This window comes from Pseudomonas taiwanensis DSM 21245 (assembly GCF_000425785.1).
Taxonomy (GTDB): domain Bacteria; phylum Pseudomonadota; class Gammaproteobacteria; order Pseudomonadales; family Pseudomonadaceae; genus Aquipseudomonas; species Aquipseudomonas taiwanensis.
Window position 1 is genome coordinate 1 of record NZ_AUEC01000012.1, and the last position, 115343, is coordinate 115343.

The following is a 115343-nucleotide window of genomic DNA, read 5'->3' on the forward strand; positions in this document are numbered from 1 at the left end:
TCCTGGGCCGCAGCGCTTGACGGGCATCCATGCCCGTCACCTCCCTGCGCAAGCCCTGCGCTCGGCCTCCTGAAGTCGCATGAGGTGGCGCCTGAACTACCGCGCGCTGGAAGCAAAAGCAAAAGCAATGATTCATGGTCCTCAACTTGCAATCAATTGCCTCAGCACATAATGCAGAATGCCGCCCGATTTGAAGTACTCCACTTCATTCAAGGTATCGATCCTGCACAACACCTCGATCTTCTCCTGCTCCCCATCCTCACGAGTCATTCGCAAGGTTAAACGCATTCCCGGCCGAATAGATGCATTTTCAAGGCCCTCGATATCGATGATCTCCCGGCCCGTCAGCCGCAACTGCTTGCGATCGTTCCCAGCCATGAACTGCAATGGCAATACCCCCATACCAACCAGATTGGAACGGTGGATACGTTCGAAACTCTCCGCCAACACCGCCTTCACACCCAGCAAGTTGGTACCTTTGGCCGCCCAGTCACGGCTCGAACCCGTACCATATTCCTGGCCCGCCACCACCACCAATGGCGTTCCTTCAGCCTGGTAACGCATCGCCGCATCATAGATCGACAGCTTCTCGCCCGAAGGCACATGCACCGTATTGCCGCCTTCCTCACCCCCCAGCATCTCGTTGCGGATTCGAATGTTGGCGAAGGTGCCGCGCATCATCACCTCATGGTTCCCCCGACGCGAACCGTAGGAGTTGAAGTCCCGTGGCTCGACACCCTTCTCGCGCAGGTAACGCCCAGCCGGGCTGTCGGCCTTGATGTTGCCAGCGGGGGAGATGTGATCAGTGGTCACCGAGTCGCCAAGCAACGCCAGGATCCGCGCACCATGGATATCACCGATGTGCGGCAATGGCCCGGCAATGTCATCGAAGAACGGCGGGTGCTGGATGTACGTCGAGTCGTCCTGCCAAACGTAGGTGGCCGCCTGCGGTACCTCGATCGCTTGCCACTGCGCGTCACCGGCGAAAACCTCCGCATACTCCTTGTGGAACATGCCGGTGTCGACTTTGGCCACGGCGTCGGCAATCTCTTTCTGACTCGGCCAGATATCGCGCAGGTACACCGGCTGCCCATCCTTGCCGGTGCCCAGGGCATCTCGTGTCAGGTCCAGGCGCACGCTGCCGGCAAGGGCATAGGCAACCACCAGCGGCGGCGATGCCAGCCAGTTGGTCTTCACCAGCGGGTGCACCCGGCCTTCGAAGTTGCGGTTGCCTGAAAGCACCGAGGCAACCGTGAGGTCAGCGTTGGCAATGGCCTTCTCGATCGCCTCGTCCAACGGCCCCGAGTTGCCGATACAGGTGGTGCAGCCATAACCGACCAGGTCAAAACCCAATTGATCAAGGTAGTGGGTCAAACCGGCTGCCTTGAAGTAGTCGGTGACCACTTTCGAGCCTGGCGCCAGGGAGCTCTTCACCCAAGGCTTGCGTTGCAGGCCCTTTTCCACGGCCTTCTTCGCCACCAGGCCAGCAGCCATCATCACGCTGGGGTTGGAGGTGTTGGTGCAGGAGGTGATGGCCGCGATCACCACCGCGCCGTCGCGCAGGGTGTGGGTTTGCCCATCATGCTGGTAGTCGACTTCGCCAGCTTGATCGGCATTGCCTACCGCCACGCCGCCGCCACCTTCGCTTTCCTGGCGGCCAATCTCCTTGGCCAGTGGTTTGGGCTGCAGTTCGATGAAGTGGTCGAAGGCCTGCTTCACCTGGCCCAGGGCGACGCGGTCCTGAGGGCGTTTCGGGCCAGCCAGGCTGGCCTCCACGTCGTTCATATCGAGCGCCAGGGTATCGCTGAACAGCGGTTCCTGACCCGGCAGGCGCCACAGGCCCTGCGCCTTGCAGTACTGTTCGACCAGCTGCACCGTTTCGTTGGGACGACCGGACAGGCGCAGATACTCCAGTGTCACGTCGTCTACCGGGAAGAAACCACAGGTCGCGCCGTACTCTGGAGCCATGTTGGCCAGCGTCGCCCGGTCGGCCAGGGGCAGGTCCGCCAGGCCATCGCCATAGAATTCGACGAACTTGCCCACTACACCTTTCTTGCGCAGCATCTGTGTCACGGTCAGTACCAGGTCCGTAGCGGTGATGCCCTCACGTAACTTGCCGGTGAGTTTGAAACCGACCACTTCCGGAATCAGCATCGACACCGGCTGGCCCAGCATGGCGGCCTCTGCCTCGATCCCGCCCACCCCCCAGCCAAGCACGCCGAGGCCGTTGATCATGGTGGTGTGCGAGTCAGTGCCGACCAGCGTGTCCGGGAAGGCGTAGGTGCGGCCGTCTTCTTCACGGGTCCAAACGGTGCGACCGAGGTACTCCAGATTGACCTGGTGGCAGATGCCCGTTCCAGGTGGCACCACCCGGAAGTTGTGAAAGGCACTTTGGCCCCAGCGCAAGAATGCATAGCGCTCGCCGTTGCGCTGCATCTCGATGTCGACGTTCTCGGCGAACGCCTGGGGCGAGGCATAGCGGTCGACCATCACCGAGTGGTCGATCACCAGGTCCACGGGTGACAACGGGTTGATCCGCTGCGGATCGCCGCCGGCCTTGGCCACGGCTGCACGCATGGCAGCCAGGTCGACCACCGCCGGTACACCGGTGAAGTCTTGCATCAGTACCCTGGCTGGGCGGTATTGAATCTCGCGATCCGAACGCTGCTCCTTTAGCCATGAGGCCAGGGCGTGCAAGTCATCGCCGGTGACGGTCTTGCCGTCTTCCCAGCGCAGCAAGTTCTCCAGCAGCACCTTCAGCGACATCGGCAGGCGTTGCAGGTCGCCTAGCTGGCGGGACGCTTCGGCGAGGCTGTAGTAGTGGTAGGTATGGTCGTTTACCTTCAGGGTCTTGAGGGTTTTCAGGCTATCGAGCGAGGGCATTGCCAACTCCTTCTGCGCCGGTGCCTGGCAATCATGGATATTTGCCAGTGGCACCGCTCTGTATCGGCCCGTACGTCACGGGCCTGGCTGAAAGGTCAGGTTAGACCTGTTTGTCATGCATGACCCACTTCTGGACCGGCGGGGCATGTCGCAGGTTCCGATCTTCCTTTATCATCGCCGGCCTGCCGGCGCCGGTTGTGCGCCAGCCGAAGTGGAGTGAGAGATGAATACCCTGTTCATGCATTGCCGGCCCGGTTTCGAGGGCGAGGTGTGCGCAGAAATCAGTGAACACGCCGCCCGCCTTGGCGTTGCCGGTTATGCCAAGGGCAAGCCGCAGAGCGCCTGCGCCGAGTTCGTCTGTGCCGAGGCCGAAGGTGCCGAGCGGTTGATGGGGGAACTGCGCTTCGCTCAGTTGATTTTCCCGCGCCAGTGGGCCCGTGGTGACTTCGTCGAGTTGCCGGAAAGCGACCGTATCAGCGTGTTGCTCGAGCACCTCGGCGCTTACCCGGAGTTCGGCAGCCTATGGCTGGAGGTGCTCGACAGCAACGAAGGCAAGGAGCTGTCGACCTTTTGCCGGAAGTTCGAGGTCCCGCTGCGCAAAGCCTTGGAAAAGGCCGGGCGCCTGGTCGAAGACAGCAATCGCCCGCGTCTGTTGCTGACGTTCATCAGCGGCAGGCGGGTGTTTGTCGGCATGGCGCCACCGAGCAACAGCGCGCTCTGGGCCATGGGTATCCCTCGGCTGAAGTTCCCCCGCGAGGCACCCAGCCGTTCGACCCTCAAGCTCGAGGAAGCCTGGCACCAATTCATTCCCCGCGAGCAGTGGGAGCAGCGTCTGGGTGACGACATGACCGGTGTCGACCTGGGCGCATCGCCTGGTGGTTGGACCTACCAGCTGGTGCGTCGGGGCATGCTGGTCACCGCGATCGACAACGGCCCCATGGCCGAGAGCTTGATGGACACTGGTCTGGTGCAGCACCTGATGGCCGATGGCTTTACCTGGCAGCCAAAGCAGACGGTGGACTGGATGGTCTGCGACATCGTCGAAAAGCCCGCGCGCACCGCTGCCTTGATCGAAACCTGGCTAGGCGAGGGGCTGTGCCGCGAGGCGGTGGTCAACCTCAAGTTGCCGATGAAGCAACGCTATGCCGAGGTGCGGCGTCTGCTGGATCGCATGGAAGCCACCTTCAAGGCGCGCAAGGTCAGGGTTTCGATTGCCTGTAAGCAGCTGTATCACGACCGCGAGGAAGTGACATGTCACCTGCGCCGGCTCGACTTGAAGCCACGCTGAGTGCTTGGGGCCGGCAGCCGGCCCCTTGGACCGAAGCCTGGCATGCGCGACAATAGCGATCATTTGCGGAGTTCCACATGACTGAATTCACCCCCGACGCCATCCTCGATGCCACTGGCCTGAACTGCCCGGAGCCGGTGATGATGCTGCACCAGCACGTGCGCGACCTGGCCGCTGGCGGCCTGCTCAAGGTGATCGCCACCGACCCCTCGACCCGCCGTGATATCCCCAAGTTCTGCAACTTCCTGGGTCATGAGTTGCTGCAACAGCAGGAAGAGGCCGGTACCTTCCTGTACTGGATCCGCAAGAAGACCGACTGAGCCGCGCTGGATCAAGCCGGGCGTAGCGCCTACACTGCGTTCCCCGCACAGGAGAGCGCCATGCTGATAGTTGCCGACGAGAATATCCCGCTGCTCGATGCCTTCTTCGAAGGCTTCGGCGAGATCCGCCGTTACCCCGGCAGAAGCCTTGACGCGGCCAGCGTCAAGGATGCCGACGTACTGCTGGTGCGCTCGGTGACCCGGGTCGACCGGCAACTGCTCGAAGGCAGCCGTGTCCGTTTCGTGGGCACCTGCACCATCGGCACCGATCACCTGGACCTGGACTACTTTGCCGAGGCTGGCATCCGCTGGAGCAGCGCACCTGGGTGCAACGCCCGTGGCGTGGTGGATTACGTGCTGGGTAGCCTCCTGACCCTGGCCGACCTCGACGGTGTGTCACTGCCTGAGCGCGTATACGGCGTGGTGGGCGCAGGTGAGGTGGGCGGCCGCTTGGTGCGGGTACTGCATGGTCTGGGTTGGAAGGTGCTGGTCTGTGATCCGCTGCGTCAGGCTGTAGAAGGGGGCGACTATGTCAGCCTTGATACGGTGCTCGAGCAGTGTGATGTCATCAGCCTGCACACCCCGTTGCAGCATGGCGGCGACCACCCGACCTGGCATTTGCTGGGCGAGGCGCAATTGGCGCGTTTGCGTGCTGGCGCCTGGCTGATCAATGCCAGTCGCGGACCTGTGGTGGACAACCATGCCCTGCGCGAGCTGTTGCTGGACCGCGAGGATGTGCATGCCGTGCTCGATGTATGGGAGGGCGAGCCCCAGGTAAACCTGCAGTTGGCTGACTTGTGTACCTTGGCCACGCCACATATCGCAGGCTATAGCCTGGACGGTCGCCAGCGTGGCACGGCGCAGATCTACCAGGCGCTGTGCCGTTTCCTCGGTCAGCCCGAGCAGGTGCAATTGGCAGACTTGCTGCCCAAGCCACCGCTGGCGCAGATCGAACTGGATGCCAGCGCCGACCTGGCCTGGTCCCTGGCGACGCTGTGTCGCGCCGTGTATGACCCACGCCGTGACGATGCTGACTTCCGTCGTAGCCTGAGCGATGACCCGGCCCAGCAGCGGGCGGCCTTCGATGCCTTGCGCAAGCATTATCCACCGCGGCGTGAGATCGAAGGGCTGGCGGTGCGTATTCGGGGCGAGGCGCCGCAACTGGCACAGATGGTCAGCGCCTTGGGTTGCGCGGCCCTGTAAGAGCCGGCTCGCCGGCGTTCAGGCCGGGCAGTCCAGCGCAAAACCCCATCAGGCGCCCATGAAAAACCCGGCCAAAGGGCCGGGTTGTCAGAAATCTATTGCTCAGCCCTTGCGCACTTTTTCTACCCGACTGTCTTCGAGGTCTTTGCACGCTTGCTGGATCATCTGCTCGGTGATCGGCACCTCGCGACCTTGGGCGTCGATGATCGAGCCGCAGACCTTCGACGGTGGTTGATTCTGTGGCTTTTGGCTATCGCTGCTTCGCTGCAGACTCATCTTTCCTGTCTCCTCATCAGGTTCAAGCTCAGGGTAACCCTGCGCCGTGACCGGCCTGTGACAGCTCTGGTTCTGTTGTCACGACAGGGACAGTCCAACAGAAAGCGCCTCAAAGCTCCAGTGACCGGTTAGAACGAAAAGCTATACTCACCAGGGTGTGCGCACTATTGGACTGCATTACCCAGAATTGGTCCGCGCTCGCCTGCAACCGTTCCCCCTTATCGGATGAATGGTAGTCTCAGGGTTCCCGTCTCCTCTGGACCTCACCATGCCCGAATCGGTTTCACCACGTCAGCGACGGGCCCTGCGCCTCGCCTGGCAGTTCATTCGTCCTTATCGGCGCCAGGCCCTGCTGGCAGTGCTGGCACTGGTGGTCACGGCAGGCATTACCTTGTCCATGGGCCAGGGCATTCGCTTGCTGGTGGACCAAGGTTTCATGACCCGCTCGCCCCACCAGCTCAACCAGACCATCGGCCTGTTCCTGGTGTTGGTCCTGGCGCTGGCCGTGGGCACTTTCAGCCGGTTTTACCTGGTGTCATGGATCGGCGAACGCTGCGTGGCCGATATTCGGCGGGCGGTGTTCGATCACCTGGTGGGACTGCACCCCGGCTTTTTCGAAGACAACCGCAGTTCCGAGATCCAGTCGCGTCTGACTGCCGACACCACCTTGCTCCAGTCGGTCATAGGTTCATCGCTGTCGATGTTTCTGCGCAATGCCTTGATGGTGGTGGGAGGTGTGGTACTGCTCTTCGTCACCAACCCCAAGCTCACCAGCATCGTGGTGGTCGCCTTGCCCCTGGTGCTGGCACCGATACTGTTGTTTGGCAGGCGGGTGCGCAGCCTGTCGCGTCAGAGTCAGGATCGGGTGGCGGACGTGGGCAGTTACGTGGCGGAGACCTTGGGGCAGATCAAGACAGTACAGGCCTATAACCACCAGTCGCGGGACCGGGAGCTGTTCGCCGGTACTGTCGAGGCGGCTTTCGGTGTGGCGCGGCGGCGCATTGCCCAGCGCGCATGGCTTATCACCCTGGTCATCGTGCTGGTGCTGGGGGCCGTTGGCGTGATGCTCTGGGTCGGTGGCATGGATGTCATCGCCGGGCGTATCTCGGGCGGTGAGCTGGCCGCCTTCGTGTTCTATAGCCTGATCGTCGGTAGCGCCTTCGGTACCCTCAGTGAGGTGATCGGGGAGTTGCAGCGCGCGGCAGGCGCGGCCGAACGTATCGACGAGTTGCTGGCAGCGCGCAGTGCAATACTGCTTCCCTCGGTGCCGACGACATTGGTGTACCCACGGGTGTCTGGCAGGATCGAGTTGCAACAGGTCGGGTTTGCCTACCCGTCGCGGCCTTCGGTGGCGGCCATCGACGATCTGAGCCTGGTGGTAGAGCCGGGGCAGACCGTGGCGCTGGTAGGACCGTCCGGTGCCGGCAAGTCGACCCTGTTCGACCTGCTGCTGCGCTTCTACGACCCCCAGCGCGGGCGCATTCTGCTCGACGGGCAACCCATCACAGACCTGGACCCGGCCGACGTACGTCGCCAATTCGCCTTGGTTGCGCAGAGCCCCGCGCTGTTTCGCGGTAGCGTCGAGGCCAACATCCGATACGGTCGGCCCGAGGCGACCTGGGAGGAGGTGGAAGCGGCTGCGCGGGGCGCCCATGCCGACGCGTTCATCCGGCAGTTACCCCAGGGCTATCAGACGATGCTGGGGGAGGGCGGGACCGGCCTTTCGGGAGGGCAGCGCCAACGCCTGGCCATCGCTCGAGCGCTGTTGGTAGACGCACCTATCCTGTTGCTCGACGAAGCCACCAGCGCCCTCGATGCCCAGAGCGAGCACTTGATCCAGCAAGCGCTGCCGAGCCTGATGGCCGGTCGGACCACCCTGGTGATTGCGCACCGCCTGGCCACGGTGCAACACGCCGACCGGATCGCGGTGATCGACAAGGGCCGTTTGGTAGCGGTGGGCAGCCATGCCCAACTGATCGAGCAAAGCCCACTTTACGCGCGATTGGCCTCGCTGCAGTTCAATACGCGTTAGTGCGTGGCCCTATGTAACATTTCTGTAGCAATTGCCTGAGAGTATCTGGATCAGCTGTTGCGTAAGTGCTCGACCTGGCTGCTATCGACCGATGGCAGCTTTTTTTTGGTCTGCGAACGAGGACATGGATGTCTTGATCTGCGCTGCCGGCGCACGCCATTTTCTTCCTCCTGGTTCCCGAGATCCCGATGTTGCGTAAATCCCTCAGAGTACAAATGCTCACCCTGCTGGCCGGTAGTCTGGCGGCGATGCTGTTGATCGCCCTGGTGTGCTTTCAGTTTCTGTCTTCCAGCGTGCGCGGTTATGCCGGGCTGGTGGATGGGCCGTTACGGGCTTCGCAACTGATCGACGAAGCCAATCTGCAGTTCAAGATTCAGGTGCAGGAGTGGAAGAACGTCTTGCTGCGTGGTCGCCAGCCGGCTGATCTGGACAGGTACTGGCAGCAGTTCCAGACGCGTGAGCAGCAGGTTCAACAGTTGCTCGGGCAATTGATCGAGACCACCGATGGCAAGCTCAAGGCGCCCTTGCAACAGTTGCGCGAGAGCCACCGGCAGTTGGGGGTAGCCTACGAAAAGGGGCGTCAGGCGTTCTTGGCCGCAGGCGGCGACCCTGTGGCGGGCGACCAGGCGGTGAAGGGGGTCGACCGCGCTGCCAGCGAGCAAATGAGTGCGCTGGTCGAACAGCTGCGCGCCGATGCCCGCGAACGGGCGTCCCACATCAGCGCCGTCGCCGAGCGCACAGTGTGGTTGGGTGTGTTGGTCATGTTGGTGTCGGCTGCGCTGGTCGGCCTGCTTAGTCTTTGGTTGATCAATCGCAGCCTGATCAAGCCTATCGGCCAGCTGATCGAGTACGTCGCGCAACTGAGTCAGGGCCGCTTTGTCTCGCGGGTGGACAGCCGCCGTGAGGATGAACTCGGTCGCCTGGCCCGGGCAGCCAATACCCTGCGTGACTTCCTCGCCGACACCGTCGGCCGTTTGCAGGACAACGCCCAGGAGCTCGAAGGTGCGAGCGGCCAATTGCGCAGCATCGCCAGTGACATGGCCCGTGGGACCCATGACCAGTTCCAGCGCACCGACCAGGTGGCCACGGCCATGCACCAGATGTCCGCTACCGCCCAGGAAGTGGCACGCCACGCTGCCGAGGCAGCACGCGCGGCGGATGAAGCAGACCAAAGCGCCCAGGCCGGCGAGCAGGTGATGCAGCAGACCATCGACATCATCGCCGTGGTCAACCGTGAAATTGCCGGTACGGCTGCGGTGATTCGCGAACTGGAAAACGACAGCACCCGCATTGGCAAGGTACTCGAGGTGATTCGCGGCATCGCCGAACAGACCAACCTACTGGCGCTCAACGCTGCCATAGAGGCGGCCCGTGCTGGCGAGGCCGGGCGTGGTTTTGCGGTGGTTGCCGACGAAGTGCGCAGCCTGGCCCAGCGCACGGCGGCTTCCATCGCGGAAATTCATCAGATCATAGAGGCGGTGCAGTCGGGTGCGGTGGACGCGGTGAAGGCCATCGAAAGCGGTCGGCAGCGCAGCGAGGAGGGGGCCGAGCAGGTCCAGCAGGCGGGGCAGATGCTGCAGCGCATTACCCTGTCGGTGGAGGCGATTCGCGACATGAACCGGCAGATTGCCACGGCGGCCGAGGAACAGACCAGCGTGGCCGAAGACATCTCGTGCAACCTGATCGAAATCACCCGCATCGCCACGGCGAACCAGGAGGCCGTGCAGCACACCGAACGAGCCGGGCAGCGCTTGCATGGCCTCTCGGGGCAGTTGGGTGAGGTGACGTCACGCCTGACCGCCTGACGCGCAAGCGCCAGGCGCGGGTTCACCGGCGAAGCATCCGGGGGAAATCCGCCACCCAGGTTGGCGCAATCCGCTGCCCTGTGGCGGATTGTCGCCATGCGACCTACCGCCTCACCCCATGTTGCCTGGTCCAGGGCCTGTTGGCACGCTCCCTGCTCATAGCGGCGCGCGTGTACACAACAACTGGATCACATCAATGAAGAAAATCCTGCTGACGCTCCTCTGCCTGAGCGTCATCGGTTGCTCCAAACCCGAGGCGCCGCAAAAGTCCGTCGATGTCCTGCTGATCGGCGGCGGCATCATGAGTGCCAGCCTCGGCACCTACCTCACCGAGCTTGAGCCGAACTGGAAGGTCGACGTCTACGAACGCATGGACCAGGTCGCCGAAGAGAGCTCCAATGCCTGGAACAACGCCGGTACCGGGCATTCGGCCTTCTGCGAGCTGAACTACACCAGTGAGGGCACGGACGGCAGTATCGACATCAGCAAGGCCGTCGGTGTCAACGAGCAGTTTGAGATCTCCAAGCAGTTCTGGGCCTATCAGGTCGAGCAGGGCGTGCTGAGCAACCCCAAGTCGTTCATCAACAATGTGCCGCACATGAGCTTCGTATGGGGCGACGAGAACGTCGCCTTCCTGCACAAGCGCGTGGCCGCACTGCAGCACAGTTCGCTGTTCCGCGGTATGGAAATTTCCGAGGACCACGAGCAGATCCGCAAATGGGTGCCGCTGGTGATGGAGGGCCGGGACCCAGAGCAGAAAGTGGCTGCCACGCGGATGGCCATCGGCACCGACGTGAACTTTGGCGAGATCACTCGTCAGCTGTTCGCCTCGATGGCGCGCAACCCCAACGTCAAGCTGCACCTGCGCCACGAAGTGCGTGACATCGTGCGCAACGATGACGGCACCTGGAATGTGCTGGTGGCCGACTTGGCCAATGGTGGGGAGCAGACTCGCGTCAACGCCAAGTTCGTGTTCATCGGTGCCGGTGGCGGTGCGCTTAAACTGCTGCAGAAATCGGGCATTCCCGAAGCGCAAGGCTACGCCGGCTTCCCGGTGGGTGGCCAGTTCCTGATGACCGACAACCCGGACATCGTCGCCCGCCACAAGGCCAAGCTTTACGGCAAAGCCTCGGTCGGCGCGCCGCCGATGTCGGTCCCGCACCTGGACACGCGGATGATCGATGGCAAGCAAGTACTGCTTTTCGGCCCGTTCGCGACCTTCTCCACCAAGTACCTCAAGCACGGCTCGCTGCTGGACATGTTCGCGTCGTTGACCAGCCACAACGTGCTGCCGATGGTGCATGCCGGCATCGACAACATCGACCTGAGCACTTACCTGATGGGCCAATTGATGCTCAGCTTCGATGACCGCATGAACGCCCTGCGCGAGTATTTCCCCAATGCCAGGAACGAAGACTGGCAGTTGCTGCAGGCCGGCCAGCGCGTCCAAGTTATCAAGAAGGACCCGGTACACGGTGGCGTTTTGCAGTTCGGTACAGAAGTCGTGGCCGCCCAGGACGGCAGCATCGCCGCGTTGCTTGGCGCTTCCCCAGGGGCTTCTACCGCTGCGCCGATCATGCTGACCGTGCTGGAAAAGACCTTCAAGGACCGCATCCGGACGCCGCAATGGCAAGCCAAGCTCAAGGAAATCGTGCCGACCTATGGGCAAAAGCTGAACAACGATCTGGAGCTGACCAACAAGACCCGTCAGTGGAGCAGCGCGCGCTTGCAGTTGCTTTACATACCGGTGCAGGCAGAACAGGCCGTAGCCGACCTTAAGTGAGTGGAGTGCTGTGCCGGCCTGTTCGCAGCGCCGGTACAGCCTGCCGACATTTTCTGGACGCAACAAAAAGCCCGCACAAGGCGGGCTTTTTGAAGGATTTGGTCGGAGAGACAGGATTCGAACCTGCGGCCTTCTCGTCCCGAACGAGACGCGCTACCTGGCTGCGCTACACTCCGATGAACAAAATCCTACTGTATCGCCTTTTTGAACGCAAGCCCTTGTTGTGTAAAGGCCGTTTGCTCGAAGGCGGGCTCCATCAGAGCTCTTTTACGGTGCGAATCTGGTCCTTGTTCAGGCGCGTGCGCTTGCCGTCGAGTTGCTCGAATTCATAGAACCCGGAGTCCTCGTCGAACGTCGGGGTGTCCACGGCCTGGATCTCGCGACCGTCGTTCAGCGTGATGACGGTTGGCGATGCGCAGCCAGCGAGGGCGCCCAGCCCCAGGGCGAGAATGAAGGCAGGAAGGGTCCGTTGAATCATCGTGTTTCTCCAGTGCGATGGTGCTAGATGACATTAAGACGCAGGGCGTCCATGCAAGTTCCTCTGACAGTGCAGCATAGCGCTAAAGCCCGGACATTGACCGGGAACAACGGCGGCATCGGCCAGGGCCGGCTGTGATATAACTGCGGCCATCACTTGCTACTGCGACGAATGCTCATGAAAGCCAAAGCAGACACCCCCTTCGTGCCGCTGAACATCGCCGTGCTCACGGTCAGCGACACCCGTACCTTCGAAACCGATACCTCCGGCCAACTGTTCGTCGACCGCTTGACCGAGGCCGGACACCAACTGGCGGCGCGGGTATTGCTCAAGGACGACCTATACAAGATCCGCGCCCAGGTTGCGAACTGGATCGCCGACGAGACCGTGCAGGTGGTATTGATCACTGGCGGTACCGGTTTCACTGGCCGTGACAGCACCCCGGAAGCCGTGGCGTGCCTGCTGGACAAGCAGGTGGAAGGATTCGGCGAATTGTTCCGGCAGATCTCCGTTGCCGATATCGGCACTTCCACGGTGCAGTCTCGTGCACTGGCAGGCCTGGCCAATGGCACCTTGGTCTGCTGCCTGCCAGGGTCGACCAATGCCGTGCGTACCGGTTGGGACGGCATCTTGGCCGAGCAGCTCGACGCCCGCCATCGCCCCTGCAACTTCGTGCCGCACCTGAAGCAGGCAACGGCCTGTGACAGCCGTGGTTGAGGCAGTGCAGAAGCAGCCGCTGATGTCGGTCGAAGAAGCGCTGCAGCGCTTGATTGCCCTGGCCGAGGCTGCGCCGATCGAGGCACGCGAGATCGTTCCGCTGGCCGAGGCACAGGGCCGGGTCCTGGCGACCGACCTGGTGGCTACGCTGGACCTGCCGCCCTGGCCGAACAGTGCCATGGACGGCTATGCGCTGCGCCTGGACGACTGGCGAGGCGAGCCGCTGCCGGTCAGCCAGCGCATCTTTGCCGGGCATGCCCCCCAACCTTTGCAGCCTGGAACCTGTGCGCGGATCTTCACCGGCGCGCCGCTGCCCGCGGGCGCCGATTGCGTCGAGATGCAGGAAAACGCCGAGGTGCTGGACGATGGCCGGGTGCGTTTCCTCGAGCCCATGAAGCTCGAGCAGAATGTGCGACCACAGGGCCAGGAGACCCGCCAGGGCGAACAGGTGATGGCTGCCGGTACGCGTCTCGGGCCGATTCAGTTGGGCTTGGCGGCGACACTTGGCTTCGCCACCTTGGAGGTGGTGCGAAAGATTCGAGTGGCAGTGCTCAGCACCGGCGATGAATTGGTGGAGCCTGGCCTGCCGCTAGGGCCTGGGCAGATCTACAACAGCAATCGCCGTCTGCTGGTGAGCTGGTTGCAGCGCCTGGGTTGCGAGGTTCGCGATGTGGGCATCCTGGCTGATGACCTGGCCCGCACGCGCGAATGCCTGGCCGGGTTGGGCGATGTCGACCTGATCCTTTCCACGGGCGGTGTTTCCGTCGGTGAAGCTGACTACCTTGGTGCAGTCCTGCGCGAGGCCGGTGAGCTGGCGTTGTGGAAACTTGCGATCAAGCCGGGCAAGCCCCTCACGTTCGGACATTTCCGTGGTGTGCCGGTGATCGGCTTGCCAGGCAACCCAGCGTCCACGCTCGTCACCTTCGGGTTGCTGACCCGCCCCTACCTGTTACGCCGTCAAGGCGTGACCGAGGTGACGCCCTTGCGTTTCGATATGCCTGCCGGTTTCGAATGGACCAAGGCAGGAACCCGCCGCGAATACCTGCGTGCGCGTATCGAGCAAGGCCAGGTGCGGATCTACAAGAACCAGAGTTCTGGTGTGCTGCGCAGCGCGGCATGGGCCGAAGGCCTGGTGGAGGTACGCGAAGGCACCCTGCCCAAGCCGGGCGACAGCGTGCCGTTCATTCCCTTCAGCGAGCTACTTGACTGAACGCCCGAGCCAGGCAGCATCGGTTTGCCTGGCGTCGGCCGGCGTGGCTTGAGTCAGGCGCATATGCACATTCTCCAACTGCTGGGCGCTGACGCTCCAGTCGTGGCGTTGTCGGGCAAACTGGCGGCCGGCCTCGCTGAGCTGGCACATGCGCCATGGTTGGTTGAGTAGTTGCGTGATGAACAGCGCCAACTGGTCGCCGTCGTCACTGCCCAAGTAGTGCTCGCCGTTGTTCACGGCCAAGCCTGAAACGCCCTTGGCAGTGGTGATGACGGGCAAGCCTGCGGCCATTGCCTCAAGAATTTTCACTTTGGAGCCGCCGGCATAGCGCAGGGGCGCGAAAAACAGCGCGGAACGTTGTTGCAGTTCGCGCAGGTCAGGGCGGTAGCCGAGCCATTCGATGCGCGGATCGTTCCAGTGCAGTTTCCAGCTGGCGGGCATGGCGTGCCCGGCGATAGCCAGGCGCACGGCGGGGTTGCTCATCCAGACTTGGGGCAGGATCTCCTCCAGCGCCCATTCGATGGCTTCGAGGTTGGCGCCATACTCGAAATTGCCCACGAACAGCAGACGCTGGCTATGAAATGCCGGGCGCACGTTCTGGTAGTGATCGCAGTCGACACCGTTGACCACCACGTTTACCGGACGCCCGCTGACCTGGCTGAGGAGGTCGGCGTCATGGGTACTCACCGCCACCACTTCGGTGGGTTGGCGCAACACGCGTTGCTCCCAGCGCCGGTAGCGCCAGCGGTCGAAGGCATTGAGCGGTCGCAGCCACAGGGGCAGTTGGTCATGGCAGGCGGCGCCCATCACCGATTCGACCGTGTGCTCGGTCAGCATGTACGGTAAGCCACGGGCCTGCAGGGCTTTTTCGAAAGGCTGGAAGCTGTAGCTGTGCTCGATCTGGATCACATCCCAGGGTTCATCCAGCAATTGTTCGAAGCGGTGTCGAAGGCAGGGGGCCAGGCCGTTGATGATGGCCCGCATCGGGTAGTCGATGATGGGGGATGCCAACAGGTTCAGTGGGCTGTGAAGCGGGCGCCTGGGCAGCACTATCAGGCGCTCGACCAATGGTTCCAGAGCATCGCGGGCGGCATCGCTGAGCGGTATCTTCGACTGCACCAGCAAGGTGATCCGGTGACCGTGCTGCGCGAGGGCGCGCAGCAGGTGGTATTGCCGGGTCTTGCTGCCGCTGGTGGTGGGCCAGGGCAGGTAGGGCAGTGTCCAGAGAATGCGCATGACCCGGAATCCTCGCTAAAGGTCGCGGATAACAAGACGCGCCCGCTGACAATCAGCCAGCAGCTGCTGTCGGGGCGCGTCCATAGATATCAGTAAAGCGTACGATGTCGTCTTCGCCCAGGTATTCGCCGCTCTGTACTTCGATCATCACCAGGTCGATGACGCCAGGGTTGGTCAGGCGGTGGGTGCGGCCTGGTTTGATGAAGGTGGACTCGTTGGTATCGAGCAGGAATTCTTCTTCACCATTGGTCACGCAGGCCATGCCGCTGACCACGATCCAATGTTCGCTGCGGTGATGGTGCATCTGCAGTGACAGGGACTCGCCAGGGCGCACCATGATGCGCTTGATCTTGAACCGCGGGCCTTCCTCCAGCACCGTGTACATCCCCCAGGGACGAGTGACGGTGCGGTGCAGGCGATAGGTTTCGTGGCCCTGGTGCTTGAGCTGCTGGGCGATGACCTTGACCTCCTGGCTGCGCGAGGCATCGGCGATCAGCAGGGCGTCGGGGGTGTCGATGACGATCAGGTTGTCCAGGCCCACGGCGCCAACCAGGCGCTTGGGTGAGTCGATGTAGCAGTTGCGTACATCGTGCAGCACCGCTTCACCGTTGCAGTGGTTGCCGGCGTCGTCGGTCTGGCGCAGCTCACGCACCGCTTCCCAGCTACCGATGTCGCTCCAGCCCAGCTCGCAGGGCACCACGGCGACCTTATCGGAGCGCTCCATCAGGGCGTAGTCGATGGAGATGTCCTCGGCCAGGGCGAAGCTGTCCGCGTCCAACTCCACCTGTAGCGCCTTGTCGCCTTGCTTGATGGCACTGCGCTGCAGGCAGGTGGCGACGCTGCCGAGCACTTCGGGGGCGTGAGCCTGCAGTTCCTCAAGCACACTGCTGGCGCGCAGGCAGAACATGCCGGCGTTCCACAGGTGGCGTCCACCGTCGAGGTATTCCTGGGCGGTAGGCGTGTCGGGCTTTTCAACGAAACGAGCCACCTGATAGGCGTGCTCGTTCAGCGCTTTGCCACGTTCGATGTAGCCGAACCCGGTCTCGGCGCGGTCGGGCACCAGGCCAAAGGTGGTCAGCCAGCCGTTTTCGGCCAGCTGGCGTGCATGAGCGACCGCTTGGGCGAAGGCTTCGAAATCTTGTATCAGGTGGTCGGCGGGCAGGATCAGCAGCAGGCTGTCCTCACCATATTGCGTGGCACAGTGGAGTGCGGCGGCGGCTATCGCCGGAGCCGTATTGCGTCCACTTGGCTCCAGAATGAAGTCCAAGGGCAGCTTGCCTGGATTGACCTGGCCATACTCATCCTGGGTGCGAAAGAATACTTCTCGGTTGGTCACGGTCAGCAAGCGCTCGACCCCGGGTAGGGCGCTGGCACGCGCGAAGGTTTTCTGCAGCAGGCTCTCGCCATCCGGTAAGCGCATGAAGGGCTTGGGCATGGCTTCCCTGGAGACCGGCCAAAGACGGGTACCGGCACCGCCAGCAATGATACAGGGGATCAGAACGCTCATTTCACGACCTCGACTCAGGGCGCCGTCAGTGGCGCCATTGAAGGGGAACGATGCGACCTGTCAGGGTTATGGCGGCAAAAAGTCAAAAAACCGACTTTTCTAGGCATCATCTTCCATGAAGGCCAAATATTTGTCGATCATGCTCCCTGTGAGCGAAGCTTTCAATGATGAATGTGTGAATTTGGTTGTTTTTCGTACGATGGCTTGCGCAGGAGGCCCTCGTCAGTCGAGCAGGGCCATGCAGCATTCTGCGAGAGGCGATGGTCGACATCTGGAGAAGACTGTCTTCACTGGGGAGAAAAACGATGCAAGGGCGCAAGGCGGTGTTGATCCTGCACGGCAAGCAGGCGATGAATGACGAAGTGCGTGAAGCCGTGCGCGGTATGCGCGAGCGCGGTTGGACGTTGGATGTGCGCGTCACCTGGGAAGCCGGGGATGCCCAGCGCTTTGTCGATGAGGCGGTGGCGGCCGGTTACACCCATGTGGTCGCAGGTGGCGGCGATGGCACTTTGCGCGATGTAGCCGAAGCCGTGGGGCTGGCGGCCACGGACGCCAGCCTGGCGCTGCTACCGCTGGGCACCGCCAATGATTTCGCCAAGGCTGCTGGAATACCGCTGGAACCTGCGGCGGCGTTGGCGCTGCTGGAGCAGCCCGCAAAACCGATCGACCTGGGGCAGGTGGGCGAGCAACTGTTTCTCAATATGGCCACTGGTGGTTTCGGTAGCCAGGTGACGGCCAACACCTCGGAGGATCTGAAAAAAGTGCTGGGGGCGGCGGCTTACCTGTTCACTGGGCTGTCGCGTTTCAGTGAGCTGCAAGCCGCCAAGGTGGCGTTGCAAGGGCCGGGGTTCGATTGGCAGGGCGAGTTGCTGGCCCTGGGGATCGGCAATGGACGCCAGGCTGGCGGCGGTCAGGTGCTGTGCCCGGAGGCGGTGGCCGACGATGGCCTGCTGGACATCGCCATCCTCCCTGCGCCTCAGGAAATGTTAGGGGCGCTGCGTGACCTCTTCGCCGGCGAGGGCTTGTTCGTCCGCGCCAGGTTGCCGTGGGTGGAGGTCAAGTGCTCCCAGGGGCTGGACATCAACCTTGACGGCGAACCGTTGCAAGCCGAAAGCCTGCGCTTCGAGGCGAAACCTGCGGCCCTGCGCTTGCACCTGCCGGAGGGCTCGCCGCTGCTCAGTCGTCCAGGCTGATGATTTTTTCGCGTACGGCGAACAGCACCAGGCCGGCCACGTCATAGATCTGCAGACGTTTCATGATCTGCGAGCGGTGGGTTTCAACGGTCTTGATCGACAGGCCAAGGCCGGCGGCGATCTCGCGGGTCGATTTGCCGCGCACGATCAGACGCAGGATCTCCAGCTGGCGGGCGGTCAGGTTGTGACGCTCACTGACGGCGTGCTTGCCATGCTGTGCATGCATGAGTGCCTGATTGATCACGGTGTGGGCGATGGCCGGGCTGAGATAGCGCTCGCCATTGCGCAGGGCGGCCAGGGCCTGTTCCAGCTCGGTAGCGGTGGTGTCCTTGAGCAGGTAGCCATGGGCGCCGCTTTCCAGGGCGCGCATGATCAGCTCCGGGTCGGTGTGCATCGACAGGATCAGCACCTTGCTGGTATTGCCGCTGGCGCGCAGTTGGGTGAGCGCATCCAGCCCGCTGGTGGAACGCATGGAAATGTCCAGCAGGATGATGTCCGGCGCCAACGCATGCACCTGTTCGAGCAGCTGGTTGCCGTCGTCGGCTTCGCCGATCACGGTGTAGCCAGGAATGTCGGAAACCAGGGCTCGGACCCCGGCACGGATCAGCGAGTGGTCGTCCACCAACAGCAATCTACAGGTCATGGGAAGCGGGGGTCCTGGCACGTTCATGGGTGCGTGGCGGCCATGGGAAAATGACATCGATCCGGGTGCCCAGGCCAAGCTGACTGGTGATGGTCAGGTTGCCCTTCAGGGCCACCACCCGTTCCTGCATACCGGCCATGCCGCGTTGGCCGGCCTCGGCCGGGTTGCTCGTGGGAGTGAAGCCGCGACCGTCGTCCTGGATGGTCAGGGCCAGGCCTTCGGGGCTGCGTTGCAGCTTGATGGTCAGGTTGCGTGCCTGGGCATGGCGCAGCATGTTGGTAACGGCTTCCTGGGTGATGCGAAAGACGGCCATGGACACTTCCTCGCCAATCCCCCCCAGGCGTTGGTGGCATTCCAGGCTCCAGTGCACGTCGCTGCTTGCCAGTGTGCGAACCAGGTGAGCACGCAGGCTGGCTTCCAGGCCCAGGCTGGCCAGTTGCCTTGGGTTGAGAATGGCCGAGACATCGCGCACGTTGCTCAAGGTGTCTTCCAGGGTGTCGCGCAGGGTGCTGCACTGTGGCTGCAGGTCGGCTGGCATCCGCCGTTGCAGCCAGTCCAGTTGCAGCTTGGCAGCGGTCAGCAGTTGGCCGATGTCATCATGCAGTTCGCGGCTCAGGCGTTGGCGCTCGCTCTCCTGGACCTTGAGCATGCGGTCGGCCAGTTCCGCCGGCTGCAGGTTGATCGACCTAGCGCCGCGGCTCAAGTGCCAGGCCACACCCAGCGTGGCGATCAGTTGCAATACCAGCAGGCCACCCGGCAGGGGTTGGTTGGCCATGAACAGCACGAGATTGGCGACCAGCGAAGCCACGCACAGCAACGCCGTCATCCAGCGCAGCAGGGCAGTGCGAGAACAGCAACGCAGAGGGATCTTCAAGCGTGGGAGCATAAATAGGGAAGCCACTGAAGTATTGCTGATGGAGGGCCTTGCACAGGTATTACCAGAGGCTTTGGCGTAGTGCTTTCAATCAATCGTCCAGCGCACGTCGAAAGGATCTGCAGGGGTGCCGAGAGCGTTTTCGTGTGCGCATATTAACACTTTGGGATGATTTGGTCGCGGGCAGCCAGAGCATCGAATCCTTAGGATTTGCGGGGGTATCCGGAGGTTTTTTCATCTCCGGACGAGGCAAAATGCCATTGTTTGACCAAGTTGTGTGCTTTTCCGGCGCAACTCGCTTGAATCGTACTCAAGTGCAAACGCCAAACTTTGGCCAAACTTCACTAGTTCGACCATGGTGGGCCTTGAACAATACGCTTAGTTGCTCTTCGGAAGGGGCGTTCGCGCCGCTCTAAAGGGGGGATGAGCGCTGCGCTGGCGCGGCCGAATGAGGATGGGCGCCCGACTGTTCGCGCTCATTGCAGGAGGCACACGTTTGCGGAGCAGGTTGGCCCAATATCCGGGCCAGCTCACCCAGCAGCGTGGTCTGTTCGCAGGTGTCCAGGCTCAGGCGGCCGGTGCGCGGGTCGACCAGCTCCAGTTGCCAGGCCAGCAGTGTCAGGCAGGCATCCACGGCCGGTAGGGCTTCACCCTTTAGGTGTCGTTCGTGGCAAGCAGGGGCCAGCATCCGTTGCAAGGCTTCGGCGTAGAGGGCGACTTCGATCAGGCCCAGGTCGTTGGCGCGACGGGCAAGAGTATCGAGGGTGTTGTTCAGGCAATTGCAGGCATCCGGGTCGTTGTCGATCAGTTCCAGGTGCTGTAGGCATTCCTGGGACTGGGTTAACAAGATCTGCGCATCCAGCAGAAATTCCTGCAGGGCGATGCTGTTCGAGGAGGCGTGGTCCATCATGTCACTCCGGCGGCTTTAGCTGGAGCGGGGGTTGGCAACGCCAAGACGATTGCTAGCAAAAGCCTGACTCCATTCATGCAATGAGAATGGCGTCACATTAATGGCTAAAGGATATTGCGAACATCAGGTTGCACCCGATTGCTGCTAAGGGTTTCCCTGATACTGGGTAGGGGTGGCGACGAAGAAGGTGGGGTTGCGATGATCGCAGTAAAGCATGATGGTAAAGTGATATCAATCGCTGGCAAGGCTTTTTCCTGCGGGGGTCAAGCTGCGCATAAAAATGCCGATACAGGATGGATCAACTCACTTTTCCCACACGAGCCTGGGGGCTTTTCCAATGGCTGGCATTCTCGACACGGTAGACCAACGAACGCAATTGGTGGGTGAAAACCGCCTGGAAATTCTGATGTTCCGCCTGGCAGGTCGCCAGCTGTTCGCGATCAACGTGTTCAAGGTGCAGGAAGTGCTGCAGCTGCCCAAGCTGACCTTGATGCCGCAGCGTCATGCATTCGTCTGCGGCGTGGTGAACCTGCGCGGGCAGACCCTGCCAGTGATCGACCTGTCCCAGGCGATCGGCATGCGCCCGCTGCAGCCGGGCCCGGACAGCACCATCATCGTCACCGAGTACAATCGCTCGGTGCAAGCCTTCCTGGTGGGCGGAGTCGATCGCATCGTCAACATGAACTGGGAAGCCATCATGCCGCCGCCTTCCAGCGCTGGCCGTCAGCATTACCTGACCGCCATTACCAAGGTCGATGACAAGTTGGTGGAAGTGATCGACGTGGAAAAGGTCCTGGCCGAGATCGTTCCCTACAACGCCAGGGTTTCCGGCGACAAGCTCGCCGACCCGGTGCTGTCGCGTGCTCGCGGGCGAGAAGTGTTGCTGGTGGATGACTCCAGCGTAGCCCTGGCGCAGTTGCGCGACACCCTGTCCCAGCTTGGCGTCAAGCTGCATGTGGCCAGCGACGGCCTCAAAGCACTGCGCATGCTCAAGGGGTGGGCCGATGCTGGCGAAGATGTCTGCGAGAAATTGCTGATGGTGTTCACTGACGCCGAGATGCCGGAAATGGATGGTTACCGGCTGACCACCGAGATTCGCGGCGATGCGCGCCTGCGCAAGCTCTATGTGGTGCTGCACACGTCGCTGTCGGGCAGCTTCAACGAGTCCATGGTCAAGAAGGTCGGTTGCGACAATTTCCTCTCCAAGTTCCAGCCTGATCGTCTGGTCGATGTGGTGAAGCAGCGTCTGTTGCTGGATACCGCCAGCGCCTGATACCTGCGCTGACCGTGCGCCGGGTATAAGCTAGGCGTTTTCGGAGAGTGCGAGGCTGGCAGGGATGTTTCTAAGTGAGTTGTATCGATATCCGGTGAAGTCGGGGCAGGCGCAACGCTTGCAGGCTTCGCCGGTGGATCACCTGGGTGTGCTCGGTGATCGTCGCTGGATGGTGGTCGAGGAGGAAAACGGCCGCTTTTTGACCCAGCGCGCCTGGCCGCAACTGAGCCAGCTCAAGGCAAGCCATGTTGAAACGGGGCTGCTCTTGGAAACCCCAGGGCAGCCGTCGCTGCAGGTGAAGATGCCGGAGGCTGACGATGATTTGCGCGGGGTGACGATCTGGCGCGATACCTTGCGGGTGCCCGATGCGGGCGACGAGGCGGCTGCCTGGTTGTCGCAGATGCTCGCAAAGCCTGTACGTCTGGTGTATTGCCCGCCACAGCGTGCTCGCTACCTGCCCAGCGGTTATGGCTTGAACAGCGACCGGGCGGCGTTCCCGGATGGCTTTCCATTCCTGCTGATTGGCCAAGGGTCGTTGGATGAACTCAACCGGCGCATTGGCCGGCCCATGGAAATGCTCCGCTTCCGACCGAATCTGGTGGTGCAGGGCAGTGAGCCGTTCGCCGAGGATAACTGGAAGCGCATTCGCATCGGCGAGTTGGAGTTTCGCCTGCTCAAGCCCAGCGTGCGCTGCATCTTCACCACGCTCGACCCGGTGACCGGAGAGCGCAGCCCGGACCGTGAGCCGTTGACCACGCTCAAGACATTCCGTGAAAAGGAAGGGGATGTGTTGTTCGGGCAGAACCTGGCGGTGGATGGCCGAGGGGTGCTTGAAGTGGGGATGAGGGTCGAGGTGGTGGAATAGCGGGAGTGCTTGCCGGCCTCATCGCCGGCAAGCCGGCTCTTGCAGGGAGCCTGGCCGTGTACCCCCTGACAACCGACAGGGGGAGCATGGCTTACATATCGTCGAAGTACCGCTCATGCCAATCCACCAGCGGTTGCGGCGAATTGAGCTTCTGTCCGTAGATCACCGAATACGACAGCACGTTCTGCACGTACTGGCGAGTTTCATCGAACGGGATCGATTCCACCCACACATCGAAGCTCAGGTGCTTGGCGCCCTTGAGCCACTGCCGTACCCGTCCGGGCCCGGCGTTGTAGGCCGCCGAGGCCAACACCCGGTTGCCGTTGAACTGGCTGTGTACCTGGCTCAGGTAGGCTGCGCCCAGCTGGATGTTCTTGTCCGGGTTGAACACTTGCGACGGCGACGCCAGCGGGATGCTGAACTTGCGTGCGGTTTCCTTGGCCGTTGCCGGCATCAGCTGCATCAGGCCACTGGCACCCACGCTGGAGCGGGCATCTTCCATGAAGGCGCTTTCCTGGCGGGTTATGGCGAACACCCAGCTCGAATGCAGGCCGCGTACCTTGGCCTCGCGCACCAGGGTGTCGCGGTGGGCCATGGGGAAACGGACGTCCAGGTCGTCCCAGTATTGAGCCTGGCTGATGGTGCGAATGGCCGGGAAATACCAGCGCAAGTCATAGGCCAGGCGCGCCTGGGCCACCATCTCGTCACGTGTGAAGTGGCGGCTGACGTGGTACCACTCGCGGCGCCCTTCGACGATCTGGCCGCGGGCGTGGAATTCCAGGGCGCGTTTGATCCCGGGCGTATTACGCACCTTGTTGACCAGTTGCGGGCTCAGCACCAGGGGGCGGTTGTTCAGCTGGTAGGGCGTTTGAGCGCGGTCGGCGGCGAGGAAACCATAGAAATCCCGCTCGCGTGCCACATTCTTGTAAAGCAAGGGGATCTGCGGGTTGTTCGGCTGGGCCAGTTCCAGCGTGCGGGCTTGCCAGTACTTCCAGCGGCTGCTGCTGGCCAGGTCCTGGGGCAGGCGCTTGGTCAGCTCGTAGGCATCTTCCCAGCGGCCCAGACGCAACAGCAGACGCAGGCGCCATTCACTGACGGTGTTGTCGCGCAGTTCCGGGTCGAAACGGGTCATCAGGTCCAGGGCGCGCGGATCATAGCGACGGGCCAGGGTCAGGCCGATTTCCCGGGCGATGGCGACTTTTTCGTCGCGGGAGAAATGCATGCGCTGGGCGTAATCGTCGAGCAGCGCCATGGCGCGCTCTGGGTCCTGCCTGGCGAGGCGGCGCAAGCCGAGGCTGACCACGTCGGACATGGCTTCGTTGACCGGGGTGAAGCGCGAAGGTTGGTTCAGCAGTTCGGGTTTCTGTGCCACGTCGACCAGCAGGCGGCCCTGCGGGGCGAGGGTGGTCAGGGTCTTGACCAGGTTGTTGGCCAGCCCATAGTTGCGGGCTTGGGCGGCAAGCTTGGTGCGATTCCAGCGCTTGGCCTCGGTCAGCTGGCCTTCGGCTGCCCACATGCCGAACAGGGTGTCGCAGGCCGCAGGTTGCGACTTGCCGACATTCCACAGTTTTTCGGCGCTGGCGAAACCTTCGGCACGCATGCCATGGCTCAGTTGGTACTGACCGTTGAGGCAGTCCAGTTCAGTGAAATTGAGCTTGGGGTCGTAGTACTTGGCGAAGGTATTCCATTCGCCACGTTCGGCTAGCCAACGCAGCCAGCGCAGTTTCATCCAGTTGGCTTGTGGCAGGTCGCCATGCTTGGCCAGGAACCCCTCGATTTCTTCATTGCTGGCGCTTTTCAGGCGAGCGGTGAGCTCGTCATAGGCCAGGTAAGGCGTCAGCGGGTAGTCGCGCAGGGCCTGGGCGTAACGCAGGTACGGGCCTTTGTCGCCCTTGGCCAAGGCACGTTTGGCCTCGTCGTAGTACTGGCGTTGCAGGGAGAGGTCGGTGGCCTGCACCGCTGTGGCGGCAGCGGTGAGCAGCAGGCAGGATGCAATGTGTAACAGGCGGCTGCGCATGATACGTCCGGGCAGTTGAACCATGGGAAAGTGACGGCGATGCCAGCACTGTTGGAATCTATTGCTTAGCTTAGCCGTTTGCCCGCGACGGGTGAAAGCGCTGTGCTTGTATCAAGGCGTAAAGTTCGACCGGATGTCGCCAGGCCCTGGCAGGATGGCCAACTTAATGCCGGAAGGGGCCAAGTCAGGTAGAATGCGCGCCCGCTTTCTGGAGACGAACATGACCCTGCTCAAATTCAGCGATGTGTCCCTCGCATTCGGCGCCATGCCGCTGCTGGACAAAGTGTCCTGGCAGATCGCCCGTGGCGAGCGGGTGTGCATCATCGGCCGCAACGGCACCGGCAAGTCGAGCATGCTGCGCCTGGTAAAGGGTGAGCAGAAGGGCGATGACGGCGAAATCTGGCGTGCCCCCGGCCTGAAGATTGGTGAGCTGCCTCAGGAGCTGCCCGTAGCCGACGAGCGCAGCGTGTTCGACGTGGTGGCCGAAGGCCTTGATGGCGTGGGCGCGTTGCTGGCCGAATATCATCACCTGAGCCAGAACATTCAGGGTGATGAAGATCTGGAAAAACTCATGCATGTCCAGCACGAACTGGAGGCGCGCGATGGCTGGCGCCTGCAGCAGGTGGTGGAAAGCACCCTGAGCCGCCTGCAATTGCCGGCCGACAAGACCCTGGCCGAGCTGTCAGGCGGCTGGCGCCGTCGTGTGCTGCTGGCCCAGGCGTTGGTGTCCGAGCCCGACCTGCTGTTGCTGGACGAGCCGACCAACCACCTGGACATCGGCGCCATCGCCTGGCTCGAAGAAGCCCTGAGCGGCTTCAACGGTGCCGTGTTGTTCATTACCCACGACCGTTCGTTCCTGCAGAACCTGGCGACGCGCATCCTCGAGCTCGACCGTGGCGGCCTGATTGACTGGAATGGCGATTACGCCAGCTTCCTGGTGCACAAAGAAGCGGCCCTGGCCGCGGAAGAGACCGCCAACGCGCTGTTCGACAAGCGTCTGGCCCAGGAAGAGGTATGGATTCGCCAGGGCATCAAGGCCCGTCGTACCCGCAACGAAGGCCGTGTGCGTGCGCTCAAGGCATTGCGTGTGGAACGTAGTGAGCGCCGCGAGCGTCAGGGCAAGGCCAACATCCAGATCGAGGCGGCGGAGAAGTCCGGCAAGCAGGTCATGGTGCTGGAGAATGTCAGCTTCGCGCACCCTGACGGGCCGATGCTGGTGAAGGACTTCTCGATGGTCCTGCAGCGCGAAGACCGTATTGGCCTGTTGGGCGCCAACGGTACAGGCAAGACCACGCTGCTGAAGCTGATGCTCGGCGATCTTGAGCCGACCTCCGGCAAGGTAGAGCGTGGCACCAAGCTCGAAGTGGCCTATTTCGACCAGATGCGCCACCAGCTCGACCTGGAAAAGACCGTGATCGACAACCTGGCCGAAGGCCGGGACTTCATCGACATCGACGGGCAGAGCCGCCATGTGCTGAGCTACCTGGGCGACTTCCTGTTCAGCCCGCAGCGCGCGCGTACCCCGGTCAAGGCGCTGTCCGGCGGCGAGCGTGCGCGACTGCTGCTGGCCAAGCTGTTCAGCAAGCCTGCCAACCTGTTGGTCCTCGACGAGCCGACCAACGACCTGGATGTCGAGACGCTGGAGCTGCTGGAGGAAGTACTGTCCAACTACAAGGGCACGGTACTGATGGTCAGCCACGACCGGGCTTTCCTCGACAACGTGGTGACCAGCACCCTGGTGTTCGAGGGGGAGGGCAAGGTCCGCGAGTACGTCGGTGGCTATGAAGACTGGATTCGCCAGGGTGGCTCGCCGAAGTTGCTGGGTGTGACCGAAAGCAAGGGCGGCAAGTCGGAGCTCAACAGCGCGGTGGTGGAAAAGCCTGTCGTCGAGGCGGCGCCGGCCCCTGCAGCCGCGGCCGTTGATGCGTCGAAGAAAAAGCTCAGCTACAAGTTGCAGCGCGAGCTGGAGGCGTTGCCGGGGCAGATCGACGAGCTGGAGCAGCGCATGGCGGTGGTTCAGGAAGAGGTCAATGCACCTGGCTTCTACCAGCGCCCTATCGGTGAAACCTCGGCTGTGCTGGCGAAGCTGGAGAAGCTGCAGGCTGAGCTGGATACCTTGGTAGAGCGCTGGGCCGAGCTGGAAGGTTGATCCGACGGGCCCTATCGCCGGCACGCCGACGATAGGGCCCGTGCGGGTTGGATCATTCCTTCTTCTGCAACCGCACCGCCAAGACATCGCAAGGGGCGCCATGCAACACGTCATTGGCGGTAGAGCCCAGCAGCAATGCCAGCCCGTGGCGGCCATGGCTGCCGACCACGATCAGGTCGCAATGTTGTTCCTTGGCCAACTGGTGGATTTCCTGGCGCGGCTGGCCGTAGGTCAGGTGCGAATCGCCACGATTGATGTCCGGGTACTTGTTGAACAGTCGGTCCATGCGCTCCTTGGCTTGGTCGAACTGCTGCTGCTGCAGCTGAGACAGGTCCATGGGCACATCACCGCCGAATGCCATGGCCATCGGCTCGACGATATGCACCAGAGAGACCTTGGCGCCTGTAGGCTCTGCGAGCTTCATGGCGCGCTTGATCACCGGGTCGCATTCTTCGGTCAGGTCGACGGCAACCAGAAGATGTTCGTAGGACATGAGCTGTACTCCTGACAATCGCGATATTGGAAGTATGGTCGCTTTGGGGCAGGTCTTCCGTGAAACTTGAGTAACCCGCTCATTTGCAACGCTTTATGGAATCTAGATATGACGGTATGGCTGGTGGTGTCAATCCTTGCCCTGATTCTCAGTCCGCTTTCCTGGCTGCGTCTTTCACGCAAGCAGGGAGAACAGATGAGTCTGCGCCTGGAGGCTCGGCGCATGGGGCTGGCCATGCAGTTGGCGCCGCAGCAGTGGCCGCACTGGCTGGAAAAAGAGCCGCCTAGCCCGTGTCCTCAGTACCATCGGGCCCGCCGCAAAGGGCACGAAGATAGCTGGTGCTACTGGCAGGTCAGTCCCGGCGTATGGTGGAACCAGTGGCGTGAAGTGTGCGAGGAACCCCGCCTGAACGAGGTGTTCGCGCGTCTGCCTGGGACCGTCTACAAGGTCGAGGCTGACAAACGCATGATTGCGCTGTACTGGAGCGAGCGCGGTGATAAATCTGTGTTGCAGGATATTGCTCACGCCTTTGAAACCCTCGCTTGATCACGCGTTAACGACAAAGCGGCAACATGGCAACGCCCCCAGGAGGGTAGGTGCCAGGTTGCCGCTTTGTCGTTTCTGCAGTGCAGAAAAGGCCAGGCAGGCCGGGAATTTCTTGGAGCCACTGGCAGTGTAGAGGGTTATTGAGGGAATGCCTGGATTTTTTTGTGGGATGTGCGCAGGGGCGCGGTAGGTGGCTGGCGATGATTATTCGGGGCCTGTTCGATCGCCCGCAGCCCGCGCGGCGCATCGCGAGCAAGGCTCGCTCCTACAGATCATCGATTTCCTACCCACAGGAATAACTAGCCCGAAACAGACGTGGGGGCGAGCCTTGCTCGCGATCTACGCTTCACCGAACATCTCAAGGCCAACACCTTCGCCCCCCCTGAATGGTCAATCGCTGACATGAATGATCAGCGATCACTGTCATCATGTATCGAACCCTGCCGTTGCAAAATGACTGGAAAGTCGCGTTTTCATGGTCTTCGCGAGCATTTGACAACGCCGATCTTTTCGGAGAATGTGTGCATACCCAAATCAAACGGGCGTATGAATTGAGCGTTTGTATGTCACAACGCTCACTCAGAACCCCGACTCGCGCGCTAACGGGTGTGCCTGGGGCAAGGGCAGCATGGCCAGCTCTGCCGCCAGCGTTCGGTGCGTACAGTTCAGCTTCCATATCGTGGAGATCAGTTGATGATTTACGAAGGTAAAGCCATCACGGTTAAGGCTCTTGAAAGCGGCATCGTCGAACTGAAGTTCGACCTCAAGGGTGAGTCCGTCAACAAGTTCAATCGCCTGACCCTGGACGAGCTGCGCCAGGCCGTCGACGCCATCAAGGCCGACGCCTCGGTGAAAGGCGTGATCGTCAGCAGTGGCAAGGACGTGTTCATCGTCGGCGCCGACATCACCGAATTCGTCGAGAACTTCAAGCTGCCCGAGGCCGAACTGGTTGCCGGCAACCTGGAAGCCAACCGCATCTTCAATGCCTTCGAAGACCTCGAAGTACCGACGGTCGCGGCCATCAACGGCATCGCCCTGGGTGGCGGCCTGGAAATGTGCCTGGCGGCCGATTACCGCATCATGTCCTCCAGCGCCAAGATCGGTCTGCCAGAGGTCAAGCTGGGTATCTATCCTGGCTTCGGTGGTACCGTGCGCCTGCCGCGCCTGATCGGCTCCGACAACGCCATCGAGTGGATTGCCTCGGGCAAGGAAAACCGTGCCGATGACGCGCTGAAAGTCGGTGCGGTCGATGCCGTGGTCGCCCCTGAACTGCTGCAGGCCGGGGCCCTGGACCTGATCAAGCGCGCCATCAGCGGCGAGCTGGACTACAAGGCCAAGCGCCAACCGAAGCTCGAGAAGCTCAAGCTCAATGCCATCGAGCAGATGATGGCCTTCGAAACCGCCAAAGGCTTCGTGGCCGGGCAGGCCGGCCCGAACTATCCGGCTCCGGTCGAAGCCATCAAGACCATCCAGAAAGCCGCCAACTTCGGCCGCGACAAAGCGCTGGAAGTCGAGGCCGCAGGTTTCGCCAAGCTGGCCCGTACCTCGGTCGCCGAAAGCCTGGTCGGCCTGTTCTTGAACGATCAGGAGCTCAAGCGCAAGGCCAAGGCCCATGATGAAATCGCCCACGACGTGAAGCAGGCTGCCGTGCTCGGCGCCGGCATCATGGGGGGTGGTATCGCTTATCAGTCGGCGGTCAAAGGTACCCCGATCCTGATGAAGGATATTCGCGAGGAAGCCATCCAGCTGGGCCTGAACGAGGCTTCCAAGCTGCTCGGCAAGCGTGTCGAGAAAGGCCGCCTGACCCCGGCGAAAATGGCGGAGGCGCTCAACGCCATTCGTCCGACGCTGTCCTACGGCGACTTCGCCAACGTCGACATCGTGGTCGAAGCCGTTGTCGAGAACCCGAAGGTCAAGCAGGCTGTATTGGCCGAAGTCGAAAGCCAGGTGAAGGAAGATGCGATCCTCGCCTCCAACACCTCGACCATCTCCATCAACTTGTTGGCCAAGGCCCTCAAGCGTCCAGAGAACTTCGTCGGCATGCACTTTTTCAACCCGGTGCACATGATGCCGCTGGTGGAAGTGATTCGTGGCGAGAAATCCAGCGATGTAGCGGTCGCCACCACCGTGGCGTACGCCAAGAAGATGGGCAAGAACCCGATCGTGGTCAACGACTGCCCCGGCTTCCTGGTCAATCGCGTGCTGTTCCCGTATTTCGGCGGCTTCGCCAAGCTGGTCAGCGCCGGTGTCGACTTCGTGCGCATCGACAAGGTTATGGAGAAGTTCGGCTGGCCCATGGGGCCGGCGTACCTGATGGACGTCGTCGGCATCGACACCGGCCACCACGGCCGTGACGTAATGGCCGAAGGCTTCCCGGACCGCATGAAAGATGACCGTCGCTCGGCCGTCGATGCGCTCTACGAGGCCAACCGTCTCGGCCAGAAGAACGGCAAGGGCTTCTACGCCTACGAAACCGACAAGCGCGGCAAACCGAAGAAAGTGGCCGACAGCAGCGTGCTCGACGTCCTCAAGCCGATCGTGTTCGAAGCGCGTGAAGTCAGCGACGAAGACATCATCAACTGGATGATGATCCCGCTGTGCCTCGAAACCGTGCGCTGCCTGGAAGATGGCATCGTCGAAACCGCCGCCGAAGCCGACATGGGCCTGGTCTATGGCATTGGCTTCCCTCCCTTCCGTGGTGGTGCGCTGCGTTACATCGATTCGATCGGGGTGGCCGAGTTCGTTGCCCTGGCTGACCAATATGCCGACCTCGGACCGCTGTACCACCCGACCGCGAAGCTGCGCGAGATGGCCAAGAATGGCCAGCGCTTCTTCAACTGAGCGGCCCCACAGCGCCTGAGAGCAAGAGTAGAGCGAGAGTATTGATATGAGCCTCAATCCAAGAGACGTGGTGATTGTCGACTTCGGTCGCACCCCGATGGGCCGCTCCAAGGGTGGCATGCACCGCAACACCCGTGCCGAAGACATGTCTGCGCACCTGATCAGCAAGCTACTGGAGCGTAATGACAAGGTCGACCCGAAAGAAGTCGAGGACGTGATCTGGGGCTGCGTCAACCAGACCCTGGAGCAGGGCTGGAACATCGCCCGCATGGCGTCGCTGATGACCCAGATCCCGCACACTTCCGCAGCCCAGACCGTCAGCCGGCTGTGCGGTTCGTCGATGAGCGCACTGCACACCGCCGCCCAGGCGATCATGACCGGCAACGGTGACGTGTTCGTGGTCGGTGGCGTCGAGCACATGGGCCACGTCAGCATGATGCACGGCGTCGACCCGAACCCGCACATGTCGCTGTATGCCGCCAAGGCTTCAGGCATGATGGGCCTGACCGCTGAAATGCTCGGCAAGATGCACGGCATCAGCCGTGAGCAACAGGACCTGTTTGGCCTGCGCTCGCACCAGCTCGCCCACAAGGCGACGGTCGAGGGCAAGTTCAAGGATGAGATCATCCCGATGCAGGGCTATGACGAGAACGGCTTCCTGAAGGTCTTCGACTTCGACGAGACCATCCGCCCGGAAACCACCCTCGAAGGCCTGGCGTCGCTCAAGCCGGCGTTCAACCCCAAAGGGGGTACCGTCACCGCCGGTACGTCGTCGCAGATCACCGATGGTGCCTCGTGCATGATCGTCATGTCTGGCCAGCGTGCCATGGACCTGGGCATCCAGCCATTGGCGGTCATCCGCTCCATGGCGGTGGCCGGTGTCGACCCAGCGATCATGGGCTACGGTCCGGTGCCGTCGACCCAGAAAGCCCTCAAGCGTGCTGGCCTGACCATGGCCGACATCGACTTCATCGAGCTCAACGAAGCCTTCGCCGCACAGGCCCTGCCAGTGCTGAAAGATTTGAAAGTGCTCGACAAGATGGATGAGAAGGTTAACCTGCACGGCGGCGCCATCGCTTTGGGCCACCCGTTCGGTTGCTCTGGGGCGCGAATTTCCGGCACCCTGCTCAACGTCATGAAGCAGAATGGCGGTACCCTCGGTGTAGCCACCATGTGCGTCGGCCTGGGTCAAGGCATCACCACTGTCTTCGAGCGCGTCTGATCGCGTTGCAAGTCAGCAGCCGGGGCCCAGTGCCCCGGTTTTTGTTTTTTTACAGATTTTGTTTCAAGAGGGTGAGTGACATGCAGATACAACCAGGCGTGTATCGTCATTACAAAGGGCCTGAGTACCGTGTCTTCGCCGCTGCCCAGCACTCCGAGACCGAAGAATGGGTGGTGTTCTACCAGGCGCTGTACGGCGAATTCGGGCTGTGGGTACGGCCACTTTCGATGTTCCTCGAATCAGTCGAGGTTGACGGCGAGCAGGTGCCACGCTTTGCTTTGGTCAAGGCCGAAGAGGGGCTGTCCGGGCACTTGGCCGGGCCAGGCGAGTGATCGACCGCGCTTGACCTCACTCTTTTGCCACTATATATAGCGGTGCCGCGTCTGGCACCTGACGCGTTTTTAATCTTCAGATTCAGGAATACTCCGATCCATGGGCAAATCGCTGGTCATTGTGGAATCCCCGGCCAAGGCCAAGACCATCAACAAGTACCTGGGCAACCAGTACGTGGTGAAGTCGAGTATCGGCCATATCCGAGACCTCCCCACCAGCGGTTCGGCCAGCGCCAGCAAAGAGCCGGCCGCCAAGCGCGGCAAGACTGCGGGTGAGGCTCCGGCCCTGTCGCCCAAGGAAAAGGCGCGGCGCCAGCTGGTGGCACGCATGGGCGTCGACCCAGAACACGGCTGGAAGGCCAAGTACGAGATCCTGCCTGGCAAGGAGAAGGTGATCGACGAACTGCGCCGCCTGGCCAAGGATGCCGACACCATCTATCTCGCAACCGACTTGGATCGCGAAGGGGAGGCCATTGCCTGGCATCTGCGCGAAGCCATTGGTGGGGACGACAGCCGCTACAAGCGCGTGGTGTTCAACGAAATCACCAAGAAGGCCATCCAGGATGCCTTCTCCCAGCCGGGCGAACTCGACATCGACCGCGTCAATGCCCAGCAGGCGCGGCGCTTCCTCGACCGGGTGGTTGGCTACATGGTTTCGCCATTGCTGTGGGCCAAGATCGCCCGCGGCCTGTCCGCTGGACGGGTGCAGTCGGTGGCGGTGAAGCTGGTGGTCGAGCGCGAGCGCGAAATCCGGGCTTTCATCCCCGAGGAATACTGGGAAGTCCACGCTGACCTGGGCACCGCCAAGAACGCCAAGGTGCGCTTCGAAGTGGCTCGCGAGAACGGCGAAGCCTTCAAGCCGCTCAATGAAGCCCAGGCCATGGCCGCACTGGAGAAGCTCAAGGCTTCCAGCTACAGCGTGGTCAAGCGCGAAGACCGGCCGACCAGTAGCAAGCCGTCGGCACCGTTCATTACCTCCACCTTGCAGCAGGCTGCGAGCAATCGCCTGGGCTTCGGGGTGAAGAAGACCATGATGATGGCCCAGCGTCTGTACGAAGCGGGTTACATCACCTACATGCGTACCGACTCGACCAACCTGTCGGCCGACGCCCTGGACATGGCGCGCAGCTACATCGAGCGTGAGTTCGGCAAGCAGTACCTGCCGGAAGCTGCGCTGGTGTACGGCAGCAAGGAGGGCGCTCAGGAAGCGCACGAAGCGATTCGTCCTTCTGACGTCAATACCCATCCGACCAAGCTCAGCGGCATGGAACGCGATGCCGAGCGCTTGTACGAGCTGATCTGGCGTCAGTTCCTGGCCTGCCAGATGCCGCCGGCGCAATACCTGTCCACCAGCGTCACGGTCGCTGCTGGCGACTTCGAGCTGCGTGCCAAGGGCCGTATCCTGAAGTTCGACGGTTATACCCGTGTGCTGCCACAGCAGAGCAAGCCAGGCGAAGACGATGTGCTGCCGGAAATGGCCCAGGGTGAGGCGTTGAAGCTGATCCAACTCGACCCGAGCCAGCATTTCACCAAGCCACCGGCGCGCTTCACCGAGGCCAGCCTGGTCAAGGAAATGGAAAAACGTGGGATCGGTCGTCCGTCCACCTATGCGGCGATCATCTCCACCATCCAGGACCGTGGCTATGTGACCCTGCACAACCGCCGCTTCTATTCCGAGAAGATGGGTGACATCGTCACCGAACGCCTCTCCGAGAGTTTCTCCAATCTGATGGATTACGGCTTCACCGCCGACATGGAAGAGAACCTCGACGACGTGGCCCAGGGCGAGCGTGACTGGAAGAACGTGCTGGACGAGTTCTACGGCGACTTCAGCAAGAAACTGCTGACGGCCGAGTCGGCAGAGAACGGCATGCGTGCCAACCAGCCGACCATGACCAACATTCCGTGCAAGGAATGCGGGCGGCCGATGATGATCCGTACCGCTTCGACCGGCGTGTTCCTGGGTTGCTCGGGATACAGCCTGCCGCCCAAAGAGCGCTGCAAGGCCACCGTGAACCTGGTGCCGGGTGACGAGATTGCTGCAGACGACGAGGGCGAGTCGGAATCCCGCGTGCTGCGTGGCAAGCACCGTTGCCCGATCTGCGCGACGGCGATGGATGCCTACCTGCTGGACGAAAAGCACAAGCTGCATATCTGCGGTAACAACCCGGACTGTGCGGGCTACGAGATCGAGGAAGGCAACTACCGGATCAAGGGCTACGAAGGGCCGAGCCTGGAGTGCGACAAGTGCGGTAGCGAGATGCAGCTCAAGACAGGCCGTTTCGGCAAGTTCTTCGGTTGCACCAATCCTTCGTGCAAGAACACCCGCAAGCTGCTCAAGAGCGGCGAAGCGGCGCCACCGAAGATGGATAAGGTGGACATGCCGGAGCTCAAGTGCGAGAAGGTCGACGATACCTACGTGCTGCGCGACGGCGCTTCTGGGCTGTTCCTGGCCGCCAGCCAGTTCCCCAAGAACCGCGAAACCCGGGCCCCGCTGGTGATGGAGATCGTTCCACACAAGCACGAGATCGACCCTAAGTACCACTTCCTCTGCGATGCGCCGCAGAAGGACCCTGAAGGCCGTCCAGCGGTGATTCGCTACAGCCGCAAGACCAAGGAGCAATACGTGCAGTCCGAGGTCGATGGCAAGCCGACCGGCTGGAAGGCGTTTTACGACGGGAGTACCTGGAAAGTCGAAGACAAGCGCTGATTCCTCGGTGCTGTAATTGGGGCCGCTTTGCGGCCCTGATCATTTATGATGCAGTAATATGCCTTGCAGCCTATGGGAGGGCACTCGAAATGGCCCAGGAACTCTACACCCGCACCAACCAGAAACTGTTCTTCGCCGGCCTCGCCCTCGAATCGATGGCCAAGGCCGAACAGAGCCAGGCCATGAATGCCCAGGGCCTGGTCCAGGCTGAACGCGAGGCAGCGTTGTTTCACCTCAATGGCGCGCTGCTGGGACTGTGTCACGAGATCGGCGGCTTCTACCGGCTGCCGGTAGTGGCTTCGGTCGAGCAGGCGCTCGCCGACGATGCGCTGAACGACATCGCCATCCCTGAAGTGGCTGAAATGCTCGAACTGGTGCGCCAGCGGGAAACCTGGCTGGCGCAACTGGTCAGTGCTTATGCCGATTTGTTCCGACCGCCGGTCGCGAAGAAAACCCCTAAAACCGACGTCACCCAACCGCTGATCCAGGCTGTCAATCTCGACGAACCCGAGCAACCTGCGCTGTCGAGAGCAACCCTGGAAAGCTGGAGGAACAACCTTAAGGACTTGGTGAGACGGTTCCGTGACGCGTTGAGTGAGTGCTGATCACTGATTCGACTGGTACAATGCTGGCCTTTCGAGGAGAACAGCCCTATATGTCAACGTCCTTTCTAGAAATTGTCGAGTTGCCTGATGGCCGGATCGAACTGCGTCGTGCCGAGGACGAAGGCTCTCTGGTAACCCTGGATTTCTCGGAGGACGCCAAGGCGTTCTTGCAGGGGCAGCACGTCGAAGTCGCCAAGGCAATGCTGAGCGTCGGCGTGCAAATGGCAGGTCGCCTCATGGATGGCGAACTCGAACGCGACGAAGGACCGCGCGTACTGCACTAAACGAAGAGTGTGGTGTGAGGTAACAGGCAAAGCCTGAACATCAGCCGAGGCGGATGTTCAGGCTTTGTGCGTTTCCGGCGTTGGCTGCGCGCACCAGTTGCTGGCGTGCGCTGGCGTTGATGTTCCCTAGCCAGCTCACTACGGTATGGCTAAGGCCAAGGCGCAGGGCTTCACAGGCCAGTTGCAGCGGGCTCTGGTTGCCGCGAGGGTGCAGCAGCAGAATGCGTTCGCGGTTGAGGCCTGCATCCCGCAGCCAGGCTTGTGTCAGGTTAGAGGGTGGGGCGATCAGGGTCAGCCAGCGGGCGTCGTCTTCTTCGCTCAGTTCGCGTAGCACAGGCGCCAGCAGGTTTTGGCAGTGTCCAACTGCGCCGCGCAGTGACAGTTCGCTAAACAGCTCGGGTTGGCTGTGCTTGCGCGCCGGCTCTTGTGCCTTCAAGCCAGGCAATACCGGCTGGGCGAGGAAAGCCTCGAACAGCGGGAGCTGAACTTGCTGGGGTGCATGGATGGACTGCTGCATGACGCCTCCTGGATCAGCGGCGAATGACGCCGACACTCAAGCCCTCGATAACCAGTTCCTGTTCTTTCAGGTCGACTTCGATGGGGGCGAATTCGGGGTTCTCGGCAATAAGCCAGACTTTGCTGCCTTCACGCTTGAAGCGCTTGACCGTTACTTCGTCACCGATGCGGGCGACGACGATCTGGCCGTTTCGGGCTTCACGGCAGGTATGGACGGCGAGCAGGTCGCCATCGAAAATGCCGATGTCCTTCATGCTCATGCCATGTACGCGCAGCAGGTAGTCGGCGCGTGGATGGAAGAAGGCAGGGTTGATGTTGCAGGATTGCTCGATATGCTGCTCGGCGAGAATCGGTGCGCCGGCCGCGACCCGGCCAATGATTGGCAGGCCGTTTTCTTCTGCCTTGGCTTCGAACCCAGGGACACGAATGCCGCGGGAGGCCCCAGGGGTCATTTCGATCGCGCCTTTACGGGCGAGGGCCTTGAGGTGTTCCTCGGCGGCGTTGGGCGACTTGAAGCCCAGCTCTTGAGCGATCTCCGCGCGCGTCGGCGGGAAGCCGTTGTCTTCGAGGCAACGTTTGATGAAGGCCAGAATTTCGGCTTGGCGTGACGTCAGTTTCAACATGGCGAGCGCTCTGTCTTTTTATACAGTGACTGGGATTATATACAGTGGCTGGCCCACTGCAAGCGTTGTGCACGCGGAAAAGGCTGGCAATGTGCTGCATGAGGCGCTGGGCGTGGCGGGCAGCGTGGCCTGCAGCGTGTAGGGCGAAGCTGTGTTTTAATGGCGACCGCACGGTCAGCGAGCCTTGACATAAACAGGCCTGAAACGTATGTTTCAAACACCTGTTTGTCTGGCGGAGTAGTCATGGCCCAATCGGAAACCGTTGAACGCATTCTCGATGCTGCCGAGCAGCTGTTCGCAGAGAGGGGATTCGCCGAAACCTCGCTGCGGCTGATCACCAGCAAGGCTGGCGTCAACCTGGCCGCGGTCAACTACCACTTCGGTTCCAAGAAGGCCCTGATCCAGGCGGTGTTCTCGCGCTTCCTGGGCCCGTTCTGCGCCAGCCTCGAGCGCGAGCTGGAGCGTCGCCAGGCCCGGCCTGAACAGAAACCCTCGCTCGAAGAACTGCTGGAGATGCTGGTGGAGCAGGCGCTTGCCGTGCAGCCGCGCAGCAACAACGACCTCTCTATCTTCATGCGCCTGCTGGGCCTGGCCTTCAGCCAGAGCCAGGGGCACCTGCGCCGCTACCTCGAGGACATGTATGGCAAGGTGTTCCGCCGCTACATGCTGCTGGTCAACGAGGCTGCACCGCGCATCCCGCCGCTGGAGCTATTCTGGCGTGTGCATTTCATGCTCGGTGCCGCGGCCTTCAGCATGTCGGGTATCAAGGCACTGCGGGCCATTGCCGAAACCGATTTCGGCATCAATACCTCGATCGAACAAGTCATGCGCCTGATGGTGCCGTTCCTGGCGGCCGGCATGCGTGCCGACAGTGGCGTCACCGACGAGGCCATGGCCAGCGCTCAGCTGCGTCCACGCAGCAAGAACGCCACCGCCAAGGCCTGAACACTGGGCGGGGCAGGGCGCTTCGGCTAAGCTAGCGCCCATGCCTGACCTCGACTTTCTGCACATTTCCCTGACCGACCAGCGCCTCTACGGCTTCGTCCGTGGGCAATTGCGGGTTCGTCTCGATGTTTCCACGGCACGTAACGGCGCGGGTGAGCGCAATGGCTCCGGCTGTACGCCGCGAGGCTTGCATCAAGTGCGTGCGAAGATCGGTGCGGGTTTGCCGCTCAATGCGGTGTTGAGCGGGCGACGCTGGACCGGTGAGGTCTGGACGCCAGCGCTGCACGAGCAGTGTCCTGGGCGTGACTGGATCCTGACCCGCATCTTGTGGCTCAGTGGATGCGAGTCTGGCTTCAACCGCCGGGGCGGTGTCGACACGTTTCGTCGCTACATTTACCTGCACGGGACGCCGGACATCGAACCCTTGCGCGTACCGTTGTCACATGGCTGCATACGCCTGCGCAACACGGATTTGCTTGACCTGTTCGACCGAGTGCCGGCCCATTGCCCGGTGCGTATCGAAGAGGCTGCCTGCCCCCAGTGGGCTTCTCTCAGTCTTCAATGAAGGATTCCTTATGACCGTCAGCCTGCAAGGCTCTCTGATGGTGGATATTGCCGGTAAATGGCTGACCGCCGAGGACCGACATCTCCTGCGCCAGCCCGAAGTGGCTGGCTTGATCATCTTTGCGCGCAATGTCGAAAACCCCCGTCAGGTGCGTGAATTGTGTGCGTCGATCCGCGCCATTCGTCCCGACCTGATCCTGGCGGTCGATCAGGAGGGCGGTCGCGTTCAACGCCTGCGTCAGGGGTTCGTGCGCTTGCCGGCCATGCGTGCGATTGCCGATAACGCCAATGCCGAGTACCTGGCCGAACAGTGCGGGTGGCTGATGGCCACCGAGGTCCTGTCGGTTGGCCTGGACCTCAGTTTCGCGCCGGTGCTCGACCTGGATCACCAGCGCAGCGCAGTGGTCGGCAGCCGCGCCTTCGAAGGTGACCCGCAACGCGCCACGCAATTGGCTGGTGCCTTCATCCGTGGCATGAATGCCGCAGGCATGGCGGCCTGTGGCAAGCACTTCCCTGGGCACGGCTGGGCCGAGGCCGACTCCCATGTGGCTATCCCCACCGACGAGCGTAGCCTCGAGCAATTGCGCCAGGCTGACTTGCTGCCATTCACCCGCTTGGGCAGCCAGCTTGCCGCCGTGATGCCTGCCCATGTGATCTACCCGCAGGTGGATAACCAGCCGGCCGGCTTCTCGCGCCGCTGGTTGCAAGACATCCTGCGCGGCGAGCTGGGCTTCCAGGGTGTGATCTTCAGTGACGACCTGTCCATGGCCGGCGCGCATGTGGTCGGGGATGCCGCCAACCGCATCGAAGCGGCACTGAGCGCCGGTTGCGACATGGGTCTGGTGTGCAATGACCGCGCGTCGGCTGAACTGGCGTTGTGTGCGGCGCAGCGGCTCAGGGTGAAGCCATCGCCACGCATCGCGCGGATGCGTGGGCAGGGCTTTGCCCGGACCGATTACCGCCAGCAGCCCCGTTGGCTGGAGGCACTCGGCGCACTGAAAGAGGCACAGCTGGTCGACTGAGGCGTCGCTTGCGACATCCCACGGTTTGCGCTATCGCTGTGGGAGCGGCCTCGTGTCGCGAAGGGGCTGCGTAGCGGCCCCAGAAGCTTAGCGCCCGCGTTTGCCTGGCAACGGTGCGAACAGCGCCTCGATCTCGTCATCCCCCAGGCGCCACTGCCCGGCCTGGCCGCCGTCGAGTAAGCCGGACGCAAGCGCCGCCTTCTCCTGCTGCAGTTGCTGGATCTTCTCTTCCACGGTACCCCGGGTGATCAGCTTGAATACGAACACCGGTTTGTCCTGGCCAATGCGGTAGGCGCGGTCGGTGGCCTGGTTCTCGCTGGCGGGGTTCCACCAAGGGTCATAGTGAATCACCGTGTCTGCGGCAGTTAGGTTAAGCCCTGTACCGCCGGCCTTCAGGCTGATCAGGAATACGTCGCTGTCACCGTCCTGGAACTGCTTGACCGGAGCGCGGCGATCTCGGGTGTCGCCGGTCAGCAGGCTGTAGCGGATATCGCGTTTCGCAAGCTCCTGCTCGATCAGCGCCAGCATCGAGGTGAACTGCGAGAACAGCAGCACACGACGGCCTTCGCTCAGCAGTTCTTCGAGCATTTCCATCAAGGCGCCGAGTTTGCCTTTGTCGGCCTGGTTGGCCTTGGCCTGCACACCTTTGACCAGGCGCAAGTCACAGCACACCTGGCGCAGCTTGAGCAAGGCATCGAGGATCACGATCTGGCTGCGCGCCGCGCCGCTGCGGGCGATTTCCTCGCGGACCTTCTTGTCCATCGCCACCCGCACGGCTTCATAGGTGTCGCGCTGGGCGTCGCTGAGCTCGACCCAGTGGACCATCTCGGTCTTGGCGGGCAGCTCGGTGGCTACCTGCTCCTTGGTCCGGCGCAGCAGGAACGGGCGAACACGATTGGCCAGGTGGGTCATGCGCTCGCTGTCGCCCTGACGCTCGATCGGGGTGCGGTAGTCCTGGTTGAAACGCTTGAGGTCGCCCAGCCAGCCGGGCATCAAGAAGTGGAATAGCGACCATAGCTCGCCCAGGTTGTTTTCCATGGGCGTACCGGTCAGGCACAGGCGCTGGCTGGCTTGCAGCTCGCACACCGACTGGGCGGCCTTGCTGGTGCTGCTCTTGATGTTCTGTGCTTCGTCGAGCACCAGGACCGCCCAAGGTTGCCCGCGCAGGTGTTCCAGGTCGCGCGGCACCAGGGCGTAAGTGGTCAATACCAAGTCGTATTCATGCAGAGAGGCGAAGTGCTTGCTGCGTCCGGGGCCGTGAAGGGCCAGTACCCGCAGGCTGGGGGCGAAGCGCTGGGCCTCGTCGAGCCAGTTGGGCACCAGGCTGGTCGGCATCACCGCCAGGGCGGGGGAGGTCAGGCGCCCGGACTGTTTTTCCAGCAGCAGGTGGGCCAGGGTCTGTAGCGTCTTGCCCAGGCCCATGTCGTCACCCAGGATCCCGCCGGTACCCATCTCGCGCAGGGCCTGCATCCAGTTCAGGCCCTGCTGCTGATAAGGACGCAAGGTGGCGTTGAGCTCGCGGGGCGGCGCGACTTGCAGGTCACGGGCATCGCGCAGGCGCCGGCCCAGGTCACGTACGTGTTCGCCGCCTTCCCAGTGCAGTGGCAGATCGGCGATGTCGTTCAGGCGTGCAGCGTCGGCGCGGTCCAGGCGCAGTGCCGGGCCGGCGGTGTCCTCGTGCAGGTACAGCTCACCCAAGGTGCCCATCACGGCCTTGATCCTGCCGTAGGGCAGGGCGACGCGCAGCGCCGGGCTGTCCAGCCGCCCTCGGTTGAGGTCGATCAGCAGGTGCTCGTCGTCGCTGCGGCGGGCCAGTTCGGCTGGGCGCAGCAGCTCAGGATTGCTGCGCAGCAGTTGCAGCACGATCGGCAACAGGCTGTGGCGCTGACCATCGACCACGATCCCCAGCTCCAGGTCGAACCACTCATGGCCTGGGGCTTCGTCGATGGTGGCGTACCAGTCGTCCACCTCGTGCAGGCTGAAGGCGAAATCGCGGTGGATGTCGATTTCCCAGCCCGCCTCGCGAAGGCGCGGCAGGCCATCGCGGGCAAAGCGCAGCCAGGCTTCGTCGTCCGGCAATTGCAGCATCTCGCCGGCACTGTCGGGCAGGGCTTTGCTCTGCCGGGTGGCGGCCTTGAAACCGAGGTCCCGCACGGTCTTGCGCAGGGCTTGCTCAGCCTGGGGCTGGCGGCGGATGCGTTGGCTGGTGGCGTCCACCAGGCGAGTCAGAGGCTTTTCGTCGCTGCCGCTGGCGCGCAGGCCGTCATAGTCGAACGACAGGGCTGCGCGGTGTTGCATCTGGCGCTGCATGCGACCGGTCTTGGGCATGTAGGCGCTGAATTCGAGGCTGCCGAGGGTCAGTCGACCGCGTGGTGAAATATCTTCGATCTGTTCGCTGCTGACAGCGGTGGGTGTTGGAACCTGGCGGTTCAGGGCATTCAGGCGATGGCTCAAGGGCACGACGAGGTGTTCGGGGACCGTGGGTGCACGGGCGAGCTGGCTGGCAATGAAGGGGTCAAGGTCGTGGTCGAGTATGCCGCAGCGGTGCGACTGCCGGTCCACGTAATACAGTGGCTCGATCGGAATTGCCTGAAGTTGCAGGTGCTCATCGTGGTACCAGGCGCCCCGGTAACTGCCGTTTTCCAGCCTTACCCAGCGAAATTCAGCGTGCAGCTTCGGGCCGCCAAGCAGTGGCGATGGGTCCTGCTCGTAGAGTAGGCGCCCAGTCGCCAGGGCGTAGCCGAACAGCTCTGCGCCCTGCTTGCCTTCCAGCTCGACCACCGGCGTCACGGACTGCGTGCGTGCATCGATCAGGCGCAACAAGCGGCCGTCGTCCTCGGTCACGTAGCGGGGGGTATAGTAGATCAGTTCAGGCAGCGACGTGATTCGGGCCAGCTTGAGCGTGTCGTCTGCCTGGCGGGTGCCTTTGAGCACTTCCATTCGGCATTGTTCGCGGTCTTTGTAGACCCGGTAATAGATGGCCGGCCCCTTGCGCGCCGGTGCCGGAGCACTCACCGGTTTGGCGGGGGTCTCCAGTGCCTGCACCCACTGGTTGAGATCAGGGGGCAGCGAGAGTGCGGCTTGTTCGCGGGTCATGGAGGGGGCGAGACCGCTGGCGCCGTCCTGTACGAGCAGCAAGGCGGCGACGCAGTGCTTGCAGTTCAGGCGCACCGGGCAACTGCAACTGCCGAGAATGCGCAGCTCTCCGGCATGCGCGAACAGCTTGATTATCTGGGTGTACGTTTGCCCTGACGAGCCTTTGCAGGTCGACTCGATGGACGTGGCATCCTGCGACAGAATGCGGGTTCGCTCCTGCGCGGCATATGCGCGACCGCGGCTCAGCGCGCCGGGATCGAAGTGATCGACCCAGTGCGGATAGGCCCTGAGCAATTCTTCTGCGTCACCCGCGTTCACATCACTGCTCCATCATCTCCGGGTCCATGACCGGCATCTTCGGTGTGCCCGGAGGCGTGACCTTCAGCAGCACTGCCAGGTGGCCGCCATCGAGGAAGGTCAGTTGGCCGCCTTTCACATTGCTGTTGCTCTGCTTGAATTGTTCGCTCTGCAGCACGTTGCCGTTGCCATCGAGCTGGTTGACCCAGAAGTTGGCCTCGACAGTGATGAAGCGGCCTTCGGTGATGCTCAGGTTGCCTTCGATGGGGAAGTGGCCGAACTGCTCTTTGCCCGTGCCCAGCGCGATACGGCTGGGCTCGCTGCCCACCTGCTGTTGCCACGCCTTGTGCAACAGCACGGTGTAGTTCGGGGTGGCTTCGAGCCGGGTCACCTCATCGTCCAGGGCGACCCGACGCTCGTCGTCCTTTTCCAGGCGCGGGGCGCCAGCGCTCCAGTCTTCCGGGGCGAACGGGCTGGTGAAGGCGGGCACGTTGTTCTGCCGCACCAGAATCATTTCCACCTGATACAGGCCTTCGGCGAAGGCGGCCGGCGCGAACAGCGTCAGCAGCAAGGTCAGGCAACGGATGGCACGCATGGATATTCCTTAAGCAGGCTGTGGTGTCAGGCGCTCGAACAGCGCCTCCAGGGTGTTGAAGCGTTCGTCGGGGCGTTCCATCGGAACCAGGAAGCGGAACTGGGTCGCGCCTTCGAACTTATAGCGTTTGGGCTGGCCTTGAATCAGCTTGATCAGGGTCAGTGGGTCGACAGGGGTCTCGGCCTCGAACTCGAGTTTGCCGCCGTTGGGGCCGGCATCGACTTTCTTGATGCCCAGCTTCTCGGCATGCAGCTTGAGCTGAGTCAGGCGCATGAGGTTCTTGGTCGGCTCCGGCAGCAGGCCGAAGCGGTCGATCATTTCCACTTGCAGGTCCTTCAGACCCTCCTCGTCAGCGGCCGAAGCGATGCGCTTGTAGAGGATCAGGCGGGCATGTACGTCGGGCAGGTAGTCTTCGGGTATCAACGCCGGCAGGCGCAGGTTGATCTCCGGACCACCGCCCAATGGCTGCTCCAGGTTCGGTTGGGTGCCCTTGCGAATGGCCTTGACCGCCCGTTCGAGCATTTCCATGTACAGGGTGAAGCCGACTGCCTGGATCTGACCGCTCTGACCTTCGCCCAGCAGTTCGCCGGCACCGCGAATCTCCAGGTCGTTGGTGGCCAGCACGAAGCCGGCGCCCAGGTCCTGGGTATTGGCAATGGCTTCCAGGCGCTTCTCGGCATCGGCGCTGATCTGCTGGCGTGGTGGCGTCAGCAGGTAGGCATAGGCTTGGTGGTGACTACGACCAACCCGGCCGCGCAACTGATGCAACTGGGCCAGGCCGAACTTGTCGGCGCGTTCGATGACGATGGTGTTGGCGCTGGGCACGTCGATGCCGGTCTCGATGATGGTCGAGGCGATCAGCACGTTGAAGCGCTTGTGGTAGAAGTCGCTCATCACCTGTTCGAGTTCGCGTTCGCGCATTTGCCCGTGGCCGATGCCGATCCGTGCCTCGGGCACCAGTTCGGCCAGGTCGGCGGCGCATTTCTCGATGGTTTTCACATCGTTGTGCAGGTAGTAGACCTGGCCGCCGCGCAGCAGCTCGCGCAGCAGTGCCTCCTTCACCGTGCTCTTGTTCTGCTCCATGACGAAGGTGCGCACCGACAACCGGCGGGCCGGCGGGGTGGCGATGATCGACAGGTCGCGCATGCCGGACACCGCCATGTTCAACGTGCGCGGAATTGGCGTGGCGGTCAGGGTGAGAATGTCCACCTCGCTACGCAGGGCCTTGAGCTGTTCTTTCTGGCGAACGCCGAAACGGTGTTCTTCATCGATGATGGCCAGGCCTAGGTCCTTGAAGCGCACATCGTCCTGGAGCAGTTTGTGCGTGCCGATCAGGATGTCGATCTTGCCTTCGGCCAGATCAGCCGCCGCTGCCGCCACTTCCTTGGCCGACTTGAAGCGGCTCATGACCTCCACGGTTACCGGCCAGTCGGCGAAGCGGTCGCGGAAGCTGTTGTAGTGCTGCTGGGCGAGCAGGGTAGTGGGCACCAACACTGCCACCTGGCGACCACTGTGCACCGCGATGAAGGCTGCGCGCATGGCCACTTCGGTCTTGCCGAAGCCGACGTCGCCGCACACCAGGCGATCCATGGGCTTGGCGGCCAGCATGTCGGCGCGTACGGCTTCGATGGCGGCTTGCTGGTCGGGGGTTTCCTCGAACGGGAAGCCGGCGCTGAAGGTGGCGTAGTCGGCGGCCGGGTCGGCGAACGCATAGCCTTTGCGCGCGGCGCGGCGGGCATAGATGTCGAGCAGTTCGGCCGCCACGTCGCGCACCTGTTCGGCGGCTTTGCGCTTGGCTTTCTGCCAGGCTTCGGAGCCGAGTCGGTGCAACGGTGCCAGGGCATCATCGCTGCCGGTGTAACGGGCGATCAGGTGCAGGTTGGCCACCGGCACATAGAGCTTGGCGCCCTCGGCGTATTCCAGGGTCAGGAATTCGGCGGCCTGGCCGTCGATTTCCAGGGTTGCCAGGCCCAGGTAGCGACCCACGCCGTGGTCGATATGCACCACTGGCGCACCTTCGCGCAGCTCGGTGAGGTTCTTGATGACTGCATCGTTGGCCGCCTCGCCGCGTTTCTCGCGACGCCGGCGCTGCATGACGCGCTGGCCGAACAGCGGGCTCTCGGCAATCAGCGCCACGGCAGGGTCGTCCAGCAGCAGGCCGTCATCGAGCGGGGCGATGGTGATCGCCAGGCGCTCGCTGCCGGTGATGAATTCGGCCCAGCTTTCGACCGTCTCCGGGCGCAGCTTCAGGCGCTCAAGCAGTTCCAGCAGGACTTCACGGCGGCCTGCCGATTCAGCGGTGAACAGGACCCGGCCAGGGAACTGGTCCAGGAAGTTGGCCAGTTCGGCCAGCGGTTGGTTGGCCTTGGCTTCGATGGCCAGGTTGGGCAAGGCGCCGGCGGGGAAACGCTCACGGCCGGCGCCTGGTTCTACATCGTCGGTATTTGCCACGACGCGCGGCCACTGCTTGAGGCGGGCGAAGCAGTCCTCGACCGGCAGGAACAGTTCGGCTGGCGGCAGCAGCGGGCGGGTCAGGTCGCCACGGCGTTCTTCATAACGGCCGCGGACATCGTTCCAGAAGTGTTCGGCGGCCTGCTCGACACCCGGCAGCGAGAACACTTGAGTGTCGTCCGGCAGGTAGTCGAAAAGGGTGGAGGTTTCTTCGAAGAACAGCGGCAGGTAATACTCGATACCCGCGGGGATGATGCCGCTGGTGAGGTCCTGGAAGATCGCGCTGCGGCGAAAATCGACGTCGAAACGCTCGCGGAAGCGGGCCTTGAAACGGGTCACTTCGTCCTTTTGCATCGGGAACTCGCGGGCCGGCAGCAGGCGAATCGAGTCCACCTTGTCGATCGAGCGCTGGGTTTCCGGGTCGAAGGTGCGCAGGGTTTCGATTTCATCGTCGAACAGGTCGATGCGATAGGGCAGTTTGCTGCCCATCGGGAACAGGTCGATCAAGGCACCCCGCACGGCGAACTCGCCGTGCTCGTAGACGGTGTCGACGCAGCGGTAGCCGGTGGCTTCCAGGCGTGTGCGCATCTGCTCGACATCCACTTTCTGGCCGATGTCCAGCACCAGGCTGCTGCCCAGCAGGAAGCGGGTCGGCGCCAGGCGGTGCAGGGCCGTGGTGATCGGCACCACGAGAATGCCGTGGTCCAGTTCAGGCAACTGGTAGAGGCTGGCGATACGCTGGGAAATGATGTCCTGGTGCGGCGAGAACAGGTCGTACGGCAGGGTTTCCCAGTCAGGGAAAGGCAGCACTGGCAAGTCCGGCGCGAAGAAACGCAGCTCTTGCTCCAGACGGTCGGCGGCCTGGCTGTCGGCCGTCAGCAAAAGGGTGAAGCGACCAGCGTTGCTGGCGGCTTCGGCAATGGCAAGGCTGAGGGCGGCACCGGGCAAGTTGCCCCAGGTATGTTTGCCGGCCGTGGCCGACATTTGCGGTAGGCGCAGAACTGACACGGGAGATTGCACTCCAAGCGTTGCGGCAAAGAGATCAATTGTACCGGTGCCGGTGCGTGCTGTCAGGCTCGAAAGGCCATGAACACTCGCTCTGGCGTCGGCGACAGGCGCTCATTGCCCGATACGCGTTGGGGCGTCATAATGTAGCCCCTTTTTTCTGTCCCTACATGTGGAAGGTTCCCGTGACTCAGAAGCCCGACCAGTGTCTTGGTGAGTGGATCGATCGTGAAGCTCTTGCTGAAGCGATGATCCCGCTTATCGGTCAGCTCTACCGCAACAACAACGTGGTGAGCTCGATCTATGGCCGTAGCCTGATCAACCGTTCGGTTATCTCGATCCTCAAAGCCCACCGCTTTGCGCGTCACCGTCAAACCGACGAGACCGAACTGTCCGTCCACGAGACATTCCCCCTGCTCAAGGCCATGAGCGAGCTGAAACTGGGCGCCGCTTCGGTCGACCTGGGCAAGCTGGCCAACAAGTTCAAGCAGGAAGGCAACGGCCGCAGCGCCGAGCAGTTCGTGCGTGAAGAGCTGGCTGAAGTGGTTGGCCAGCAGAACGCTTCGGCGCGTAAGGGCACCGACGTCGTGCTGTACGGCTTCGGCCGCATCGGCCGCCTGCTGGCGCGCATCCTGATCGAGAAAACCGGTGGCGGCGACGGCCTGCGCCTGCGCGCCATCGTCGTGCGCAAAGGCGCCGAGAACGATCTGGTCAAGCGTGCCAGCCTGTTGCGTCGTGACTCGGTGCACGGCCCGTTCGATGGCACCATCACCATCGATGAAGCCAACAACACCATCACTGCCAACGGCAACCTGATCCAGGTGATCTACTCCAACGATCCGGCCTCGATCGACTACACCCAGTACGGTATCGAAAACGCCCTGCTGGTCGACAACACCGGTAAATGGCGTGACGCCGAAGGTCTGGGCCAGCACCTGCAGTGCAAAGGCATCGAGCGCGTGATCCTCACCGCACCTGGCAAGGGCGCGCTGAAGAACATCGTTCACGGCATCAACCATGGCGACATCGCCGCCGATGACAAGATCATCTCGGCTGCCTCCTGCACCACCAACGCCATCGTGCCGGTGCTCAAGGCTGTCAACGACCAGTACGGTATCGTCAACGGTCACGTCGAAACCGTTCACTCGTTCACCAACGACCAGAACCTGATCGACAACTTCCACAAGGGCAGCCGTCGTGGCCGCGCCGCGCCGCTGAACATGGTCATCACCGAGACCGGTGCCGCCACTGCCGCCGCCAAGGCCCTGCCAGTGCTCAAGGGCAAGCTGACCGGCAACGCCATTCGCGTGCCGACGCCGAACGTCTCGATGGCCATCCTGAACCTGAACCTGGAAAAGGCCACCAGCCGCGACGAAATCAACGAGTACCTGCGCCAGACCGCCATGCACTCGGAACTGCACAAGCAGATCGACTACGTCAGCTCCCAGGAAGTGGTTTCGACCGACTTCGTGGGTTCGCGCCACGCCGGTGTGGTCGATGCCGAAGCCACCATTTGCAACGACAACCGTGTTGTCCTGTACGTCTGGTACGACAACGAGTTCGGTTACAGCTGCCAGGTGGTTCGCGTGATGGAAGAGATGGCCGGTGTGAACCCGCCAGCGTTTCCGCGCTGATCCGCTTGTAAGGCAATGAAAAAACGGGAACCTTCGGGTTCCCGTTTTTTTTGGCCTGCATTTATTGTGTTTGTACCGGTCTTATCGTCAGTCAGCGGGCTGACGATAAGGTCGGTGCAGGCAATCGAGAACCCAACCTTGCGTACAGCCCTTTTGTTCATCCTGATGCTCCTCACCGCCTGCGACCAGGGGCCGACCCTGGAGCGCCTGAGCGGCCCGACCATGGGCAGCAGCTACAGCATCCAGTACGTTCGCGAACCCGGCGGCCCGGCGCCTGCGCAGGTGCAGGCAGCGGTCGAGACCCTTTTGCAGGGCGTCGACCAGCACTACTCGACCTACCGGGGCGACTCCACCGTCAGCCGCTTCAACCAGCTCCCGGCCAACCAGTGCTTGGCACTGCCGCCTGACATGCTGGAGTTGGTCGCCCTCGGTCAGCGCCTCGCCGAACAGAGCGCGGGAGCCTTCGACCTTACGGTCGAGCCGCTGCTCGACCTCTGGGGCTTCGGCCCGCAGGCCCGGGCCGAGCAGGTGCCGGACCCGCAGGCTCTGGCCCAGGCTCGCCAGCGTGTGGGTTATCGCCACCTGCACATCGATGGCCAGGCCCTGTGCAAGGATGCCCCGGTGCAAGTGGACTTCAACAGCATCGCCGCTGGCCATGCGGTCGACCTGATCGCCGAGCGCCTGCGCGCCATGGGTATCGGCAACTTCATCGCCGAGGCCACCGGGGAGCTCAAGGCGGTGGGCCACAAGCCCGATGGCAGTGCCTGGCGCATCGCCCTCGAACTGCCCCGTGAAGATCGCCAGATTGCCCGCCAGATCATTCCCGTCAACGGCCTTGCCGTGTCGACCTCGGGTGACTATCGCCACTATTTCGAGCAGAATGGCCGCCGCTATTCGCACACCTTCGATGCGCGTCTCGGGCGCCCGGTCGATCACAGTCTCGCGGCAGTCACCGTGCTCGATGCCTCGGCCCTGCAAGCGGACGGTTATTCGACCCTGCTGTTGATTCTTGGGCCTGAGCGCGGTTGGGACTTCGCCGTGGCTCATGAGTTGGCGGCGGTATTGGTGACTCGGGCAGAGGGTGGCTTCGTCTCCCGAGCTACGCCTGCGTTCGAACGGGCGGTGAAAGGCGAGTGAAAGCACAAGGACGGATGATCGGCGCCACGGAGTCGGTGAACGACATGTAGTGCAGGCAAAAATAGCCTACGACGCGACCAAGGGTTAATGTTCGCGGCGTTCACGCTTGATTAGACTGCACCCGAATTTTTTCATGGCGCCTCGGCGGCATGATCGAGCCCCGCGAGCCACCGTGACCCGCGGGCCAGTTCTGAAGGAGTACGCATGGCTGTCTACAACTACGACGTAGTGGTGCTGGGTTCCGGCCCGGCCGGAGAAGGCGCGGCAATGAATGCCGCCAAAGCAGGGCGCAAGGTGGCAATGGTCGACAGCCGTCGTCAGGTCGGCGGCAACTGCACCCACCTGGGCACCATCCCGTCCAAGGCACTGCGTCACTCGGTGCGGCAGATCATGCAGTTCAACACCAATCCGATGTTCCGCGCCATCGGTGAGCCACGTTGGTTCTCCTTCCCGGACGTGCTCAAGAGCGCCGAGAAAGTGATTTCCAAGCAGGTCGCGTCGCGTACCGGCTACTACGCCCGCAACCGTGTCGATGTCTTCGTCGGCACCGGCAGCTTCGCCGACGAGCAGACCGTCGAGGTGGTTTGCCCCAACGGCGTAGTCGAGAAACTGGTGGCCAAGCACATCATCATCGCCACCGGCTCGCGCCCGTACCGCCCAGCCGACATCGACTTCCACCACCCACGCGTCTACGACAGCGACACCATCCTCAGCCTGAGCCACACCCCACGCAAGCTGATCGTCTACGGTGCCGGTGTCATCGGTTGCGAATACGCCTCGATCTTCAGCGGTCTTGGCGTACTGGTTGAGCTGGTCGACAACCGTGGCCAGCTACTGAGCTTCCTGGACTCGGAAATTTCCCAGGCACTGAGCTATCACTTCAGCAACAACAACATCACCGTGCGCCACAATGAGGAGTACGAGCGGGTCGAGGGCCTGGACAACGGTGTGATCCTGCACCTGAAGTCGGGCAAGAAGATCAAGGCCGACGCCTTGCTGTGGTGTAACGGCCGTACCGGCAACACCGACAAGCTGGGCCTGGAAAACATTGGCATCAAGGTCAACAGCCGTGGCCAGATCGAGGTCGACGAGGCCTACCGCACCAGCGTACCTAACATCTACGGTGCCGGTGACGTGATCGGCTGGCCGAGCCTGGCCAGTGCCGCCCACGACCAGGGCCGTTCGGCGGCCGGCAGCATCGTCGACAACGGCAGCTGGCGCTTCGTCGATGACGTGCCGACCGGTATCTACACCATTCCGGAGATCAGCTCGATCGGCAAGAACGAGCAGGAACTGACCCAGGCCAAGGTGCCGTACGAAGTGGGCAAGGCCTTCTTCAAGAGCATGGCCCGTGCGCAGATCGCCGGTGAGCCGCAGGGCATGTTGAAGATCCTGTTCCACCGTGAAACCCTGGAGATCCTGGGTGTGCACTGCTTCGGCTACCAGGCTTCGGAGATCGTTCACATCGGTCAGGCGATCATGAACCAGCCAGGTGAGCAGAACAATCTGAAGTACTTCGTCAACACCACGTTCAACTACCCGACCATGGCCGAAGCCTATCGGGTAGCTGCCTACGACGGCCTGAACCGGCTTTTTTGAGCGGCTCCGGCCGGTGGCCTGAGCCGGTCGGGGAGACCGATTTCAGCCCTACCCGAGGGTGGTCTTGGCCAAACCGGGAAAGTCTGTAATCAGGCTGTCCACGCCAAAGTCAGCGAGCCGGCGCATCAGTGCCGGCTCGTTGACCGTCCACACCGATACGTGCAAGCCCTGGTTCTGCGCTTTGATCAGACGCTCAGGGGTGCACAGCGTCCAGTTGAGCGCCAGCATTTCGCAGCCGTAGTTCTGCGCGACCTTCAGCGGGTCGAGCCAGGCGTACTCGGCGACCAGGCCGCGCTTCACGTCCGGGACCAGTTCCTGTGCGGCGCCCAGTACTTCGCGTGAACTCGAGGTGATGGTTACCTTGTCCAGCATGCCGTATTGCTGGGCCAGCTCGCGAATGGCCAGCACGGTGGTGGCGGCGCGGGTGCGCGATGCGCTTTTCACTTCCAGTTGCCAGTGCTCGAAGGCGCATTTCTCGAACAGCTCTTCCAGGCGCGGGATAGGGCAGGGCTGCACATGGCCAGGGCCACCTTTACGGGCATCGTAGGTAACCAGTTCGTCAGCGGTGTGTTCCACCACTTTGCCCCGTCGTCCGGTCGTGCGCTTGAGGGTGGGGTCGTGGATGACCATCAACTCGTTGTCGGCGGACAGGTGCAGGTCCAGTTCGCAGCGGGTGACGCCGTGGGACAGGCACTGGCGGAAGCTGGTCAGGGTGTTCTCGGGTGCTTCGCCCTTGGCGCCGCGGTGGCCATAGATCAGGGTCACGTTCGTTCCTTCAGTTCAAAAGAGTGTCAGGCTCAGGAGGAGGGTGGGTTCTGTTCCAGCTGCTGGCGCCGTTGCTGCTGCTGGCGCTGCAGGATGTAGCGGGCCAGCAACTGGCGCTGGGCGTCGGTCATGTCGGTGAATTCGGTGCCAACCTCGTAGGTGCCGTCCGGTCGAGGATCGCAATGGGTCACCCGGCCTCGCAGCAACAGGCCATGGGCGCGGGGCATGAGCACCATCTTTACCTTCACTCGCGTGCCAGGGGCGATGTGCTTGGCCTGGGCGAATTCGATGCCCCCTTCGGAGATGACCACTGCCTGAGGCTTGCCGATTTCACCGATCAGGGTCTGCGCAACCACGGCGCTGAGCAGGTCCAGGCGTTTGTTTTGGGCGCGCAGGAAGGCGGCCAGGGTGCGGTCCTTCTCGCTCAGCTGGCGCAGCAGGTGCTGGGACTCGAAGTCGGACAGGTGCAGTTCGCTGAGCAGGTTGAACAGCGGGGACTCATCTTGCAACAGTTCTGTCTCAAGGGCTTCGGCCGCGCTCAAGGGACTGATTTCCAGTGCGATCCGGTCTTCGATGCGGTAGTATTCGCGGCGATCTTCTTCGTCTAATGTCGTCATGGCGAACCCATGGTAGCGGCGGTGGTCCGAGTGTAAAGCCGCCGTAGGCGCCTCGCCACAAGGACGTTCCCTTTCATCCGAACAAGCCCCGACATGTTCAGACCTCTTTTCGCATTCATCGGTACGCGTTACACCCGTGCCAAGCGCCGCAATCACTTCGTCTCGTTCATTTCCCTGACCTCGATGATCGGCCTCGCCCTGGGCGTGGTGGTCATGATCGTGGTGCTTTCGGTCATGAACGGCTTCGACCACGAGATGCGTACCCGCGTGCTGGGCATGATTCCCCACGCCACGCTCGAAAGCGGCCAGCCCGTCAACGACTGGCCAGCCCTTGCCAAACAAGTAAAGCAGAATCCGCAGGTGGTGGCAGTTGCGCCCTACACCCAGATGCAGGGCCTGCTGACTCACGATGGCAAGGTGCAGAAGGTTTTGCTCAATGGCATAGACCCTGCGCGCGAGCGTGAGGTGTCGATCATCGACAACTTCATCCTGCAAGGGCGCCTGGAGCAACTGGCGCCGGGCGAGTGGGGCATCATGATCGGCGACAAGGCTGCGGCAAAGCTGGGGGTGGCCATCGGCGACAAACTCACCTTCGTCGCCCCCGAAGTCAGCGTCACGCCGGCCGGCATGTTCCCGCGCATGAAGCGCTTCACCGTGGTCGGCACCTTCCACGTCGGCGCCGGCGAGATCGATGGCTACCTGGGCCTGACCAATATCGCCGACCTGTCGCGCCTGCACCGCTGGAAGGCCGACCAGGTGCAGGGCCTGCGCCTCAAGTTCGACGACCTGTTCCAGGCCCCGCGCGTGGCCTGGGAGATCGCCCAGCGCCTGGGTGACCAGGAGTTCTACAGCCGTGACTGGACCCGCACCCACGGCAACCTGTACCAGGCCATTCGCATGGAAAAAGCCATGATCGGCCTGCTGTTGCTGCTGATCGTGGCCGTGGCGGCATTCAACATCATTTCGACCCTGGTGATGGTGGTCAATGACAAGCGCGGCGATATCGCCATCCTGCGTACCCTCGGTGCCACGCCGGGGCAGATCATGGCCATCTTCATGGTCCAGGGCACGGTGATCGGGGTGATCGGCACCTTGATCGGCGCCGTGGTCGGGATTATCGCCGCGCTCAATGTCAGCGCGGTGATCGCCGGCATCGAGAAGCTGATCGGGCACAAGTTCCTCAACGCCGATGTGTATTTCATCGATTACCTGCCGTCGCAGATCCAGGCCAATGACGTGTACATGGTCTGCGGTGCGGCGCTGGTCCTGAGTTTCTTCGCCACCCTGTACCCGGCCTGGCGTGCGGCCCGCACCCAGCCTGCAGAGGCGCTACGTTATGAGTGAGTCGCGCATGAGTGATAAAGCCGTTCTGAGTTGCCGCAACCTGGGCAAGTCCTACGAGGAGGGCCCGGAGTCGGTGCAGGTGTTGTCCGGGTTGAACCTCGAACTGCATGCCGGTGAGCGGGTGGCCATCGTCGGCAGTTCCGGCTCGGGCAAGAGTACCTTGCTCAACCTGCTGGGCGGGCTCGACCGGCCCACCCAAGGCAGTGTCTGGCTGGCCGGCGAAGAACTGTCGGCGCTGGGCGAGCGTGCCCGTGGCCTGCTGCGTAACCGTGAACTGGGCTTCGTCTACCAGTTCCACCACCTGTTGCCCGAGTTCACCGCCATGGAGAACGTGTGCATGCCGCTGCTGATCGGCCGCACGCCCATACCCGAGGCCCGCGAGCGCGCCGAGGCTTTGCTCAAGCGCGTTGGCCTGAGCCATCGTCTGCATCACAAGCCGGCCGAGCTGTCCGGCGGCGAGCGTCAGCGCGTGGCGATCGCCCGAGCCCTGGTCAATCGCCCGGGCCTGGTGATGCTCGACGAGCCGACCGGCAACCTCGATCACCACACCGCCCAGGGCATCCAGGAGCTGATGCAGGAATTGTCCAGTGCATCCAAGACGGCGTTCCTGGTAGTGACCCACGACCTCAATCTGGCGCGTCAGATGGACCGCGTGCTGAAGCTCGACGATGGCCACCTGGTAGCGATCTGATCAGCGTGCCTGGGGCGGCCTGAGCCGCCCCGCAACTTATTCATTGGGTGTTTTCGTACATGTTCAGACCCTTGCCCTTGTTCATCGGTGCTCGCTACACCCGTGCCAAGCGCCGCAACCATTTCATCTCGTTCATCTCCATGACCTCGATGATCGGCCTGTCCCTGGGCGTGCTGGCGATGATCGTGGTGTTGTCGGTGATGAATGGCTTTCAGCGCGAGATGAGCTCGCGCATTCTCGGTTTGGTACCCCATGCGGCGATCCTTGGCGTGCAGCCGCTGGACGACTGGCGCAAGGCGGCCGATGCCGCGCTGAGCAATCCTGCGGTGATGGCCGCTGCGCCTATCACGGAAATGGAAGGCATGCTGTCGTACAAGGGCGCCATGCAGCCGATCCAGGTCAGCGGTATCGACCCCGCCGAGGAGGGCAAGGTGTCCATCGTCGGCCAGCACATCGTCCAGGGGCGTTTGCAGGACCTTGAGCCAGGAGAATACGGGGTGGTGATCGGTGAGCTGACCGCGCGTCGCTTCCGTCTCAATACCGGCGACAAGCTGACCCTGATCGTCCCGGAAATCAGCAAGGAACCGGGCGGTATCACCCCGCGCATGCAGCGGTTGACCGTGGTCGGTATCTTCAAGGTCGGTGCCGAGCTCGATGGCTCGCAGGCCTACATGCATGTCGCCGATGCCGGTGAAATGCAGCACTGGGCCGCGGGCCAGGTCCAAGGGGTGCGCCTCAAGCTGCATGACCTGTATGCCGCGCCCCAGGTGTCCAAGGCCATCGCCGCCAGCCTGGGCGATGCCTACCGCGCCGACGACTGGTCGCACACCCAGGGCAGCCTGTTCAGCGCCATGAAGATGGAAAAGACCATGATCGGCCTGTTGTTGCTGATGATCATCGCAGTGGCGGCGTTCAACATCATCGCCACACTGGTGATGGTGGTGAACGACAAGGGGCCGGACATCGCCATTCTGCGTACCCTGGGCGCCACGCCCGCGCAGATCATGGGCACCTTCATGGTTCAGGGCAGCCTGATCGGTATCGTCGGAACGCTGATCGGCGGTGTGCTCGGGGTGATTGCCGCAATCAACGTCAGTCAGATCGTCGGTTGGTTGGAGCGGGTCAGCGGGCAGCACATCTTCACCTCGGATGTGTACTTCGTCAGCAGCCTGCCGTCCGAGTTGCAGTGGGGGGATGTGGCGATCATCTGCACGGCGGGGTTGGTGATGAGTTTCCTGGCGACCATCTACCCAGCGTATCGGGCGTCGCAGGTGCAGCCGGCTATTGGGCTCGCTGTCTGAAATCGGGTTGGTGCTAGGGGGCGTTTTGCGCCCCTTTCGTTACGCAAGGCCGCTCCCGGGATTCACTGCCGGGCGCTGAATTCGATCACGAACCGCGTCCACCCATCCGTACACTCCGCCCGAATGGTCCCGCCATGGGCCTGTACGATCGACCGGGTAATCGCCAATCCCAGCCCGGCATGTTCGTTATTGCCTTCCCGCCGTGCCGGGTCCGCGCGGTAGAACCGATCGAACAGCCGAGGCAACACCGCCGCCTCTATCGGCGTTCCCGTGTTGGCGACGCAAAGGCGTAGCCCTGGCTCCAACGTCACTTGTATCTGCCCACCGGCGGGTGTGAAGCGCAAGGCATTGTCCAGCAGGTTGGACAGCGCCCGCCGCAACATATGGCGGTCGCCCTGCAGCATCGCTTCACCGTCGCGCTGCATCCGCACCTCGACGTCCTCGGCCAGCGGTGCGTAATACTCCAGCAGGGCATCCACTTCGTCATGCAAGGCCAGCGGCGTAAGGCCGGGTACCAACAAGCCATGGTCGGCTTTGGCCAGGAACAGCATGTCGTTGACCATCTGCGCCATCCGTTGCAGCTCTTCCAGGTTGCCATGTAGCGCCTCCCGGTAGTCTTCTAGGCTGCGCGGGCGGGTGAGGGTGACCTGGGTGTGGGTCAGCAGGTTGGACAGCGGTGTACGCAGTTCGTGGGCGATATCGGCGGAAAACGCCGACAGCCGCTGAAAGGCGTCGTCCAGGCGCTGCAACATGGCGTTCACGGTGCAGGCCAGCTCTGCCAACTCATCTGGCATCTGCTCGGCGGGCAAACGGGTAGTCAGCGAGCGTGCCGACACACTGGCTGCGACCTGGCCCATTTGGCGCAAGGGCCGCAGTCCACGGCGCGCAGCCCAGGCGCCGAGCAGCGCGGTGGCCAGCGCCGAAAGACCGACAGTGAGCCATATCAGGCGCTGCATGCCTTGTAGAAAATGCTGGTGGTGGGTGATATCGAGGAACAGCGTCAGGCGCGCAGCGTGCCGGTCGCCTGCGCTCAAGGGGGCTGTGAGGCTGCGGTAATCCATACCGTTGGCATGCAAGGTGGCCAACCCGGAAGGCAAGGGTGTTTCGGGCAACGCCGACTGGCTGTCGAACCACAGCGTACCATCCTGGCCCTCTACGCGCAGGGCGAGGTCCGACTGGTGGCTGAGTTCGTTGCGCAAAGCAGGCTCGCGTGCGCGCAGATCGCGAGCGTCGTTCACGCCGGCCAGTTGGGTGCGAAACAGCGACAGGCGCGACTCCAGCAACTGCTGGTCCAGTTCGATGAAGTGCTGCCGGCTGGCGTGGCTGAACAGCAAGCCTGCGCCCAGGGAAACCGCTGCGGTACAGGCGGCGAAAAGGAGTGCCAGGCGGCTGCTCAGTGAAACCGGGCGCATCAGTCGTGGCGCTCTTCGAGTACATAGCCCATGCCGCGCACGGTATGGATCAACTTATTGCCATGCGGGTCGTCGATCTTCAGGCGCAGGCGGCGGATCGCGACTTCGATGATGTTGGTATCGCTGTCGAAATTCATGTCCCAGACTTGCGAGGCGATCAATGACTTGGGCAGCACCTCGCCCTGTCGGCGCAGCAGCAATTCCAGTAGCGCAAACTCCTTGGCGGTCAAGTCGATGCGCTGGCCGGCGCGTTCTGCACGGCGGCGGATCAGGTCCAGGCGCAGGTCGGCCAGGCTCAGTGAGGTGTCCTGGGCGGGGTTGGCGCCCCGGCGAAGCAAGGTGCGCACTCGGGCCAGCAGCTCGGAGAAGGCGAAGGGCTTGACCAGGTAATCGTCGGCGCCCAGCTCCAGGCCGTGGACCCGATCCTCGATGGCGTCGCGTGCGGTGAGGAACAGCACCGGTGTGTCCAGGCCGGCTTGGCGTACGGCCTGCAGAATTTGCCAGCCATCGCGTCCTGGCAGCATCACATCGAGAATCAGCAGGTCATGGTCGCCAGTCAGCGCCATGTGCTGACCGGTGTCGCCATCGGCGGCCAGTTCGGTGGCGAAGCCTGCTTCGCTGAGGCCCTGGCACAGGTACTGACCGGTGCGGGCCTGGTCTTCGACGATCAGCAGTTTCATGCATTGTCCGTGTTGGCTGAAGGGGGCCTGTAAATGATACGTGACGATGTGTCCGCTCGGCCAAGCTGACGAAGTTGTAATCTTCCCGTCAGCCAACCGCCAGTCATTGCTTCCTGTTCCCGTCAGGTCGTCGGCCATCGAGTGACAAGAGCCCCAAGGCGAGGCGCAAAAACGGTAGACTAGGGGCATTTCGAACCTTCAGGTCAGTTTCCATGCATCCCGCCGCCGAACATTCCCCGCTGGGCAAGTCCAGCGAATACATTGCCACCTATACCCCTTCGCTGCTGTTTCCGATTCCGCGTACCGCCAAGTGGGCCGAGTTGGGCGTAACCGCCCAGACCCTGCCATGGCAAGGTGTGGATTTCTGGAACTGCTTCGAGCTGTCCTGGCTGCTGCCGTCGGGCAAGCCGGTGGTAGCGATTGGCGAGTTCGCCATTGCGGCCGATTCACCGAACATCATCGAGTCCAAGTCGTTCAAGTTGTACCTCAACTCGTTGAACCAGACGGTATTCGAGTCGATTGCCCAGTTGCAGGCGTGCCTGGTGAAAGACCTCTCCGCTGCCGCCGGCAAACCGGTGGGTGTGCAGGTGCGCACCTTGGCCGAAGTCGAGGCGCAAGGCGTGGTGGCGTTGCCTGGGCAGTGCATCGATGCGCTGGATGTCGCTATCCACAACTACGAGCAGCCCCAGCCGGAACTGTTGCATTGTGACCCTGACCGGGTGGTGGAGGAGACGCTACACAGTCATTTGCTCAAATCCAACTGCCCGGTGACCGGCCAGCCTGACTGGGGCAGCGTGGTGGTCGAATACAAGGGCAAGGCGCTGGATCATGCCAGCCTGCTCACTTATCTGATCAGCTTCCGCCAGCATGCTGACTTCCACGAGCAGTGTGTGGAGCGGATCTACCTTGACCTGAAGCATCTGCTCGAGCCTGAGCATCTGACGGTCTATGCGCGCTATGTGCGCCGGGGCGGGCTGGACATCAACCCGTATCGCAGCACGGGTCCGGTCAGTCCGCAGAACCTGCGGTTGGTGCGTCAGTAAGTCTAGGACTGCTTTACGCCCTGGTGGAGCCGGTTTGCCGGCGATGGGCCGCGCAGCGGCCCTCGCTTCTTCAGATACCCATACTGTGCAGCGAGTTGGCGATACTGCGCAGGGTCGCGGTCAGATCCGGGTGATCGGCCTCGAAACGCTCGATCGCCAGATTCACTCCATCCACCAGGTTGTGGTCTGGTGTCGCTTCCTCAAGCTTCAACTGCGCCTCGATCTGTCGCGCCTCTTCATGCAGGGCGGCCAGTTCCTCATCCGAAAGCGGCACGTTTCGATCCAGTTGCTCGCGCAGGCTGTTCAGTCGCTCTTGCAATTCGCGGGCAGGCATTGGTTGTTCTCCATCAATGGCTTGGCAAGGCATGGACCTCGGCGACGGGGCAAAGGTTCTCGTCTGTCTTCAAGCGTAATTCACTTGCCCACGCTTTGCATGACCCGCATCAACGGTGCTGTATCAGGGTTTTTCGCCTTTGCGTCGGCGCTGGGCGATGTCGACCAGGCAGGTGTCCAGCGCTTCGAGGTGGTCGATGACCGAGTGCACGCCAAGGTCGAACAATGCCAGGGTCGCCCTACCGCGGGCCAGTTCCTGCTCGTGCGGGCTCATGGCTTGCCAATCGCTGGAGGCAAGGTCGCAGGATGGGCTGCAAGCAGCCAGGCCGACGGTCCACAGGCCGGCGTTGAGGCCTGATTGCAGCAGCCGGGGTTCACCGCTGACCAGTACGCAGCCTTCCAGGCGCGGGCTACCCAGGCACATCAGCGCCTGCCAGCAGGCATTCGGCGCAGGCCATTGGGCGCCATTGGCCCCATGGCCAGGCAGCCATTGCGGAAGCACACTGGCCAGGTGCTTGCTCTGGGCTACGCTCTGCTCATCGAGCCAGATGCATGGCACTTGCCGGCGCCGCAAGCCGGCCAGGGCATCGAGCGCGCCAGGGGCGGGCAGGGGGCTGCCGTTTCGAGCCTGTACCAGGCAATTGCGCAGGCCGAACAGCACAGCGGTGAAGGCAGGTGCATCATGCATGGCAACGTCCCTGAAATAGTCCGCAGGCTAGGGCGCGAATGTTACGGCCCAATGACCAGCAACAGATGTTCACAAAATATTGAGCAAAAATGTGTAAAGCTGTTTCTCAACCCGCAAGCCTTTATACTGGCGGCTTATTTGCAGCGCACTGAGCGTGGCTGCGGCCGAGAAAATCGATGGAGAAACATCTATGCGTAGGATCGGTGCCGGTGTGATCGAGCGGGTCACCCAGGCTTGTGTCTGCGCCAGCTTGCTGCTGGCGCCCGTGGCAGCTACCCAGGCAGCCACCGAGGAGGACCCTTGGGAGGCGGTCAACCGTCCGATCTTCAGGTTCAACGACACCGTCGACACGTATGCACTCAAGCCCTTGGCCAAGGGCTACCAGGCCATTACCCCGCAGTTCCTCGAAGATGGTATCCACAATGTCTTCCAGAACCTGGGCGATGTGACCAACCTGGTCAACGATGTGCTTCAACTCAAGCCCCGTGCTGCCGGCATCGACACCGCGCGCTTGATCGTCAACACCACCTTCGGCCTTGGTGGCTTCTTCGATGTGGGCACCAAGATGGGCCTGCAGCGCAACGATGAAGACTTCGGCCAGACCCTGGGCTACTGGGGCGTGAGCAGCGGTCCGTATGTGGTGATCCCGCTGCTGGGCCCCAGCACGGTACGTGACGGCCTGTCCAAGTACCCGGACACCTACACCAAGCCCTACCGCTACATGGACCATGTACCGACCCGCAACTCGATCTTCGCTTTGGACGTGATCGATACCCGCGCTAATCTGCTGTCGGCGGAAAAGCTGATTCAGGGTGACAAGTACATCTTCATTCGCAATGCCTACCTGCAGAACCGCGAGTTCAAGGTCAAGGATGGCGAAGTCGAAGACGACTTCTGATTCACATTGGTGCGAAAAAGGCGACCTCAGGGTCGCCTTTTTCGTATGCCATGCGTGTTCAATGCATGGCCAGGATACGCAGGCCAAGTTTCTGCTGCCCAGTGGGCTGGTCGGCGATCCACACGACCTCGGTGCTGGCGTGCAATCCCCTGAGTGCCGGATGGTCGGAGTCGATGCGCACTTCGAGTCGATCGCCCACCTTGAAGTGCTGCGCGGCTTGTACCTGCATGCCACCGCTGGACAGGTCGAGGCATACCGCCGCGATCACCTGGCCGGCATGTAGCAGGCTGACCTCGGTATCGATGCGCATGCGGATGAAATCACGTTTTTCGCTGTGGCTGGTGGGCGTCTGGGGCATGCTGCATCCTTCCCATCGGGTTGCACGGGTCGGCTTTCTTATAACTCCCGGTGATTTGCCCTGTAAAGAGCAGGGGCGTCGACCTAGCTGTGCTTGAAACGCCTGGCGGATGGGAGTACCGTCTGCGCCTTACGAGGTACCTCCGCCAGTTGCTGGGTCAGTTTTCTTGTCCTACAACTCAAAGAGAGTGTTACCACCGAGTATCCCTGTAGTCGGCTGTCAGTCTTGATGACACCGCTTCACCAACCCAAACCGGCGCCGTTCGCCCACATGCAGAAAACCAGTGCAACGCTGCTGATCATCGATGACGACGACGTGGTCCGTGCGAGCCTCGCCGCCTATCTGGAAGACAGTGGCTTCAGCGTCCTTCAGGCCAGCAATGGCCAGCAGGGGCTCCAGGTCTTCGAAGAACACCAGCCCGACCTCGTGATCTGCGATCTGCGCATGCCGCAGATGGGCGGCCTCGAACTGATCCGCCAGGTCAGCGAGCGCGCGCCGCAGTTGCCGGTCATCGTGGTGTCCGGAGCCGGGGTGATGAGCGATGCCGTCGAGGCCCTGCGCCTGGGTGCGGCCGATTACCTGATAAAGCCGCTGGAAGATCTGGCGGTGCTCGAGCACTCGGTACGCCGAGCGCTCGATCGTTCGCGGCTGGTGCTGGAGAACCAGCGTTACCGCGAGAAGCTCGAAGCGGCCAACCGTGAGCTCGAGGCCAGCCTGCACTTGTTGCAGGAAGACCAGACCGCCGGCCGTCAGGTGCAGATGAACATGCTGCCGGAAAGCCCCTGGGGCGCCGGCGAGTTCGTGTTCGAACACCAGATCATCCCGTCGCTGTACCTGTCTGGCGATTTCGCCGACTACTTCCGCGTGGATGACCGACGCATTGCCTTCTACCTGGCCGATGTCTCCGGACACGGTGCGTCGTCGGCCTTCGTCACCGTGTTGCTCAAGTTCATGACCACACGGCTGCTGTTCGAGCTAAAACGCAACAGGAATCGTGAGTTCAAGCCTTCGGAAGTGCTCAGCCACATCAATCGTGGGCTGATCAACTGTAAGCTGGGCAAGCATGTCACAATGGTGGGCGGGGTGATCGACGAGGAAACCGGCCTGCTGACCTACGCCGTTGGTGGTCACCTGCCGCTACCGGTGTTGTATACCCCGGGCCAGGCGCGTTACTTGGAAGGCCGTGGTTTGCCGGTGGGCCTGTTCGACGAGGCCACCTATCAGGACCAGGTGATCGAGCTGCCGCCGCAGTTCAGCCTGAGCCTGATGTCCGATGGCATTCTGGACCTTTTGCCGGGAGACACGCTCAAAGATAAAGAAGCTGCCTTGCCGGACATCGTCAAGACAGCGGGTGGTAGCCTGGATGGGCTGCGCCAACGATTTGGATTGGCTACGCTTGGGGAGATGCCGGATGATATCGCCCTATTGGTGTTGAGCAGGAACCTTCAATGAGTACCGGTAGAATCCAGTTCGCCGAGCAAAGCGGTACCTTTGTACTGAAATTTGTCGGTGAAGTGCGCCTGACCCTGTGTTCGGCGCTGGATGCGACGATCGAGAAGATCTTCACCGCGCTGAACTTCTCGGCCATCGTCATCGACCTGACCGAGACCGAAAGCATCGACAGCACTACCTTGGGCCTGTTGGCCAAGTTGTCGATTCTGTCGCGGCAGAAGGTTGGCCTGTTGCCGACCGTGGTCACCACCAACCCGGACATTTCGCGTCTTTTGCAGTCGATGGGTTTCGATCAGGTGTTCAACATCGTCGATCGTCCGGTGCCGTGCCCGGAATGCCTGACCGACTTGCCATCCCAGGACCAGAGCGAGGACGTGGTGCGCTCCAAGGTGCTGGAGGCGCACAAAATCCTGATGGGGTTGAACGACTCCAATCGCGAAGCCTTCCACGACCTGGTAAATGCGCTGGAGCGGACCTGATCCCACCTCTGCATCGCTGCCTTCGCGGGTTCACCCGCGAAGGCGCCAGTGAATCCAAGCCAAAGCTCACGCCCGTCGCATGAACTCCGTCGCCGTTCCACCGGCGGCATTCAACTGGAACACCCGCGCTGGCCGCCCCTGTTCATCGAAGAATACCTGTCCGAGCCCCGCGCTGTTCCATAGCCGTTCGCCTGCATCGGCATGGCTGGGCGTGCGCGGTATCACTTCCATCTCCCGACGCTTGGTGAACCAGTTGAGCGGCGAGCGTGGCGCGTACAGCCAGCGGTTCAGCCGGTCGAGCACCGCCAGCAGGCGTTTGGGGAATTCGTTCTTGATGCCGCTGCTGGTGATCTGCCACAGGTGCGGGCTGCGCTGACGATGGCGAATCAGAACTTCGTAGACGAACGAATAGTGCACATCCCCCGACAGGATCACGTAATGCCCCGGTGTGCGCGAGTGGCGGAAGATGTTCAGGATCACCTGCCCTGCACCCCGGTGGGCCATCCAGTTTTCGGCATCTACCAGCAGCGGGTAGCCCAGCCAACTGAACACCCTCTGCACGGTCTCGATCAGCTTCACCCCGAAAATCGGTGCAGGTGACACGATGACGGCGGAAGGATGGTCGAGCAGCGCCTGCTGCAGCTCGCACAGTGCTTCCCAATCCAACAGGCCGGAGGGCTTGGCCAGGTTGCTTTCGCTGCGCCAGCGTCGGGTGCGGGTGTCCAGCACCAGCAGAGGCGGGTTGGTGGGGAGGTTGAATTGCCAGCCCTGAAAGCGCAGTAGCTCGCCGATCAGTTCATCCTGCACCTGGCTACCCGACGCGGTTTCGGCCAGCGCGCCGACTTGCCCGACCAGCGCTTTGCAGCCATCGGGGTCATTGCCCCAGGCCTGGCACAGCAGGTAGCCCAATAGCGCATTGCCGATGATCCGCCGCGAGAAGGGGTGGCCGTAGGCGGTTTCTTCCCATTGTGCCGACAGGTTCCAGTCATCTGTGATGTCGTGGTCGTCGAAGATCATCAAGCACGGCAGGTGCGCCATCACCCGGGCCACCGGAGCCAGGTTGACGGCAAAGGCCTCGATCAGCGGCAACTCTTTGTGGTACCGACCCTGGCGTTGGGGGTTCAGCCCTTGCGGCATGGTCAGGTCGACCAGTTGCCAGGGCGTGGGCGACCATACCAGCAGGTACATGGCCATGACCTCGGCGAAGGTCACCAGGTGATTGTCGGCATTGCTGGAGGAGAAGATCGGCTTGCGTTTGCCACCGAAGAAACGCTCGCGCAGGGTTTCGTTGCGCTCCTGCGCCGGCAGCAAGTCCGCACGGTGGTAGTAGCAGGCGGGGTGCTTGTAGAGTGCGGCGCTGTCGCTGACCAGGGCGCCGTCCAAGGTTTCATCGAGCAGGCCCAGGCGTGCGATCAGTGCATGGATGGCCCGCAGCATCGGGCCGGCCACATCGTCGGCATAGACCTGATCGCCAGTCATCAACAGCAGCGCCGGACGTTGTTCAGGCCGTTGGCATTGCTGCAGCAGGCGATCGGCACATAACAGGCCATCGGTGGCGGGGTGATGCGGTTTGCGGCAAGAGCCGTGTAGTAGCTGGTCAAGGCGTTCGCGCAGCACGAAGTTGGGGCGCCGCTGGCCGGGGTAAAGCAGGTGCTCGGCCCAGTCGGCAATGCCTCGGCCGCCGAGAAGCACATCGTATTGAAGCTCGACGTTGCAGGGCAGGGGCTGCGCGAAATGGATGTCCAGCAGGTGCAGGTAGGCGTGTTTGCCCACTGGGATGACCTGGCAATCGGTCCTTGGCGTGATGCCAGGGCAGTCCAGGGTGAATTCGGGTTGCAGCGGTTGCGTGCAGGCGAGCCAGATGGCCAGGCGCTGGGGCTCCAGGCGGCGCAATACTGGGCCTGCGAGAACGAGCGGCAAAGAGGAGGAGGGTGTCATTGACAGCTCTGGTGGCTAAAAGGCCCTACGCTGGCAAGCCAGCGTCTAACGGACGGTGCAAAATAAAACGGGCGGAAAATGTGAACACTTCCCGCCCGTCAGGCAAACCCGGTATGTATCAGGCTTTTTCAGCCATCAGTTTTTCCAGTTTCTCCTGATCCCGCGCGAACTGACGGATGCCTTCGGCGAGTTTCTCGGTGCCCATGGCATCTTCGTTCATCGCCCAGCGGAATTGGCTTTCGTTCAGTACCTGCTTAGCCTCACCGGCATTACCCGGCTTGAGTATGCGTGGCAATTGCCCTTGATCATCGCTCAACTGCTGCAGAAGTTCAGGGCTGATGGTCAGGCGGTCACACCCTGCCAACTGCTCGATCTGGCCGATGTTGCGGAAGCTGGCGCCCATGACCACGGTGTTGTAGCCATTGGTCTTGTAGTAGTTGTAGATGCGGGTGACCGACTGCACGCCCGGGTCCTCGGCGCCGACATATTCCTGGCCGGTACTCTTCTTGTACCAGTCGTAGATACGGCCTACGAAAGGCGAGATCAGGAACACCCCGGCATCGGCGCAGGCCTGGGCCTGGGCGAAGGAGAACAGCAAGGTCAGGTTGGTCTGGATGCCTTCCTTTTCCAGCTTCTCGGCGGCGCGGATACCCTCCCACGTGGAGGCTAGCTTGATCAGCACGCGGTCTTTGCTCACACCGGCGGCTTCGTAAAGGGCGATCAGTTGGCGAGCTTTGTTCAGCAGCGCCGGTTCATCGAACGACAGACGGGCATCCACTTCGGTGGAGATGCGCCCAGGGATGACCTTGAGAATGCCCGCGCCCACGGCCACGGCGAACTTGTCGCACGCCAGGTCGACATTACCCTTGGCGTCGGCTTTCACCTGCTTGAGCAGGTCGGCATAACCAGGGATGGCGGCTGCCTTGAGCAGCAGCGACGGGTTGGTGGTGGCATCGACTGGCTTGAGGCGAGTGATGGCATCCAGGTCCCCGGTGTCGGCGACCACGGTGGTGAACTGCTTGAGTTGTTCCAGCTTGGAGGTCATGGGCGTGCTCTGTCCTGTGCATTTACTCGACATTACCCGAGCCCCGGCAGCTGCTCAAGGCCTGCCGACGCTGCTCGGGCGAACACCGCGAATCCCTGTGGGCGCGGGCTTTAAAGGTGAGCATTCGAGTCGCAACCGAGCCAGAGGTTCCTTGGCGTCGCTTTGCAATCCCGTCCCCGTAAAAGACGGCTTGTCGGCAGCAAGGCGCTGACTGGCGTGTCACCGCCCCTGCAGCAACTCCGCCGCCTGGTCGAACACCACCAACGGTTCAGGCGCTTTATGAATATCCGCCGACAGCAACTGCCGGAACCGCCGCGCCCCCGGGAAGCCCTGGCCAAGCCCGAGGATATGCCGGGTGATGTGATGCATTGCGCCCCCGCTTTGCAGATGCGCAACGATGTACGGTCGCAGCGTCTCTAGTGCCTGGCTACGGCTTACCGCCGGTGCTTCGCTGCCGAACAGGCGTTGGTCCACCTCGGCCAGCAGGTACGGATTGTGATACGCCTCGCGCCCCAGCATCACGCCATCGAAGGTCTCAAGGTGCGTCTGGCACTCGTCCAGGGTCTTGATGCCTCCGTTGAGCACGATTTCCAGGTCGGGGAAGTCCGCTTTCAACTGCGCGGCAACGTCGTAGCGCAGCGGCGGGATTTCGCGGTTTTCCTTGGGCGACAACCCTTCGAGGATGGCGATACGCGCATGCACGGTAAAGCTACGGCAACCGGCCTCGCGTACCTGCCCGACGAAATCGCACAGTTCGGCATAGCTGTCGCGGCCATTGATGCCGATGCGATGCTTGACCGTGACCGGAGTCGATACGGCATCACGCATGGCCTTGACGCAATCGGCCACCAGCGCGGGATGCGCCATCAGGCAGGCACCGATCATGTTGTTCTGCACCCGGTCGCTCGGGCAGCCGACGTTCAGATTGACCTCATCGTAACCAGCCTCCTCGGCCAGTTTCGCGCAGGCGGCCAGGTCGGCCGGGACGCTACCGCCCAGTTGCAATGCCAGCGGGTGCTCGGAAACGTCGTGGCGCAGGAAGCGGTGGGCGTCGTTGTGAAGGAGCGCACCGGTGGTGACCATTTCGGTGTAGAGCAGGGTGTGCTTGGACAGCAGGCGCAGGAAGAACCGGCAGTGGCGGTCGGTCCAATCCATCATCGGCGCAACGCTGAAGCGGCGGGACGGCTCAGGGCGCGTGGTTTGAGGCTTTGAGGCTGATTCTAGGGGCATTCTGGGTCTACGCAGTGTGTACCGTCCTGGAGGCTGCTGAGAGCGACAGGGTAGGGCGTACCCATACCGAGATCGTGCTTGTGCCAACGCAGAACATGTCAATGTCCAAGCAAGCGGGGAGCTGACGGGGCGGTCGACTGCACCGTTCAGGCCCGCCTGAAGAGAAAGTGCCCTAGTTTACCAAGAGTGCCGCACATTCGCCTGTGTGCAGGTCGCATGGGTTTACACCCGATCTTTGCGGTTGCCGGTAGTTCTGGGTGGAACCGAGTTTTTGCTCTGCCATCGAGCGCGAAAAAGCGTCACTGCGCAGGGAGCGGCACTATTGTTCAGGAGTTTGAGTGCACGCCTGAGGCCGATATCGGATCGGTCTGCATGTCCAAACAGACTTCTCTCAACAGCGTGCGTAACCACTGATGCGCGGGATCGGCCGCGAAGCGAGGATGCCAAAGCAACGACAACGTAAAAGCTTCGGTTGGGACGGCAACGGAAAACTGTACATGCCTTGGTACGGTGATGCGATCAAGCCCAGTTTTCCTCAACTTGCGTCGCTTTCCAGTCCGGGTCATTCAATCTTAGGAAGGGGAAAGGGCAATCGGTAAGGTCCGCTTCCGACTCTTACCGCGAGATCCTGAAGGTTTACCTGCTGCCTTGGCGATGACGTTGATCAGCACGATAGAACTGCCCGATCGCCACGGTAACCCCGAGGAATAGGGTTGCCGTCCCCAGCGCTTCCAATGGCGATGGCCAACGCTGCTGGATGAGAAGACCGAACGTAGTGGCGTAAAGCGTTTCGCTGGCAATCAATTGCCCGCCTAACGCCAGAGGAATGCTTCGCGTTGCGATGGACCAAGCCCAGGCACCGCCGAGGGTTGCTGCCAACCCCTGTACCAGTCCGCAGAGAAGCACCGCCGAGGTTCCGTCGAGAGCGCCGCCGTGGCTTACGAAACTGGACAGTTTCAGGTAGAGCCCCACGGGTAGGAATGCGACCATTTCGATGCTGCACGTCAGGATAAGCAGTGCCGACCAGAACAGCGGATCCATGCCCGGTCTTGTCCGGAGCGCGCGCTCGTTCAGCAAGCCGAAGGCAGTCCAGAATCCAATCGCCAGCAGGGAAAGCAAGATGCCCGCCAGCACCATGACAGCGGGCTGCGAGGCTTGCCCATTGGCGCGCTCGAAACTGCTGGCATTGACCATGATGATACCCAACGCGCCCAGCAGCAGTGGGGCGGCGATGCTACGCCAAGGAATCACTTGGCTGTGCAGGTTTCCGGCGATGGCCAGGACGATGGGCACGCAACCTAGCATCACCGGTGGAATCACCGGCCCAGCTGCGATAACGGCACTGGTGATCAGGAAGAAATAGCCGATGTAGCCCAGAAAGCCGAGCAGGCCGACCGTCAGCCAATCGCCAAGTGTCAGCGTCGTCACTTGTCGACGGAACCGAACCAGCACAATGAGCGCCCCCAGGCCGGCAAACGCGTAACTCACCACCGCTAGGTCAAAGGTGCTGTACTCCCCGATCAGGCTCGGCAACAAATAGAGCAACGACCAGGAAAAAGTGGCTGCGATGGCCGCGATCAATCCAACTTTCATGTGCACTGCTCTGTGTGAGGTTGGCAATGCAGCCATTGTCTGGCCATTTGTCGTGCCGTATTGAAAACCGCCGCGCAATTGCCGTGCGCGGCACTCACAAAGCTGCCCTCCAGCAGCAGAAACAGGCTATCGGCGATTTGCTGTGGGGCGTTGAACTTCGCCAGCCTGGCCAGCGAAACCAATTGCTCGCGCACCCCCGCTTTGTGCCGCTCCGCAGCAAGGAATACCGGGTGACTGAATGAGGAAAACTCGGCAGCACTGTTGACGAACAGGCAGCCGCGATGACTGTCGCGCTCGACGTAGCCCTGATAGAGATCGAAGAACGCCAGAAGCGCCTCCAGGGGATCGGGCAAGTCGTTGCGCAGTTGCTCGACTCTCGCTCGCCAGATGCGATCACGCTCCTCCAGGCATGCAACGATCAGCGAATCCTTGGATGGAAAGTGGCCGTAAAGCGTCATCTTGGTGACACCGGCCCGCGCAGCGATGGCCGCTACGCCGGTGACATGTAGTCCTTGGCTCAGAAATAGCTCCAGGGCGGCGTGGATAAGTCGCTGGCGAGTTTCTTCCATGGCGGTTGGCCTTCGCATATGGGGCGGTGATTCGACTATACCGACCGGTAAGGATTGATTGGGCGCAGAAGCGACCACTCTCGATGTACCAGCGACACCGGCCTGCGAACTGATCTTGATGAGGCTGTCACCTGCGCCCGCGTCTGCAGGAAGCGCTAGCTTCGCCGACTGAATCGCGCACTGAAGACAGCCCACCGAGGCGGACAAGGCGCTTCGCGACCCTGGCACGGTTGTGGTGCTGACGCAATAACTTGCGCCGGGGTTTATCGTTGAGCGATGGGCATCCCGGTGGGCGTGTATGGCCACTGCGACAAGCGCACGCAGCTGCCAACCCTTCACGTCGGTTTCAGGATGCGCCTGGTCGCTCCCACGCACCTTCTTGGCCCTACAAGTGCCATGCTTGTTGGATGCCCCGGAGTCCAGTGCGCGCAGACGCACGGCCTTGGGCAAGGAGGCTGCCGACAACCACGCAACCGTGACGTGGTCGGTACGCCGCAGCAGAACACGCCGGGCACTTGCCACTACAACAAAAGGCGGGCCCGTGATGCAGAGGTCCGCTGTATGCCTGATGAACTGCTTGACCTGCCGTTGATCCACAGCATTCTGGCGCGCGAAAAGGAAAACCCTGGCGCGCTGTTACCGATTCTCCATGCCATCCAGGACAGCATCGGCTACGTACCCGATGCCGCCGTCCCCGAGATTGCCCATGCCCTCAACCTCAGCCTGGCCGAGGTGCGTGGGGTCATCAGCTTCTATCACGATTTCCGCACCGCGCCGCCAGCCCGGCACACCCTACGCCTGTGCCGCGCCGAGTCGTGTCAGAGCCGTGGAGCCGAAGCCCTGGCCGCGCAACTGCGCGAGCAGCTGGCGCTGGACGATCATGGCACCAGCGCCGATGGGGCTATCGGTTTGCGACCTGTGTATTGCCTGGGAGCCTGTGCCTGTTCGCCAGCCCTGGAGCTGGACGGTCAACTGCACGCAAGGCTCACCCCTGAGCGGTTGCGGGCCTTGGTCAAGGGTTGCCTGGAGGACGCAGCATGCTGAAGCTGTTCATCCCCTGCGACTCCGTGGCCCGTGCCGTCGGTGCCGATCAGGTCGCCGATGCCCTGTTGCGCGAGGCCGAGCGTCGGCAATTGCCGCTGCAGATCCAGCGCACCAGCTCACGTGGTCTCTACTGGCTCGAACCCTTGGTGGAGTGCGACTTCGGCCGGGGGCGTCAAGGCTTCGGGCCGGTTACCCCGGAGGACGCGCCAGCCTTGCTCGATGCGCTGGTGGGCGAGCCGGGTGGCCATTCGCTGGCCTTGGGTGCCGTTGAAGACATTCCGTATCTGAAAAGCCAGCAGCGCCTGCTGTTCGCCCGCGCCGGCATCACCCGGCCCTTGTCGCTGGAGGACTACCGCGCCCATGGCGGCTTCGAAGGCTTGCGCAGCGCCGTGACGATCGGCGGTGCCGATGTGGTCGCCCAGGTGCTCGAATCCGGCCTGCGCGGCCGTGGTGGCGCAGCCTTCCCGGCGGGCATCAAGTGGCGCACCGTGCGTGAAGCCGGCGCTGGACAGAAGTACGTGGTGTGCAATGCCGACGAAGGCGACTCCGGCACCTTCGCCGACCGCATGCTGATGGAGGGCGATCCGTTCCTGCTGATCGAAGGCATGGCCATTGCCGGTCTCGCGGTGGGCGCAAGCAAGGGGTACATCTATGTGCGCTCGGAGTACCCGGATGCGATCCGCGTGCTCGACCAGGCACTGCTCATCGCCCGTGACGCGGGTTATCTGGGCGACGACATAGTCGGCAGCGGCCAGGCCTTCGACCTGGAGGTGCGAGTAGGGGCGGGTGCTTATATCTGCGGCGAGGAAACCGCGTTGCTGGAGTCCATCGAGGGCAAGCGCGGAATCGTCCGTGCCAAGCCACCGCTGCCTGCCCTGCAAGGCTTGTTCGGCCTGCCGACCCTGGTGCACAACGTGCTCACCCTGGCCTCGGTGCCGACGATCCTGGCCAAGGGCGCGGCGTTCTATCGCGACTTCGGCATGGGGCGCTCGCTGGGCACCATGCCGTTCCAGCTGGCGGGCAATGTCCGCTACGGCGGCCTGGTGGAACGCGCCTTCGGTTTGACCCTGCGGGACCTGGTGGACGGCTATGGCGGCGGCACCGCCAGCGGCCGGCCGTTGAAGGCCGCGCAGGTGGGGGGGCCACTCGGCGCCTGGGTGCCTCCCAGCCACTTCGACACCCCGCTGGATTACGAAGCGTTCGCCGCCATGGGCGCGATGCTCGGCCACGGCGGCGTGGTGGTGGCCGACGACACCCTGAACATGGCCAGCATGGCGCGCTTCGCCTTGCAGTTCTGTGCCGAGGAGTCCTGCGGCAAATGCACCCCGTGCCGAATCGGCTCTACCCGTGGCATGGAGGTGGTGGACCGGCTGATCGCCACCCGTGACCTCACCGAACGCCACGACCAGGCCCTGTTGCTGCGTGACCTGTGCGACACGATGCAGTACGGCTCGCTGTGCGCCATGGGCGGGATGACCTCCTACCCGGTGGCCAGTGCACTCAAATACTTCCCCGCCGACTTCGGGTTGACCACCACGGAGGCCGCCCAATGATCAATTTCTTCGACCCCCAGACCGACCTCGGAACCCCAGCGCGCGAAAGCGACGTGCAGGTCAGCCTGACCATCGACGGGCGCGCGATCAGCGTTCCTTCGGGCACGTCCGTCATGCGTGCCGCCGCGTTGCTGGGCACCAGCATCCCCAAACTTTGCGCCACCGACAGCCTGGAAGCCTTTGGCTCGTGCCGGCTGTGCATGGTGGAAATCGAAGGCATGCGCGGCTACCCGGCTTCGTGCACCACGCCGGTCAGCGAAGGCATGGTGGTGCGCACCCAGACCCCGCGCCTGGCCGGCCTGCGCCGCAACGTGATGGAGCTGTACATCTCCGACCACCCGCTGGACTGCCTGACCTGCTCGGCCAACGGCAATTGCGAACTGCAGACCGTCGCCGGACAGGTTGGCCTGCGCGAGGTGCGCTACGGCTATGATGGCGCCAACCACCTGGCGGAACAGAAAGACCAGTCCAACCCGTATTTCGATTACGAGCCCAGCAAGTGCATCGTCTGCAGCCGCTGTGTGCGCGCCTGCGAGGATATCCAGGGGACCTTCGCCCTGACCATCACCGGACGCGGTTTCGACTCGCGGGTCGCGCCAGCCGGTGGCGACAACTTCCTCAGCTCCGAGTGCGTATCCTGCGGTGCCTGCGTGCAAGCCTGCCCGACCGCCACCCTCAGCGAGAAAAGCGTGATCGAGCTTGGCCAGCCCGAGCGAGCGGTCATCACCACGTGTGCCTACTGCGGCGTGGGCTGTTCGTTCCGCGCCGAAATGAAAGGCGACCAGTTGGTACGCATGGTCCCGGACAAGAATGGCGGCGCCAACCACGGCCATGCCTGCGTCAAGGGCCGGTTCGCCTGGGGTTATGCGACCCACCCCGACCGCATCACCAAACCGATGATCCGCAAGCGCCTGGAAGACCCTTGGCAGGAAGTCAGCTGGGACGAGGCGGTGACCTATGCGGCCAGTGAGTTCCGGCGCATCCAGCTCAAATACGGGCGCGACTCGATTGGCGGTATCACCTCCAGCCGCTGCACCAACGAGGAAGCCTACCTGGTACAGAAACTGGTGCGCACCGCGTTCGGCAACAACAACGTCGACACCTGTGCCCGGGTCTGCCACTCACCGACTGGCTATGGCCTCAAGCAAACCCTGGGGGAGTCGGCAGGCACCCAGAGCTTCGACTCGGTGATGCAGGCCGATGTGGTGCTGGTGATCGGCGCCAACCCCACCGACGCCCATCCGGTGTTCGGCTCGCAGCTCAAACGGCGCCTGCGCCAGGGCGCGCGTCTGATCGTCATCGACCCTAGGCGCATCGACCTGGTCGACTCGCCCCATGCCCGCGCCGACCTGCACCTGCAACTGCGGCCCGGCACCAACGTGGCCATGCTCAATGCCTTGGCTCATGTGATCGTCACGGAAGGGCTGCTGGCGCAGCGCTTCATCGACGCCCGCTGCGAGACCGTGGACTTCGCCCACTGGCGCGATTTCGTCAGTCAGCCGGAGAACGCCCCCGAGGTACTTGGCCCTGTGTGCGGTGTACCCGCCGAGCAGATCCGTGCCGCGGCGCGCCTGTATGCAACCGGTGGCAACGCGGCGATCTACTACGGGCTTGGCGTTACCGAGCACAGCCAAGGCAGTACGGCGGTAATGGGCATCGCCAACCTGGCCATGGCCACCGGCAACATTGGCCGGGAAGGGGTCGGGGTGAACCCATTGCGCGGGCAGAACAATGTGCAGGGCTCGTGCGACATGGGTTCGTTCCCCCACGAGTTGCCCGGTTACCGGCACATTTCCAACGAAACCGTACGTGCCGAATTCGAGCAAGCCTGGGGCGTGACCTTGCAACCCGACCCCGGGCTGCGCATTCCCAACATGTTCGAGGCCGCGCTCGACGGCAGCTTCAAGGCGCTGTACTGCCAGGGCGAGGACATTGCCCAAAGCGACCCAAACACTCAGCACGTCACCGCAGCGCTGCTTGCCATGGAGTGCGTGGTGGTGCAGGACATCTTCCTCAACGAGACGGCCAAGTTCGCCCATGTGTTCCTGCCGGGCAGTTCGTTCCTCGAGAAGGACGGTACCTTCACCAATGCCGAGCGGCGTATCTCGCGGGTGCGCAAGGTGATGGAGCCGCTGGCCGGCAAAGCCGACTGGGAGGCTACCGTGGCCCTGGCCAATGCCCTGGGCTACCCGATGAACTACCGCCACCCGTCCGAGATCATGGACGAGATCGCCCGCCTCACGCCGACCTTCCACCGCGTCAGCTACACCGAGCTCGACCGCCACGGCAGCCTGCAGTGGCCGTGCAACGAGGCAGCGCCCGACGGCACGCCGACCATGCACATCGACCAGTTCGTGCGGGGCAAGGGGCGCTTCATGCTCACTGGGTACGTGCCTACCGACGAGAAGGTCAACAACCGCTATCCGCTGCTGTTGACCACCGGCCGCATCCTCAGCCAGTACAACGTTGGCGCCCAGACCCGGCGCACCGCCAACGTCGCCTGGCATGATGCCGACCGTTTGGAAATTCACCCTACCGATGCCGAGAGCCGGGGCATCGTCGAGGGTGACTGGGTTGGCATTGGCAGTCGTGCGGGGCAGACGGTGCTGCGTGCCAAGGTCAGCACACGGGTAGCGCCCGGGGTGGTCTACACCACCTTCCACTTCCCCGAGTCTGGCGCCAACGTGATCACCACCGACAACTCCGACTGGGCCACCAACTGCCCGGAATACAAGGTTACGGCGGTGGAGGTGGTGAAGGTGTTCCAGCCGTCGCAATGGCAGAAACGCTACCAGGACTTCAGCGAGGAGCAGCGTCGTCTGCTCAAGGAGCGCCGCGCCGCGGAACAACCGGAGAAAGCCGAGGTACGTCGATGAGTAGTGAAAACCTGGTGAAGATGGCCAACCAGATTGCCCATTACTTCGACAGCGAACCGGATCACGCCCTGGCGGTACAGGGCGTGAGGCAGCATCTGAAAAGCTTCTGGACACCGGCCATGCGTCGGCAACTGAGCGAGTGGAACCAAGCCCATGGGGGAGAGGGCTTGGACCCGAAAGTGCGGGAGGCTCTGGCCTAGGGGAGGGAGTGCTGGTCCTGTCGCCGGCAACCCGGCTACTACAGAGGGTGTGCCGGGGTGGGGGTGGTGCGAAGATGAAATGTCCGTAATGTTTTTCTGTCGAGTCCTGGGGTAATGCTACGCTCGCGAAAACAACCCCATGCACTCGTTACGGAATTGCACCATGGACATGAACTGGCACCAGGCCTTGCAGGAGAGCCTGAGCTGGCTTGCAATCGCCTCGTTCATCACCCTTGCCTGTTTCACCGCTGCGGCCGCGCTGGCAGTGCGCTATACCCGTTGGGGCAGCCAGTTCTGGCAGTTGGCCGGCCCTTACTTTAGTTTCCGGCGCAGCTGGCGGCCTCTGCTTGGGTTCGCGCTGCTGCTGGTGCTGACCTTGTTCGCGGTGCGCCTGAACGTGCTCTTCTCGTTCTGGTACAACGGCTTCTACAGCGCGTTGCAGGCCCTGAACCAGACAGCGTTCTGGTACTTGCTCGGGGTATTCGCGGTGCTGGCCACCATCCATGTGCTGCGCTCGCTGTTCACTTATTATGTGACTCAGGCTTTCAACATCCATTGGCGAGTCTGGCTGACCGAGCGCCTGACCGGTGATTGGATGCATGGCGACGCCTACTACCGTGGGCAGTTCCTCGCCGAGCCGGTGGACAACCCCGACCAGCGTATCGAGTTGGACGTCAACGCCTTCGTGACCAATTCGGTGTCTCTGGCATTGGGTGCGGTCAGCGCGCTGGTTTCGCTGGTCGCCTTCACGGGCATTCTCTGGGGGCTGTCGGCGCCGCTGTCGGTGGCTGGGTACGAAATCCCGCGGGCGATGGTATTCGCCGTCTACGTGTATGTGATCGTCGCCACCTGGATCGCCTTTCGCCTCGGGCGTCCGCTGATTCGCCTCAACTTCCTCAACGAAAAACTCACGGCCAACTTCCGTTATGCATTGATGCGTCTGCGCGAAAACGCGGAGAACATCGCGTTCTACCAGGGCGCTCAGGTGGAGCGAGGCACGTTGCTCGGCCGCTTCACCGCGCTGATCGGCAACGTCTGGGCGTTGGTGTTCCGAACCTTGAAGTTCAGCGGCTTCAACCTGGGTATCAGTCAGGTGGCCGTGGTGTTTCCGTTCATCCTGCAGGCGCCGCGGTTCTTCAGCGGTGCAATCAAGCTTGGCGATGTGATGCAGACCTCCCAGGCCTTTGGCCAGGTGCAGGATTCGCTGTCGTTCTTCCGCGAGTCCTACGATACCTTCGCTCAGTACCGCGCCACCCTCGACCGTCTGACCGGTTTTCTCGATGCCAACCAGCAGGCCAGCGAACTGCCGCAGGTCACCACGCAGGACCAGGCACACGCGCTGGACATCAGCCGGCTGCAAGTGCTGCGCCCCGACGGCCACCCCTTGATCGCCGACTTGAATCTGAACCTTCAGGCCGGCCAGGCGCTGTTGATCAAGGGGCCGTCCGGCAGCGGCAAGACCACCTTGCTGCGCGCGCTGGCAGGGCTATGGCCCTATGCCGAAGGCTTGGTCCGCAGACCCCTGGGCAATCAGGCGCTGTTCCTTTCGCAGCGCCCATACCTGCCACTGGGCGACCTGCGAACCGCCATCGCCTACCCGGCGAGCAGCGGTGCGGCGGACGATGCGCGCATGCAGCAGGCGTTGCGTCAAGTCAACCTGCCCCACCTGGCCGAGCGGCTGGACGTCAGTTGCGACTGGTCGCACATACTCTCGGTTGGCGAGCAGCAGCGCCTGGCGTTCGCCCGGGTGCTGTTCAACCGGCCCCAAGTGGTGTTTCTCGACGAGTCCACTTCAGCCATGGACGAGGGGCTGGAGCATGCGCTGTATTCATTGTTGCGCAATGAGATGCCTGACACCTTGCTGGTCAGTGTCGGCCACCGCAGTACCTTGGCCAGCTTCCACTCCCACCGCCTGGAAGTGGATGGCCATGGCGGTTGGTCGTTGATCGAACAGGAGTTGCTACCCGTCGGCTAGGGCGTGCACCTGTGGGAGGCGCCTGCCTGTAGTTCAGCGCCGCACTTGCGCTGGGTCGGTTACGGCGGACCACTCGAACTGGTCTGGCGCCAGGTACTGCACCTGCTCCGCCGGCAGCTGCGAATCGAGCCACGACCGCGCGTGTTCCGGCGCCAGCACCAGGGGCAGGGCGGTGCCGGCTCGTGGATCATGGTCCTGCGTCAGGATCACGAAACCATCGTCCTCTTCTGGCGCCAGCCCTATACGAATCTGCGTCAGCGCGGCGACGAAGATCGGAGCCCCGCTTTTCAGGCGAACGAAGTGGCACCGTCGCCCGTTAGGTGCCTGTGCATCGTCCGACCAGGCGTACCATCCGTCCGCCATCACCAGCGCTCGGGTCTGTGGCCACAAGGCATGGAAGGGCAGGCAGGCGCTGATGATCTGCAGTGGCGCGCTGATCGACGCAGGCTGGCGCTTGCCCGCCCACAGCGGTGTCCACCCCCACGGACGTGGCGTCAAGCGCAGGCCGGTGTCGCTGTCGTGCAGGATCAGCATGCGAGTGCCCGGCTCGATGGTGGGGTGGCCAGGGGGCTCGTTGCTGGCGCTGTCGAGCACAGGCTGTTCGGCGCCCAGCACTCGCAGGTAGTCGGCAGGGCCCTGGTATTGGGCGAAGCACTCACACATGGGCGTTACTCCCTGAGGCGGGTGGAGCGAAGCTGGAAGGCTCCGGGGTCTGTGGCACGTTACCTCGCCGACAGTGAAGCGTTGATGATCTATGCAGCGTTTTCACTGTGAGTGCACCTGGCTGCTGAAGTGGGGCAACAGGGCCAAGCCGACCAGCGTGGCGCCGGCGAATGCGGCGCCGACCAGGAATGTGGCCCGAAAACCTGCGCCGTCCCATAACAGGCCAGCGACCACGCTGGCACCCAGCAGCGCCGCGCCGGTGAGCAGGTGGAACAGGCCAAAGGCCGTCCCACGCAGTCTGGCCGGGGCACTGTCAGCGATCAACGCACTGAATATGCCCTGCGTGAAGCCCAGGTGCAGCCCCCAGGCCACCACGCCGAGTGCCAGCCCGATCCAGCCCGGACACAGCGCCAGCAGCAGGTCGGCGATCAGCAGCAATGCCAGCCCCAGCATCAGCACCACGCGGCGGCCGCGCCGGTCGGACAGCGTACCTGCAGGGTAGGCCGAGATCGAATAGGCCAGGGCCAGGAGCACCAGCACCGCCGGTGCCCACTGCGCGGCCAGGCCCATGTCCTGAGCGCGCAGCAACAGGAAGGCTTCGCTGAAGCGGGCCAGGGTGAACAGCGTGGCCAGGATGATCAGCCGCCAGTAAGCAGACCCTAGCCGCACCAACTGGCGCAGGGCAAGCGGTGAGCGTACGGGACGCGTCTTGGGCAGGGTGTCCGGCTCGCGGACGAAGGCTATGAGGATGAACACTGCCAGGAACGCAGGCACCACCGCCACCCAGAACACCGTCTGGAAGTGACTGGAAGTCAGCCACATCACCCCGATCGCCAGCAGTGGCCCGAGCAAGGCGCCGACCGTATCCAGCGCCTGACGCAAGCCGAATGCTGCACCGCGAAGCTCTGGAGGGGTCACATCCGCCACCAGCGCGTCCCTGGGCGCCCCGCGAATACCCTTGCCGATGCGGTCGACAAAGCGCGCACCGGTCAGCCACTCAAGGCCGGTCGCCAGCGGGAATACTGGTTTGGTCAGGGCCGCGAGGGCATAGCCCAGCACCGTGAGCAGCTTGCGTTTGCCCAGCCGGTCGCTCAAGGCACCGGAGAACACCTTGGTGATCGATGCGGTGGCCTCGGCGATACCCTCGATGAAACCCACCGCAACGACCGAGGTACCAAGCACGGTCACCATGTACAGCGGCAAAAGGGCGTGGATCATCTCCGAGGAAATGTCCATGAACATCGATACGAAGCCCAGCGCCCAGACACTGCGGGGAATTTTCGGCAGTACCCGGGTGGGTCCTGAGCGTTCGGATTTTTCGGCGGCGCGCATGGTTGGCCTCGGCTTCCTACCTTCGAAACTGTAGGAGTCATTGGGCAGGTTGCAACATTGCTGGTGTGCCGGGTTGTTCATGCCAGCCGACCCGCTTTGCCGGCGCTGCGACAGTGCCCGAAAAACGTCTGGGGGCGACGCGGCGACCGTGCTCCCACTCCTGAAGCGAACATACCGAACCCCCGCTTGGCGAAGTTCCGTCACAAATATGTAAATTTCGTAAATAAGATTTAAACGCATTTGAGAATCATTATATTCACCATCCCTGTTGGCCCCACACAATGCTTGCCGGGCCGAAGGGCGAGGGGCCCGTCGGCGCGCAGGCCGGGCCGTGCCTTTGCCCATGACCGCAGGAGAAGTGTCGATGCAATCCAGAACCTCACCCAACAGCCTGGCCCTGGCGTTTGTCGCGCTGGCGTCGCCGGCCATGGTGGCGACTGCGGCCGAGGCCGAACAGCAACACACCGGTGAGGTGGTGGAGGTTCCGATGGCCGACCCTGCGCTGGTGATCCAGGACACCTTGGTGACCGCCGAGCGTGAGGCACGCCAGGCGCTGGGTTCGTCGATCATCACTGCTGAAGATATCCAGCGTCACCCACCAGCCAATGACCTGTCCGACATCATTCGCCGCGAGCCGGGGGTCAACCTCACCGGCAACAGTGCCAGTGGCGCGCGGGGCAACAACCGCCAGATCGACCTGCGGGGCATGGGGCCGGAAAACACCCTGATCCTCATCGATGGCAAGCCCTCCAGTGCACGCAATGCGGTGCGTTATGGCTGGAACGGCGACCGCGACACCCGTGGCGAAACCAACTGGGTGCCGGCCGAGGCTGTCGAGCGCATCGAGATTCTTCGCGGTCCGGCTGCAGCGCGCTACGGCTCCGGCGCCATGGGCGGGGTGGTCAATATCATCACCAAACGCCCCACCGAAGCGTTCAAAGGCAACGTCAACCTGTACACCCAACTGCCCCAGGACAGCGCCGAAGGGGCTAGCCAACGGACCAACTTCAACCTCAGCGGCGGGCTGACCGAAAACCTGGGGGGGCGGTTGTACGGAGGCCTGGCCAAGACCGATGCCGACGACCTGGACATCAACGCCAGCCATGCCAACAGCGCTTTGGTCGCTGGCCGTGAAGGGGTGCGCAACAAAGACATCAATGGTCTGCTGAGCTGGAAACTCAATGATGAGCATCGCCTCGAAGCCAGCGCAGGTTACAGCCGCCAGGGCAACATCTACGCTGGCGATACCATGAACAGCAACGGTGGCAGCAATGTCGAGCTGATCTCCAGCCTGTATGGCCACGAGACCAATGTCATGCAACGGAGCACCTACGACCTGACCCACCTGGGTGATTTCACCTGGGGCACCAGCAAGACCTCCCTGGCCTACGAGTACGTGCGCAACTGGCGTCTTAACGAAGGCCTGGCCGGTGGGCCTGAAGGGGCGATCAACGACACCGGGGCGGCTATGTCGCGCCTGCGCAACACCCGCCTGAGCAGCGAAGTGAACCTGCCGTTCGCCACGGGCAGCACCGAGCACGTGCTGACCCTGGGCGGTGAGTACCTCTACGAGTCGCTCAACGACCAGGGCTCGTTCCGCCCGCAGAGCTTCGACCCCAGTGGCGCGGGCAACAACGTCATCAGCGGTTTCGACCGCAGCGACTCGAAGATGACCGCCAAGAGCTATGCGCTGTTCGTCGAGGACAACATCGTTATCGGTGACACCACCGTCACCCCTGGCCTGCGTTTCGACCATCACGAGACCTTTGGCGACAACTTCAGCCCGAGCCTGAATGTGGCGCACAAGTTGACTGAGTCGTTGTCGCTCAAAGGGGGGATTGCCCGCGCCTACAAGACGCCGAACCTGTACCAGTCCAACCCTAATTACCTGCTCTACAGCCGTGGCAACGGCTGCAGCGTGCAGCAGACCAACGCCGGTGGCTGCTACCTGCAAGGCAACGCCGACCTGAAGCCGGAAATCAGCGTCAACAAGGAAGTCGGCCTGCTGTACGACCGTGGCACCTGGCGCACCAGCGCGACCTACTTTCGCAACGACTACAAGAACAAGATCATCGGCGATACCGATGTGCTCTACACCATCAACAGTGGCCGTCGTGTGACCCAATGGGAAAACGCCGGCAAGGCGCGGGTCGAGGGTATCGAGGGCAACCTGTTCGTCGAGCTGAGCCCGACGGTGGACTGGAACACCAACCTGACCTGGATGCTCGACAACGACAACCGCGAAACCGGCGAGCCGCTGTCGGTGATCCCCGAGTACACGGTCAACACCACGCTGGACTGGCGTGCCACCGACAAGCTGTCGTTCCAGGTCGCCGGCACTTACTACGGCAAGCAGAAATCGCCGACCTACAACTTCCGCACCCAGGAAGACTACGACGAACAGGCGCAGCAGGATGTCGAAGCCTACGGGTTGGTGGATGTCAGTGCCGGGTACACGTTCAACGCCAACTACAACGTGCGGGTAGGGGTGAACAACGTGTTCGACAAGCAGATCCTGCGCGGCGGCAATGCCAGCAGCTCGGGCGCCAACACCTACAACCAGCCAGGGCGCGCGTTATTCGCTTCGTTGAACATCTCGTTCTGATCATCGCTAGCAAGCCGGCCCCACACGACCCTTGTGGGAGTCGGCTTGTGGTGGTGACGAACCGCAGCGATCGGGCTGCACGCAGCCCCCTAGGAAAAACACCAAGGACCACTCGATGATCAGAGTCCCCGCCTGGCTGCAGATCCTCTCCCGCAGCTGCGCCGCGTTACTCGGCGGCTACGCCTTCAGTTACTCGGCCACCGCTTGCCTTGCCCGTCTGCTGCCGCTATCGCCCGCCGACGCGGTGATCGTCTCGACCCTGCTGGCATTCGTCCTCTACACCGGCGCCATCCTCTGGGCCTTCGCCAGCCGTGACGCCTTGCGCGCCTGGGCGCCGCTCGTCCTGGCAGCGCCGCTGGCGCTCATCGGGTTCTGGCCCCAGACACTGGAGTGGCTGGCATGAAAAACACGTTCACTCAATCCATGGCCTGGCTGCACACCTGGGCCGGGCTGATCTTCGGTTGGTTGCTGTTCGCCATTTTCGTCACCGGCACGTTGGCGGTGTTCGACGAGGAACTCGATCACTGGATGAAGCCTGAGATCCCGACCCGTAGCGTTTCCCAGGCCGATGCTGCCCGACAAGCGGTGGCCTTTTTGCAGGCGCATGAGCCGACAGCGAGCCACTGGGGTATCAGCTTGCCCACCGAGCGGGCGCCGGGGCTGCGGGTGTCCACGGGGGAGCGCCGCCATGGCGGTGGGGTGCAACTGGACCCGGCAACCGGCGAAGTCATCGAGGTCCGTGACAGCGTCGGCGGCAACTTTTTCTTCCGTTTCCACTTCACCCTCGACCTGCCGCGCAATTGGGGCATCTTCGTGGTCGGAGCCCTGGCCCTGGTGATGCTCGCCGCGCTGGTGACCGGCATCGTCATTCACAAGAAAATCTTCAAGGAGTTCTTCACCTTCAGACCGAACAAAGGCCAGCGCTCCTGGCTGGATTTTCACAACGCCAGTGCAGTGCTGTTGCTGCCGTTTCACCTGATGATCACCTACACCGGGCTGGTGATCTTCATGCTGATCTACATTCCCGCGGGCGTCGATGCGCTGTTCGATGGCAACCACCGCGCTTACTTCCAGGCCCAGGGCAATGCGCGGCTCGAACAACCCCGTGGGTTGACCAGGCAACCCGGCGAGCTGGTGGACATCGCACCCTTGCTGGCCCAGGCCGAGGCCCAGCTCGGCCCGATTGCTGGCTTGAGCATCCGTAACCCCAACACGGCCGGCGCACGTATCGAGATCCGCCCGGAGCTGGGCAACCGCATCGCCCTCAGCAAGGGCCAGGCGATGGTGTTCGATGGCGTCAGCGGCAAGCTGCTCAGCGATGTGCCTGAGCTGCGCCCTGCGCCGTTGACCCAGCGGGTGATGGTCGGCCTGCATTTCGCTCAATTCGGGGGCTACCCGATGCGCTGGCTGTACTTCGCCTGCGGGCTGGTCAGCTGCGCGATGATCGCCAGCGGCCTGGTGCTGTTCTGCGTCAAGCGCGGGCGCCAATACGCCAACAGCGGTGCCGAAGCACGCGGGCTTGGTGGGTACCGGGTTGCCGAGGTGTGCAACATCGGCTTCATCACCGGCCTGCTGCTGGCCTGCATCGGCTTGCTGTGGGCCAGCCGCTTGCTGCCAGTCGAACTGGCACTGCGGGAGCAGTGGGAAGTACGGGCGTTCTTTGGCGTGTGGTTGCTGGCGCTGCTGCATGCGGGTGTGCGCCCGGCCAAGCGCGCTTGGGTCGAGCAACTTGGCCTGGCCGCGCTGCTGTGCGCAGGCTTGGCCTCGCTCGGGGGAGTCGGCGATGCCATCCGTCTTGGCGTGGTGGTCACGGCGCTGGTGCTGGGCGGGCTTCTGGGGGCGGCGGCGTGGCGGGTGCAGCGTAAGCCGTCGGCGCCCAGGCAGGCAAGGGCAGGGCGCCTGAGGGAGATGCAAGCATGATCATGCTGGTCACAGGCGGCGTGCTGTGCGCCTACGCTGGAATGCTCGGGCTGTGCCAGGGCCTGGAGCGCCACTACAAGCAGGTCTGGCAGCGCACCTGCCCCCGGTCGCTTCGTCTGACCCTGCGCAGCGCAGGTTGGCTGGCCTTGCTGGCGAGCCTGTGGCTCTGTGCCCAGGCCTGGGGTTGGGCCATGGGACCGGTGGCTTGGTTCGGTGCGATGTCGCTGGCCGGGATGGCACTGCTGATGCTGCTGCCATACTGGCCACGGCTGGCGGTTGCGTTGGTTGCGCTGGTGCCGGTCTGGGGGCTGCTGCAGCTGTGCTTTTGAGCCGGACGCGAGGCTGCAAGCCAGTCCCTGGCGCGCTGACGCTGCCTTCCGTCACCCTGGCGGTTGCGGTAAAACATCCACAGACGTGCTAAACCAGTCTGCTCAACTCGACCCTCAAGAGATTCCCGGTGAAAGCTGTACGCCTCACACTCATTTGTCATGCCCAGACCGCGGCTCAGCGAGCGGGGCGTTTGCATCGTGCGCAGGATGGCATTCTGGACCACGCCGATCGGCCATTGACCCCTATGCCCGATGTGCGCGTGTTGACGGCACCAGAGGCACGTACCAGGGAAACGGCGGCCTGGTTGTCGGGCGCGCCTCAGGTCGAGGTCGGCCTGGCCGATTGCGACCTGGGTCGCTGGCAGGGCATGACGCTGAAGCAGTTGCAGGCCGAGCAGCCCGAGGCGCTGGCGCAGTGGCTGGAGGACCCTCGCAGCGCACCCCATGGGGGCGAATCCTTTGCCGAGGTGTGCCAGCGGGTGGGCGGTTGGCTGGAGGCGTTCGAGGGGAAGGGGGACTGGTTGGCAGTGACGCACCCTATGGTGATCCGGGCAGTGATCGTTCACCTACTGGGGTGTCCGCTGACAGCGTACCAACGCATCGATGTGTTGCCGCTGTCGCGTCTGGCGTTGAGTTACACCGGGCAATGGCGCCTGCGTCTGGCGTGACGCAGGCGCGTCAGCTCAGAACGCCAGCTTGTAGCCGATCAACAGCAGCATGCCGGCCAGGCAAGGCCGCAGCACGCGGTCGGAGATACGCCCGGTGAGGTGGCTACCCAGGTAGATGCCTGGCAGCGAGCCGAGCAGCAGGTAACCCAGCAGCGACCAGTCCATGTTGCCCATGCCCGCATGGCCTAGGCCGGCAACCAGGGTCAGCGGCACGGCGTGGGCGATCTCGGTCCCCACCAGACGGCGGGTAACCAGGAACGGGTAGAGCAGGAACAACGCCACCGTGCCCAGGGCCCCTGCACCGATGGAAGTGAGCGTGACCATCACGCCCAGCACCACGCCGGTGAGCACGGTGAGGATATTCAGGCTGCGATCGCTCAGATGGTAGTGGTCACCGGCATGGCGATTGGCGAAAGCCTGCAGGCGCGACTTGAACAGGATCGCCAGCGCGGTCAGGATCAGCACCACCGCCAGGCCTTGTTTGATCACCGCATTGAGTGCCGAGGTGTCGGTGTGCAGGGTGCTGAGAAACCACAGCGTCAGCGCGGCGGCAGGCACGCTGCCCAGGCTGAGCAGGCCGGTGATCTTCCAGTCGATGTTCCTGTTGCGGCCATGCACCCAGACACCACTGGCCTTGGTGATGGCGGCGTACAGCAGGTCGGTACCCACGGCGGTGGCCGGATTGATGCCGAACCAAAGAAGAATGGGCGTCATCAGCGAACCGCCACCGACGCCGGTCATGCCGACGATGAAACCTACAACCAGTCCGGCAATGGTGAAACCAAAAGAACCTACATCCATACGCTACTCGACTGCCCAGCTTGCCCGTTTTCGGATGCTGCCCAGCATATAGATTTTTTTATAGCCAAATAGACTTGTTCGTTATTAGGTTATAACTGCGCTGATGCAGCGGCATCCCGATGATGCAGCAAACGCCGGCAAGCCGGACCCTCGTCGAAGGGGGAGCCGCCTTGCCAGCGATGGGGCCGAATCAGATTCGGAAGCTACCCACCAGTTGCTTCAACCGCCCGGCCTGCTGGGCCAGCGCATCGCAGTGACGCAGGGTTTCATTGAGGTTTTCCACCCCTTGCTGGTTCAGTGCGTTGATCTGGGTGATGTCCAGGTTGAGGCTCTCGACCACGGCGGTCTGTTCCTCGGTGGCGGTGGCGACGGATTGGTTCATGCCGTCGATCTCGCCGATACGCTGGGTCACGCTGGCCAGCCGCTCGCCCGCCTGGTTGGCCACCTGCACGGTCTGCTCGCTGGACACCTGGCTGGTGTTCATGGTGTGGACCGCCTCGCGGGAACCGACCTGCAGGCTGGTGATCATGCGGTGGATCTCTTCGGCCGACTCCTGGGTGCGGTGCGCAAGGTTACGCACTTCATCGGCCACCACCGCGAACCCACGTCCGGCCTCACCGGCGCGGGCGGCTTCGATGGCGGCGTTGAGTGCCAGCAGGTTGGTCTGCTGGGAGATGCCTTTGATCACATCGAGGATCTTGCCGATGTCGTCGGTACTGGCGTTGAGCGCTTCGATCTGCTCGCAGGATTCGCTGATCCGTTGCGACAGAGCGGTCATGGCGTTGATCGCTTCTTCGACCACTTCGCGACCGCCATGGGCCTGTTCGCTGGCACCGCTGGCATGCTGCGAGGCATCGGCGGCGTTGCGGGCGATTTCCTGGGTGGCGGCACCGAGCTGGTTGATCGCGGCGGCAACGCTGTTGGTGCGCATGCTTTGTTCTTCAGAACCGATGATCGAGGCGTTGGAGGCGTTGACCACCTTTTCCGACAAATCGTGTACCAGGCGAGTTGCCGAAGACACTTCGCTCATGGACGCGTGGATACGCTCGACGAAGCGGTTGAACGAGGTCGCCAATTCGCCGAATTCGTCCTTGTGTTGCACGGTCAGGCGGCGGGTCAGGTCACCTTCGCCCTCGGCGATGTCACGCATGGCGCGGCCCATGGTGGTCAGCGGGCGCATCAGCACCGGGATCAGCAGGCCCAACAGGCCGGCGATGGCCGCTACCGCGATGATCATGGCGATGACCGCCGAAGTGCGGAACTGGCCAAGCGCGGCATAGGCCTTGTCCTTGTCGATCGACAGGCCGATGTACCACTTCGCCGAGGGCAGGCCGCTGACCGGGGCGAAGGAAATCAGTCTTTGCTGACCATTGAGCGTGACATCCTGCATACCGGTGGTGACCCGCAGGCCGCTGCCGGGATAGATGTCTTTGAGGTTCTTCATCGCCTGGTCTTTGTCCGGGCTGACGATCACCTGGCCTTCGCTGTCGACGAGGAAGGCATGACCGATACCGCCGAAGTCGACCGAGTTGATGATCTGCACCAGGGTATCGAGGGTCAGGTCGCCGCCAACCACGCCCATCAGCTCGCCGTTGCCCTTGCGCTTGACCGGGGTGGCGATGGTGACCATCAGGCCACCTACGGCGCCCTGGTAGGGGGCGGTGAGGACGGTTTGCCCGGCGCTGACCGCCGCGCCGTACCAGGGGCGCTGGCGTGGGTCGTAGCCGGCAGGCATCTGTGCGTTGGGACGCTGGGTGAACGCGCCGGTAGCCTGGCCCAGGTAGGTGAAGAGGAAATTGCTCGTGTAGGACGGTTGCTCGATCAGCCCGGCCAGGTTGTCGCCAGCGCCTTGCTCGGCGATGTCCTGGGCCAGGTTCTCCAGCACCAGGATGCGCCCGCTCATCCAGTTCTGCACGCTGCTGGCAGTCAGCGCACCGGACTGTTGCACGGACGATTCGATGTTTTGGGCAATGGTGTTGCGTTGCAGGTAATCGTTGTAAAGCGTGAACAGAGCGAAGGCCAGCACCACGACGGCGCAGGCGCTGAGCAGGATCTTATGGCGGAATTTCAGGTTCATGTTTCGAGACCTTGAGCCAGTGATGGGAGGGCGCTGCGCGCTTGTGGCGGGCGTGCGGACCTTTCACCTTTCATATCGGCGTGCTGGGTAAAAAATTGAAACAGTAACAGTGACTTATTGATCCTCTGTCGACGGACGGCAGGTCAGCGTGTGGCCAAGTGTTCGATCAGCATGCGAGCAGCCTGGCGCAGCGGCTGTTGCTTGCGCCAGAAGGCATGGATCGGCAGCTGCAGCTCATTGTGCGTGTTGCGAAAATTCAGGCGCACCAGGCGTCCGGCTTCGATCAGCGGGGCGACCCGGCTGAGCGGCAGATCACCCCAGCCATGGCCGGCTTCGACCATCTGCAGGGCGAGGTCGAAACTGTCGGTGTACCAATGGGTGGCACCGATCGAGGCACGCGGGTCGGCCAGCGGCAGGTCGCGGCTGCGCACCAGGATCTGGCGTACGGCAACCAGGTCCTCAAGATAATGGATGCGCTCGTCGAGCATGGCGCGATGGTTGGGAGACAGGGTCGCCACCAGTGTCTCTGTGCCGATGTGCTGGAATCCTCGTTGGGGGTCTACGTGCAGACCGGCGAAGGCCAGGCAAAGGTCCGCCCGCCCATTGTCGAGCAGCTGCAGGGCATCCTCTTGAGGGGCGCTGAGCAGGGCGATGTCCAGCAGCGGATAGCGCTCGCCCAGGTGGGCGATGGCGGCCAGCAAGGGACGGTGGTCGATGTCCGGGACCACGGCGATGCACAGGCTGCTTTCAAGCCCTTGGGACAGCTCAAGTGCATGCACCTGCAGAAGGCCTAGCTGCTCGGCAATCAGCCGGGCGTGGGGCTCGAGGGCCAAGGCACGGGGGCTGGGCCGCACTTCGCGCGGGCCGCGCTCGAACAGGGTATAGCCCAGTTCGGCTTCGAGGTTGCCGATGGCCATGCTCACCGCCGAGGGTACCCTGCCCAAGGCGCGCGCAGCGGCAGAAAACGAGCCATGGTCGAGCACGGCGAGGAACAACTGGATGTTATCGCTGGAAAAGTTCATGGGCAGCCTCCTGTCAGTCAATCTGAAAGCTGTTGACTTTGCCTGTCAATAAAAATGAATCATCCTTGCGCCCATCGCTTTTGTCATTTGAGGTAACCCCTGGTGCAGGGACTGAAACGCAAACTGGTCTATGTGACCTTCTATGAACTGATCGGCCTGTGCATGTCGACCGTGGGGCTGGCCTACCTGTCGGACACTCAGGCATCGCACACCGGGCCACTGGCGGTGATGATCACCACCATCGCCATGCTCTGGAACCTGATCTACAACAGCCTGTTCGAGTACTGGGAGAGCCGCCAGGCCAAGCGCGGTCGCAGCGTGGCGCGGCGGGTGGCGCATGCCGTGGGTTTCCAGCTGACCTTGGTGGTGTACCTGATACCGCTGATTGCCTGGTGGCTGGACATGAGCCTGGTCGAGGCGTTCCTGGTGGACCTGGCGTTCATCGTTCTGGTGCCTTGCTACACCTTCGTCTACAACTGGGCGTTCGACCGGATCTTCGGCCTGCCGACCTCGGCGATGGCCGTGGCCTGACGCCGCCCAGCCAGCCTCAGGGCGGCAGGCGTATCAATAATGGCTCCTGGCGCTGCTGCACTTCTTGCTCCCTCAGCTGTGGTGCGCTGGCCAGCAAGCTGTCCTCGACCTGGCCGGACAAGTAGTACACCCCCGCCATGGCGCCACTCTGGCGGTTCTCCATCAGCGCCTGCCATTCCTGGTTGAGCGCCACGTTCAGGATCACCCGCAACTGCTCGACCATCTGCGGATGCTCGCGGTCGTGGGTGATCATCCCGTAGCCGGCCGAGACGATCGAAATCATCGCCCCGGCCACCTTGCCCACGGCACTGGCCACGGCACTGGCTATGCCGCGTGGCGCCAGGGTGGCCCCGAGCTTCTCGCTGGCGCGGTCGGCAACCGTTGACAAGCCAATATCGGTTTGCCCAGGGCCTTTTGCTGCTTGCAGGTGCAGGTGCTGGCGCAGGGCCTGCCAGGCGGGCTGCTGTTCCAGTGGCTTGGCGCGCAGCAACTGATAGAGGCTGGCATTGCGTGCCTCGGGCGGGCCCAGGGCGATGGCCGGGATGCGATTGAGGCGCTGGCTGAACTGCTCAGGCGGCGCACGATAGCGGGCGATGATGGCTGGCAGTTGCTGGCCGAGCAGTTGCACGTACAACTCGCAAGCCCGATCACGGATGCCTTCGGGGTTGATCTGTTCGGCCACTGGTTCGATCACCCGTTCGTGATACTGCTCCTGCAGGTACAGGGCCAGGCGTTTTTCCGCAGGCTCCCGGCCTTCGCCACTGTCGAGCTTGTACCAGGCGACCTTCAGGGTCAGCCATTGCTGGGTCCAATAGCCGGTGAACCAAGGGATGAAGTCGCTCTCGGTACGCTGCTGCACTTGCTCTTTCCATACCCGCATCGACCGCCGGGCATAGTCATTGGCCGAACCGGCGGCGCCTACCGAAGCCTCGATCAGTTCCTGGTCGATGCGTTGCCAGATGGCGGGCGTGAGCGCCACGGGCGGCGGTGGCGGCGGTGGCTTGCTGGCGCAGCCGCCGAGGGCCACCAGCAGGCAGATCAGCAGTGAGGGAATGCGCAGCGTCATGCGAGCGCCTCCCTGATAAGTGAAGGGGGTTCAACGAGTATAGGGGGCGCATTCTGTGCCTGCCTTGCAGCCCATCGCGACGGCGCGTCGCCGCGACGAGCAGCGGCGATGGCGCAAAGGCGGTGTGGATCACTCGAGTTCGAGCTTGTCTTCCAAACGGTCGAGGTGCTGGTGCATCAGGGTCAGCGCTGTTTCCTCGTTGCCGGCTTCCACGGCGTCGATGATCGCGGCATGTTCCTCCCAGGCGCAGTGTTCGCAGCACGGTGATTCGTAGCGCGCGATGATCAGCGAGGTCATCGGTACCAGGCCGTTGAGAAAGCGCGCCAAGGGGGCGTTGGCGGCCACTTGCGCGAGTTTAAGGTGGAACTCGCCCCCCAGTCGAATCGCCGCACAGCGCTCGCCACGCTCGTGGTGCAGGCGTTCGCGCTCCACCAGCGAGCGCAATTGGCGAATGTGCGAGGGCTTGGCGCGCTGGGTGGCCAGGGTGATCAACGTCGTCTCCGCCAGGCGTCGGGCGCTGAGCACCTGGCGTGCTTGCTCAGGGCCAGGTGCGGCCAGGTGGGCGGTGTGGCTTGGGCGCTGAACCACCACTTGCTGATCCGACAGGCGCCCCAGCACCCGGCGAATCACCGTGCGGCTGACGCCGAAGGCATTGCCCAGCGCTTGCTCGGGCAGCAGGCTGCCCGGTGGCAGGCGCTGCTCGAGAATGGCGTCGAACAGCCGGGGGTAGATCTGATCGGCCGACAGGCGCGTCTCGCCAGCGGCGAGCAGGGCAGGCAACTGAGGGGCGGCTTGGGCGCAGGCGGTCATGGTCGCTCTCCTGGGGTCATTGGCTGTGATGTTCGTCCGGGATGTTCAGCTCGATTCCCATGCGCTGGCCTTCGGCCAGGATGTGCCGGCGCATCTGGGCGCTGGCCTGGGCGCTGTTGCGATCACGGATGGCCCGCACCACGGCTTCGTTCTCCTTGAGTCGGGCGGCCAGGTGCTCGGGGGAATTGCGTAGCATGTCGGCACTTTGCTTGAGGGCATTGCTGGTCTGCTGTACCACGCTTTGGAAGATCGGGTTGGTGGTCAGGGCGAACAGCGCTTCGTGGAAGGCAATGTAGGCTTTGACACCGGCTTCGCTGTCATCGGCCTCGAGGGCTTCGCGCATGTCCATCAGGGTCAGGCGCAATTGGCCAATGTCCTGGCTGTTGGCCGATTGCGCCACCAGGCCGACGATGAAAGGTTCGAGGGTGTAGCGCAGCTCCAGCACGTCGGCCAGGCTGGCCGGTGCCGTGGTATCGGCACCGGGCTCGGTCACCATCGCCTCGGCATCGAGTACCAGAACCCCCTTGCCCGGCATGGCGCGCACAAGGCCCAGGGTTTCCAGCACGGTGACGGCTTCGCGCAGGCTAGGGCGGCTGATGCCCAGTTGCTCGGCCAGCTCGCGTTGGCCAGGCAACATGTCGCCGGAGCGCCACTGGCCCCGTGCAAGCGCCTGGCGCAGTTTTTCCACCACTGAGTTGACGACGGTCGATGAGCTGATCACGGTTCGCTCCTGGAGGGGCCGGCATCATTGCCGGCCACACTCGGTCAAAATTCCTGTTGATGGGCGTTGGGCTGCTTGCGTGGGGTGTGGGCGAAACCCGGCTTGCCATCGAGCACATTCTGCGCACGTTGCATGTCGATGTCCTTTTCCCATCGGGCGATGGCCACGGTAGCCACGCAGTTGCCGATCAGGTTGGTCAGCGCCCGGCCGATGCCCATGAACCAGTCCACCGCCAGCACCAACACCAAGCCCACTACTGGAATCGCCGGTACGGCGGTCAGGGTGGCAGCGAGGATGACCAGCGCCGAACCTGGGATGCCGTGGGCTCCCTTGGAGGTCACCAGCGACACCAACAGAATGGTCAGCAGGTCGGTCATCGCCAGCGGTGTGCCGGTAGCATTGGCAATGAACACGATGGCCAGGGTCAGGTAGATGGAAAAGCCGTCGAGGTTGAACGAGTAGCCCGTCGGAATCACCAGGCCGACGGTGGAACTGCCGATGCCCAGGTGTTCGAGCTTACGCATGATCTGTGGCAGCACGGCGTCGGAGGAGGCGGTGCCGAGTACGATGGTCAGCTCTTCGCGCAGGTACTTGATGAACGGCAGCAGCTTGAGGCCCGACAGGCGCATCACGGTGCCGAGGATGATCAGCACGAAGCCCGCGCAGGTCAGGTAGAACAAGGCGACCAGCCCGCCCAGGTGCTGCAGGGATTCCAGGCCGTACTTGCTGGTGGTGAAGGCAATGGCGCCGAACACTCCGATGGGGGCCAGGCGCACGATCATGCCCATGATGCGGAACACCACATGGCTCAGCTCATTGATCAGCCGCGAGATACCCGCCGCCGAGTCGCCCACCAGGTTCAGGGCACTGCCGAACAGCACCGAGAACAGCAGCACCTGGAGGATGTTGTTATCGGCGAAGGCACCGACCACCGACGTCGGGATGAGGTCCATGAAGAACGCCGTGGCGCCATGGATGTGCTGGCCACGTTCGGCCAGGCTGCTGGCGTCGGCGCTGGACAGCTGCTCGAGGTGAATGTTGGCGCCGCTGCCGATGCCGCTGGTGAAGGCGAAGACCAGGCCGATGACCAGGGCGATGGTGGTCAGGATCTCAAAATAGATGACGGACTTCAGGCCGATTCGCCCGACTTTCTTCAGGTCGCCGGCGCCAGAGATTCCACTGACCACCACGCAGAACACGATGATGCCGATGAGCATCTTGATCAGCTTGATGAAGCCGTCGCCGAGGGGTTTGAGTTGCAGGGACAGGTCGGGGAAGCTGAGGCCGCAGGCAATGCCGAGGGCAAGGCCCAGCACCACTTGCAGAAAGATCGAACGCGAGCACCATTTGAGCATGGGAGGGGTCTCTGATCGGTGTCCTTGCTTCGATGCCGCGAGGGCGAAAGAGCGCAGGACTTAATTATTGTGGTCTTACCGGTTTGTTCAGTGCAGGGTCATAAAAGCGCGAAAAATCCGACTTTGCAAGGAAATTCGGCCTTACCGGTCTGACCAGTTATGGGGCATTGTGGCCTCACTGGCTCTAGTTCGGTGCACATAGCGTTGCGGGCCTGGTGGGGCGCCCGCGCGGATGAGGCGAAAGAGTTCAGGATTTGGCCAATGCCTGATCCACTGCTGCAATCAGCTTGCCAAGCGCCTTGGGCGGGGCCTTGTGAATCACATCGAACAGGTACGCTCGCTGCTCGTCTTCATCGTCAGGCTCGCAGAAGAAGACCTTGGGCTTGATGCCCAGAACGTCGGCGAAGGTTAGCAGGGCGTCGATGCTGGGGGTGTAGGTGCCGGTCTCGAAGCGGCTGATGGTCTTGGGGTCGAAGCCGGTCTGCTCGCCGAATTGTGCCTGCGTCAAGCCTGCCAGCTTACGGTAGCGGCGCAGGGCAAATCCCAGAGCTGATCTCTTCATCAATTAATTCCCATTTAGAATCAGGAACTTACCGGTATAGTTTGGTGTAATGCAACGCTGCCTTGGATCACATTTGCTTGATTTATGTGATGGTATTCGTAGAATTCGCACTTTGACCGGCCAGTCATTATCGGCTCTCGCTCTATGCTCGACCCGAGGCTGCAAGGGGCTCAGGTGCTCTGGAGCGTTGGAGCCCCACGATGTGAAGCGGTTCCGGTGTGTCCGATGAGCGCGGCGCCGGTTTTCTTGTGAATGGAGTCCCATCGTGCGTGTCAACCTGCCGGTTACACCGGTCGAGCAGCGTTTCCCCGAAGATCAGCGACTGATATCGGCCACCGATACGGCCAGCCTGATCACCTACTGCAACCCAGAATTCGCTGCCATCAGCGGCTACAGCGAAGCCGAGCTGATCGGCAGCCCGCATAACCTTGTGCGGCACCCGGACATGCCTGAGGCGGTGTACGCATTGATGTGGCGTTACCTCAAGGCCGGTAAAAGCTGGATGGGGATCGTCAAGAACCGCTGTCGCAACGGCGATTTCTACTGGGTCAATGCCTATGTCACGCCGATCCTGGAAGATGGGCGGGTGGTCGGTTACGAGTCGGTACGGGTCTGTCCGACCCGCGATCAAGTGCGTAGGGCCGAGGCGTTGTATGCGCGCTTGCGCCAAGGCAAGTCGGCGTTGTCGACCGGCCGTCGCCTGGCATTGCTGGGGCAGGCGCTGGCACTGCCGATGCTCGGTGGTGCCCTGGCAGTGGCGGCCAACCAGTGCTTGCCTGGTGCGCTGGGCCAGGGCGTGACCTTCGCGCTGTTCGTGGCCTACGGCCTATGGGGACGCAACGATTTGCGCCGGCAGTTGCAGCGTGTGATCCAGGGCGCAGACGGTACCTTCGCGGACCCGATCGCAGCCTTGACCTACAGCGACCTGCCGGGCGCTGCCGGGCAGTTGCAGTTGATCCTGGTCGGTGAGCATGCGCGACTCAAGACAGCGCTGACCCGCCTGAGCGATCTTGCCGCGCAGATGGCCGTGGCCGCCGCGCAGGCGGGGCAGTTGTCCCGTGGCACTGAAACCGCCCTGCTCGAGCAGCGCGCCGAAACCGACCTGACCGCCACCGCCATGACCGAGATGGCCGCCTCGATCGGTGAGGTTGCCAGCCATGTGCAGTTAACGGCCAGTGAAGCCCATACCGCCCATGGGCTCGCCGAGCAGGGGAACCGGGTCGCCGACTCGACCGGTACGGCTATTCGCAACCTCGCGGCCACCGTTGGGCAGATCAACCGGGCGGTCACTGACCTTGCGGACCAGACCGACGCCATCTCCGAGGCGGCCGGGATGATCCGCGCCATCGCCGAGCAGACCAACCTGCTGGCACTGAACGCGGCCATCGAAGCGGCCCGTGCCGGTGAGCAAGGGCGTGGGTTCGCGGTGGTGGCCGATGAGGTTCGGGCGTTGGCCGACAAGACCCGCCAGTCGACCCTGCACATCCAGGGCGTCATCGACACGTTGCGCGAGGGCGCCGAGCAGGCCGTGGCCATCGCCAGCCAGGGCATCGAAGGGGCCGAGCACGGTGTAGCCCAGGTGCAGGAGGCGCAACAAGCGTTGCAAGGTATACGCGAGGCGGTGCAGCGAATCAGCGACATGAGCCAGCAGATGGCGACGGCCTCGCAGCAGCAGTCTTCGGTAGCCGAAGAGGTGTCCCGGCAAATCAACGGGGTCGCTGGCATCGCGCAGCAAAGTGCCCATAGCGCCAATGCCGCCGCCTCGCGCGGCGCCGAGCTGGAACAGGTGTGCGCCGGATTGCGCGCCCTGGTGGAGCGCTTCAACCGTTAAAGGCAGGATGCTATGGACGATATCTATCGCGCGGCCGTGGACGCGGCCGCGATCTTTTCCGAGACCGACCTGCGCGGGCGAATCACCTACGTCAACCAGCAGTTCTGCAGTATCTCTGGCTATAGCCGTGAAGAACTGCTCGGTGCCAATCACCGTATTCTCAATTCAGGCCTGCACGAGCCGGAGTTTTTCCTGGGCATGTGGCGGGCCCTGGTCGCAGGGCGGGTGTGGAAAGGCGAGATCTGTAACCGGGCCAAGGATGGCTCGCTGTACTGGGTGGACAGTACCATGGTGCCGCTGATCGACCCCAAGACTGGCAAGGTGCACAGGTACGTCTCGATCCGCTTCGATGTCACTGAAAAACGCCAGTTGCTGCACACCCTGCAATGGCGTGTCGGACACGATGTGCTCACTGGGTTGCCCAACCGCGCGTACTTGTCCGAGTTGCTCAACCAGGCCCTGGCGTTTTCCCGTCGCGAGGACATTCCGTTGGCGGTGTGCATGCTCGACCTCGACGGTTTCAAGGCGGTCAACGATGGCTACGGACATGCCGCGGGCGACTTGCTTCTGGTCGAGGTGGCCCAGCGGTTGAGGAGCATCCTGCGCGGCGGTGATGCAGTGGCAAGGCTGTCGGGCGATGAATTCGTGCTGATCCTGCGTCATGTCGATGGCAGTCAACAGTTGCATGCCGCCTTGCATCGGATACTGCACGCCCTGGCTGCGCCTTATGTCATTCGCGAGCAGCGCCTGGCGCTCAGTGCCAGCGTTGGCGTGACGTTGTTCCCACAGGATGACGAAGATGCCGATACGTTGGTACGCCATGCCGATCAGGCCATGTACGTGGCCAAGCAGCGCGGGCGCAACCGGTATCACATTTTCGATGTTTCCCAGGAACTGGAACTCAAGGCGACGCACCAGACGGTCGCGCAGGTGCGCCGTGCGCTGCGCCAGGGCGAGCTGTGTCTGTATTACCAGCCCAAGGTCAACCTGCACAGCGGCCAGGTGCTGGGTTTCGAGGCCCTGCTGCGCTGGCAGTGCCCAGGCCGTGGACTGGTATTGCCAGGCGAGTTTCTGCCCTTGGTCGAACAGACCGACCTGATCGTGGAGATTGGCGAGTGGGTGATCGAGCAGGCGCTGCACCAACTGCGTCGATGGCAACGCGAAGGGCGTAACTGGTCGCTGAGTGTGAACATCGCCGCCCGACATCTGCAGCGCAATGACTTTGCCGCGCGGCTGGCGCAGTTGCTGGCCGAGCACCCAGGCATTGACCCCACTCGGTTGGACCTGGAGATCGTCGAGTCGGTGGCGCTGGATAATCTCCAGCACGTCAGCCGTTGCTTGGACGCGTGCCTGGCGCTGGGGGTACGTTTTTCGCTGGATGACTTCGGCACCGGCTATTCGTCCTTGAGCTACCTGAAGCGCCTGCCGACTCAGACCATCAAGATCGACAAGTCGTTCGTGCGCGACATCCTCCATGACCAGGATGACCTGGCGCTCACCGGGGCGGTGATCGGCCTGGCACGGGCCTTTGGCCGCGAGGTCATCGCGGAGGGGGTGGAAAGCGTCGAGCATGGGCGGGTGCTGATGGAGCTTGGTTGCGCACTGGCGCAGGGGTATGGCATCGCTGCCCCGATGCCAGTGGGCGAGGTGGCGGCATGGGCGCAGGCCTATCGACAACCGGAGCCATGGCGCTCGGCCTGATCACGGCAGTGGGGCCATGCTCTTGACCGCCGCCAGCTCCGGGTGCGCCACCAGTTTGTCGATATGCAGGGCGTCATCGTTCATCCAGTGTTCGGTAAGGACCCGGTAGTGCTCCATATCCCGACAGCGCATGCGCAGGCTGTAGTCGAAATGGCCGCTGATCAAATGACACTCGTACACTTCGGGGCAACTGCGCATGGTGGCCTCGAAGGCCTTTTGTGCAGCGCGGCCGCTCTGGTTGGAGAGTGCCACCAGTACCAGCAACGAGAGCCCAGGCGATACTTTCTGCAAGTCGATGATCGCTCCGTATCCACGTATCACCCCACGTCGCTCCAGTTTGCGCACACGCTCCAGGCAGGGGCGTGGGGTGAGGTGAACAAGGGTGGACAGCTTCTCGAAAGTGATGCGGCCATCGTGCCGTAGCACGTCGATGATCGCCTCGTCGATGCGGTCCAGGGGGTGGTGGGAATCGGCCTTGGTGTCCATGCGCAATGGCTTCATTCAGCGGGAGGCATGGACAGGTTAGGCGGTAATTCCGCAACTGTCGCTGCAGGGAAAAGAGGGGCCGTCGTACGGCCCCGCAATATCAGGCGATTGCGCAGCTGGCTGGGTGTGCCGCTCGAATGCCCACCCTGCGCGGTTGCAGCAGTGCGTATAGATCTTTTGGGTTCTCCAGGGTCGGTACCAGCTCGATGTCCTGCCCGATGTCCAGAGCTTGGGCGCAATCCAGTACGTAACGCAGGGCCGCGTAATCCTCCAGGGCAAAGCCGACCGAGTCGAACAGTGTCACCTGGCGGTCATGTTCGCGGCCAGGCACCTGGCCCGTCACCACTTTCCAGAATTCGGTGACGGGCAGGTCTGCCGCCGCCTGCTGGATCTCGCCTTCGATCCGGCTCTGTGGCTCGTACTCGACAATCACCCGCGCCGCTTCGACGATGGCCCGGTGCAACTCAGTCTTGCCCGGGCAGTCACCGCCCACGGCGTTGAGGTGCATGCCCGGTTCGATCATTTCCGGGGTAAGGATGGTGGCGTAGGCTTTGTCGGCAGTCACCGTGGTCACGATGTCGGCGCCGCGCACGGCCTCGGCGACCGAGTCTGCCACGGTCAGCTTCAGGCCGGGACGATCTGCCAGGTTGGCCACCAGCTTGGCGGTGGCGGTCGGGTCGATGTCGTACAGGCGAATCTCGTCGATACCCAACAGTGTTTTGAAGGCAATGGCCTGGAACTCGCTCTGGGCGCCGTTGCCGATCAAGGCCATGCTGCGGCTGTCCTCGCGGGCCAGGTAGCGGGCGGCCAGGGCCGAGGTGGCTGCGGTGCGCAGTGCGGTGGTCAGCGTCATTTCGCTGAGCAGCACCGGGGCGCCAGTGTCGACGCGGCTCAGGGCGCCGAACGCCATCACCGTCAGCAGGCCGTCGCGGGTGTTCTTCGGGTGGCCGTTGACGTGTTTGAAGGCATACAGGTTGTGATCGGAAACCGGCATCAGCTCGATCACTCCGTCCGGCGAGTGATTGGCCAGGCGCGCGCATTTTTCGAAGTCCTGCCAGCGCAGATAGTCCTGGCGAATGTACTCGGCCATTTCCACCAGGCAGGTCGACAGACCTTTGCGATTGACCAGGCGGGCGAGGTCTTGCACATCGATATAGCGGGTCATGGGGTTCTCCGTACAGCGGCGCACCTGAGCGTCGGGTGGGCTCTCAGGGTGGGCTGTAGGTATATTTTCCGACAGGCACTGTGCAAAAGCTGGCTGTGCGCAGGGCGGGGCTCAGCCGCAACAGCTGAAATCAAGCGCCAGGCAGCCGAATCGGCTGTGGGCGGCCCTGGCGCGAAGCTCGCCCAAGGCCTGTGCAGGGAACCTCACTGCGTGTTGAACATTGTCATCGCCAGCTGTCGATACAGGGCGTCTTGGGCGTCGCGACGGGTGCTGAGCAGCAATCGGCCAGCCCGTTCGTACAGCTCGCTTTCGCCGCTGTACCGTCCTGATACCAGGTCGATACGTTGCAAGATGCCTTCAATCCGCCACCTTAAGCCCTGTACTGCGGAGGTCTCCCGCTCCAGGGCTTCGATGAATCTCGGTGGCACGGCCGGTCCGGTGTAGGGCGCGATTGCCGAGGTCGGCTCGGTCAAGTCGGTGTAGTACTCCGAAGCCGCCTGCCACTCCCGGGCCAGTGCCTGGAAGGCCTCAGGGTAAAGCCGTTGCACCCAGGCGCGCCAAAAGGGTTGCTCGCTTGCCCAGCGCGCCAGGAAAGCCCCATCCACCTCGGCCAGTACCGCCTGGGCAAGGTGCTCCAATGTGCCCTCGCTCAGTTGCGCCAGGTAGCCGAAAGCGATCTGCGCCGGTTGATCGGGTAGGCTCAGACGTTCACGCAAGGCGATGCGTGCGACCAGGGCTATTTCGATTTCGTCGGGAGGGAGTTGAGGGTCGGTCAGTCGCTCATCGCTCATGTCATCGTCGGCCAACAGCGCTGGAGCGGCCTGGCGCGCGGCCTCGTCCTCGGCTGCGCTCAAGGCTTGGCGTCGCGCCCGGCGGGCGTTGTACAGGGCGCCGACCCGTTCATCGAGACATGCTTGGCGTGCCAGGCTGGTGACCACGGAGACAGCGACAGCCTCGTCCGATGCTCCGGTGTGGGAAGTGGCTACGCAGCGCCACACCGCGACTTGCGTTTCCACTCGCTGGAACAGCAGGCTGGCCTGATCCACGCAGGCCTCGGCGGCATCGTTGATCTCGGCGGTGACTTGTTCGAGCAATTGCGCGCGTCCCCAGCCAGTTTCCCCATCGACAAGATCTTCGGCGGTCAGGGTGCTCAGCACATGGACGATTCGCTCGCGGGTGAGGGTTGGGTTTGACTGATAGTCCGGTGTTTGGACCATGCGCTCGACCAGGCGATACAGCGCGGACCAGGCGGGCTCTTCGGCATGGGCTTGACGGTGCGCGTCGAGTTCGGCGGGAAGCTCGAGGGCCCAGGGTTCTTCTTCCAGGACGTCGAGGTCAGGGATGGCTTGGAGCCCGGCATTGACCAGCCTGAGCTGGGCCTGTTCGTCGAAGGGGTTGTCGTCGAAGTCATAGTAGGTGCCTTCCTCGCCACTGCGAATGGCTTCGGCGAAGGCTGTGTCGCGCAGTTCGGGCGCGTCAACCAGGCGGTTGCCGCTAAGGTCTAGCGAACGCAGCACCAGGGGGCGCTGATCCATCAAGCCGACGAGTCCCACGGGCCACTGCGTGATCTCGACGCGGTCGAGGTCGAGGGTGTGCAGTCGCTGCCACCCGGTCACGTCAGGCGCGAGGCGCAGCGGGTTCTCGCCCAGGCGCAACGACTGCAGGTGATTCAGGCGTGCCAGCGCGGTGCGGCTTTCCGGGGTCAGGGTGATTTCGTTCGACCCCAGGCTCAGCTCGGTCAATGCAGGCCAACCTTGCAGGGCATCGAAGTGTTCGGCCTGCAGCACCAGATTGTTGAGGTCTGCCTGTAACGAGTACAGGTGCTGCAACTGACCGAGCCGTTCCAGGGCCTGGGTGGGCAAGTCTTCTAGCGCGTCGGTGAGGTTCAGGCGTTGCAGGCGAGGAAGGTGCGCCAGAACGTCGAGGTTGCGAGGCGTGTCCAGAAGCAGGAAGTTTTCCGACAGGTCCAGGGACTCCAGCTGGGTCATCTGGGTCAAGGGTTCAGGCAGCCAGCGCAGCAGATTGCTGGAAAGATCCAGATGGCGTACGCCAGGAAACGCCTGCAGGAATCCATCCATATTGGCAGCTTCACCGGCGCGTGAACCGACCACGATCAGCCAATTCACGTGCGTCAGGCGTACCGGCAAGGTTGGCAGAGAGCCCAGGTGTTGCGCCTCGAGCACCAATTCGACCTGATCGACTTGCGGGCTTTCCCGTCGCCATGCCTGGCGTATGCGACAGGCCGCCTCGGTGCGAGCGATGCGGCGCTGTTCGATGGCGCCCACCATAAGCCCTTCTGCGTCATTGACCCAGGTGTCGAGCGTAGTGCCAAGGCGTTGGTACTCTGTTCGCAAGCCTTCGAGCAGCCTGGTGAACGCGCCGGGTGCGTCTCCGGCCGCCTGGCGCAGGCGATAACGCAACCATTCGCGATCGCCTGGCTCGCGGCTGGGAAACAGCATGTCGAACAACGCGTCGTCATTCGCCCAGCCTTGGCCGCGGCCGCTGAGTGGATAGCCTATGCGTCCTGTTTCCAGAAGGCGCGTGGGTAATTGGTAGAGCTTGCGTACCGGAGCCATGCCCAGCAGGCGGGCAGCATTGTCGCGGTCGGCGGCGGCTTTTTCGAACAATGCATCGCGTAATGGCAGGGGGTCGTGTATCTGCAGGTTCAGCGCTGTCCGCTCGCTGTCCGGCAAGGCATCGAGCAGGGCTTGGTAAAGGGTCCTGTGACCGGACAATGATTCTGCGTGCTCGTCATAGGGTTGGTAGCTTTGTTCATGGCGCACCAGGGTCTTGACCGGTCGACCGCGCGGGCCGGCAGCGTTGATAAGCCGGCCGTGCAGACTGCCTTCGCGCAACTCGATACGTACCGCGTTGCTCCAGCCAGGTAACTGCTCCAGGCAACCCAAGGCCAGGGCATCGCGATCCTGCCAGGGGCCGCTGTCCTGGTAAAAACGCAGCAAGGCGCGGTTGATGCGAGCTTCGCGCAGGTACAGGCGAGCTGTCTGTGCAATGGCGATAGGCAGGCGGCCACTGCGTTGCAGATGGTCCAGGTCGCGGTTGCTGGCTTTGGCAAGGATCTCGGACTTGGCCCTGAGACTCAGGGAAGGAAAATCGCGTCCGAGGACGACCATGCCGGTGTTTGTCGGCCCAGGTGTTGCGGCATCCGTTGCGCCAAGTGCCTGCAGGTTGTCGAGCAGCAGGGCTGGGGCGGCTTCCTGATCGACCACCACGCGGCGCACGGCTGCATCGCTGAAACTGCTGCTGCGCAGGGCCCGTAGCAGGGTTTCGTCACTCACCGCGACGCCACTGTTGCCGATTCGGCGCATGAGCCTGGCGGTGGTCCAAGCCAGAGGTTGCTCGTGTTCGAGCAGCCAAGGACTGTGGCCGTTGCCCAGCAGGCGAGGCTGATACTGGTGGCCTCTGGCGGTTGCGAGACGCCAGCCATGGGCTGCTGTTTTTTCGAGCGGAAGGTGGTTGCCTTCCAGGGTGAGCCAGGGACGGCCCTGATGATGATGCAAGCCTTTGGTTGCCGGAGCGCCTGGTGGCCAGGGCGCTTCTCGGCTGAAAGGCAGCAGGTCTGCATGCCAGAGGCGTTGGCCAGAGGGGCCTGGAATGCGTGTCCAGTTCTCCAGCGGGCCAGTCAGACCGATTGCCGCATGAGCGGCGCCCAGTACGGCAATCTGCACCAGATTGTCGAACACATCGAACAGATGGCCGATGGCCGCATCGGTTTCTCCCTCGTTGAGTGCATGCACGCCTTCGAGAAACGCGTTCACGATCTGCGCGCCGCCGACCACCAGCATCAACTCGCCCAGCGCCGGCACGAACAAGCTCGCCACATTCAGTGCGGTCAGGCCCACGCCCAGCCAGCCCAGCAGGCGTGCCTGCCCGATCGCAGCGTCGAAACGCGCCGTGGGTACGACCAGCGTCACGGCATCGGTCAAGGCGACCTGCACCTGGCTGCTGGCTCGCTGTTCGAAACAGTCACCTGTCCAGGGCGTGAAGGTCAGCGTCAGGCGGGCATTCTTGTCGAGGGTCTCCTGCCATACGTCGTGGGGGGAGGGGAACAGCCGTTTGATCCAACTTACCGACTCGCCTTTTTCCAGCACAGGTGGCGTTGGGTAGAGCAGTGCGTAGGGGTAACGAGGGTAGAGTCTTTGCCGCAGTCGGGCAGCGAAGGCGGGTTGTTGCGCGTGGCTGACGAAGCGGTTGAAGAACAGTCGGAAGTCCTCCTGCCATAAACGGTGGGTAAGCGCTGTGCCGGCAGCCTGCAGGGAGGGGTACTGGCGTACTGCGCCCGAGGGGTCTGCGGGCAAGTAGAGCAGGCAGGGCTCTTGCTCGTCGCGTGGCTCCAGTCGCACCAGCAAAGGCCCGCTCAGGGGGACGCCGAGAACGCTCAGGTAGCCACATTGAAGGCGTCTTGTACCGGTCAGTGAGCGCACTTCGTGCGAGCCTGCGAGCGCGGCTTCGCCCAAGGATTCCCCGCGGCTGTCGATCCGTCCTTGCAGGCGAGCGTAGGTCAGTTCCGCCGCGAAGGCTGCGTGGTCCTGCCCGCGAAGCAGGGCGCGAAAGTCATCCGTGTCGATGTGTTGCCGCAGGTGGTTCAGGTAGCGTTGGCCAAGGTCAAGATTGCGCACGCCTTTGACGAACAGCGTGGTGTCTACGGCCATGGGCTCGAGGGCGTCTTCGGAGGCATAAAGGCGGATGGGCGTGTCGTCGGCCATGTTCTGCATGGCGGCTTCCAGCCAGGACATCATGCGTCGATGAGCGGGCGTGCGGTCGGCCAGCACGGCCGTATCGGGTGAAGGGAGCGGTATGTCCGGATACCAGCGGGCGAGGGCTTCGTTGAGCAAGGGGCGACAGAAGGCTTCCACCGATTCGAGGGGAGTCATGGCCTCGTGCAGTTTTCTCGTGGCCTTGTGGCTGTGCTGCACGCGCTTGCGCAGGATCTGGCGTTGCTGTTTGGTGGCCTCGGTCAGCCAGTCGTGCAGGCGCTGCTGAATCAGCGCCAGGTGGTGAGGTTGCAAGGTGTGCATGGGCTGCTCCTGATGGGGGGAGCAGTGAGGCTAATGGCGATGCGGCGAATGCCTTGCGTACAGTGTTAGCACCAGGGGCCAGGTTTGGCGCGGTAGGGCTCGCCAACGAAAACGGCACCCTCTGGGTGCCGTTTCACGTCGTGCGCCACGTGTGCTTACTTGTGCAGTTCTTCCGCTGCGTACAGCGTGTTCTCCAGCAGGCACGCCCGGGTCATCGGCCCGACACCGCCTGGTACCGGGGTGATCCAGCCTGCGCGGGGCAGGGCGGTCTCGTAGACCACGTCGCCGACCAGCTTGCCGTCGTCCTGGCGGTTGATGCCGACGTCGATGACGATGGCGCCTTCCTTGATCCACTCGCCCTTGACCAGGCCCGGCTTACCGGCGGCCACTACCACCAGGTCGGCACGGCCAACGTGGCCGGCGAGGTCCTTGGTGAAGCGGTGGCAGACGGTGACGGTGCAACCGGCCAGCAGCAGTTCCATGGCCATGGGGCGGCCGACGATGTTGGAGGCACCGACGATCACTGCGTTCATGCCGTAAAGGTCCTGGCCGGTGCTGTGCAGCAAGGCCATGATGCCTTTGGGCGTGCATGGGCGTAGCAGCGGGATACGCTGGGCCAGGCGGCCGATATTGTAGGGGTGGAAACCATCGACATCCTTGTCCGGGCGGATCCGCTCAAGCAGCAAGGAGGCGTCAAGGTGTGCGGGCAGCGGCAGTTGCAACAGGATGCCGTCGACGGCCGGGTCGTCATTGAGGCGGTCGATCAGGTCGGTCAGGGCTTGCTGCGTGGTTTCGCTGGGCAAGTCGAAGGCCTGCGAAATGAAGCCGACCTCTTCGCAGTCCTTGCGCTTGTGCGAGACATAGACTTGGGAAGCGGGGTCGGTGCCGACCAGGATCACCGCCAGGCCTGGAGTGCGCAGGCCTTGCTGGCGACGCTCCACGACACGTTGAGCGATCTGCTGGCGCAGGTTGGCGGCGATCGCCTTGCCGTCGATTAGGTGTGCAGTCATAGACGCGTGATTAACCATCGAGAAAGGAACATTAAAGAGGGCGCATTCTCGCACGACATGGCCAAAGGGCAAAGGCGGGTGGTCGGGCAAATCCCCTAACCCCTTAAATAATTTAAATTTTTTAGAAAAAGGTGTTGACGGTATTCCCGCTCGTCTATAAGATTCGCCGCACTTGTCGGGTACGACCTAGCACGGGTTGGCAAGGTCGGGCAGAATGAGTGGTTTGTTGGCTCGTTCGGTCAGGCACACTGCTTATGCGCCCGTAGCTCAGCTGGATAGAGCATCCGCCTTCTAAGCGGATGGTCGCAGGTTCGAGTCCTGCCGGGTGCGCCATTAGGCTGCTTGGGCGAGCAAGTAAGGCTGTATAGCGATATGGTGGGCGTAGCTCAGTTGGTAGAGCGCTGGATTGTGATTCCAGTTGTCGTGGGTTCGATTCCCATCGTCCACCCCATATTCTTCAGAGGCGCCTTGATTGCATGATCTGGCGCCTTTGTTTTAAGCGCTACGCGGACGTGGTGAAATTGGTAGACACACTGGATTTAGGTTCCAGCGGCGCAAGCTGTAAGAGTTCGAGTCTCTTCGTCCGCACCATGCTTCTGTAAGGTTGTAACACGGTTGTAATGTAGTACCGCAAGACCGCAATATGGTGGGCGTAGCTCAGTTGGTAGAGCGCTGGATTGTGATTCCAGTTGTCGTGGGTTCGATTCCCATCGTCCACCCCATATTCTTTAAGGGCGCCTTGATCGAATGGTCGGGCGCCTTTATGTTATCTGCTGTATGCGGACGTGGTGAAATTGGTAGACACACTGGATTTAGGTTCCAGCGGCGCAAGCTGTAAGAGTTCGAGTCTCTTCGTCCGCACCATCTTTTGCATTGAAAAGCCGCTTATTGCGGCTTTTGTGCCTTTTGGGGCGTGTCTTGAGTTGTTGGCTGGTGCGGGTATCGAGCGCCGCCCACGCGGCGCATCGCGAGCAAGGCTCGCTCCTGCGTCTGTTTCGGGCCGGTACCGCCAGTGACAGACGCGCGCGACCGCCTTGTTTGACGACGCGATATCGCGTCGAGTGCCGAAGCGTTTGAGCGCAAATCTCGCAGGAATGATTGGCCCGAAACGAACGTAGGAGCGAGCCTTGCTCGCGATGCGCCGTGCGAATTGCTGGATTCCCTCCCCCCTTGCAATCCTCTGGTGGCGCCCCAATAAAAGCTGTTAGATTTCAGCCGGTTGAAACACCGGACCATCTGGCCGGCAGAGGAACAACCCAATGATTGCAAAAGAAGCCCGTCAGGCCCTGGCGCTGCAGCGCTTCGCCGAAGCCAATCCGCAGCTGCTCGAAGAGATTTGCGAGCTCGATGCCCGTGAGCAAGCCCAGCAGATCGAATGGGCCTTCGAGGATGCCGCCGAGGAGCAGGGTATCGAGCCCTGGGAGCTGGCGCTGCAGTTGATCGCCGAAAGCCCTGAGCAACTGCAGGCGATGCGCCTGGAGACCCATCGCGAAGTGGCCGAGGCGCTGGGGATGGAGTGGGAAGAGTACTGCCAGTTCAACGAGATCGACCCTGAGTAAACAGTGTCGCTTGCCCTGGCAGTTGTTTGACAAGGTATTTCGGTTGTGTGCCGCCCAAGGCGTCGCGCAGCCTCCTTATATAGAAGGGCCCGGCGGTGCGCCGTGCGGGCCTTGCAAGTTAATCGACCGGCGTGGTTTTCCGTCGTCCCGGGTGGGGTGACTTCTGGTGCGCGACTCACTAGAATGTTTGCCCTTGATTCTGGAGTCGGGCTATCGCCGGCTAACGTCTGTGCAACGAGGAATATCCATGCAAGTTTCTGTTGAAAACACTTCCGCTCTCGAGCGCCGCATGACCATCGCCGTTCCGGCCGAGCGCGTCGAGAACGAAGTCAACAAGCGTCTGCAGCAGACTGCCAAGCGCGCCAAGGTCGCGGGCTTCCGTCCGGGCAAGGTGCCAATGAGCGTGATCCGCCAGCGCTTCGAGGGCGATGCCCGTCAGGAAGTCTTCGGTGACCTGGTCCAGGCTTCCTTCTACGAGGCGGTTGTCGAGCAGAAGCTGAACCCGGCTGGTGCTCCGTCCGTTGAGCCGAAGTCCTTCGAGAAGGGCAAGGACCTGGAATTCGTCGCTGTCTTCGAAGTCTTCCCAGAGTTCACCGTTGCGGGCCTGGAGTCGATCAAGGTCGAGCGCCTGAGCGCCGAAGTGGCTGACGCTGACCTGGACAACATGCTGGAAGTGCTGCGCAAGCAGAACGTGCGCTTCGAAGCCGTCGAGCGCGCCGCCGAGAAAGACGATCAGGTCAACATCGACTTCGTCGGCAAGATCGACGGTGAAGCCTTCGCCGGTGGTTCGGCCAAGGGCACTCAGCTGGTGCTGGGCTCCGGCCGCATGATCCCAGGCTTCGAAGATGGCCTGGTAGGCGCCAAGGCTGGCGAAGAGCGCGTTGTCAACGTGACCTTCCCAGAGGACTACCAGAACCTGGACCTGGCTGGCAAAGCCGCCGAGTTCACCATTACCGTCAACGCCGTTGCCGCGCCTCAGCTGCCAGAGCTGAACGAAGAGTTCTTCGCCCAGTTCGGTATCAAGGAATCGACCCTGGAAGGCTTCCGCGCCGAAGTTCGCAAGAACATGGAGCGTGAGCTGCGTCAGGCGATCAAGAGCAAGGTCAAGAACCAGGTCATGGACGGTCTGCTGGCCGCCAACCCGATCGAAGTGCCGAAAGCCCTTCTGGAAAACGAAGTCAACCGCCTGCGCGTCCAGGCTGTTCAGCAGTTCGGTGGCAACATCAAGCCTGAGCAGCTGCCAGCCGAGCTGTTCGAAGAGCAAGCCAAGCGCCGCGTTGTGCTGGGCCTGATCGTCGCCGAAGTGGTCAAGCAGTTCGAGCTGAAGCCGGACGACGTCAAGGTTCGCGAGATGATCGAAGAAATGGCTTCGGCTTACCAAGAGCCTGAGCAGGTCATCGCCTGGTACTACAAAAACGACCAGCAACTGAACGAAGTCCGTTCGGTTGTGCTGGAAGAACAAGTTGTAGATACTGTTCTGCAGAAAGCGACTGTGACCGACAAATCGGTCTCGTACGAAGAAGCAGTAAAACCAGCACAGGCTCCAGCCGCTGAGTAATACGTTTCTCTCGTAGGAAACCCCCACAAGCCAGCCTTCGCGCTGGCTTGTGCGTATTCAAGCCATGACTATTTGGGAGTGAGCGCAGGACATGTCCCGCAATTCTTATATTCAGCAGAGCTCTGACATCCAGGCCGCAGGCGGTCTGGTCCCGATGGTTATCGAGCAGTCCGCCCGTGGCGAACGTGCCTATGACATTTACTCGCGCCTGTTGAAGGAGCGAGTGATCTTCCTGGTTGGCCCTGTAGAGGACTACATGGCGAACCTGGTGGTGGCGCAACTGCTGTTCCTTGAAGCGGAAAACCCGGACAAGGATATCCATCTGTACATCAACTCTCCGGGCGGCTCCGTGACTGCTGGCATGTCGATCTACGACACCATGCAGTTCATCAAGCCGGACGTCTCGACCATTTGCATCGGCCAGGCCTGCAGCATGGGCGCCTTCCTTCTGGCGGCCGGTGCCAAGGGCAAGCGTCACTGCCTGCCGAACTCGCGTGTGATGATCCACCAGCCGCTGGGCGGCTTCCAGGGTCAGGCCACCGATATCGAGATCCACGCCCAGGAAATCCTCAACATCAAGGCGCGCCTGAACGAGCTGCTGGCCTACCACACTGGCCAGGACCTGGAGACCATCAAGCGCGACACCGAGCGTGACAACTTCATGAGCGCCTCGCGCGCGGCCGAGTACGGCCTGATCGACTCGGTATACGACAAGCGGCAACTGGCCTCCTGAACCCAGGTGCCAGAGCAGGTAGGTGCCGAAAGCGCCTACCTGCGGACTTGAAAAAGCCCGCAATTGCCTTCATCTTGTGTTGCAAGCCTACCGGATTGGATCGATCGAATGACTGACACCCGTAACGGCGAGGACAGCGGCAAATTGCTCTATTGCTCCTTCTGCGGCAAAAGCCAGCACGAAGTGCGCAAATTGATTGCCGGGCCCTCGGTATTTATCTGCGACGAGTGCGTCGACCTGTGCAACGACATCATCCGTGAGGAGGTGCAGGAAGCCCAGGCCGAAAGCAGCGCGCACAAATTGCCTTCGCCGAAAGAAATCAGCGGCATCCTGGACCAGTACGTAATTGGTCAGGAGCGCGCCAAGAAGGTGCTGTCCGTAGCGGTGTACAACCACTACAAGCGCCTGAACCAACGTGACAAGAAGGGTGACGAGGTCGAACTCGGCAAGAGCAACATCCTGCTCATCGGGCCAACCGGCTCGGGCAAGACCCTGCTCGCCGAAACCTTGGCACGTCTGTTGAACGTACCGTTCACCATCGCTGACGCCACGACCCTGACCGAAGCCGGTTATGTGGGCGAGGACGTCGAGAACATCATTCAGAAGCTGTTGCAAAAGTGCGACTACGACGTGGAGAAGGCCCAGATGGGTATTGTCTACATCGACGAAATCGACAAGATTTCACGTAAGTCGGACAACCCGTCGATTACCCGCGATGTATCGGGTGAGGGCGTGCAGCAAGCGCTGTTGAAACTGATCGAAGGCACCGTCGCCTCCGTACCGCCGCAAGGGGGCCGCAAGCACCCGCAACAGGAATTCCTGCAGGTTGATACCCGCAACATCCTGTTCATTTGTGGTGGCGCCTTCTCGGGCCTGGAAAAGGTCATCCAGAACCGCTCCACCAAAGGTGGCATCGGTTTCGGCGCGGAAGTGCGCAGCAAGGAAGAAGGCAAGAAGGTCGGTGAGTCGCTGCGTGAGGTCGAGCCGGACGATCTGGTGAAGTTTGGCCTGATCCCCGAGTTCGTTGGCCGTCTGCCAGTGCTGGCGACGCTCGACGAGTTGGACGAGGCTGCACTGATGCAGATCCTCACCGAGCCGAAGAACGCCCTCACCAAGCAATATGCCAAGCTGTTCGAGATGGAAAGCGTGGACCTCGAGTTCCGCAGCGACGCCCTCAAGGCCGTCGCCCGCAAGGCCCTGGAGCGCAAGACTGGCGCCCGTGGCCTGCGTTCGATCCTCGAAGGCGTGCTGCTCGACACCATGTACGAGATTCCTTCGCAGAAGGATGTCAGCAAGGTGGTGATCGACGAGAGCGTCATCGAAGGCACTTCGCAGCCGCTGCTGATCTACGAAAACAGTGAGCCGCAAGCCAAGGCCGCACCTGACCTCTGAGTCGGGCGATGGCAACAAGCAAGAAGGGGCCTACGGGCCCCTTTCTGCTTTTCCTTCTCCAGCGCTTGTAATTTGCCAAGCCTGCCCCCACATTAGGTCCAAGCATAATTTCCACCGGTTTCCGGCCATAAGGCCGCTGTAGAGGCGAAATCATGAAGACCACCCTCGACTTGCCTCTTTTGCCATTGCGCGATGTCGTTGTTTACCCGCACATGGTTATCCCGCTGTTCGTGGGGCGCGAAAAGTCTATCGAAGCCCTCGAGGCCGCGATGACGGGCGAAAAGCAGATTCTCCTGCTTGCCCAGAAGAACCCAGCCGATGACGATCCGGGCGAAGACGCCCTGTATCGTGTCGGTACCGTTGCCACCGTGCTGCAACTGCTGAAATTGCCTGATGGCACCGTGAAGGTGTTGGTCGAGGGCGAACAGCGCGGCGCGGTCGAGCGTTTCACCGAAGTTGAAGGGCACATCCGTGCCGAAGTGTCCCTGATCGACGAAGTCGACGCCGCCGAGCGCGAGTCGGAAGTCTTCGTGCGTACCCTGCTGTCGCAGTTCGAGCAGTACGTCCAACTGGGTAAGAAAGTCCCCGCCGAGGTGCTGTCGTCGCTCAACAGCATCGAAGAGCCGGGCCGCCTGGTCGATACCATGGCTGCCCACATGGCGCTGAAGATCGAGCAGAAGCAGGAAATCCTTGAGATCGTCGACCTGCCGGCCCGTGTCGAGCATGTGTTGGCGCTACTGGATGCGGAAATCGACCTGCTGCAGGTGGAAAAACGCATCCGCGGTCGGGTCAAAAAGCAAATGGAGCGCAGCCAGCGCGAGTACTACCTGAATGAGCAGATGAAGGCCATTCAGAAGGAGCTCGGTGACGGCGACGAAGGCCACAATGAAGTCGAAGAGCTGAAGAAGCGCATCGAAGCCGCCGGCCTGCCCAAGGACGCACTGGCCAAGGCCCAGGCCGAGTTGAACAAGCTCAAGCAGATGTCGCCGATGTCGGCCGAGGCCACGGTGGTCCGCTCCTACCTCGACTGGCTGGTGCAGGTGCCGTGGAAGGCCCAGAGCAAAGTGCGCCTGGACCTGGCCAAGGCCGAGGAAATTCTCGATGCCGACCACTATGGCCTGGAAGAGGTCAAGGAGCGCATTCTCGAGTACCTCGCCGTACAGAAGCGCGTAAAGAAAATTCGCGGCCCGGTGCTGTGCCTGGTCGGTCCGCCTGGCGTCGGCAAGACCTCGCTGGCCGAGTCGATCGCTGCCGCCACCAACCGCAAGTTCGTGCGCATGGCCCTCGGTGGCGTGCGTGACGAAGCCGAGATCCGGGGTCACCGTCGTACCTACATCGGTTCGATGCCGGGTCGTCTGATCCAGAAAATGACCAAGGTGGGTGTGCGCAACCCGCTGTTCCTGCTCGACGAAATCGACAAGATGGGCAGCGACATGCGTGGCGACCCGGCTTCGGCGCTGCTGGAAGTGCTGGATCCGGAGCAGAACCACAACTTCAACGACCACTATCTGGAGGTCGATTACGACCTCTCGGACGTGATGTTCCTCTGCACCTCGAACTCGATGAACATCCCGCCGGCGCTGCTCGACCGCATGGAAGTCATCCGTCTGCCGGGCTACACCGAGGACGAGAAGATCAACATCGCGGTCAAGTACCTGACCCCGAAGCAGGTCAAGGCCAACGGTTTGAAGAAGGAAGAGCTCGAGATCGACGTCTCGGCCATCCGCGACATCATTCGCTACTACACCCGCGAAGCCGGTGTGCGTGGCCTTGAGCGGCAGATCGCCAAGGTATGCCGCAAGGTGGTCAAGGAACATACCGGGCAGAAGCAGGTCAAGGTCAAGGTTACCAGCGAGCAGCTCGAGCACCTGCTTGGCGTGCGCAAGTTCCGCTATGGCCTGGCCGAGCAGCAAGACCAGATCGGCCAGGTTACCGGCCTTGCCTGGACCCAAGTGGGCGGCGAATTGCTGACCATCGAGGCCGTGGTGATTCCGGGCAAGGGCCAGTTGATCAAGACCGGCTCGCTGGGCGATGTCATGGTCGAGTCGATCACGGCCGCGCAGACCGTGGTTCGCAGCCGTGCCCGAAGCCTGGGCATTGCCGCCGATTTCCACGAGAAGCACGACGTGCACATCCACATGCCAGAGGGGGCAACGCCCAAAGACGGGCCGAGCGCGGGTATCGGCATGTGCACTGCGCTGGTGTCGGCACTGACCCAGATTCCGGTGCGCGCCGATGTTGCCATGACCGGTGAGATCACCCTGCGTGGCCAGGTTCTGGCTATCGGCGGCTTGAAGGAAAAACTGCTGGCGGCACACCGTGGCGGGATCAAGACGGTGATCATTCCCGAGGAGAATGTTCGCGATCTGAAGGAGATTCCGGAAAATATCAAACAGGATCTTCAGATCAAACCCGTCAAATGGATTGACGAAGTCCTGCAAATTGCGCTGCAATACGCCCCGGAGCCCTTGCCAGATGTGGCTCCGGAGATAGTCGCGAAAGATGAAAAGCGCGACGGCGATGCTAAGGAAAGAATCAGCACGCACTAGTAGTTTTTAGCTGGGGGGCTTTCCTTGACAGTTTTTTCGGGGCCTTGCTATAAAGCGGCACGCTATTGTCAACAAGCCGCCCAGCGCACGTTTCATAAGCTTTTCATTACATACTTAGAAACAAACTCAATAGAGAATAAGGGGACTTAGAGTGAACAAGTCGGAACTGATTGACGCTATCGCCGCATCTGCTGACATCCCGAAAGCTGTAGCCGGCCGTGCGCTGGACGCAGTCATCGAATCCGTCACCGGCGCCCTGAAGCAAGGTGACGATGTGGTACTGGTTGGCTTCGGTACCTTCTCGGTCAAGGAGCGCGCCGAGCGCACCGGCCGCAACCCACAGACCGGCAAGGCTATCAAGATCGCTGCCGCCAAGGTTCCAGGCTTCAAGGCTGGTAAAGGCCTGAAAGACGCCGTCAACTAAGTCGTCTCTTTCAGCCGGTCCTGGCTTGGCCAGGTCCGACCGCGTGGCGGTGGGGCGCAAACGTTCCCGCCGAGCACGCCCGCTTTGAGAAGGCGCATCCACCGGATGCGCCTTTCTTCATATCAGGACTCTACCCACGCTCCGCGGTTGTCGACGCAGTGGTACAACCGTTTCTGGGGGACGCATGCTGCAAAATATCAGGGACAATTCACAAGGTTGGATTGCCAAGACCATCATCGGCCTCATCGTCGTGCTGATGGCGTTGACCGGGTTCGAGGCCATTTTTCAGGCCGCCACTCATTCGCAGGACGCCGCCAAGGTGAACGGCCAGACCATCAGCCAGAACGAGCTGAGCCAGGCCGCGGACATGCAGCGTCGTCAGCTGATGCAACAGCTGGGCAAGGATTTCGACCCTGCGCTGCTGGATGACAAGATGCTGCGCGACGCCGCGCTCAACGGGCTCATCGAACGCAAACTGCTGCTGCAGGGAGCCGAGGACGCCAAGTTTGCCTTATCCGAGGCAGCGCTGGATCAAGTGATCCTGCAAAGACCGGAATTCCAGGTCGACGGCAAGTTCAATGCCGACCGTTTCGACCAGGTCATCCGCCAGATGGGCTATGGCCGCATGCAGTTCCGCGACATGCTCGCCGAAGAAATGCTCATCGGCCAACTGCGTACCGGCCTTGCCGGCAGCAGCTTCGTCACTGACAAGCAGGTGGAGGCATTCGCTCGCCTGGAAAACCAGACCCGTGACTTCGCTTCCCTGACCTTCAAGGCCAACCCGGCTGTGGTCAAGGTCAGCGACGAAGAGGTCAAGGCGCATTATGACGAGCATGCCAAGGAGTTCATGTCGCCGGACCAGGTGGTCATCGACTACATCGAGTTGAAGAAGTCGGTGTTCTTCGACCAGGTCAAAGTGACCGATGACGAGCTCAAGGCCCAGTACGAGAAAGAAATCGCCAACCTGGCCGAACAGCGCCATGCCGCTCACATCCTGATCGAAGTCAACGACAAGGTCAGCGATGCCCAGGCCAAGGCCCGCATCGAGGAAGTCGAGCAGCGTCTGGCCAAGGGTGAGGATTTCGCCGCCCTGGCCAAGGAGTTCTCCCAGGACCCTGGCTCTGCCAACAGCGGTGGTGATCTCGGTTTCGCTGGCCCGGGCGTCTATGACCCCGCCTTCGAGGATGCGCTGTACAAGCTCAAGGACGGTCAGGTATCGGCTCCGGTGCGCACCGAGTTCGGCTACCACCTGATCAAGCTGCTGGGCGTGCAGGCGCCGGAAGTACCGAGCTTTGCCAGCCTCAAGGACAAGTTGACTCGCGACCTGAAGCTGCCGCTGGTCGAGCAGCGTTACGTCGATGCCGCCAAGCAGTTGCAGGATGCCGCTTACGAGGCGTCCGACCTGGTTCAGCCGGCCCAGGACCTGAACCTGAAGGTGCAGACTTCGGCACCGTTCGGTCGTGAAGGCGGCGAAGGTATCACTGCCAACCGTGCGGTGATCCAGGCGGCATTCTCCGAAGAAGTGCTGGAGGAGGCTGCCAACAGCACCGCCATCGAGCTCGACCCGGAGACCACCGTGGTGCTGCGCGTCAAGGAGCACCGCAAGCCTGAGCAACTGCCGCTGGAGGCCGTGGCCAAGAACATCAGGGAGCACCTGGCCAAAGAGAAGGCTACCGCCGAGCTCAAGGCCAAAGCCGACAAGCTGATTGCAGGTCTGCGCGATGGTTCCATCGCCGCGGGTGCTGCATACGAAGGGCAGGGGTGGACTGCACATGAAGCCGTTACCCGTGGCCAGGACGGTATCGACCCGGCCGAGTTGCAGGCGCTGTTCCGTCTGGCCAAGCCGCAAGCCAAGGACAAACCGGTGTTCGGCAGTGTGGTGCTCAATGACGGCAGCCTGGTAGTGCTGCAACTCAAGGGCGTGAACGAAGGCGCCGCCGCTAGCGACGAGGAGAAGCTGCAGATCCGCAGCTACCTCGCTTCGCGGGCCGGTCAGCAGGACTTCGCGGCCTACCGCAAGCAGCTGGAAGCCAAAGCGGACATCACTCGTTACTGAGTGGTTGCTGCAAACCGAAACAGGCCGCTCATGCGGCCTGTTTCGTTTCTGCGGCTTGGGTTGGCCTCATCACCGGCAAGCCGCTACCGCGGGGTAAGGGGGCGGAGGTCTAACGCTT

The 115343-nt window shown here is 62.4% G+C and carries 93 protein-coding genes, 6 tRNA genes and 3 pseudogenes (1 of these 102 running past the window's edge); 59 read left to right on the forward strand and 43 right to left on the reverse strand.

The window, feature by feature from the left end; genetic code table 11:
- Window positions 1–141: 141 nt before the first annotated feature.
- Window positions 142–2883 carry an aconitate hydratase AcnA gene (gene acnA, locus H620_RS0103870; protein ID WP_027906761.1) on the reverse strand — a complete coding sequence of 914 codons (2742 nt, stop codon included), beginning with the start codon at window positions 2881–2883 and terminating at the stop codon, window positions 142–144.
- Between the two features lie 223 nt (window positions 2884–3106).
- Between acnA and rlmM the strand changes: the two genes are divergently transcribed.
- From rlmM to pdxB, 3 genes are all read left to right on the forward strand, one after another.
- Window positions 3107–4171: a 23S rRNA (cytidine(2498)-2'-O)-methyltransferase RlmM gene (gene rlmM / locus H620_RS0103875; protein ID WP_023379550.1), complete on the forward strand. Its 1065-nt coding sequence runs from the start codon at window positions 3107–3109 to the stop codon at window positions 4169–4171.
- A 77-nt stretch (window positions 4172–4248) separates the two neighbouring features.
- On the forward strand, window positions 4249–4491 hold the full coding sequence (gene tusA, locus H620_RS0103880; RefSeq protein WP_023379551.1) for a sulfurtransferase TusA: 243 nt from the start codon (window positions 4249–4251) through the stop codon (window positions 4489–4491).
- Window positions 4492–4551: 60 nt separating this feature from the next.
- Window positions 4552–5694: a 4-phosphoerythronate dehydrogenase PdxB gene (gene pdxB / locus H620_RS0103885; RefSeq protein ID WP_023379552.1), complete on the forward strand. Its 1143-nt coding sequence runs from the start codon at window positions 4552–4554 to the stop codon at window positions 5692–5694.
- 102 nt (window positions 5695–5796) lie between these two features.
- Here pdxB and H620_RS27145 read toward each other — a convergent pair whose 3' ends face one another.
- On the reverse strand, window positions 5797–5970 hold the full coding sequence (locus tag H620_RS27145; protein WP_023379553.1) for a PA1571 family protein: 174 nt from the start codon (window positions 5968–5970) through the stop codon (window positions 5797–5799).
- Between the two features lie 268 nt (window positions 5971–6238).
- Here H620_RS27145 and H620_RS0103895 point away from each other — a divergent pair, with 268 nt between their 5' ends.
- From H620_RS0103895 to mqo, 4 genes and pseudogenes are all read left to right on the forward strand, one after another.
- Complete coding sequence (locus H620_RS0103895; protein ID WP_027906762.1) at window positions 6239–8002, forward strand: ABC transporter transmembrane domain-containing protein; 1764 nt, start codon at window positions 6239–6241, stop codon at window positions 8000–8002.
- Window positions 8003–8763: 761 nt separating this feature from the next.
- Window positions 8764–8874 (forward strand): annotated as a pseudogene (locus tag H620_RS27690) (hypothetical protein); the annotation flags it as partial.
- A 228-nt stretch (window positions 8875–9102) separates the two neighbouring features.
- Window positions 9103–9807, forward strand: a complete 705-nt coding sequence (locus H620_RS27695; protein ID WP_374375816.1) for a methyl-accepting chemotaxis protein — start codon at window positions 9103–9105, stop codon at window positions 9805–9807.
- A gap of 196 nt (window positions 9808–10003) precedes the next feature.
- Window positions 10004–11590, forward strand: coding sequence for a malate dehydrogenase (quinone) (gene mqo, locus H620_RS0103905; protein ID WP_023379556.1), 1587 nt, complete (start codon window positions 10004–10006; stop codon window positions 11588–11590).
- Window positions 11591–11689: 99 nt separating this feature from the next.
- On the opposite strand, the gene H620_RS0103910 is transcribed toward mqo, so the two are convergent.
- Both H620_RS0103910 and H620_RS0103915 read right to left on the reverse strand, forming a co-directional pair.
- Window positions 11690–11766: transfer RNA gene (locus tag H620_RS0103910), tRNA-Pro, on the reverse strand.
- A gap of 80 nt (window positions 11767–11846) precedes the next feature.
- Window positions 11847–12068, reverse strand: a complete 222-nt coding sequence (locus tag H620_RS0103915) for a YgdI/YgdR family lipoprotein (protein ID WP_023379557.1) — start codon at window positions 12066–12068, stop codon at window positions 11847–11849.
- A 177-nt stretch (window positions 12069–12245) separates the two neighbouring features.
- Here H620_RS0103915 and moaB point away from each other — a divergent pair, with 177 nt between their 5' ends.
- Together moaB and H620_RS0103925 are read left to right on the forward strand one after the other, a co-directional pair.
- Entirely contained in the window at window positions 12246–12785 is a 540-nt protein-coding gene (gene moaB / locus H620_RS0103920; protein WP_023379558.1) for a molybdenum cofactor biosynthesis protein B, read from the forward strand.
- The gene (locus H620_RS0103925; RefSeq protein WP_023379559.1) at window positions 12769–13995 is read left to right on the forward strand and encodes a molybdopterin molybdotransferase MoeA; all 1227 of its coding nucleotides are present in this window, start codon (window positions 12769–12771) and stop codon (window positions 13993–13995) included. The genes moaB and H620_RS0103925 overlap by 17 nt, the downstream gene beginning before the upstream one ends.
- Here H620_RS0103925 and H620_RS0103930 read toward each other — a convergent pair.
- Together H620_RS0103930 and H620_RS0103935 are read right to left on the reverse strand one after the other, a co-directional pair.
- Window positions 13984–15231 carry a glycosyltransferase family 4 protein gene (locus H620_RS0103930; protein ID WP_027906763.1) on the reverse strand — a complete coding sequence of 416 codons (1248 nt, stop codon included), beginning with the start codon at window positions 15229–15231 and terminating at the stop codon, window positions 13984–13986. The two genes, H620_RS0103925 and H620_RS0103930, sit on opposite strands and share 12 nt — an antisense overlap.
- A gap of 52 nt (window positions 15232–15283) precedes the next feature.
- Entirely contained in the window at window positions 15284–16738 is a 1455-nt protein-coding gene (locus tag H620_RS0103935; protein ID WP_027906764.1) for a mannose-1-phosphate guanylyltransferase/mannose-6-phosphate isomerase, read from the reverse strand.
- Between the two features lie 305 nt (window positions 16739–17043).
- Here H620_RS0103935 and yegS point away from each other — a divergent pair, with 305 nt between their 5' ends.
- A complete protein-coding gene (yegS, locus tag H620_RS0103940) occupies window positions 17044–17931 on the forward strand; it encodes a lipid kinase YegS (protein ID WP_023379562.1) in 888 nt (295 codons plus the stop codon).
- Here yegS and H620_RS0103945 read toward each other — a convergent pair.
- From H620_RS0103945 to H620_RS0103955, 3 genes are all read right to left on the reverse strand, one after another.
- Entirely contained in the window at window positions 17915–18574 is a 660-nt protein-coding gene (locus H620_RS0103945; protein ID WP_023379563.1) for a response regulator, read from the reverse strand. The genes yegS and H620_RS0103945 overlap by 17 nt on opposite strands.
- Window positions 18564–19460: a sensor histidine kinase gene (locus H620_RS0103950; protein ID WP_027906765.1), complete on the reverse strand. Its 897-nt coding sequence runs from the start codon at window positions 19458–19460 to the stop codon at window positions 18564–18566. Before H620_RS0103950 ends, H620_RS0103945 begins: the two co-directional genes overlap by 11 nt.
- A gap of 400 nt (window positions 19461–19860) precedes the next feature.
- Complete coding sequence (locus tag H620_RS0103955) at window positions 19861–20355, reverse strand: hypothetical protein (protein WP_023379565.1); 495 nt, start codon at window positions 20353–20355, stop codon at window positions 19861–19863.
- Window positions 20356–20695: 340 nt separating this feature from the next.
- Here H620_RS0103955 and H620_RS0103960 point away from each other — a divergent pair, with 340 nt between their 5' ends.
- Entirely contained in the window at window positions 20696–21631 is a 936-nt protein-coding gene (locus tag H620_RS0103960) for a chemotaxis protein CheV (RefSeq protein WP_023379566.1), read from the forward strand.
- 64 nt (window positions 21632–21695) lie between these two features.
- Window positions 21696–22496: an MOSC domain-containing protein gene (locus H620_RS0103965; protein WP_023379567.1), complete on the forward strand. Its 801-nt coding sequence runs from the start codon at window positions 21696–21698 to the stop codon at window positions 22494–22496.
- 91 nt (window positions 22497–22587) lie between these two features.
- Here the strand turns inward: H620_RS0103965 and H620_RS0103970 are convergent, their stop codons facing one another.
- A complete protein-coding gene (locus H620_RS0103970; protein ID WP_023379568.1) occupies window positions 22588–24513 on the reverse strand; it encodes a transglycosylase SLT domain-containing protein in 1926 nt (641 codons plus the stop codon).
- 220 nt (window positions 24514–24733) lie between these two features.
- Between H620_RS0103970 and H620_RS0103975 the strand changes: the two genes are divergently transcribed.
- Window positions 24734–26662 (forward strand): ATP-binding cassette domain-containing protein, encoded by a 1929-nt coding sequence (locus H620_RS0103975; protein ID WP_027906766.1) that lies wholly within the window; start codon window positions 24734–24736, stop codon window positions 26660–26662.
- A gap of 52 nt (window positions 26663–26714) precedes the next feature.
- On the opposite strand, the gene H620_RS0103980 is transcribed toward H620_RS0103975, so the two are convergent.
- Window positions 26715–27155: a universal stress protein gene (locus tag H620_RS0103980; RefSeq protein WP_023379570.1), complete on the reverse strand. Its 441-nt coding sequence runs from the start codon at window positions 27153–27155 to the stop codon at window positions 26715–26717.
- A 108-nt stretch (window positions 27156–27263) separates the two neighbouring features.
- Between H620_RS0103980 and H620_RS0103985 the strand changes: the two genes are divergently transcribed.
- The 7 genes from H620_RS0103985 to H620_RS0104015 all read left to right on the forward strand — a co-directional run bounded on the left by H620_RS0103985 (window position 27264) and on the right by H620_RS0104015 (window position 35695).
- Complete coding sequence (locus H620_RS0103985; RefSeq protein WP_023379571.1) at window positions 27264–27701, forward strand: hypothetical protein; 438 nt, start codon at window positions 27264–27266, stop codon at window positions 27699–27701.
- Between the two features lie 693 nt (window positions 27702–28394).
- Complete coding sequence (gene fadB, locus H620_RS0103990) at window positions 28395–30542, forward strand: fatty acid oxidation complex subunit alpha FadB (RefSeq protein WP_023379572.1); 2148 nt, start codon at window positions 28395–28397, stop codon at window positions 30540–30542.
- Window positions 30543–30588: 46 nt separating this feature from the next.
- The gene (fadA, locus tag H620_RS0103995) at window positions 30589–31764 is read left to right on the forward strand and encodes an acetyl-CoA C-acyltransferase FadA (protein ID WP_023379573.1); all 1176 of its coding nucleotides are present in this window, start codon (window positions 30589–30591) and stop codon (window positions 31762–31764) included.
- A gap of 80 nt (window positions 31765–31844) precedes the next feature.
- Window positions 31845–32096 (forward strand): DUF1653 domain-containing protein, encoded by a 252-nt coding sequence (locus H620_RS0104000; protein WP_023379574.1) that lies wholly within the window; start codon window positions 31845–31847, stop codon window positions 32094–32096.
- Between the two features lie 100 nt (window positions 32097–32196).
- On the forward strand, window positions 32197–34806 hold the full coding sequence (gene topA, locus H620_RS0104005) for a type I DNA topoisomerase (protein ID WP_027906767.1): 2610 nt from the start codon (window positions 32197–32199) through the stop codon (window positions 34804–34806).
- 89 nt (window positions 34807–34895) lie between these two features.
- Window positions 34896–35411 (forward strand): DUF6586 family protein, encoded by a 516-nt coding sequence (locus tag H620_RS0104010; protein WP_023379576.1) that lies wholly within the window; start codon window positions 34896–34898, stop codon window positions 35409–35411.
- Window positions 35412–35461: 50 nt separating this feature from the next.
- Complete coding sequence (locus tag H620_RS0104015; RefSeq protein WP_004376430.1) at window positions 35462–35695, forward strand: hypothetical protein; 234 nt, start codon at window positions 35462–35464, stop codon at window positions 35693–35695.
- Between the two features lie 40 nt (window positions 35696–35735).
- On the opposite strand, the gene sulA is transcribed toward H620_RS0104015, so the two are convergent.
- Together sulA and lexA are read right to left on the reverse strand one after the other, a co-directional pair.
- A complete protein-coding gene (gene sulA / locus H620_RS0104020; protein ID WP_023379577.1) occupies window positions 35736–36212 on the reverse strand; it encodes an SOS-induced cell division inhibitor SulA in 477 nt (158 codons plus the stop codon).
- A 13-nt stretch (window positions 36213–36225) separates the two neighbouring features.
- A complete protein-coding gene (gene lexA / locus H620_RS0104025) occupies window positions 36226–36834 on the reverse strand; it encodes a transcriptional repressor LexA (RefSeq protein ID WP_023379578.1) in 609 nt (202 codons plus the stop codon).
- A 243-nt stretch (window positions 36835–37077) separates the two neighbouring features.
- Here lexA and H620_RS0104030 point away from each other — a divergent pair, with 243 nt between their 5' ends.
- Genes H620_RS0104030 through nagZ form a run of 3 tightly spaced genes read left to right on the forward strand, consistent with a single transcriptional unit; the run spans window position 37078 to window position 39365 of the window.
- Window positions 37078–37779, forward strand: coding sequence for a TetR/AcrR family transcriptional regulator (locus H620_RS0104030; RefSeq protein WP_023379579.1), 702 nt, complete (start codon window positions 37078–37080; stop codon window positions 37777–37779).
- 40 nt (window positions 37780–37819) lie between these two features.
- Complete coding sequence (locus H620_RS0104035; protein WP_027906768.1) at window positions 37820–38344, forward strand: L,D-transpeptidase; 525 nt, start codon at window positions 37820–37822, stop codon at window positions 38342–38344.
- A 22-nt stretch (window positions 38345–38366) separates the two neighbouring features.
- The gene (gene nagZ / locus H620_RS0104040) at window positions 38367–39365 is read left to right on the forward strand and encodes a beta-N-acetylhexosaminidase (protein ID WP_177429855.1); all 999 of its coding nucleotides are present in this window, start codon (window positions 38367–38369) and stop codon (window positions 39363–39365) included.
- A gap of 87 nt (window positions 39366–39452) precedes the next feature.
- Here nagZ and H620_RS26220 read toward each other — a convergent pair whose 3' ends face one another.
- The 3 genes from H620_RS26220 to mfd are packed head-to-tail and all read right to left on the reverse strand — an operon-like array spanning window position 39453 to window position 46812.
- Window positions 39453–42779, reverse strand: a complete 3327-nt coding sequence (locus tag H620_RS26220; RefSeq protein WP_081669620.1) for a DEAD/DEAH box helicase — start codon at window positions 42777–42779, stop codon at window positions 39453–39455.
- A 1-nt stretch (window position 42780) separates the two neighbouring features.
- A complete protein-coding gene (locus H620_RS0104050; protein WP_023379583.1) occupies window positions 42781–43353 on the reverse strand; it encodes a peptidoglycan binding protein CsiV in 573 nt (190 codons plus the stop codon).
- A 9-nt stretch (window positions 43354–43362) separates the two neighbouring features.
- Complete coding sequence (gene mfd, locus H620_RS0104055) at window positions 43363–46812, reverse strand: transcription-repair coupling factor (protein ID WP_027906770.1); 3450 nt, start codon at window positions 46810–46812, stop codon at window positions 43363–43365.
- A 167-nt stretch (window positions 46813–46979) separates the two neighbouring features.
- On the opposite strand from mfd, the gene H620_RS0104060 reads away from it, so the two are divergent.
- The 3 genes from H620_RS0104060 (at window position 46980) to sthA (ending at window position 51179) form a co-directional block, all read left to right on the forward strand.
- Entirely contained in the window at window positions 46980–48443 is a 1464-nt protein-coding gene (locus H620_RS0104060) for a glyceraldehyde-3-phosphate dehydrogenase (protein WP_041925454.1), read from the forward strand.
- 138 nt (window positions 48444–48581) lie between these two features.
- On the forward strand, window positions 48582–49580 hold the full coding sequence (locus H620_RS0104065; RefSeq protein ID WP_027906771.1) for an FAD:protein FMN transferase: 999 nt from the start codon (window positions 48582–48584) through the stop codon (window positions 49578–49580).
- Between the two features lie 204 nt (window positions 49581–49784).
- Window positions 49785–51179, forward strand: coding sequence for a Si-specific NAD(P)(+) transhydrogenase (sthA, locus tag H620_RS0104070; protein ID WP_023379587.1), 1395 nt, complete (start codon window positions 49785–49787; stop codon window positions 51177–51179).
- 48 nt (window positions 51180–51227) lie between these two features.
- Here the strand turns inward: sthA and H620_RS0104075 are convergent, their stop codons facing one another.
- Complete coding sequence (locus tag H620_RS0104075) at window positions 51228–51944, reverse strand: glycerophosphodiester phosphodiesterase (protein WP_023379588.1); 717 nt, start codon at window positions 51942–51944, stop codon at window positions 51228–51230.
- A gap of 32 nt (window positions 51945–51976) precedes the next feature.
- Window positions 51977–52561 (reverse strand): PilZ domain-containing protein, encoded by a 585-nt coding sequence (locus tag H620_RS0104080; RefSeq protein ID WP_023379589.1) that lies wholly within the window; start codon window positions 52559–52561, stop codon window positions 51977–51979.
- 93 nt (window positions 52562–52654) lie between these two features.
- On the opposite strand from H620_RS0104080, the gene H620_RS0104085 reads away from it, so the two are divergent.
- From H620_RS0104085 to H620_RS0104095, 3 genes are read left to right on the forward strand one after another with little or no spacing between them, the layout of a single operon-like run.
- A complete protein-coding gene (locus H620_RS0104085; RefSeq protein ID WP_023379590.1) occupies window positions 52655–53905 on the forward strand; it encodes a lipoprotein-releasing ABC transporter permease subunit in 1251 nt (416 codons plus the stop codon).
- Window positions 53906–53912: 7 nt separating this feature from the next.
- Entirely contained in the window at window positions 53913–54596 is a 684-nt protein-coding gene (gene lolD, locus H620_RS0104090; protein WP_177325244.1) for a lipoprotein-releasing ABC transporter ATP-binding protein LolD, read from the forward strand.
- Window positions 54597–54655: 59 nt separating this feature from the next.
- The gene (locus H620_RS0104095) at window positions 54656–55897 is read left to right on the forward strand and encodes a lipoprotein-releasing ABC transporter permease subunit (RefSeq protein ID WP_023379592.1); all 1242 of its coding nucleotides are present in this window, start codon (window positions 54656–54658) and stop codon (window positions 55895–55897) included.
- Between the two features lie 62 nt (window positions 55898–55959).
- Here H620_RS0104095 and H620_RS0104100 read toward each other — a convergent pair whose 3' ends face one another.
- Together H620_RS0104100 and H620_RS0104105 are read right to left on the reverse strand one after the other, a co-directional pair.
- The gene (locus H620_RS0104100) at window positions 55960–57309 is read right to left on the reverse strand and encodes a heavy metal sensor histidine kinase (RefSeq protein ID WP_023379593.1); all 1350 of its coding nucleotides are present in this window, start codon (window positions 57307–57309) and stop codon (window positions 55960–55962) included.
- Window positions 57309–57989, reverse strand: coding sequence for a heavy metal response regulator transcription factor (locus H620_RS0104105; protein ID WP_023379594.1), 681 nt, complete (start codon window positions 57987–57989; stop codon window positions 57309–57311). The genes H620_RS0104100 and H620_RS0104105 overlap by 1 nt, the downstream gene beginning before the upstream one ends.
- A gap of 212 nt (window positions 57990–58201) precedes the next feature.
- Between H620_RS0104105 and queF the strand changes: the two genes are divergently transcribed.
- Window positions 58202–59032 (forward strand): NADPH-dependent 7-cyano-7-deazaguanine reductase QueF, encoded by an 831-nt coding sequence (gene queF / locus H620_RS0104110; protein ID WP_023379595.1) that lies wholly within the window; start codon window positions 58202–58204, stop codon window positions 59030–59032.
- A 70-nt stretch (window positions 59033–59102) separates the two neighbouring features.
- Here queF and H620_RS0104115 read toward each other — a convergent pair whose 3' ends face one another.
- Together H620_RS0104115 and pcrP are read right to left on the reverse strand one after the other, a co-directional pair.
- Window positions 59103–59366, reverse strand: coding sequence for a DUF4404 family protein (locus tag H620_RS0104115; protein WP_015269548.1), 264 nt, complete (start codon window positions 59364–59366; stop codon window positions 59103–59105).
- Window positions 59367–59489: 123 nt separating this feature from the next.
- The gene (pcrP, locus tag H620_RS0104120; protein WP_027906773.1) at window positions 59490–60053 is read right to left on the reverse strand and encodes an HAD superfamily inactivated hydrolase PcrP; all 564 of its coding nucleotides are present in this window, start codon (window positions 60051–60053) and stop codon (window positions 59490–59492) included.
- A gap of 190 nt (window positions 60054–60243) precedes the next feature.
- Here pcrP and H620_RS0104125 point away from each other — a divergent pair, with 190 nt between their 5' ends.
- Window positions 60244–60951 (forward strand): MlaA family lipoprotein, encoded by a 708-nt coding sequence (locus H620_RS0104125; protein ID WP_027906774.1) that lies wholly within the window; start codon window positions 60244–60246, stop codon window positions 60949–60951.
- A 58-nt stretch (window positions 60952–61009) separates the two neighbouring features.
- On the opposite strand, the gene H620_RS0104130 is transcribed toward H620_RS0104125, so the two are convergent.
- The gene (locus H620_RS0104130) at window positions 61010–61309 is read right to left on the reverse strand and encodes a PilZ domain-containing protein (RefSeq protein WP_023379598.1); all 300 of its coding nucleotides are present in this window, start codon (window positions 61307–61309) and stop codon (window positions 61010–61012) included.
- A 270-nt stretch (window positions 61310–61579) separates the two neighbouring features.
- On the opposite strand from H620_RS0104130, the gene rssB reads away from it, so the two are divergent.
- Both rssB and rssC read left to right on the forward strand, forming a co-directional pair.
- A complete protein-coding gene (gene rssB, locus H620_RS0104135; RefSeq protein ID WP_023379599.1) occupies window positions 61580–62761 on the forward strand; it encodes a two-component system response regulator RssB in 1182 nt (393 codons plus the stop codon).
- On the forward strand, window positions 62758–63240 hold the full coding sequence (rssC, locus tag H620_RS0104140) for an anti-sigma factor antagonist RssC (RefSeq protein ID WP_023379600.1): 483 nt from the start codon (window positions 62758–62760) through the stop codon (window positions 63238–63240). Before rssB ends, rssC begins: the two co-directional genes overlap by 4 nt.
- Before the next feature lie 66 nt (window positions 63241–63306).
- Here the strand turns inward: rssC and H620_RS0104145 are convergent, their stop codons facing one another.
- The 5 genes from H620_RS0104145 to H620_RS0104165 all read right to left on the reverse strand — a co-directional run bounded on the left by H620_RS0104145 (window position 63307) and on the right by H620_RS0104165 (window position 69615).
- Window positions 63307–65178, reverse strand: coding sequence for an alkaline phosphatase D family protein (locus H620_RS0104145; RefSeq protein ID WP_027906775.1), 1872 nt, complete (start codon window positions 65176–65178; stop codon window positions 63307–63309).
- 118 nt (window positions 65179–65296) lie between these two features.
- Entirely contained in the window at window positions 65297–66223 is a 927-nt protein-coding gene (gene tal / locus H620_RS0104150) for a transaldolase (RefSeq protein WP_027906776.1), read from the reverse strand.
- A 219-nt stretch (window positions 66224–66442) separates the two neighbouring features.
- On the reverse strand, window positions 66443–67453 hold the full coding sequence (dusA, locus tag H620_RS0104155; RefSeq protein ID WP_023379603.1) for a tRNA dihydrouridine(20/20a) synthase DusA: 1011 nt from the start codon (window positions 67451–67453) through the stop codon (window positions 66443–66445).
- A gap of 636 nt (window positions 67454–68089) precedes the next feature.
- Complete coding sequence (locus H620_RS0104160) at window positions 68090–69046, reverse strand: DMT family transporter (RefSeq protein ID WP_027906777.1); 957 nt, start codon at window positions 69044–69046, stop codon at window positions 68090–68092.
- A complete protein-coding gene (locus H620_RS0104165; protein WP_023379605.1) occupies window positions 69043–69615 on the reverse strand; it encodes a TetR/AcrR family transcriptional regulator in 573 nt (190 codons plus the stop codon). The genes H620_RS0104160 and H620_RS0104165 overlap by 4 nt, the downstream gene beginning before the upstream one ends.
- A 561-nt stretch (window positions 69616–70176) precedes the next feature.
- Between H620_RS0104165 and H620_RS0104170 the strand changes: the two genes are divergently transcribed.
- From H620_RS0104170 to H620_RS0104190, 5 genes are all read left to right on the forward strand, one after another.
- Entirely contained in the window at window positions 70177–70659 is a 483-nt protein-coding gene (locus H620_RS0104170; protein ID WP_023379606.1) for a formate dehydrogenase subunit gamma, read from the forward strand.
- Window positions 70653–72212 (forward strand): formate dehydrogenase beta subunit, encoded by a 1560-nt coding sequence (locus tag H620_RS0104175; RefSeq protein WP_027906778.1) that lies wholly within the window; start codon window positions 70653–70655, stop codon window positions 72210–72212. The genes H620_RS0104170 and H620_RS0104175 overlap by 7 nt, the downstream gene beginning before the upstream one ends.
- Window positions 72209–75088, forward strand: a complete 2880-nt coding sequence (gene fdhF / locus H620_RS0104180; RefSeq protein ID WP_023379608.1) for a formate dehydrogenase subunit alpha — start codon at window positions 72209–72211, stop codon at window positions 75086–75088. Before H620_RS0104175 ends, fdhF begins: the two co-directional genes overlap by 4 nt.
- The gene (locus H620_RS0104185) at window positions 75085–75288 is read left to right on the forward strand and encodes a formate dehydrogenase subunit delta (protein WP_023379609.1); all 204 of its coding nucleotides are present in this window, start codon (window positions 75085–75087) and stop codon (window positions 75286–75288) included. Before fdhF ends, H620_RS0104185 begins: the two co-directional genes overlap by 4 nt.
- 163 nt (window positions 75289–75451) lie before the next feature.
- A complete protein-coding gene (locus H620_RS0104190; protein WP_027906779.1) occupies window positions 75452–77263 on the forward strand; it encodes an ABC transporter ATP-binding protein/permease in 1812 nt (603 codons plus the stop codon).
- A 33-nt stretch (window positions 77264–77296) separates the two neighbouring features.
- On the opposite strand, the gene H620_RS0104195 is transcribed toward H620_RS0104190, so the two are convergent.
- Window positions 77297–77926 (reverse strand): SOS response-associated peptidase family protein, encoded by a 630-nt coding sequence (locus H620_RS0104195; RefSeq protein WP_023379611.1) that lies wholly within the window; start codon window positions 77924–77926, stop codon window positions 77297–77299.
- A gap of 102 nt (window positions 77927–78028) precedes the next feature.
- A complete protein-coding gene (locus H620_RS0104200; protein WP_027906780.1) occupies window positions 78029–79258 on the reverse strand; it encodes an MFS transporter in 1230 nt (409 codons plus the stop codon).
- Between the two features lie 364 nt (window positions 79259–79622).
- Between H620_RS0104200 and H620_RS0104205 the strand changes: the two genes are divergently transcribed.
- The 5 genes from H620_RS0104205 to H620_RS0104225 all read left to right on the forward strand — a co-directional run bounded on the left by H620_RS0104205 (window position 79623) and on the right by H620_RS0104225 (window position 84780).
- Entirely contained in the window at window positions 79623–81863 is a 2241-nt protein-coding gene (locus H620_RS0104205) for a TonB-dependent siderophore receptor (RefSeq protein ID WP_023379613.1), read from the forward strand.
- A gap of 115 nt (window positions 81864–81978) precedes the next feature.
- The gene (locus H620_RS0104210; RefSeq protein WP_023379614.1) at window positions 81979–82266 is read left to right on the forward strand and encodes a hypothetical protein; all 288 of its coding nucleotides are present in this window, start codon (window positions 81979–81981) and stop codon (window positions 82264–82266) included.
- On the forward strand, window positions 82263–83783 hold the full coding sequence (locus H620_RS0104215; RefSeq protein ID WP_027906781.1) for a PepSY-associated TM helix domain-containing protein: 1521 nt from the start codon (window positions 82263–82265) through the stop codon (window positions 83781–83783). Before H620_RS0104210 ends, H620_RS0104215 begins: the two co-directional genes overlap by 4 nt.
- Window positions 83780–84112, forward strand: coding sequence for a DUF3325 domain-containing protein (locus H620_RS0104220; protein ID WP_023379616.1), 333 nt, complete (start codon window positions 83780–83782; stop codon window positions 84110–84112). Before H620_RS0104215 ends, H620_RS0104220 begins: the two co-directional genes overlap by 4 nt.
- A gap of 128 nt (window positions 84113–84240) precedes the next feature.
- Window positions 84241–84780 (forward strand): histidine phosphatase family protein, encoded by a 540-nt coding sequence (locus tag H620_RS0104225; protein ID WP_027906782.1) that lies wholly within the window; start codon window positions 84241–84243, stop codon window positions 84778–84780.
- Window positions 84781–84795: 15 nt separating this feature from the next.
- Here H620_RS0104225 and H620_RS0104230 read toward each other — a convergent pair whose 3' ends face one another.
- The 3 genes from H620_RS0104230 to H620_RS0104240 form a co-directional block, all read right to left on the reverse strand.
- The gene (locus H620_RS0104230) at window positions 84796–85581 is read right to left on the reverse strand and encodes a sulfite exporter TauE/SafE family protein (protein ID WP_023379618.1); all 786 of its coding nucleotides are present in this window, start codon (window positions 85579–85581) and stop codon (window positions 84796–84798) included.
- Window positions 85582–85771: 190 nt separating this feature from the next.
- Window positions 85772–87658, reverse strand: a complete 1887-nt coding sequence (mcpA, locus tag H620_RS0104235) for a methyl-accepting chemotaxis protein McpA (RefSeq protein WP_023379619.1) — start codon at window positions 87656–87658, stop codon at window positions 85772–85774.
- A 143-nt stretch (window positions 87659–87801) separates the two neighbouring features.
- Complete coding sequence (locus H620_RS0104240; protein WP_023379620.1) at window positions 87802–88680, reverse strand: LysR family transcriptional regulator; 879 nt, start codon at window positions 88678–88680, stop codon at window positions 87802–87804.
- 102 nt (window positions 88681–88782) lie between these two features.
- Between H620_RS0104240 and H620_RS0104245 the strand changes: the two genes are divergently transcribed.
- Entirely contained in the window at window positions 88783–89211 is a 429-nt protein-coding gene (locus tag H620_RS0104245; protein ID WP_023379621.1) for a PACE efflux transporter, read from the forward strand.
- A gap of 16 nt (window positions 89212–89227) precedes the next feature.
- Here the strand turns inward: H620_RS0104245 and H620_RS0104250 are convergent, their stop codons facing one another.
- The 5 genes from H620_RS0104250 to H620_RS0104270 all read right to left on the reverse strand — a co-directional run bounded on the left by H620_RS0104250 (window position 89228) and on the right by H620_RS0104270 (window position 93725).
- A complete protein-coding gene (locus H620_RS0104250) occupies window positions 89228–90277 on the reverse strand; it encodes a hypothetical protein (protein WP_027906783.1) in 1050 nt (349 codons plus the stop codon).
- Between the two features lie 129 nt (window positions 90278–90406).
- Window positions 90407–91087, reverse strand: coding sequence for a GntR family transcriptional regulator (locus H620_RS0104255; RefSeq protein ID WP_023379623.1), 681 nt, complete (start codon window positions 91085–91087; stop codon window positions 90407–90409).
- Window positions 91088–91103: 16 nt separating this feature from the next.
- The gene (locus tag H620_RS0104260) at window positions 91104–91808 is read right to left on the reverse strand and encodes a FadR/GntR family transcriptional regulator (RefSeq protein WP_023379624.1); all 705 of its coding nucleotides are present in this window, start codon (window positions 91806–91808) and stop codon (window positions 91104–91106) included.
- Window positions 91809–91852: 44 nt separating this feature from the next.
- Window positions 91853–93163 carry a C4-dicarboxylate transporter DctA gene (locus tag H620_RS0104265; protein WP_027906784.1) on the reverse strand — a complete coding sequence of 437 codons (1311 nt, stop codon included), beginning with the start codon at window positions 93161–93163 and terminating at the stop codon, window positions 91853–91855.
- A 247-nt stretch (window positions 93164–93410) separates the two neighbouring features.
- Window positions 93411–93725, reverse strand: a complete 315-nt coding sequence (locus tag H620_RS0104270; protein WP_027906785.1) for a helix-turn-helix domain-containing protein — start codon at window positions 93723–93725, stop codon at window positions 93411–93413.
- A gap of 265 nt (window positions 93726–93990) precedes the next feature.
- On the opposite strand from H620_RS0104270, the pseudogene H620_RS27700 reads away from it, so the two are divergent.
- The 3 genes and pseudogenes from H620_RS27700 to H620_RS0104280 form a co-directional block, all read left to right on the forward strand.
- Window positions 93991–94320: pseudogene (locus H620_RS27700) on the forward strand (PAS domain-containing protein); the annotation flags it as partial.
- Window positions 94321–95067: 747 nt separating this feature from the next.
- Window positions 95068–95556: pseudogene (locus H620_RS27705) on the forward strand (methyl-accepting chemotaxis protein); the annotation flags it as partial.
- Between the two features lie 12 nt (window positions 95557–95568).
- Window positions 95569–97257 (forward strand): putative bifunctional diguanylate cyclase/phosphodiesterase, encoded by a 1689-nt coding sequence (locus H620_RS0104280; RefSeq protein ID WP_027906787.1) that lies wholly within the window; start codon window positions 95569–95571, stop codon window positions 97255–97257.
- On the opposite strand, the gene H620_RS0104285 is transcribed toward H620_RS0104280, so the two are convergent.
- The 4 genes from H620_RS0104285 to folD form a co-directional block, all read right to left on the reverse strand.
- A complete protein-coding gene (locus H620_RS0104285) occupies window positions 97258–97743 on the reverse strand; it encodes an Lrp/AsnC family transcriptional regulator (RefSeq protein WP_027906788.1) in 486 nt (161 codons plus the stop codon).
- Between the two features lie 100 nt (window positions 97744–97843).
- The gene (locus H620_RS0104290) at window positions 97844–98908 is read right to left on the reverse strand and encodes an ornithine cyclodeaminase (protein WP_027906789.1); all 1065 of its coding nucleotides are present in this window, start codon (window positions 98906–98908) and stop codon (window positions 97844–97846) included.
- A gap of 203 nt (window positions 98909–99111) precedes the next feature.
- A complete protein-coding gene (locus H620_RS0104295; RefSeq protein WP_027906790.1) occupies window positions 99112–103944 on the reverse strand; it encodes a dermonecrotic toxin domain-containing protein in 4833 nt (1610 codons plus the stop codon).
- 155 nt (window positions 103945–104099) lie between these two features.
- Entirely contained in the window at window positions 104100–104954 is an 855-nt protein-coding gene (folD, locus tag H620_RS0104300) for a bifunctional methylenetetrahydrofolate dehydrogenase/methenyltetrahydrofolate cyclohydrolase FolD (protein ID WP_027906791.1), read from the reverse strand.
- A 256-nt stretch (window positions 104955–105210) separates the two neighbouring features.
- Here folD and H620_RS0104305 point away from each other — a divergent pair.
- The 12 genes from H620_RS0104305 (at window position 105211) to H620_RS0104360 (ending at window position 115225) form a co-directional block, all read left to right on the forward strand.
- Window positions 105211–105287: transfer RNA gene (locus H620_RS0104305), tRNA-Arg, on the forward strand.
- Window positions 105288–105329: 42 nt separating this feature from the next.
- Window positions 105330–105405: transfer RNA gene (locus H620_RS0104310), tRNA-His, on the forward strand.
- Window positions 105406–105460: 55 nt separating this feature from the next.
- Window positions 105461–105545, forward strand: a tRNA-Leu gene (locus H620_RS0104315).
- Window positions 105546–105600: 55 nt separating this feature from the next.
- Window positions 105601–105676: transfer RNA gene (locus tag H620_RS0104320), tRNA-His, on the forward strand.
- Between the two features lie 57 nt (window positions 105677–105733).
- Window positions 105734–105818: transfer RNA gene (locus tag H620_RS0104325), tRNA-Leu, on the forward strand.
- A gap of 395 nt (window positions 105819–106213) precedes the next feature.
- Complete coding sequence (locus H620_RS0104330) at window positions 106214–106513, forward strand: DUF6388 family protein (RefSeq protein ID WP_027906792.1); 300 nt, start codon at window positions 106214–106216, stop codon at window positions 106511–106513.
- A 247-nt stretch (window positions 106514–106760) separates the two neighbouring features.
- Complete coding sequence (gene tig / locus H620_RS0104335) at window positions 106761–108071, forward strand: trigger factor (protein WP_027906793.1); 1311 nt, start codon at window positions 106761–106763, stop codon at window positions 108069–108071.
- Between the two features lie 91 nt (window positions 108072–108162).
- On the forward strand, window positions 108163–108804 hold the full coding sequence (clpP, locus tag H620_RS0104340) for an ATP-dependent Clp endopeptidase proteolytic subunit ClpP (protein WP_003259400.1): 642 nt from the start codon (window positions 108163–108165) through the stop codon (window positions 108802–108804).
- A 108-nt stretch (window positions 108805–108912) separates the two neighbouring features.
- Window positions 108913–110196 (forward strand): ATP-dependent Clp protease ATP-binding subunit ClpX, encoded by a 1284-nt coding sequence (gene clpX, locus H620_RS0104345; protein ID WP_023379635.1) that lies wholly within the window; start codon window positions 108913–108915, stop codon window positions 110194–110196.
- A gap of 152 nt (window positions 110197–110348) precedes the next feature.
- On the forward strand, window positions 110349–112745 hold the full coding sequence (gene lon, locus H620_RS0104350) for an endopeptidase La (RefSeq protein ID WP_023379636.1): 2397 nt from the start codon (window positions 110349–110351) through the stop codon (window positions 112743–112745).
- 151 nt (window positions 112746–112896) lie between these two features.
- Complete coding sequence (gene hupB, locus H620_RS0104355; RefSeq protein WP_011533117.1) at window positions 112897–113169, forward strand: nucleoid-associated protein HU-beta; 273 nt, start codon at window positions 112897–112899, stop codon at window positions 113167–113169.
- 184 nt (window positions 113170–113353) lie between these two features.
- On the forward strand, window positions 113354–115225 hold the full coding sequence (locus H620_RS0104360; protein ID WP_027906794.1) for a SurA N-terminal domain-containing protein: 1872 nt from the start codon (window positions 113354–113356) through the stop codon (window positions 115223–115225).
- A 109-nt stretch (window positions 115226–115334) separates the two neighbouring features.
- Here the strand turns inward: H620_RS0104360 and H620_RS0104365 are convergent, their stop codons facing one another.
- Window positions 115335–115343 carry the 3' end of a patatin-like phospholipase family protein gene (locus H620_RS0104365; RefSeq protein WP_023379638.1) on the reverse strand. It continues 1032 nt past the right edge of the window, so 9 of the gene's 1041 nt are visible here — the last part of the coding sequence; its start codon lies beyond the right edge, outside the window — the gene reads right to left on this strand; it ends in the stop codon at window positions 115335–115337.

Excerpts from the sequence above, each read along its gene's own strand:
- H620_RS0104015 (WP_004376430.1), top strand. The coding sequence starts at position 35,462 with ATGTCAACGTCCTTTCTAGAAATTGTCGAGTTGCCTGATGGCCGGATC.
- H620_RS0104185 (WP_023379609.1), top strand. The coding sequence starts at position 75,085 with ATGAGTAGTGAAAACCTGGTGAAGATGGCCAACCAGATTGCCCATTAC.
- H620_RS0104250 (WP_027906783.1), bottom strand. The coding sequence starts at position 90,277 with ATGACGCTGCGCATTCCCTCACTGCTGATCTGCCTGCTGGTGGCCCTC.
- moaB (WP_023379558.1), top strand. The coding sequence starts at position 12,246 with ATGAAAGCCAAAGCAGACACCCCCTTCGTGCCGCTGAACATCGCCGTG.
- H620_RS0103975 (WP_027906766.1), top strand. The coding sequence starts at position 24,734 with ATGACCCTGCTCAAATTCAGCGATGTGTCCCTCGCATTCGGCGCCATG.
- H620_RS0104290 (WP_027906789.1), bottom strand. The coding sequence starts at position 98,908 with ATGACCCGCTATATCGATGTGCAAGACCTCGCCCGCCTGGTCAATCGC.
- H620_RS0104035 (WP_027906768.1), top strand. The coding sequence starts at position 37,820 with ATGCCTGACCTCGACTTTCTGCACATTTCCCTGACCGACCAGCGCCTC.
- pdxB (WP_023379552.1), top strand. The coding sequence starts at position 4,552 with ATGCTGATAGTTGCCGACGAGAATATCCCGCTGCTCGATGCCTTCTTC.
- tusA (WP_023379551.1), top strand. The coding sequence starts at position 4,249 with ATGACTGAATTCACCCCCGACGCCATCCTCGATGCCACTGGCCTGAAC.
- H620_RS0104060 (WP_041925454.1), top strand. The coding sequence starts at position 46,980 with ATGTGGAAGGTTCCCGTGACTCAGAAGCCCGACCAGTGTCTTGGTGAG.
- fadB (WP_023379572.1), top strand. The coding sequence starts at position 28,395 with ATGATTTACGAAGGTAAAGCCATCACGGTTAAGGCTCTTGAAAGCGGC.
- H620_RS0104175 (WP_027906778.1), top strand. The coding sequence starts at position 70,653 with ATGCTGAAGCTGTTCATCCCCTGCGACTCCGTGGCCCGTGCCGTCGGT.
- clpX (WP_023379635.1), top strand. The coding sequence starts at position 108,913 with ATGACTGACACCCGTAACGGCGAGGACAGCGGCAAATTGCTCTATTGC.
- H620_RS0104265 (WP_027906784.1), bottom strand. The coding sequence starts at position 93,163 with ATGCTCAAATGGTGCTCGCGTTCGATCTTTCTGCAAGTGGTGCTGGGC.
- H620_RS0104085 (WP_023379590.1), top strand. The coding sequence starts at position 52,655 with ATGTTCAGACCTCTTTTCGCATTCATCGGTACGCGTTACACCCGTGCC.
- H620_RS0104285 (WP_027906788.1), bottom strand. The coding sequence starts at position 97,743 with ATGGACACCAAGGCCGATTCCCACCACCCCCTGGACCGCATCGACGAG.
- H620_RS0103945 (WP_023379563.1), bottom strand. The coding sequence starts at position 18,574 with ATGACCTGTAGATTGCTGTTGGTGGACGACCACTCGCTGATCCGTGCC.
- fdhF (WP_023379608.1), top strand. The coding sequence starts at position 72,209 with ATGATCAATTTCTTCGACCCCCAGACCGACCTCGGAACCCCAGCGCGC.
- H620_RS0104330 (WP_027906792.1), top strand. The coding sequence starts at position 106,214 with ATGATTGCAAAAGAAGCCCGTCAGGCCCTGGCGCTGCAGCGCTTCGCC.
- H620_RS0103965 (WP_023379567.1), top strand. The coding sequence starts at position 21,696 with ATGTTTCTAAGTGAGTTGTATCGATATCCGGTGAAGTCGGGGCAGGCG.
- topA (WP_027906767.1), top strand. The coding sequence starts at position 32,197 with ATGGGCAAATCGCTGGTCATTGTGGAATCCCCGGCCAAGGCCAAGACC.
- H620_RS0103915 (WP_023379557.1), bottom strand. The coding sequence starts at position 12,068 with ATGATTCAACGGACCCTTCCTGCCTTCATTCTCGCCCTGGGGCTGGGC.
- H620_RS0103980 (WP_023379570.1), bottom strand. The coding sequence starts at position 27,155 with ATGTCCTACGAACATCTTCTGGTTGCCGTCGACCTGACCGAAGAATGC.
- queF (WP_023379595.1), top strand. The coding sequence starts at position 58,202 with ATGCATCCCGCCGCCGAACATTCCCCGCTGGGCAAGTCCAGCGAATAC.
- H620_RS0103955 (WP_023379565.1), bottom strand. The coding sequence starts at position 20,355 with ATGGACCACGCCTCCTCGAACAGCATCGCCCTGCAGGAATTTCTGCTG.
- lon (WP_023379636.1), top strand. The coding sequence starts at position 110,349 with ATGAAGACCACCCTCGACTTGCCTCTTTTGCCATTGCGCGATGTCGTT.
- H620_RS0104360 (WP_027906794.1), top strand. The coding sequence starts at position 113,354 with ATGCTGCAAAATATCAGGGACAATTCACAAGGTTGGATTGCCAAGACC.
- H620_RS0104160 (WP_027906777.1), bottom strand. The coding sequence starts at position 69,046 with ATGAAAGTTGGATTGATCGCGGCCATCGCAGCCACTTTTTCCTGGTCG.
- sthA (WP_023379587.1), top strand. The coding sequence starts at position 49,785 with ATGGCTGTCTACAACTACGACGTAGTGGTGCTGGGTTCCGGCCCGGCC.
- H620_RS0104170 (WP_023379606.1), top strand. The coding sequence starts at position 70,177 with ATGCCTGATGAACTGCTTGACCTGCCGTTGATCCACAGCATTCTGGCG.
- acnA (WP_027906761.1), bottom strand. The coding sequence starts at position 2,883 with ATGCCCTCGCTCGATAGCCTGAAAACCCTCAAGACCCTGAAGGTAAAC.
- dusA (WP_023379603.1), bottom strand. The coding sequence starts at position 67,453 with ATGCCCCTAGAATCAGCCTCAAAGCCTCAAACCACGCGCCCTGAGCCG.
- H620_RS27145 (WP_023379553.1), bottom strand. The coding sequence starts at position 5,970 with ATGAGTCTGCAGCGAAGCAGCGATAGCCAAAAGCCACAGAATCAACCA.
- lexA (WP_023379578.1), bottom strand. The coding sequence starts at position 36,834 with ATGTTGAAACTGACGTCACGCCAAGCCGAAATTCTGGCCTTCATCAAA.
- rssB (WP_023379599.1), top strand. The coding sequence starts at position 61,580 with ATGCAGAAAACCAGTGCAACGCTGCTGATCATCGATGACGACGACGTG.
- rlmM (WP_023379550.1), top strand. The coding sequence starts at position 3,107 with ATGAATACCCTGTTCATGCATTGCCGGCCCGGTTTCGAGGGCGAGGTG.
- H620_RS0104230 (WP_023379618.1), bottom strand. The coding sequence starts at position 85,581 with ATGGATGTAGGTTCTTTTGGTTTCACCATTGCCGGACTGGTTGTAGGT.
- tig (WP_027906793.1), top strand. The coding sequence starts at position 106,761 with ATGCAAGTTTCTGTTGAAAACACTTCCGCTCTCGAGCGCCGCATGACC.
- H620_RS0104220 (WP_023379616.1), top strand. The coding sequence starts at position 83,780 with ATGATCATGCTGGTCACAGGCGGCGTGCTGTGCGCCTACGCTGGAATG.
- H620_RS0104205 (WP_023379613.1), top strand. The coding sequence starts at position 79,623 with ATGCAATCCAGAACCTCACCCAACAGCCTGGCCCTGGCGTTTGTCGCG.
- H620_RS0103895 (WP_027906762.1), top strand. The coding sequence starts at position 6,239 with ATGCCCGAATCGGTTTCACCACGTCAGCGACGGGCCCTGCGCCTCGCC.
- yegS (WP_023379562.1), top strand. The coding sequence starts at position 17,044 with ATGCAAGGGCGCAAGGCGGTGTTGATCCTGCACGGCAAGCAGGCGATG.
- H620_RS0104145 (WP_027906775.1), bottom strand. The coding sequence starts at position 65,178 with ATGACACCCTCCTCCTCTTTGCCGCTCGTTCTCGCAGGCCCAGTATTG.
- H620_RS0103950 (WP_027906765.1), bottom strand. The coding sequence starts at position 19,460 with ATGCTCCCACGCTTGAAGATCCCTCTGCGTTGCTGTTCTCGCACTGCC.
- H620_RS0104095 (WP_023379592.1), top strand. The coding sequence starts at position 54,656 with ATGTTCAGACCCTTGCCCTTGTTCATCGGTGCTCGCTACACCCGTGCC.
- H620_RS0104190 (WP_027906779.1), top strand. The coding sequence starts at position 75,452 with ATGGACATGAACTGGCACCAGGCCTTGCAGGAGAGCCTGAGCTGGCTT.
- pcrP (WP_027906773.1), bottom strand. The coding sequence starts at position 60,053 with ATGCATGATGCACCTGCCTTCACCGCTGTGCTGTTCGGCCTGCGCAAT.
- H620_RS0104165 (WP_023379605.1), bottom strand. The coding sequence starts at position 69,615 with ATGGAAGAAACTCGCCAGCGACTTATCCACGCCGCCCTGGAGCTATTT.
- mcpA (WP_023379619.1), bottom strand. The coding sequence starts at position 87,658 with ATGAACCTGAAATTCCGCCATAAGATCCTGCTCAGCGCCTGCGCCGTC.
- H620_RS0104100 (WP_023379593.1), bottom strand. The coding sequence starts at position 57,309 with ATGCGCCCGGTTTCACTGAGCAGCCGCCTGGCACTCCTTTTCGCCGCC.
- mqo (WP_023379556.1), top strand. The coding sequence starts at position 10,004 with ATGAAGAAAATCCTGCTGACGCTCCTCTGCCTGAGCGTCATCGGTTGC.
- H620_RS0104030 (WP_023379579.1), top strand. The coding sequence starts at position 37,078 with ATGGCCCAATCGGAAACCGTTGAACGCATTCTCGATGCTGCCGAGCAG.
- H620_RS0104115 (WP_015269548.1), bottom strand. The coding sequence starts at position 59,366 with ATGCCTGCCCGCGAATTGCAAGAGCGACTGAACAGCCTGCGCGAGCAA.
- H620_RS0104240 (WP_023379620.1), bottom strand. The coding sequence starts at position 88,680 with ATGAACTTTTCCAGCGATAACATCCAGTTGTTCCTCGCCGTGCTCGAC.
- H620_RS0104130 (WP_023379598.1), bottom strand. The coding sequence starts at position 61,309 with ATGCCCCAGACGCCCACCAGCCACAGCGAAAAACGTGATTTCATCCGC.
- tal (WP_027906776.1), bottom strand. The coding sequence starts at position 66,223 with ATGACCTCCAAGCTGGAACAACTCAAGCAGTTCACCACCGTGGTCGCC.
- H620_RS0103970 (WP_023379568.1), bottom strand. The coding sequence starts at position 24,513 with ATGCGCAGCCGCCTGTTACACATTGCATCCTGCCTGCTGCTCACCGCT.
- H620_RS0104050 (WP_023379583.1), bottom strand. The coding sequence starts at position 43,353 with ATGCGTGCCATCCGTTGCCTGACCTTGCTGCTGACGCTGTTCGCGCCG.
- H620_RS0103985 (WP_023379571.1), top strand. The coding sequence starts at position 27,264 with ATGACGGTATGGCTGGTGGTGTCAATCCTTGCCCTGATTCTCAGTCCG.
- clpP (WP_003259400.1), top strand. The coding sequence starts at position 108,163 with ATGTCCCGCAATTCTTATATTCAGCAGAGCTCTGACATCCAGGCCGCA.
- rssC (WP_023379600.1), top strand. The coding sequence starts at position 62,758 with ATGAGTACCGGTAGAATCCAGTTCGCCGAGCAAAGCGGTACCTTTGTA.
- lolD (WP_177325244.1), top strand. The coding sequence starts at position 53,913 with ATGAGTGATAAAGCCGTTCTGAGTTGCCGCAACCTGGGCAAGTCCTAC.
- H620_RS0103960 (WP_023379566.1), top strand. The coding sequence starts at position 20,696 with ATGGCTGGCATTCTCGACACGGTAGACCAACGAACGCAATTGGTGGGT.
- H620_RS0104270 (WP_027906785.1), bottom strand. The coding sequence starts at position 93,725 with ATGAAGAGATCAGCTCTGGGATTTGCCCTGCGCCGCTACCGTAAGCTG.
- folD (WP_027906791.1), bottom strand. The coding sequence starts at position 104,954 with ATGACTGCACACCTAATCGACGGCAAGGCGATCGCCGCCAACCTGCGC.
- H620_RS27695 (WP_374375816.1), top strand. The coding sequence starts at position 9,103 with ATGTCCGCTACCGCCCAGGAAGTGGCACGCCACGCTGCCGAGGCAGCA.
- H620_RS0104210 (WP_023379614.1), top strand. The coding sequence starts at position 81,979 with ATGATCAGAGTCCCCGCCTGGCTGCAGATCCTCTCCCGCAGCTGCGCC.
- H620_RS0104000 (WP_023379574.1), top strand. The coding sequence starts at position 31,845 with ATGCAGATACAACCAGGCGTGTATCGTCATTACAAAGGGCCTGAGTAC.
- H620_RS0104255 (WP_023379623.1), bottom strand. The coding sequence starts at position 91,087 with ATGACCGCCTGCGCCCAAGCCGCCCCTCAGTTGCCTGCCCTGCTCGCC.
- H620_RS0104080 (WP_023379589.1), bottom strand. The coding sequence starts at position 52,561 with ATGACGACATTAGACGAAGAAGATCGCCGCGAATACTACCGCATCGAA.
- H620_RS0104195 (WP_023379611.1), bottom strand. The coding sequence starts at position 77,926 with ATGTGTGAGTGCTTCGCCCAATACCAGGGCCCTGCCGACTACCTGCGA.
- H620_RS0104010 (WP_023379576.1), top strand. The coding sequence starts at position 34,896 with ATGGCCCAGGAACTCTACACCCGCACCAACCAGAAACTGTTCTTCGCC.
- H620_RS0103935 (WP_027906764.1), bottom strand. The coding sequence starts at position 16,738 with ATGAGCGTTCTGATCCCCTGTATCATTGCTGGCGGTGCCGGTACCCGT.
- H620_RS0104105 (WP_023379594.1), bottom strand. The coding sequence starts at position 57,989 with ATGAAACTGCTGATCGTCGAAGACCAGGCCCGCACCGGTCAGTACCTG.
- H620_RS0104280 (WP_027906787.1), top strand. The coding sequence starts at position 95,569 with ATGGACGATATCTATCGCGCGGCCGTGGACGCGGCCGCGATCTTTTCC.
- H620_RS0104125 (WP_027906774.1), top strand. The coding sequence starts at position 60,244 with ATGCGTAGGATCGGTGCCGGTGTGATCGAGCGGGTCACCCAGGCTTGT.
- H620_RS0104215 (WP_027906781.1), top strand. The coding sequence starts at position 82,263 with ATGAAAAACACGTTCACTCAATCCATGGCCTGGCTGCACACCTGGGCC.
- fadA (WP_023379573.1), top strand. The coding sequence starts at position 30,589 with ATGAGCCTCAATCCAAGAGACGTGGTGATTGTCGACTTCGGTCGCACC.
- H620_RS0104295 (WP_027906790.1), bottom strand. The coding sequence starts at position 103,944 with ATGCACACCTTGCAACCTCACCACCTGGCGCTGATTCAGCAGCGCCTG.
- sulA (WP_023379577.1), bottom strand. The coding sequence starts at position 36,212 with ATGCAGCAGTCCATCCATGCACCCCAGCAAGTTCAGCTCCCGCTGTTC.
- H620_RS0103930 (WP_027906763.1), bottom strand. The coding sequence starts at position 15,231 with ATGCGCATTCTCTGGACACTGCCCTACCTGCCCTGGCCCACCACCAGC.
- H620_RS0104200 (WP_027906780.1), bottom strand. The coding sequence starts at position 79,258 with ATGCGCGCCGCCGAAAAATCCGAACGCTCAGGACCCACCCGGGTACTG.